Genomic DNA, 115343 nt, shown 5'->3' with positions numbered 1-115343 from the left:
GCTCATAAGAAACCGTCTGTTGATTACTTTTACGTTTATAGGCGCACTCTTTTCGAACAAAACTACGAATACGATTTTCAAATGCTCGTTTGAAAAATGCGCCTAAGGTTGTCCCAAAACCAGGTTCAAAACTTTGTAGACAATCATGGAACGTAATCAGTCCTTCTTGAAGCCAATCTTGATCGTCAAAATCGCGTAAAAAATATTTGTTACGGATACTATAAACTAGTGGGCGATAATGCGAAAATAATTCCCGCAATGCTTCGCCATCGCCTTTTTTTGCTTGTCGAATTAACTGCTGCATAAAAATAAAAGCTCCTTTCATCAACTGATGAAAAGAGCATAACATGATTATTTTTCAGATTCTCTCATTGATTGCCTCAACTTTTGACAATTTTTGATTTACTCATTTTTTATTGCGTGGCTTTTTTTGACTTAATTCTTTTAATTTCTGTTCTAAAGCACTTAATTGCTTTTCATCCCACGGAGAGTTACGACGATAATTGGTAAAATGAATATCTTGTTGGTGTTGATGAATAGTTTTTTCCGTTTTTTCAACTGTTTTATATAACTCACGGGCAGAGGTTCGTAAAGCCCCTTGAGAAAAAACAACCCATTGTTCAGCTAAATCACTCGTCGCAACTGTTACTTGCGTCAAACGATTGTTCAGTTCCCCTGCTACGCGTTCGATATAGCTATCTGCTGTTTCGCCTTCTTCGGTAAAAACCACTTCCAATTGATATTTCGTATAATTTTGAGTAATTCCAGGAACCAATTGCGCATCAAAAACGACAATCACTCGAATGTTTTCATATTTAGCATAGTTAGATAAACGTTGCAGCAAAGCCTCACGTGCATCTTCTAAACGGTCTTGATTTTTTAGTGTCACTAATTCCGGCCAAGCACCAATCATATTGTATCCATCCACTAGCAACAGTTGTGTTTTCATAGACTATCGCCTCGTTGACGAAAGGCTTCATACATTAATAAACCAGCTGCCACAGATGCATTTAAACTTTGAACGTGACCAACCATTGGAATGGTCAACATTTCATCCACTTCTTTTTTCAAGCCTTCGCTCATACCACGACCTTCATTCCCAATGATTAAGGCAATCGAACCTTGGGCGTTCCATTTTGAGTATGGCGTTCCTTGCATGTCGGTACCAAAGATCCAAAAGCCTTTTTCTTTTAATTCTTTAATTGCTTGATGAATGTTTGTTACACGAGCAACCGGTACATGCTCAACTGCGCCAGTTGAGGTTTTTACAACGACTGGCGTAATCCCTACTGCCCGATGTTTGGGAATAATAATACCATCAACTCCACTGGCATCGGCCGTACGCAAAATCGAACCAAAATTATGCGGATCTTCTAAGTTATCTAAAATTAAATAAAATGGATTTTCTTTGCTTTGTGCCATTAGTTCAAGCAATGACAAATATTCATAAGGAGTAATTGCTAAAATTAAGCCTTGATGCACGCCTTGATTACTCATTTGGTCTAGTTTTTGTTTGGGTACCCATTTGATAGGTACTGATTGTTCACGTGCGACTTCTTTTAATTCATCAATTTTGTCGCCACGCGCATCTTCTGAGACAAATAATTTATTGCCACGACCTTGTTTCAATGCTTCAACTACAGCATGGTGACCAAAAACAAAATTTTCTTCGATTTCTTCATCGGTACGGACAGTGGTTTTTTCTTCACGCGCATTTGGACGACGGCGGTCATTGTTTTTAGAACTGTGTCGCTTCTCATTTTTAAAATTTTTCTTCATCTTTCTCATCCTTTGTATAAAAAGCCCACCCCAGTAAACTGAGGCGGCTTTTAATTAATTTGTCGCAAGTTGTTTTAAAATTTCGGCTAATGTTGGATCATCGTTAAATGGTGGTAAGTAATAAAAAGCTTCACCACCATTTTCCATAAAATAGCCTTTATTCTCTTCTTCTAATTCTTCAATAGTTTCTAAACAATCTGCTACAAATCCGGGCGCAATCACTAACACTTTCTTAATCCCCTTTTTAGGAAAATTGGTTAATGTCGCATCTGTAGCTGGTGTTAGCCATTCAGCAGGACCAAATTTAGATTGATAGGTTTGATAAAAAGGCACTTCGCCAATTTGTTGCATGATTAATTCAGTCGTTCGGGTACATTCACTTGGATAATTATCGCCATCAGACACATAAGAAACGGGAATACCGTGATAGCTAAATAATAAGGCATCTACAGATTGTTTTTCTAATTGATTTTTGATTTTATCCGCGAAATATTGAATGTACAGTGGATGATCGTAAAAGGAACGAACAAAATGCAAATTCACGATTTTATCACTCTTAACAAAATATTTCATCACATCATCAAAAACCGAACCCACTGTTGTCCCTGAATATTGCGGATATAACGGTAAAATAGTTAAATCATCAATTCCTTCTGCTAATAATTGATCAATCGCTTCTGGAATAAAGGGATGACTGTACGACATGGCTAAAGCAACTTTGGTGTCAGGTAACAATTCTTGTAAATACGCTTGTTGCTGTTTGGCATAGATTAATAACGGCGAACCTTCTTTGCGCCAAATACTTTCGTACAACTTCGCAGATTTCTTTGGACGCGTACGTAAAATAATCCCATTTAAAATTGGTTTCCAAATAGCTGCCGGTGTTTTAATTACACGCGGGTCAGATAAAAATATTTTTAAATATTCTCTTACATGTGTCGTAGTGGGACTTTCAGGTGTTCCCAGGTTCACAATTAGAATCCCTTTTTTCGTCATGTTACTCTTCCTTCTGCTTCTATTTTTGTTCAGCGACTGTTTCAATACACCACTGAATCAATTCTTCCAAACGTTCTTTTTGTTCTGTCAAATGCAAATAACCCATTAAGGCTTCAAATCCAGTTGAAATACGATAGGTGGTGATATCTGCATTTTTCGCACTTGTATGACTTTTACTATTTCGCCCACGACGATAAAAATCTTGTTCTTCGGCTGTTAAAATATCGTCCTCTAACATTTTTTGCACTAAAGCGGCTTGCGCTTTGGCTGAAACATAGTGAGTTGCCATGCGGTGCAGTTGATTCGGTCGAGTTTGTCCTTGTGATACCAAGTAGTCACGAATATATACCTCATAAATCGCATCGCCCACATAAGCTAATGCTAAACCATTTAATTGTCGATAATCTCTCATTATTCTTTTCTCCATCGAGTTCCTTGCGGGGTATCTTCTAAAAGAATCCCTTGTTCTTTCAATAAATCGCGAATTTCATCACTTCGACTAAAATTACGATCTTTACGTGCTTGATTACGTTCTTCAATTAACGCATCAATTTCTGAATCTACTAGTTCTTCTTGAAAAACAATCCCAAAAATTTCTAATAGTTGTGTGAATGTTGCACGTACTTCTTCTAAAATTGCTTTAGATACTTCGCTTTGTTCACTGTATAAATTTAACCACTTCGCTAATTCATAGATAACCGTAATCCCATTTGCTGTATTAAAATCGTCATCCATTTCTTCAATAAAGCGTTCGATTAACGTTTGAATTTCTGCCAGTTTTTCCGTATCGTTTGGTAAAGAATCTTGAGCATCTGCTAAACGGAAGCCCGCATTTTCATAAGCTGTTCGTAACCGCTGCAGATTTGTGGTTGCTTCTTTTAAGGTTGTTTCGCTATAACGAATTGGACGGCGATATTGAGTAGTTGCCATAAAGAAACGCAAAACTTGTGGATCAATTTGTTGAACCATCTCATGAACTGTCACAAAATTACCTAGGGATTTACTCATCTTTTCATCGTCATCACCAATGGTTACATAACCGTTATGCATCCAATAATTTGCAAAAGTTTTGCCTGTTTTCGCTTCACTCTGAGCAATTTCGTTCTCATGATGAGGAAATTCTAAGTCTTGTCCACCCCCGTGAATATCGATGGTATCACCAAGTAATTTCGTTGCCATTACCGAGCATTCAATATGCCAGCCTGGACGACCTTGTCCCCATGGTGACTCCCAAGAAATCTCTTCTGGTTTTGCTGATTTCCATAAAGCAAAGTCTAACGGGTCTTCTTTGATTTGCTGCTCTTCACCTGTACGCTGACTAGCACCAACTTCTAGTTCATCTATTGATTGATCACTTAGTTTCCCATAAGATTCAAACTTACGTGTTCGGTAATACACATCACCTTCTGCTTCATAAGCATATCCTTTGTCGATTAACACTTGAATAAAATCAATAATATCATCAATGTGGTCCATCACCCGAGGATGTGCGCAAGCGGGTTTAACATTTAAGGCTTGAGTATCTTCAGTAAATGCTTCGATAAAGCGATCTGCAACTTCAGGTGCCGTAATCTTTAATTCTTTAGCAGCTCGAATAATTTTGTCATCGACATCGGTAAAATTCGATACATAATTCACCTCATATCCGCGAAATTCCAAATAACGACGAATCGTATCAAACGAAACCGTGCTCCGACCATTTCCAATATGAATGTAGTTATAAACGGTTGGTCCGCAAACATACATTTTAACTTTACCTTCTTCTAGAGGATGAAATTCTTCTTTTTTTCTACTTAGTGTATTGTAAATCTTGATCATTCGTAATTTTCTCTCCTTTCATTCGAACAACTTTTGCTGGGATGCCTACTGCTGTGGCATCAGCAGGAATGTCATGTAACACAACTGCTCCAGCACCAACTTTTGCTCGTTCACCAATCGTTACAGGTCCTAAAATCTGAACATGAGCGGAAATTAGCGCGCCTCTTTTAACTGTCGGATGACGTTTCGTTTTATGTTTGCCAGTTCCGCCTAAAGTCACATTATGGTGCAAAATCACGTCATCTTCGACTTCTGCGGTTTCACCAATCACTAATCCCATTCCATGATCGATAAAAACACCACGACCAATTTTGGCTCCAGGATGAATTTCAATCCCTGTCATAAATCGCCAAAATTGAGCATTCATTTTTGCTAATAAATACCATTTATGTTGATATAAAAAATGAGAAATACGATGCCAAAATAACGCGTGGATTCCTGGATAAGTCAATATGACTTCTGCAGTCGAACGTGCGGCTGGATCATTGTCTTTTACCGCTTGGACGGCTCGTTTTAGCCAACTCATGTTCATTCACCTTCTTTGTTTGTTTTTTTACCTACTGATTAGCTGTAGCAAGTGAGTCGAAGGAAGGACTACCCTCGCTTCGCTCTGCTAGTGCTGTTCATCATCAACTCTCTGCTCCTTACAGTCGCTGAGTCGTTGTGATTCGGGGAAAAGGGGACTACCCTCGCTTCGCTCTGCTAGTGCTGTTCATCATCAACTCTCTGCTCCTTACAGTCGCTGAGTCGTTGTGATTCACAGCAAAAAGCGTCTTTCAAATAGGTTTCCCTATTTAAAAGACGCTTTGGGCGTGGTTCCACTTTTATTTGCAGAATTTCTCTGCCTCATATAAGCGTAACGGGCTTTTGCCGTCTTTGGTTTTTACCAAAGCCACTCCCAGGTGCATTTCTAAGTCCTTTTTGATTGCTTTCACCGACCGCAATCTCTCTTTAAAAAAGGAAACTTGTACTTCGTCTGTTCATTGTGTTTATTATAAAACTTGATTTAAATGGGCTAATGCTTTTTCTTTACCTAATAATTCAACAGTATCTGGTAATTCTGGTCCGTGTGTTTGGCCTGAAACAGCAACGCGGATTGGCATGAATAGGTTTTTACCTTTAACACCAGTTTCTTTTTGAACAGCTTTAATGGCGGCTTTAACCGTTGGTGCATCTACAACGTCCATTGCTTCTAATTGCGCTTTAAAGGCTTGTAAAACGGTTGGAACAGTTTCACCTGCTAAAACTTCTTTAGCTGCTTCATCCAACACAGGATGTTCTGTAAAGAATAAATTAGATACTTCCACGATTTCTGCTGCATAACTCATTTGTGGTTGATACAAGCTGACAACTTTTTTCAACCATTCTAAACGTTCTGGTGTTGGATTTTCTTCCATGCGACCATCTGCGATTAAATAAGGTAAGCACATATCTGTCAATGCATCTAGATCTAATTGTTTCATGTAATGGTTGTTAATCCATTCTAATTTCTTGCCATCAAAAGCGGCAGGAGATTTGCTTAAACGATTTGGATCAAACATTTTAACGATTTCTTCTTGAGAGAACAACTCGTCTTCACCCACTGGCGACCAACCTAACAAAGCAATAAAGTTAAACATTGCTTCTGGTAAATACCCTAATTCACGGTATTGTTCAATAAATTGTAGGATAGACTCATCACGTTTACTTAATTTTTTCCCTGTTTCTGAGTTAATAATCAAGGTCATATGACCAAAGCGCGGTGTTTCCCAACCAAATGCTTCATAAATCATCATTTGTTTTGGTGTGTTCGCAATATGATCATCTCCACGCAATACATGCGTGATTTTCATTTCATGGTCATCAACTGCCACTGCAAAGTTATAAGTTGGCATTCCGTCACGTTTTTGGATAACAAAATCGCCACCTACATTATCTGATTCAAAAGCAATTTCACCTTTAACGATATCATCAAATTTGTATTCTACATTTTTTGGTACACGGAAACGAATAACTGGTTGAATACCTGCTGCTTCTTTTGCTTGTTGTTCTTCAACAGAAAGGTTGGCACATTTGCCACCGTAACGAGGGATTTCGCCACGCGCACGTTGCGCTTCACGTTCTTCTTCTAATTCTTCTTCTGTACAATAGCATTTGTACGCACGATTGCTAGCTAATAGTTGGTCAATTAATGGTTGATAAATATCTTTACGTTCAGATTGACGATAAGGACCATACACACCTGGATTTTCTGGAGATTCATCCCAATCAATGCCTAACCATTTTAAGTTTTCTAATTGGCTTTTTTCGCCATCTTCAATATTACGTTTTTGATCGGTGTCTTCAATACGGATAATAAATTCACCGTCATTGTGACGCGCATATAAATAGTTAAATAATGCTGTTCGAGCATTTCCGATGTGTAAATGCCCAGTTGGACTTGGTGCATAACGTACACGTACTTTTGTCATTGTCATCTTCCTCTTCTTTTGAATGCGAATGCTAACAATTAGCTTCGATAATAGATTCCTGCTTATCTACAAAATAAGCCTTTCAGCTAGAATTGTACATTTAATAAGCAGATTAGTAAAGTCAACCGACTAACTAATCCGTTTTTCTAGCTATTTTTTATTTTTCTTAGTTAAATCAACACAACTGCTGCTTGCTTTAGTTTCAATTTATGCTTTTACATAGGTAAACCAACAAAAGCGAACCTGTCAAACTTGCAACGATACGGTTACAGCGTGCTACGATAAAGTTCTTACCAAAAAATAGCCAGTCAGTTAGAATGATAAACGGAGGTGAGTCAAATAGATTTTCATAAAATACTTAAAGAGGAACGAAAGAAACACAACTTATCGCAAGAAGAATTAGCGAACCTCTTAACTATCAGTCGACAATCCATCTCGAAATGGGAACGAGAGAAAGGCTATCCCACAATTGAAACATTGATTCAATTAAGTGACATATTTAACATTACAATTGATGAGCTTTTGAAAGGAGATGTTTATTTGAAAAATAAAATTATTACGGACAGCAAAAAGCTTAAATATCCTAAGTTAAAGACTTTTTTTGATACTGTCACTATGCTTGGTTTATTATTAATTGTTGCCAAAATTGTCCTGTTTATTTTTACAAAATTAACTACGGTTGAATTTTCATTTTTGTCGGGATCAATTGTTTATTCATTTGGACCATTGGCACTGATTGTTATCGGTTCAATCGGTACAGATATTTTCAGCAAAAAGTATCAATAAAAATAAACGATCCGAACAATAGAGAACCTGCTCTTCATTCTCTATTGTTCGGATCGTTTTATCTTTATTTAAGTCTTAATTTTCTGGGTTATCGATTCCGCGACCAGAATGAGCAGGTTTCGCAAAAATCATTCGTCCAGCAGCGGTTTGTAGAGCGCTGGTCACGATAACTTTAATTCGTTCATTCATATAATGTTGTCCGTCTTCTACGACAACCATCGTGCCATCATCTAGATAAGCAACTCCCTGTTGGCGCTCTGTTCCGGCTTTTACGACCAAGACTTCCATCGCTTCACCAGGAATGACGACAGGTTTTACTGCATTCGCTAAAGCATTAATATTTAAAACAGGTACATTTTGAAATTCTGCCACTTTATTTAAATTGTAGTCGTTCGTTACCACGACACCATCTAATAATTTCGCTAATCGTAACAATTTACTATCCACTTCAGTAATATCTTCAAAATCACCATCGTACATCTCAACGGTAATGCCTTCTTCTTTTTGTAACGCATTTAAAATATCTAAACCACGACGTCCACGAACGCGTTTTAAACTGTCACCTGAATCAGCAATATATTGTAATTCATACAAGACAAAATTCGGAATCATGATAACGCCTTCTAAAAAGCCTGTTTTAGCAATATCATAAATTCGTCCATCGATAATAACACTTGTATCTAAAATTTTGTATTTATGAAAAGAATCTTCTAATTTACGATCCAACAACTGTTGCTCTGTTTGTGGTTCGACTTTTTTATTTTTTGAACCAAAGATTTTTTTCCACTCTTCAATACGTGTTGTTCCAATTTGAAAACCTAAATAGCCCAATAAACACATGACTAAAATCGGCGCCACACTATTAACAAAAGGGACACTCCAATTATACAACGGGATAGAAACAATTACCCCGATAATTAAGCCAATAATCGTACCAATCGCCCCAAATAATAAGTAGGTCAGACTAAATTCACTTAATTTTTTTTCGATTTTTTTAATCCCAGCTGAAATTTGGTTTACCACTAGCAAAGAAAATAAATAGAAAATAATTGCACCTAATAAGCTATTGGTAACCGTATTATTTAGCCAGTCATTATCTGCTTGACCAATAGTATTCCAAGCAAGTGGTAATAAAGATACACCAATACTTACTCCGGCAATGACCATTAGCACTGTAATGACACGTTTTTGCATATTCCATCCTCCAATTCTCATTCAGTATGTATTCATTTTCTCATACTGAATGAGTTTAATCTACGTTGTTTTATTTTTCTTAACGAAAAACCCGTTTTAATGCTTCATCTAATGTCGCTACACCGACTACCTTAATTCCTTTAGGCGGTTCCCAATTGACTAAGTTGTTTTTGGGAACATAGACTTTTTTAAAGCCTAATTTTTGTACTTCTTTCACTCGTTGCTCAATTGCATTTACTCGGCGAATTTCACCGGTTAACCCAATTTCACCAATAAAACATTCGGTTGCTTCCGTTCCTTTTTCTTTATAACTCGAAGCAATACTAATCGCAATCGCTAAATCAATGGCTGGTTCGTTTAATTTCACACCACCAGCTGCTTTTAAATAAGCATCTTGATTTTGTAACAACAATCCGGCACGTTTTTCCAAAACTGCCATAATCAGCGAGACACGATTAAAATCGAGGCCGGTAGTAGTTCGTTTGGCATTTCCAAACATCGTAGGAGTCACCAAGGCTTGAATTTCTACTAAAATCGGACGACTGCCTTCCATGGCAACGACAATTGCTGAACCTGTCGCGCCTGCTAAACGTTCTTCAAGAAAAACTTGTGAGGGATTAGCGACTTCTTCCAATCCACCTTCACGCATTTCAAAAATACCAATTTCATTCGTTGAACCAAACCGATTTTTGACTGCTCTTAAAATACGGAAGCTCTGGTGTTGTTCCCCTTCAAAATACAACACGGTATCCACCATATGCTCCAACATTCTTGGACCGGCAATCGATCCTTCTTTCGTCACATGACCAACGATAAAAATCGCAATGCCGTTTGTTTTGGCAATCTTTAACAGTTCTGCAGTGGTTTCACGCACTTGGCTGACGCTTCCTGCAACGCTACTAATATCTGGTTGAGTCATTGTTTGAATCGAATCGATAATTACATAATCGGGTTCTAAACTTTCAATCGCTCGGCTAATATCGTGCATATCTGTTTCTGCATATAAATAAAATTCATTATCCACCACGCCTAAACGTTGCGCACGCATTTTAATTTGTTCGGCACTTTCTTCGCCCGAAACATACAACACTTTCCCACCTGTTGCGGCAAGTTGCTGTGAGACTTGTAATAATAGTGTCGATTTACCAATCCCTGGATCACCACCAAGTAAGACCATTGAACCAGGAACGACACCGCCACCTAACACGCGATTTAATTCACCTAGTTGCGTTTGCACACGAGGTTCTTTTTTGGGAATAACATCCGCTAATTTCGTCGGTTGCATTTTTTGCCCAGTTAATGTCGTACGTGTACGACGATCAGACGTATCTTGAATTTTTTCTTCTACCATTGAATTCCAGCTACCGCATTGCGGACATTTTCCTAAATAACGAGGAGAAATATAGCCACAGTGCTGACATTCAAATTGGGTTTTTGCTTTTTTTGCCATCTTGTCCTCCTTTATTTATCAGAAGAACCAAACCCGCCTGTACGTTCCCCAATTGTTTCGTCTTGATCGGCTTTTAAAAATGGTAAGAAAATCCCTTGACCAATTCGTTCACCTTTTTTAATCGTGACATCACGTAAACCAAAATTCGTAAATTGGAACATGATATGGCCTTCATTTGCTTCATTATTATAATAATCGCTATCAATCACGCCTACCCCATTACTTAAAACTAAGAAACGTTTCAACGGATTGCTAGAGCGATTGGCTAATTGTAAAAATTCTTCATCGCCCATGTAAGCTTTAATCCCTGTCGGTACTAATACCGGTTTGATTTTCTTTTCAACTGCTTGATTGTTCCCAATGCTACGTGAGAAAAATTGTTTCCAAATGCTCGGAATCACGACATCTGCAGCAGCTTCAAAATCATAACCTGCTGCATGATTGGTTGCTCTTATAGGTAAATTGATTGCTTGTCCTTCAAAACTTGTTACACGTTCAAATCCTCGTTTTTTCATCATAAACCTCCAATAAATACTATGCCTATTTTAACATAAGTTCGCATAAAAATTGAAAGTTAATGGTCTAGATATTAGCTTACTCAAAAAATACGAAGAAAGTTTGTTTCTTCTGTTGAGAAAATTTAAAATTATTGGACATTTCTCGCCTAAGTATGGCAGCACACGAAATAAGATGAATGAAAGGGTGCTTTCATTCATCTTATTTCTACTATAAAGTTACTTAAATCAACTGTAAAAACTCAGTATCGGAAAGGGTGGTGTTTTCGATTGCCTTTAAGATGGCTTCTGAAAGTACATTCGCTGCTAACGTACCAACAATATTCAAATCCGCCGCCACTTCTCCTAGTGAAAAGGTGTAAATTGCATCGCCGTCTGCCATCGTGTTGACTGGTCGCACGGAACGAGCCAAACCAGTTCGCGCTATGGCAGCAATTCGATTCATTTCAGGTGCTGAAAATTTTCCATTCGTAAAAATTGCTGCTAACGTAGTATTAGCGCCGTTGGTTAATGCTTGTTGCGCTTGAATCATGAGTTCATCTGTTGGCAAAAAATCGCTGCGGTTGGGTGTCACTACTCCTGCTACTTTCTCTCCCGTTTGATAGTTAAAAATATCGCCAACTGCATTAACAACAACCATGGCGCCAATTTTCAGTTCTCCCACTTGAACCGCAAAATAACCAATGCCCGCTTTTTGACTTTGCTGCATGCCACATAGTTTTCCAACTGTTGCACCAGTTCCCGCACCAACATTTCCAGAAAGTGGTTCTTCAGCCTTTTCAGCCGCAACACAAGCCGCATAGCCCATGTCAGCATCAGGACGGATTTTAGAATTTCCCATATTTAAATCAAAAATACACGATTGAACGACTAAAGGAACCACGGCATCCACTACCGTATAGCCTACGTTGCTCTCTTCCAAATAACGCATAACCCCATCTGAAGCGGCTAATCCATAAGCAGAACCACCTGAAAAAACTAGTGCATTGATTGATTTATCATCTGTTAATGGTGATAATAAATGAGCTTCACGGCTTGCCGGCCCACCGCCACAAATATCTAAACCTGCTGTATTCTTCGCTAACAAGGCAACAGAGACTCCCGTCATGCCGTCTTGATTCTCAACTTGACCAAAACGCACGCCTTCAATGGTACTGATAGGAATAATTTTCCAGCTAAGACTTTTTGTATTTTTTTCCATAATTTGCTCCTGCTTTCCTCCAATTTTTTTAGATGTTTTTGCCATGACTAATTATTTAGTTTAATTGTAAGCAACTTTTCTTTATTTCGCTAGCGATATTTTGTAGAATTGCTCCTAACCAATATTTTGGTATAATTTTTAGCAAAGGATTTTTCCTCTCACATTTACTCTCAATTTTTCTGAATTTTGAAAGAATTTACATGACGAAATACCTTTTTGCTAGTACAATAGAAGCACTATATAAACTAAAAGAGGTAGCTTATGCGAAAAAATTTATACAAAGCCGAACGTATCGTCATTAAAATTGGAACCAGTTCCTTAATCTACCCCAATGGCAATATTAATTTAGCTGGTATCGATGAATTGGCTTTTGCATTAACAGATTTAAGAAATCGTGGGAAAGAAGTCATCTTAGTTTCTTCTGGTGCTGTTGGTGTGGGGATGAATAAATTAAATATGAATCGTCGTCCTGCATCGATTCCTGAACAACAAGCAGTCGCAGCAGTCGGACAAGCTGAGTTAATGTCGATTTACGGTCAACGCTTTGGAACTTACAGCCAACAAACAGCGCAAGTTTTATTAACTCGAGATGTAATTGAATTTCCTGAGAGTCGCAAAAACGTCGTGAATACCTTGGATCAATTGCTAAAAATGGGCATTATTCCGATTATTAATGAAAATGATACGGTCGCTGTCGATGAATTAGACCATACCACAAAATTTGGTGACAATGACCAACTTTCAGCCATCGTATTGCAATTAATTGATGCGGATTTATTAATTATGCTGTCAGACATTAATGGCTTTTATTCAGATAATCCCGCTACGAATAAAGAAGCGAAATTATATTCTCGCGTAACTGAAATCAATGATGATTTATATTCTCGTGCAGGTGGAAAAGGCAGTCAATATGGCACAGGTGGCATGTATAGTAAACTAAAAGCTGCGCAACGCGTCTTGGAAAATCATAGCGCGATGGTTTTAGCCAATGGCAAACGTCCAAAAGTTATTTTTGATATCGTCAATGGAGAAGAGATTGGAACATTCTTTAAGGAGGAATGAATATGACAGATTTACACACATTAGGGCAACAAGCAAAAGAAAGTGCGTATCAACTCGGTTTATTAGATACTGCCACAAAAAATCAATTGTTGGAAAAAATGGCAGATGCACTTGAAGCAAATATTTCTGTGATTTTAGAAGCCAACGAGCAAGATTTAGCAAAATCAGATGATTATGGCATCAAAGAAACCATGAAAGATCGTTTGCGTCTAACAGAAGAACGGATTAAAGATATGGCAGACGGCATGCGCCAAGTCGTGCAATTACCAGATCCAATTGGTGAAGTGGAAAAAATGTGGAAAAATGCAGATGGTTTAATGATTGGACGCCAACGCGTTCCTTTAGGTGTTATCGGAATTATTTATGAATCACGACCAAATGTGACCACCGATGCAGCTAGTCTATGTTTTAAAACAGGGAATGCCGTTATTTTACGTGGGGGTAAAGAAGCCTTCTATTCAAATCAAATTTTAGTGAAAATTTTACAAGACACACTAATCGCAAATGATTTTTCTCCTTACGCGATTCAATTCATTGATGATACGTCACATGCAGTCGCAAATGAATTGATGCGCTTAACTGATTATTTGGATGTTTTAATTCCTCGTGGGGGCGCTGGTTTAATTCAACGTGTCAAAGAAACTGCGACTGTTCCTGTAATTGAAACTGGGACAGGGAATAATCATGTCTATGTCGATAAAGATGCACAATTACAAATGGCATTAGATATTACTGTTAATGCTAAGGTGCAACGTCCTTCTGTCTGCAATGCGATTGAAACCTTATTAGTTCATCAAGATGTGGCGGAATTTTTCTTACCAAAATTAGTAGAGACATTAGATGGCCAAGTGGAATTGCGCGGCGATGCCCGTGCGCAACAGTTCTTGCCAAATGCAGCATTAGCGACAGAAGAAGATTGGGCAACTGAATATTTAGATTATATTCTTGCCGTGAAAATTGTCGATTCGATTGAAGAAGCAATTGCGCATATTAATCAATATAATACGAAACATTCTGAAGCAATCGTTACTGACAATTACTTCGCTTCCCAAAAATTCTTAAAAGAAGTTGACGCAGCTGCGGTTTATGTAAATGCTTCTACTCGATTTACAGATGGGTTTGTCTTTGGCTTCGGTGCAGAGATTGGAATTTCTACCCAGAAGCTTCATGCGCGTGGACCAATGGGCTTACCAGAACTAACCTCAACGAAATACATTGTCTATGGAGATGGTCAAATTCGCGGATAATCCTTCTTAAGACGGATGTTTTTCCTGCTTCTTTTTGATAAATTAAGTACAAGAAGAAAAACAGGAGGAAAAAATGATGAATAATTCGACAGTGGCAAATATTATTAAGTTAGTGGTTGGTTTGATTATCGCAAGTTTCGCTATTAAGATTCTTTTATCCTTAGTAGGTGGCTTGTTCTATGTAGCGTTTAAATTTGGTATTCCTTTATTAATCGCCTTCTTCATTGTCCGTTGGTTAACCGGATCTAGAAGAAGCCATAACCGTCGATCTTACTAATAACATTCAGATAAAAAACAGCTGACTTTTTGAAAAGCCAGCTGTTTTATTTTTTCTTTTTAAAAAAGAATGATTTTTTGGGAACTACTGTTTTAGGTGTTTTTTCTGCTAGTAATTTTTTGCTTTGATTCACCACATAATCGTTCACATAATACAATTGAATGATACTACCTGCTTTGACATATTTATGAAACAAATCCAATTTAGGGTCGGAATCGACGACAATATTTTCATGTGTATACGCATATTTTTTGTGTGGCGTAGCTAGTTTTAAGACAGGTTTTAACCCCACATTTAGTAAAAAATCTTTGGCTTCATCCACATGCATACCAATCATATCTGGCAATTCACGTTGCCGTGATTCTGAAATGACTTGTTCATTGACATAATACAGCTTAATTAATGAGCCAATTTTCGCTGTTTTTCCTTTAGGTGCAATGGCGACCACTTCGCCATCTATTTTATTTTGATATTTTTTATTAGGTTGGACTAAAACTTCTTGTGTAATAAATCCTAGTTTCTCCAAAATATCTTTCGCCCGTGTAACATGCAATTCAATGACTTCTGGAACATCTCTGTATAATTTTTTATTTTCACGTCGGCTATCTAACTCTTTGGAAATAATTGGTGCTGTCTCTTCAATTGTTTTATTAATTAATTCTGTAGAATCAGGAATAATTCGTAAGACTTTTCCTACTGGTCCGAGAAGTTTCCCAATACGACCTGTTTGTTTTCCCATCTTCCTTCCTCCTATTAAGAAAATCCGTTCTCATTGTTATTATATCAAAGAATAGCTAAGACAACACTTGAGACACGTTTCCATTGTCTTGATTAGAAGTTTAGTTTTCATTTTATCTTCAGGAAATTTATTGCTATACTACCAATTATCTAACAAACAACGGAGGAAGTTTTTTTGAAAATCGGGTTACGCACTATCAAAACTGGACTAAGTGTCTTTATTTGTATCTTAATTAGTATTATTTTTCATCGAGAAACGTATGTAGTAGCTGCACTTACGGCAATTTTTACTTTACGCGAGGACATGATTAATACCTTAAAATTTGGCAAACATCGCGTAGTTGGCAATACTTTTGGTGCCATGTTTTCCATTGTTGCGATTTTTCTTTTTAAATTATTTGGCGATGGGAAAGAAATCCAACTGATCATTATGCCGTTATTAATTATTTTTATGATTTCTCTGCTGTCTCATTTCGGTTATCAAGAAGGAACAGTCGGTGCATGTGCCACACTCTTAACAATTTTGTTTATGATTCCAGAAACAGAATCGTATCACTATGCGTTTGCTCGCGTAGTAGATAGTTTTATCGGAATGTTTGTAGCAATCGGTGTAAATCAGTTATTACCCAATCGAAAAATGCTAAAAGACTTGGAAAAACAGTTAAAAAACTGAATTCCAAGTCTTTTTTTCGACCCTGTTAAGCATTTTTTTATCCCAACGCCACATCTAAAATCATCATAATGACAAAACCTAACATCGTCCCAAATACGCCAAAATGACGTCTAGTAGGTGATGAAAGTTGGGCCTCTGGAATTAGTTCTTCGACAACGACATAAATCATTGCACCGGCCGCAAAAGCTAACGCATAAGGCAAAATCATCGTCATTTTGGTCACTAATAACGCACCAATCACCCCAGCAATCGGTTCAACCAATCCTGATGCTTGCCCATGAAAAAAAGCTTTGGTTCGACTTAACCCTTCTTGTTGTAAAGGAATCGAAACTGCCGCTCCTTCTGGGAAATTTTGAATTCCAATTCCGATAGCCACTGACATAGCAGCTAAAACTGCTGCTCGAGGGTCACTCGCGTTGGCGGCTGCACCAAACGCTACACCGACAGCTAATCCTTCTGGAATATTGTGCAGTGTAATTGAGAAAACCAACAAAATAGTTCGCTTAAAATGACTCGGTATGCCTTCTGGTTGCTCATTTTGTCCAAAATGTAAATGCGGTAAAATTTTATCAGCGACATATAGAAAAATACCACCTAAACCAAAGCCAATACTCACAACTAACCATGGAATATCGCCATTTTCTGTTGCTCGCTCAATCGCTGGATCTAATAACGACCAAAAACTTGCTGCAATCATTACGCCCGAAGCAAAACCTAACATCGTACTTAATACGTTGCGGTTAATACTTTTAAAGAAAAAAACCAATGCGGCACCTAATGCTGTCATAAAATAAGTAAATCCTGTGCCTACTAATGCTTGTTGCCAAGGTTGTAAACTTACTAACCAATCGACCATTTTTTTCCTCCACTATTTTTAATCAATGATATCGCTTTTATTTTAAGGTTAACCAAAAGAAATATCAAGGAAAGGGGGTAAAATACTTGATTATCTTCAATAACAAAACCTGCTATACTAATAAAAAAAGAGGAAAATGTTATGTTGCGAAAAATAGTGACTGTTGGGTTAGCAGTTTTAGTTATTGCAGTTGTTTGGATTCCTATGACACGAACATTTCTCGTCGGATCGGCATTCGGTGATTGGTTCGCAATTATTCTGTCACTCATCTCTGGTGTCATTTCAATCGTTTCTTATAAGAAAGAAAAATCACCGATTCATCTCACCACCTTGATTATTAGTTTCAGTCCACTGATTTTTATTGTCCTGTTTTTTCTATTAATTTTATTTAAACTCATTCCGTTTGCGCCTTGAAAAAATCCATGAAATCGTGAATTCCAACGCAATACCTTGAAACTTTTGACTATCACCGATATAATGCTAGGAGACCTTGGTCTAGAATACATGTAAAAGTGAGGAAAAGAATTGATTACAGTAAGTGATGTTAGTTTGCATTTTTCAGATCGCAAACTTTTTGATGATGTGAATATTAAGTTTACACCCGGAAATTGCTATGGTTTGATCGGTGCAAATGGTGCTGGTAAATCAACCTTTTTAAAAATATTATCCGGAGAAATCCAACCGTCAACAGGAAATGTTGCCTTAGGTCCTGATGAACGTATGGCTGTTTTAAAACAAAATCACTTTGATTTTGAAGAATACACAGTCATTGAAACAGTCATTATGGGACATAAACGACTATATGATGTAATGAAAGAAAAAGATGCCATTTATATGAAAGAAGATTTTAGTGATGAAGATGGTATCAAGGCTGCTGAATTAGAAGGTGAATTTGCTGAATTAAATGGTTGGGAAGCTGAACCAGAAGCTGCTGTTTTGCTTCAAGGATTAAATATCCCAGAAGAATTACACCAACTACACATGAGCGAATTAACTGCTGGACAAAAAGTGAAAGTCTTATTAGCACAAGCTTTATTTGGTCAACCAGACGTTCTATTACTAGACGAGCCGACCAATGGATTAGATATTCAATCAATTGCTTGGTTAGAAGAATTTTTAATTAACTTTGAAAATACAGTTATTGTCGTTTCTCATGACCGTCACTTCTTAAATAAAGTATGTACGCATATGGCTGATTTAGATTTTGGTAAAATTAAATTATATGTCGGAAATTACGATTTCTGGTTAGAATCAAGTCAATTAGCTGCGAAATTACAGTCACAATCAAATGCCAAAAAAGAAGAACAAATCAAAGAATTACAAGAATTTATCGCACGATTTTCTGCGAATGCATCAAAATCAAAACAAGCAACTTCTCGTAAGAAAATGTTAGATAAAATTACCTTAGATGACATCCAACCTTCTTCTCGTCGTTACCCATTCGTTGGTTTCAAACCAGAACGTGAAATCGGCAATGACTTGTTACAAGTAGAAAATGTTAGTGTGACAATCGATGGGAAAAAAATCTTGGATAACATCTCATTTACCTTAAATAAAGACGATAAAGTAGCTTTTGTTGCTAATAATGATATTACGACAACTACATTATTTAAAGTGATTATGGGCGAATTAACACCTGATACAGGAAGTGTTCGTTGGGGTGTCACAACAAGTCAATCGTACTTACCAAAAGATCCTAGTGCTGAGTTTGATAATAACTTGACTATCTTAGACTGGTTACGCCAATATGCCAGCAAAGAAGAAGATGACAATACATTCTTACGTAGTTTCTTAGGAAGAATGTTGTTCTCTGGTGATGAAGTCTTGAAAAAAGTCAACGTCCTATCTGGAGGCGAAAAAGTGCGTTGTATGTTATCAAAAAATATGCTTTCAAAAGCTAACGTTTTAGTTTTAGATGATCCAACCAACCATTTAGACTTAGAATCAATTTCTGCTTTGAATGAAGGTTTAATGGCGTTTACTGGCTCATTATTATTTGCTTCACATGACCATCAATTTATTCAAACTTTGGCTAACCGCATTATTGTGGTATCTGCTAATGGAATTGTGGATCGTGCAGAAACAACGTATGATGAATTCTTAGAAAATGCTGATTTACAAAAACGTGTCGCTGCATTATATGAATAAAAAAAGGGTTAGTGAATACGATATTCACTAACCTTTTTTATTGTGCTTGTCTTCTAGTTTGCCAACCTTTTGCCATCGAAATTAGCATAGGTAGTAAAGAAACAAAAATAATTCCTAACATAATCATTGAAAAATGCGCATTGATAAAAGGAATGTTTCCTAAGAAAAATCCTGCCAATGTGGCTAATAACACCCAACAACACCCACTAATCACATTATAAAACATAAACGTACTGCGATTCATCTTAGTTGAACCAGCAATAAATGGTACGAATGTTCGAATAAATGGTAAAAATCGACCGATGAAAATGGTATATTTTCCCTTCTCATTAAAGAATTCTTCCGCTTTTTGCAGTTCTTCCGCTTTGATAAAACGTGATAATTTTCCTTCATATAAGGCATGTGTTCCAAAGCGACGACCCAAACTATAGTTAATCGTATTTCCTAAAATTGATGCTACAATACAAGTTATCAAAATCAAAGGTAAACTCAAGCTATTACTGATTGCAGCTAAAGCTCCTCCTGCAAACAACAAAGAATCGCCCGGTAAAAATGGAAAGACCACCAAACCAGTTTCAATGAATAAAATAGCAAATAATAACGGATAAATTCCTGCACCATATTGTTGTACTAAATATAGTAAGTGTTCATCCACATGTAAAATAAAATCAATAATAATCATTTTTTCCCATCCATCTTTTCTTAGTATAGTTTTCACTGTTTTTTATCATACCATTTTTACCAAAAAAGAGCAGATGAAAAGACAAATCGTAAGAAATAATCAAAAAAATCTGTTCTAAACACTCGAAAAGTGCAATAGAACAGATTTTTTGGTTATAAAATGCCGAAGTATTTCAAGAAAACAGTAATGACCATTATACATAGAATAATCGTAGCTGCATGTTTTCCATTTGTTTTTTTCAAAATACGATACACAATAAATGTAACCAATAGACTTAAAACGGATGGCATAATTTTATCTAGCATATCTTGTACAGCAATAACGTTCTCCCCAACTTCACCGGTTACACTCGAACCTACTGAAATTTCAAGGGGGGTCGCAACCTTAATAACAGAAGCAATTAAGGACCCTACCACCATCAAACCAACAACATTTGCCATAGATGAAATTCGTTGAATAATGTTACTATCTTGATTTTCATTTAAAAATTGAATGCCTTTTTTATATCCATAGATAACTGCGTAATAACGACCTACCATGTTGACGATATTATACATGATAAACATAAAAATAGGTCCGATAATACTCCCACTCAAAGCAAATGAAGCACCAATACTTCCTACAATCGGAACCCAAGTAAATTTCACTAAGCTATCACCTAGTCCAGCTAAAGGACCCATCAACCCTGTTTTTAAAGGATTAATCCCTTCTTTTTCGTCTGGGCCAGTAGATTCTTCCATTGCTGCAGTTAGACCTAAAATAGCTGCATCGCCATTTACATGTGAATTATAGAACACAGTATGACGAATCATTGCTTCTCGCAATTCTTCTTTATCAGGATAAATTTTCTCTAAAGCCGGCGCAATTGCTCGCATAAAACCTACACCTTGAAGCGTCTCATAATTTAAAGGAATACGCATGGTGTTTAAACGCATAAACATTACCCAAAGATCTTTTTTTGTCAGTTTTTGCTCCATTATAAATCATACTCCTCTTCCTCTAAATTGGATGAAACAGCTTGAACGACTTGTGGTTTTTGAATGGCTAAATCATAAATATAAGCAATAACGAGTGCAATTAACGTAATTGGCAAAACATCTAGATTGATATACGATGCCAAAACAAAGCCTAAAATCAAAAACAACCACATCTCTACTTTTTTAATCATAGACATCATTAATAGCGCAATACCAACAGCTGGAATAATCTTACCTGCTGTTCCTAAACCACTAATAATAAATTCCGGTAATAAATCAATCACTTTTTGAATTGCACCTGCCCCAAATTGTAAAGCAATAAATGTTGGTAAAGCTCTGGCAACTCCTGTCAAAATTGCTGGAGGATATATTAGCCATTTGGTTCCTTTTACATCAGCATTATCTGCTAAACGCTGTGCCCAACCATTTAATGAGACATTGACTGTTTCAATTAATACCAATAATTGTTGCGCTAACAAAGCGGTTGGTACAGCTAAAGTTACCGCAGTAGCAACTGTAGTTTCTAAATTTCCATCTCCACGACTCATAATGGCTAAAGAGGTACTAATTAATGTACCAGTGATAATATCTGGTGCCATATAGGCGCCCACATTTCCAATTCCCATCCACATAATTTCTAATGTAGCACCAATCGCTAATCCAGCTTGAACATCCCCCAAAATAAAGCCAATAATTGGCGCTAATAAAAGTGGTCGACGAAATAATTTTGTACTCACATCGTCAATCCCAACGAAAAAAGCAAAAACTGTAATAATAAACGTTGTCATTTTTACAGCACCTCTTTCATTTTGATAATACTTTCACTTGGTACCATCTGAATTTCAATATCCATACCTTTAGCTAACATTCGTTCAAAAGATTCTCTTTCTGTTGGCGTCAATGAAACAGCTTTGGTCAACTTCGCTCTTTCCGCATTGCCTCTCATGCCCCCAACATTTAATTTGGGAATCTCATAACCAGCGTTTACCAAAGTTTCAACGTCAAATGGTGACGCAAATAAAAGCATGGTATTACGACTAATTGGGTTTTTTTGAATGATATTTAAAAATTTTTCTGGTGGAAAGATATGCAATTTAATGGTTGGTGGTGCACTCATTTTTAATACATTTGCTTGAATTTTATCGTTGGCGACTGTTTCATTTACGATAATCACTTGCTCAATTTGGTGAACATTTACCCAGGTTGTTACAACTTGACCATGAATCAAACGATCATCAATTCTACAAAATTTCACACTCATCTTCATCTTCTCCTTTTTTAAATAGCTCCGTTACATTATTAAAACCTGCATGATATGAATTTTCTAAAGAAGTCGCAATCTCTACTAAGCTTCGCTCCCGATTGGTTAATAAATCTAATAACAAAGGTAAATTCAACCCACTTAAAACTAAAACGCTTTCATCTGTTAAAACAAAACGACCACTAACATTAGAAGGCGTTCCTCCTAAAATGTCTACTAAAATAACTGTTCCTTGACTTCTATCTAAGTGATTTAATTCATTCTGCATCTCTTGAATAGCATCTTGTAAAGTATCGTCCATCCCAACAGTTACAACCCCACAATTTTCTTGAGTGCCGACGATCATTTCGGCACTTTTTAAAGCATATTTAGCAAATTCCCCATGGCTAGCTACAACTACAGCGACTTGTGTCATTTGTTCATTCCCTCCTCTAAATAAAACTCTCGCATTGTATCAATTTGTTCTTGTGTCAAACCAAAATGCTGAATGAAATAATCCGTTGTTGTTGGATATAACTCTTTGATACGCTCAATACTTGCTCGAATAAATTCTTCTCTGGTTTCAATCATTGCCATTAAATACGCAAGATAGTCTTCATTTTTTGTCAGTTCTTGATAAAGTTCATATTTTAATTGGTTTCTATCTTTACGAATAATCCCAGTTAAAATATAATCATTCACAATTTCTTCTTCTTTGACACCTAGTAATAAAAGTAAAAACATTGATCCTAAACCAGTTCGATCTTTTCCTCCACGACAATGATGAACTAAAGGTGCATTTGCTACGTCGGCACATGTCTGTAAAAATTTCTTATATGCTTCTTTAGCTGGTTCAGAAGTAATTAAAAATTGATAGTCCTCGATAACATTTTCACCTTTACCGTTAATGTATTTTGATTCTATTTTTCCCTCTTCTAATTGGCGGACAAGTTTAACATTTTCTTCATTCAGATCAACCGCATTGGCTGCCGCTTCCGAAAAACTTGATTGAGGATCACAATGAACAGTTTGAATAACGGTCGCAATTTGTTTATTCGGATTAACAGTTCTTTCGTGTTCGGAACGATAATCAACAATTGTTTTCAAATTCATTTTTTCTAATAATCGTCTGTCAGTTTCATCTAACTTAGATAACTGATCGCCTCTGAACAATAATCCCCAACGAGTCACGCGACCATCTGTTGTTTGATAGCCTCCTAAATCACGAAAATTAATCGCTTGCTTTAATTGAATAACTCTTTCTGAAAAGATGTTTGTTTCAAAATCTTCTCCTTTAATAACAAAGTAGTATGGCCCTTCATCGACAGGAAGCGTCACACGAAACATACTGTTTTTACTTTCTCCAATTTTTTTATTGATAGCTTCTAAATGTGGACGATTTCCTGAAAATAATTGATAAGTGTTCTCCTTGGCATTGTCCATTGAAATAAATAATTGCTCTTCCTCACGTTTTATAGTGACATTCGGAATTGTATATGGTTGTACGTAAACGCTCACAAAATACCCCTTTCTTAATTACCTTTATTTTCCTTTCTAAGGACATCATACATTCTGAAAATAATTATTGCAATATAAAATATCGGTAATAATTTTCAAATTTATTGCCTTTTCTTTAGAAAATAATTTAAAAATTAGTTTCTGCTTATTTTCACACAAAAAAAAGACTGAAAATAATTTTCTTTATTTTCAGCCTTTTTTTATTTTTTTTTAAATATCTCCAATTGATTCCCTCGTTTTAAACATCTTTTCTCTAAACTCAGCATTTTTAAGTAAATAAGTGGTAATAACATCAATTAAATAAATATTTGAGAATTGAGAATTAGTAAATTTTTCATTATCAATAAATCTTGTATTGTATACATGAAAAACTAAATCACTTAATTCTGCAATGGGATTTTCCGAATAGCTAGTAATCGAAACGACGATAGCGCCTTGTGCTTTAGCTATTTCAACCGTTTCTAAAATTGATTCGGTCGTTCCTGAATTAGAAATAGCAATGTATAAATCTCCTTCTTCTGCAATGCTTGCATGCATCAACATCCATAAAGGATCCGTATAACTAATAGCATATAAACCCATTCGCATCAAACGAACTCGAAAAATATCTGCGGTTACGCCTGAATTACTGGCGCCAATGACAATAATTCTTTTCGCTTGATTCAGCAACTCTACCAACTCTTCAATTTGATCCGTATCAATTAAACGTTGCGTATTTTTAATAACATTTTGATAATAAACAAATACTTCATCAACAATTCCATGTGATTCATAAATTTCTTGCGTTTCATTTTGTGCATTGATATGAAATTTCATGTCCGCATAACTTTTACAATCAATTTTTTTAACAAATCTAGTGACTGAAGCATTAGAAGTGCCCGTGTTTTTCGCTAACTCTGCAATATTCATATTTTTTATTTGATGGCTAAAACGTAAAATATAATCAGCAATTTTTCGTTCTTGTTTGGAAAAATTCAAATAATTTTTTTGTATTATCATTAACACATCCATTTTGTTAGCTCCTTTTAACTTAAAAACATATACAGTCATATTATTACTATCAAAGTAAATAGCAAGTGTTATGAATCATAACAAATGAACGATAATCCATTATCTTGAATTTTTGCCCATCGAAAACAATGCAAAACAACCGTATCCAGTATGACTAGCAATGGTTGGACCAAGCGAATATCGTGTAATCGGCACATGCGGATACTTTGCTTTTAATTCTTTAAATATTTGCTGCGCAGTTTCTTGATCACCGCTATGCGCAAAATATAGTTGATTCACAATCGTCAAATCCAAATCGTGAGCAGTCTCCGCAATTATTTTCTGAATGGCTTTATTGCGCCCACGGATTTTATCAACATTTTGTAACTTACCTTCTGTGTCTACTGTGATAATCGGTTTAACATGCAATAAGCCTCCGATTGTAGCTGCGGCTTTCGAAATACGCCCACCTTTTTCAAGATGTTTTAAATCGTTCACCATCACCCAAGAACGCAAATTCATTTTATATGTTTCTAACCACTCAACAATTTCTTCTAATGATTTTCCTGCTTTTTGTAAGCGCGCTGCTTCCATCACTAGCATCCCTTCACCTAAGCTAGCAGCTTTCGTGTCAACACAATAAATAAGTGCTTGCGGATATTCTTCTTTCAATAACTCTACAGCTTGTAAGGCACTACTGTAGGAACCACTGAGACCTGAAGAAAAACCGATATATAAAATAGGGACATTATTTTCCACATGCGGACGAAAATATTCCATATAACGTCCAATGTTGATTTGTGAGGTGGTTGGTTGTTTATTTTCTTGTAAACTTTTTAAAAATCCATCATAATCAAATGTTTGACCTAAATCATCGACGTACTCTTTTCCATCGAGTGTTAAAATCATTGGAATATACGCAACATCTGCCTGATCGAGGATTTCTGCGGGTAAATCACAACACGCATCAGTAATAATTTGAAACATCTCTTTCCCCTCCTGACCTAGTACTATTATTATACCAAAAGAAAAAAGATTCATCAGAAAATGTGTTTTCTGATGAATCTTTGATTAATTAAATTTGAGACCAAACACTTTCTAAAATGTTCGTTTGGTTACGATCTGGACCTACTGAGAACGTAGAGATACGTACACCAACTAATTCAGAAATACGACGAACATAGTTACGCGCATTTTCTGGTAATTCAGCTAATGATTTACAGCCAGTAATATCTTCTGACCAACCTGGTAATTCTTCGTATACTGGTTTACAACGATTTAATTCTTTTAAGCTTGCTGGATAATGATAAATTAATTCACCATCTAATTCATAAGCCGTACAAATTTTCACTGTTTCTAAACCACTCAATACGTCAATTGAGTTTAATGATAAGTTGGTAATTCCTGATACGCGACGAGAGTGACGCATCACGACTGAGTCAAACCAACCTACACGGCGTGGACGACCAGTTGTTGTTCCATATTCACGACCAACTTTACGAATCGTTTCGCCGACTTCATCAAACAATTCAGTTGGAAATGGACCATCACCTACACGAGAAGTGTATGCTTTACAAACACCAACCACTTTATCAATTTTAGAAGGACCTACACCACTACCGATAGTTACACCACCGGCAACTGGGTTGGAAGATGTAACAAATGGGTATGTTCCTTGGTCAATATCTAACATAACACCTTGAGCACCTTCGAATAAAACACGTTTGCCTTCATCCAATGCATCATTTAAAATAACCGAAGTGTCAGTTACATATTGTTTAATTTGTTGTCCATATTCATAATATTCTTCAAAAATATCATCAAATTCAATTGGTTCTGAATCAAACATTTTAACGAATTGACGATTTTTTTCTTCTAAATTAATACGTAAACGTTCTTCAAAAATTTCTTTATCTAACAAATCAGCCACACGGATACCGACACGAGCAGCTTTATCCATGTAAGCTGGTCCGATACCTTTAATTGTTGTTCCAATCTTGTTATCGCCTTTTGCATCTTCTTGCAATTGATCCAATTTGATATGGTAAGGCAAGATGACATGTGCACGATCTGAGATACGTAGATTTTCTGTGCTAACTTCATGATCTTTTAAATAAGCTAATTCTTTTACTAGAGATTTCGGGTTGACTACAACACCATTTCCGATCACGCTAATTTTTTCTTTATAGAAAATTCCAGATGGGATTAAGTGCAATTTGTATGTGACACCATCGAATTTGATTGTGTGACCTGCATTATCTCCACCTTGATAACGAGCGATGACTTCTGCATTTTCACTTAGGAAATCGGTGATCTTCCCTTTTCCTTCATCGCCCCATTGCGTACCTACAACTACCACTGATGACATATGAATACCTCTTTCTTTATTTAGTGCATTCCTAAATTATTGTAACAAGTTTTGAAAGTAATTTCAATAAAAATCGAATATTCACATACTTTTAATTATTAAAAAAAGAAAAATACGAACATTTATATTATAAAAATGATTTTTTTTAAAAAAACACGAACTTATCAGACGATATTTACGAAAAAAACTATCAACCATACGATTGATAGTTTTCCTTTTTTAGTATTTAACAGGGGTTGCTGTTTCAGCTAAGACGGCATTCAATTCATCCACATTTTGTTTCCCTTGAGTACGTAGCCAGTTAATCGCGGCTTCTTCTCCATCTCGAATGAAAACTTCTACGCCATCTGCCCAAGTTGCCCGACCACATAAGACACCATTAAAGGTTGAACCGGCAGCTTTAGCAAAACGTAACGTCTCACGGAATAAGGCTGCTGAAACGCCGGCACTTAAAAAGATAAAAGGTAATTCGGTCGCAGCTGATTGTTCTGCATAATATTTTGCTGCCTCATCTTTTGAATAAACCACTTCCTCTGTAGCATAGCCCTCAACAAAATTCATATTCACTGGTACTTCAACCTTCAAGACATCAACATGATAGTTTTCATCTGAAAAAATCTTCATCATATCGTTGACTTTATGCGGTTTAACTTTTGCATACTCCGCACTATTCGCATCTAAACCAGTAGCATCATACGAAACTAATTCTAAGAAAAAAGGTAACTCTTCTGCTACACATTCTGAGCCTAAACGTTCAATAAACGCATGCTTCTGTTCATTAATCTCCTCTGCTTCATCGACATCATAATACAACAAGAATTTACACGCATCAGCACCCGCTTCTTTTAAGCGACGTACTGACCATACATCTAAAATATCTGGTAATCTTCCTGGAACAGTTGCATCATAACCCGTTTTCTCGTATGCTAATAATAAGCCACTTTCTGGATCTTTCTGTTTGGCCGCAGGTAATCCGTATTCGGGGTCTAGTAATATGGAAGATGTGTAGGGTGTTAATTCTTTTGAGACTAAAGTTTTAAATTCTATAATGTCTTCCGAAGTGGCTTCTTCTTTATACTTCGTAATCATTTTTTTCATCGCACCGCGTTGATCGATGGCTAACGCTGCAATCACTCGCTGGTCATTTAACGTCTTACGTAATCGCTTATCTTTCAATTCACTCACTCAACTTCTCCTCCAATTTCATATAATACTTTGACTTCTTTTGACTCTTTTTCGCGCATTTTTTCAAAAGGAATCGCTTGATCTTCTAAGGAATAAATCCCGGTAATTAACGGTAACGTATCAATCTCACCTGTCGCTAAGTAGCGTAAAGCCGCATGCCATTCAAAACCTGGAAATGGTGCTGAATAAGACATCCATGAACCCGTTAATTCTAATTCACGACGTAAAATTAATTCAAATTCTTCTGCTTCAAATTTTACAGGGCGCGTACAAGTTCCAACAAAAACAACTTTTGCTTGGCGATCAGCATATTTAATTGCTTGCACTTGGGTAAGATGATTTCCCGCAGTTTCAAAAACGACCGAAGCTAGTCCGTTTTCTTTAAAATGTTGCTCTAAATCTGTTGTTAATGGATTGACGACGATATCTGCGCCAATTTGTTTTGCTAATGCTAATTTTTGTTCGTTTAAATCAATCACGGTAATTTCACCAACGCCACGTGCACGTAATGCTAACACGGTCATTAAACCAATCGTGCCTGCACCTAGAACTAACGTTTTATCACCGGATTTTGTTCGAATTCGTTCAATTCCATGAATTGCTACGGTCAGTGGTTCAATGGTAGCCGCGATTTTTAAAGCCAATTCTTTCGGAACGACTAGACAGTTTTCTACAGGAGCAATCACGTATTCAGCCATCGCACCTTGTTGTCTTGATCCAATAAAACTATAATTTGGACATAGTTGTGGACGACCACTACGGCATTGTTCACATTCATTACAGGGAACTAATGGCGCAACTGCTACACGTGTGCCTTTTTTCAATTGTACACCTTCACCAACTTCAGCAATAGTTCCTGAAAATTCATGTCCTAAGATTTGTGGAAATTGATGCACGCCACCGTCGAAATACCTTGGTAAATCAGACCCGCAAACGCCAACATAGGCAACTTTTATGAGTACTTCCCCTTTTTGTGGTGTGGGAATAGCTAAGTCTTGTAGCTCAAATTTTTCAACACCTGTTACTGCTAATGCTTTCACTTTTTTCACCTTCCTACGCTTCTTCTTCTACATACAATTTTCCTTGTTTGTATTTGGCATATGTGTATGCCACACAGAAACCGTAAAGAACAACGATTACAAAGAAACCAACACCCATTTCCAACGTGATACCTTTAGCTAATAGATAAGTGATTGGTGATCCTGCTTGGTCCATTGAAGAAATTTGTTCACCAGCTTTTGTCAAACCAACTTGTTGACCTAACGCTTGTTGAACAGGTGCCATTTGATTAGCAATCCATAACGTCATCGTCATAATAGCAGTACCTGAAAATAGCGTACGGAAAATGTTTCCTTTATGAACACCGACTGCAATTGCTACAAAGAAACCAATTGTTGCTAAATCGCCAAATGGTAAGATATTGTTGCCAGGAAGTAAGACTGCAATCAAAATAGTTAATGGTACAAATAACATAGAAGCTGCAACAACAGCTGGATCACCCAACATTAAAGCACAGTCCAAACCAATTCGAAAATCACTCCCAGAAAAGCGCTTGTCTAACATCGAACGAGCTGCTTCTGATATTGGAATTAAGCCTTCCATAATCAATTTTACAACCATCGGCATCAAGACCATAACCCCAGCCATTTGTACAGCTAATGTAGCAGCTTGACCAATTGGATATTTCGCTAACAACCCAATGACAAAACCTAAAATTGCGCCTACGACAGTCGGTTGTCCAAAAACACCGAGACGTTCTTCAATTTTTTCTGGTGTTAAGGTAACTTTGTTCAAACCAGGAATTCGCTCGATTAAGTCATCAATTGGTTTAGCAATGACACCCATATAAGCAGATGTTCCATGAGGCATCGCAATTCCTTCTAATCCAAAATATTCATCTGTTACGGGGGTAAAAATATCTCCTAGTTTGTAAATAACCGCCGCATGAACAATAACACCAACAATTCCCCAAACATAACTTCCTGTAGCGACCTGCACCATAGCTCCAGTAAAAGCAATATGCCAAATATTCCAGATGTCAACGTTTACAACTTTTGTCATCTTAGTAATTAACATCAGAATATTGACACCAATCGCAATTGGAATTGCAATTAACCCCATACTTGATGCCCAAGCCATTGGTGCTGTTCCAGGCCAACCCAGGTCGATAACGTTTAAACCTAAGTTATAATTATCTGCCATTGATTTTGCAGCATCCCCTAAGTTCTGTGTCATTAAACTAATAACTAAGTTAATACCAACAAATCCAATTCCAACCGTTAAACCAGAACGAAGTGATTTACCAATTCCTTGTTTGAGTAACAGCCCAATAATGAAAATGATTAAAGGCAACATAACTGTTGGGCCTAAATCAACGATATACTGAATGACTCCCACAAAAATTCCTCCTCTTTATTATTTTAGAACGTCTAAAATTTGTTGTTCTAATTTGTCAATGCCAATTCCTGAAATGAAAGCAACCCCATGAATTGTTGGTACGCCAAAGTCTTTTTTCACTTTTGCAGTGGTAACAATTAAATCTGCGCCATCTTTTTCTGCTTCTAGTTCAGTGATTCGGGTTTGTTTAACCTCACCATCAATTCCGTTAGCTTTTAATAATTCACGAATGCGATTTGCAGCGACCGTTGATGTTGCAATTGCTCCACCACATGCGACAATAATTCTTTTTTTCATTCTTTTTTCCTCCTAAAAAACTTATTTTATAAATGCGTATTCACAACAGTCTCGAATTCTTCCAGACTTTTTGCTGCTAAGGACTTTTCAACCAATTCGCCACCTTGAATTTTTTCAATCAGGTTTTGTAATTGAGCTAAATGTGTGGCACCTTCCCCAAGTACTAGCATAAAAAATACTTTAGGCAAGACTATATCTTCTTCATCTCCTCCCATCTCATTGAATGCCACTTCATGTTGATTGACGATACACAAAATCGTATCATTTTTTACAAACGTACCATCCGTATGCGGAATTGCCACGGGCGGTACTGTTGGTAATCCAGTCGGAAAATCTTTCTCGCGTGTATTTAACGCCGCTTCAAATTCAGGAGACACATAGCCATTTGCAACCAAATAATTGGTCGCAGTTTTAAATAACTCCTCTTTCGTTTTAAAATCCGTATTGAATAAAAATTCTTTTTTAATCATGGCTGTCGTTCCCTTCTGTTTTAATAATTTCGATAGTTTGTTTCAAAAATTCTTCTTCAACTTCTGAGTCTTTGACATCTGTCGTAATGACAATATCTAAATCTTCTAAATCAGATGTTTTATAGAGCGCTGATTTTCCAAATTTGGTTTCATCTGCTAATAAAATCACCGTTTTACTATGGTGTAACATCGCTTTAGAAATTTCGATTTCACCCATATGATAATTGGTCACTCCTGATTTAATGTCGATACCAGCACATCCGAAAAATCCTAAATCGACAAAAATTTCTTTGGCATTATTTAATCCAAATGTACCAAAAAGCGAATCTTCATTTTTTCGAACATTGCCACCTAAAATAATTAATTGAATGCCAGAAGAACGAATCAATAAATTTACAATCGGAATACTATTGGTGACTACTGTTAAATCTTCAAAGTCCACCAGTTTTTTTGCCAAAGCGTATGAACTTGTTCCGTAATCTAAGTAAATAGTGTCACCTGGTTCAATAAATTGATAGGCACGTTCAGCAATCTTTTCTTTTTTCTCTTCATGTTCTGCTCGACGACGCTCATAATCCGTTTCTGTATTTGCTTCGTCTAAAACTGCTCCACCATAGGTTTTTTTCAATAATCCTTCTTCTTCCATCTCCATAATGTCTTTTCGGACAGTTTCGCGTGATACGCGTAATTGTTTACTTAAATCAAGAATACGCACGGATTTTTTTTCTCTTAAAATGGTTAAAATTTGTTCTTTACGATTGTCTGCCATAACTTACACCGTCCTTTGTAATCGTTACCATCATATTACCATATTTTTTGCAACTTGCAACATTTTTATTTTGCATTTTGCAAAATTATTTAATTTTTGCAAAATAATTGCCAAATAAATAGTATTTTATTGTATAATGAAGGCAATAAAACGAAGGAGTGTTGATGATGATCCATTTGATTTGCCCCAATCCTGCTATTGATCGAACTTTGTTGCTAAAAAAAATTGAAACCGCTATTCCGAATCGCCCTATCGAAGTAAGAGAATCGCCAGGTGGGAAGAGTTTTAACGTTGCTTATGCCCTTACTTATGAAAAAAATTCTCCTGAAATCACTATTCATACCATGCTAGGAGGACTTTATGGCACTCACTTAACACAACTCGCACAAGAAAAAGGCTATGCCCTCAAAGCGACAACTGTTGCAACAAACACGCGACTTTGTAATATTCTGGTTGATATGACAGACCAAACAATCGTACCTGTTTACGAAGCAGGCTTTGAATTAGACGCAGCAACCTTACAACAATTTACACAGACACTACTCGAATCTTTAAACGAAGGTGATTTTTTAGTTTTCTCAGGTTCATTGATGAAAGGCATGCCTGCTGATTATATTTGCCAAATAACAGATGAACTTGCAAAACGTAACCTTTCTGTAAAACTATGCGTAGATACGAGTGGGGAAGCCCTTAGACAGACCTATCAGCAAACAACACCTTATTTAATCAAAATTAATGACGAAGAAATTCAAGATTTATTCCCAGAAAAAGAACTAGCTACAGTAACCGATTATCTGACGCTTCTTTCCAACGATATCAATCCAGAAATCCCCAATTTTATTATTACCCTTGGGAAAAAAGGGATTGTTGGACGTTTAAATCAAACTTTTTATACTGGTTCTGCATTACCCATAGAAGCTAAAAATCCAATTGCATGTGGTGATTTCTTTCTTGGACGTCTGGTCAAAGGCATGTATCAACAAACAACACCTGAAGAAACCTTAACAAGTGCTTTACTCTTTTCTACTTGCAATGCTATGAACTGGTATCCTGAAGTAACTGAGCAGCAAATGACAACGATTTTCCCAACGATTACTGTAACAAAAGAATCTCAAATCCAATAAAAATATCCGAACTATAGTTTTGTGACATCTATAGTTCGGATATTTTATTGTTATTATAAATTTTTTAATTTAACATTTTTCATAATTTTGGTATAACGTCTCCAAAGCATTCATTTCTTGCTTTAATTTTTGCCCGATATTCGTATTGCCAACTGTGGTTCGAGTATCCACGCTTTCAATGAGACGTTTTGTTGATAGAATATCGCTGCCTTCTGCGACTGCTTCGTCTACCGAAGAGAATGGTTGGTGGGCAACTAATTGGAGACCATAGCTATTAGAAAGTAACGTATAACCTGCCAATCCCGTCTCTTTTTGATAGCTTTTCGCAAAGCCACCGTCAATCACTAACAAGCGCCCATTGGCTTTAATTGGGCTTTCACCTTTTTTAGCTTTTACAGGCGTATGACCATTAATAATATGTCCGGTGATTGGTAAATCAAATAAGGCTAAAATATCTTGGCAAATGTGTTCTTCATTACGCAAATGATAATAGGCATTTTTTTCTTCCTTATGCGTTTTTTTATCTTCAATGTAGTAGCGTTCAAAAGTAGTCATAGCATTTTTGCCAAATAAAGAAGAGCATTCGCCTGTCCACAAATACCACAACAAATCTGTTGCCAAATCATCCGAAACAGAATAATCCTTGTAGCTTTTACGCACTTGTTTTTCAAAATAATCCAACAATTCTTTTCCTGCATATTGTTTTTGATTAATCCGAAAAGATTTAAAATCGCCATTTTCATGTAAAGGAATGCATCCATGTAATAATAAATTACCGTTATAACACAAATACATACTGCCTTTTTCAATTAAAAAATCTGTGTGACGACGAAGTTTTTCCGATGCTTGAAACGATAACATCAATTTGTTTAATAAGCGTTCTTCTTCTTCAGTTAATGCGCAAGGATTCGAGGGATCGACAGTCGGTGCTTGGAAATTAACCAGTGGATAGTTTGTGCCTTTTAAGGTAATTTCTTGCGTATCATAATCAATATTTTTTAGCATATGTCGGTCATTCATGCGAAAATCTGGCCGACGATTGATTAATTGTCCTTCTAATTTGAATTGTAAGATCGTTGTTGCTTGTTGAACGACATTTAGATGTTCTTTTTCGGACTCTGTTAATTCATCTTCATCAGGGGCTAGTTTTGGGGCAAATTTATCATTGGCAAGATAATGTTGTTTACTGTATTCAACTAAAGGCCGAACATTGATACCATACCGCTCTTCAACAATATCCAAGTTCCCATAACGGGCGCAAATTCGTAGCAAATTCATAATCGCAATGGGAGAACCTGCCATCGCAGCCATCCAAACAATGTCATGATTTCCCCATTGAATGTCCACGGAATGATGTTGAACCAAACGCTCCATAATAAAATCAGGGGCTGGACCCCGGTCATAAATATCACCGACGACATGCAAATGATCGACTACAAACCGTTGAATTAAGTAACATAAATCTTTAATTAAAGCGGATGCTTGATGGAGCTGAATAATTTTATCAATAATTGCGTGGAAATACCCTTCTTTTCCCGGCTCTTTTTGAGATTCTGTTAATAGTTCTTCAATGATATAACTAAACCGTTTCGGTAATGCTTTACGTACTTTTGAACGCGTGTATTTACGACTCGAAAAGTTAATGGTTTGAATGAGTAACTGAATTTTTTCTCCGTACCATTGCTCTCGTTCACCTTGAGTCATCTGGGCTTTTTCTAGCTGCATTTTTTCTTCTGGATAATAAATTAAAGTCGCCAAATCATCAATATCTACAGACGTATTGGCAAAACATTCCACTAATTTTTCTTTAACACTTCCCGAACCATTGCGTAAGACATGATCAAATGCTTCAAATTCACCATGAACATCACTCACAAAATGCTCTGTCCCCTTTGGTAAATGCAAAATAGCTTCTAAGTTAATAATCTCGGTAACAACATTTTCCTTATTTTGAAATTTTTCTTTTAATAAAGCATAATATTTTTCCTTTGACATAGACTCACCCCGTTTGTTCAGTACTATATCAAAATTATTTAACTTGTACAAGATTAAAATACAAGTCATTAAAAAAAAGAACCGCCAAAGCAGTTCTTAAGCAAATTCTTCCCTTGGAGAAAGCGAAGAAAATTTATTATATTCTTTGATAAAGAGTAATTCCACCGTTCCACGAGCACCACTACGGTTTTTTTCAATGATGACTTCGATAACGTTATCGTTTTGTGGTTCCTCACCATTTTCATCCTCATCGCCTTCTCGTTGATAATAATCATCACGATATAAAAAGGCCACAATATCGGCATCTTGCTCAATCGAACCCGATTCACGAATATCACTTAAAACCGGACGCTTGTCTTGACGTTGTTCGACACCACGGGATAGCTGAGACAAAGCAATCACGGGTACTTTTAATTCTTTGGCTAATTTTTTTAATTGACGAGAAATTTCTGATACTTCTTGTTGACGACTTTCACGCCCGGTTCCTTCAATCAATTGCAAATAGTCAATTAAAATTAATCCCAAGTTACCTCTTTCTTGGGCTAATTTACGACAGCGTGCGCGAATTTCTGAAATTTTAATCCCAGGTGTATCATCGATATAGATACTAGCACGGGATAAACTCCCCATTGCAACAATTAAATTTCGCCATTCATCATCTGTTAATTGCCCGGTACGCAAATGACTTGCTTCGATCGAACCTTCTGCACAAAGCATCCGACTTACCAATGATTCAGCGCCCATTTCCAAACTAAAAATAGCGACCGTATTATCGGTTTTTGTCCCTACATTTTGAGCAATATTCAATGCAAATGCAGTTTTACCTACAGCTGGTCGTGCGGCTAAAATAATTAATTCTTCTTTTTGTAATCCTGCTGTCATTTTATCTAAGGCTTGATACCCTGTTGGTAGGCCTGTGATTTCTTCATCATTTTGTGCCAAACGGTCAATATTTTCAATTGTTCGATTTAAGACATCCGCAATGGATTGAAAGCCTGTGCTGTTTCTTTTTTCGGATACTTCTAAAATGCTTTTTTCTGCATCATCAACAATTGCTTGAACTTCTTCATCTTGCTCGAAACCTTTCGTGACTATTCGGTTGGCAGCTTGAATTAAATTACGCAAAGTTGCTTTATCATCCACAATTTTTGCATAATGGGAGACACCTGCTGAAGAGGGAGACGCTTGACCTAGTTCAGTTAAATAACTAATTCCACCTACATCTTCTAAGGCATTGCTTTTTTCAATTTCAGCTTTTAATGTAATCAGATCAATCGCTTCATTGCGGTCATTCAATTGAATCATGCACTGAAAGATAATTTGATGACTGCGACGGTAAAAATCACGGGGCTCAATCAATTCCATTGCTTCGATAATGGCATCAGAATCAAGGAAAACGGCCCCCAAGACGGCTTGTTCTGCTTCGATATCTTGTGGTGGCACACGATCTTGCCAAACTTCATTCATACGTTTCTCTCCTATACTTAGTCAGTCCATTTATTCTACAATTATTTGGCTAAAATGCAAAGCGCAAGGCAGACCCGAACTCTCGAAATCTGCCTACGTGTGTATTATTCGCTAACTACATGTACCTTAATGGTTGCTGTAACTTCTGGATGCAATTTGGCTGGCACATCAGTAAAACCTAATGAACGAATCGGTTGTTTCAAATCCACCTTACGTTTGTCTACTTTAACGTTGTATTGTTTGTTTAGTGCATCTGTAATTTGTTTGGAAGGAATTGAACCAAATAGACGACTATCAGCACCTGCTTTTGCTTTAATTTCAACGACTGTTTCTTCTTTTTCTAAGAAATCTTTGAGTGTTTGTGCTTCTTTAAGTGCTTCAGCATCTTGTTTTTCTTTGGCTTTTTTCTTGCCTGACATTTCTGCTAAGCTTTCACGATTCGCTTCTTTTGCCAGATTATTTTTAATTAAATAGTTTTGGGCATAACCAGTCGGTACTTCTTTCACTTGCCCTTTTTTGCCTTTTCCTTTAACGTCTTCTAAGAAAATAACTTTCATGTTGATTGCTCCTTTTCTTCCAATATTCTTAATTCATTAAATAGCATTTCACGGACTTTTTCAAGCGTTTGCCCCTCAATTTGCGTAGCAGCATTTGTGAAATGTCCTCCACCACCGAAGTTTTCCATTAATCGTTGCACATTCACTTTACCCGAACTACGTGCACTAATTCCTATACGTTGATCCAAACGTTTTGTAATAACAAAGGCCGCTTGAATATCATTCATCGAAAGCAACGTATCCGCAGCTTTCGCAATTGTTACGTTATCATATTCTTTATCTTCAGGACCCACTGAAACAACGATTTCTGGTGTGACATATTCACTACGAGAAACTAACTCGCTAATTTGCAAATACGCCTCTAAATCTGAACTTAATAAATCATGAACAATGGATAAATCGGCTCCATGATTTTTCAAATAGCTGGCCACGTCAAACGTTCGTCCAGTTGTACGAACAGCGAAACTTTTCGTATCCACATAAATTCCAGCTAACAATAAGGTAGCGGTGATTTTTGATAACTGATGATTTTTATTCGCTTGATATTGAATCAATTCTGCTACTAATTCTGATGCAGAAGAAGCAGAGGCTTCAATGTATGTCAAAAGCGGATTTATCGGGAATTCGTCTCCGCGACGATGATGGTCAATAATGACAATTTTTTCCACGGCTTCATATACTTCTTCAGAAATTGACATCGAAGGTTTATGATAGTCAACCATCACTAAGACACTTTGTTTATCTAACAATTTCAAGGCTTCTTTACTTGAAATAACTAGATTTTTAACTTCAGGATAATTGTCTATTTCTGCTAAACCACGGGTAATATCTGCAGTAACTTCTTCGCGATTCAAAATAATATAACACTCTTTAGATATAAATTTGCCTAAAGTAGCCACTCCAAAAGCAGCACCAATAGCATCCATATCGGGATAACGATGCCCCATAATAAAGATTTTTTGGTTATCTTTAAAAATGCGATTTAATGACATGCTCATTGCACGTGAGCGTGTTCTAGTTCGTTTAATGGTCCCATCAGTATTCCCACCAAAAAATTGTGGTTTTGCCTGTGGATCCGTATGCTTTACGACAACTTGGTCGCCCCCACGAGCCAACGCCATATCCAGATTACTTTGAGCAATTTCACCGATTTTTTCAGCAGATGCTTCTCCATAGGCAATTCCCATACTAATCGTTAACACTAATTCATTATGGACTTCTGAATTTTTAATATGTTGTAATAAATCAAAATTTTTCTCTTGCATTCGTAAAACATCAGCTGTATCAGCTACAAAAAAATAACGTTCTGAATTAATACGTTTATAAAAAACATGGTACTCACTCGCCCAATCAGAAACTAGCGTTGTGACTAATGTATTGAGGTAAGAAATATGTTTGTCATCCATTTTATCAATTACGTCATCGTAATTGTCTAGTGAGATAATCCCAATTGCTGTTGTCATAGTTTACTCCTTAATCTATCTCGATTCATCTATAATGAACGCCAACAAAATGAAAACTTTACCTTTTATTTTACCACAAATTGGTGAAACTTGCTTTTTCATTTTCTTTGGTCAAAAAAAGATCCCACTAGCTAAACCAGTGAGATCTTGGAAAATTAATTTTCTTCGCCTACGAATGGAAGTAATCCCATAATACGTGCGCGTTTAATAGCAACTGTTAATTTACGTTGGTTTTTAGCACCAGTACCAGTTACACGACGTGGTAAAATTTTACCGCGTTCTGAAATAAATCTTTTTAATAATTCAATGTCTTTATAATCAACGTGTTCGATATGGTTAGCTGCAAGATAGTCTACTTTACGACGTTTGCGTCCGCCTCTTCTTTGTTGTGCCATCCTATTTCCCTCCTATCAAATTTCTTAGAATGGTAAATCGTCATCTGAAATGTCGATTGATGAACCCCCGAATGGATCAGAGTTGTCTCGATCAAAACTAGGCATTCCGTTTGATTGTTGAGATGTTTGATTTTGATTGTAGCTGTTTCCAAAGTTTGATTGATTTCCACCAAAATCGCCGCCATCGTTTCCACGACGTTGTTCGCTAGTTGAACGAGATTCTAGTAATTGGAAGTTTTCTGCTACAACTTCAGTAACATAAACTCTTTGACCTTGTTGGTTTTCATAGTTTCTTGTTTGAATTCTTCCTGTCACTCCAAGCAATGTACCTTTACGGGCATAATTTGCTAGTGTTTCTGCTGATTTTCTCCAAATCACACAGTTAATAAAATCTGCATCTCTTTCACCACTCTGATTCGTAAAATTACGATTCACTGCTAATGAGAAAGTAGCAACAGCCGTACCACTTGCGGTATAACGTAAATCAGGATCTTTTGTCAATCTTCCTACTAATACAACGTTGTTAATCAAAATTCATCATCCCTTCATCGTTATTTTTGTTTCACGTGAAACAATTTATTAAGCTTCTTCTTTAACAATCATGTGACGAATAATGCTGTCGTTGATTTTAGCAAGACGGTCAAATTCGTTGATTGCATTTGCGTTTGATGGAGAAGACACTTTAACGATGTGATAGATACCTTCACGGAATCCGTTCATTTCATATGCTAGACGGCGTTTTTCCCAAAGTTTTGACTCAAGAACTTCCGCTCCGTTATCAGTCAAAATGGCGTCAAAACGTTCCACTAAAGCAGTTTTTGCTTCTTCATCAATGTTTGGACGAATAATATAAAGAATTTCATATTTCGTATTTTCCATTGATTTTCACCTCCCTATGGACTTTGGCCCCTAGTACAATCTAGGAGCAGAGAATGGTCTTTTAAGACTACTCACAAAGATGAATTATACACTGTTTTTCTTCTCCACGCAAGTTTTTTATCATGATTGTTAAATCGAATGAATTTGATTTTCATAAGTAATTACGCAATTTAAACAAAATAACTAGAAAAAAAACGAAACAAGTAATATTTCTACCTGCTTCGTTCACAAATTAAGCTAAATCTGAGCCATTGGTGGCAATAACTTTTTTATACCAGTCAAATGAATCTTTTTTCGAACGAGCTAACGTTCCATTGCCTTCATCGTCTTGATCGACATAAATAAAACCATATCGTTTAGACATTTCACTTGTACTTGCACTAATTAAATCAATGCAGCCCCAAGGTGTGTATCCCATTAAATCAACGCCTTCTTCAATCGCTAAAGACATTTCTTCAATATGGTCACGCATATAATCAATCCGATAATCATCGTGGATAGAACCATCTGCTTCAACTACATCTTTTGCGCCTAACCCATTTTCTACGATAAATAAAGGTACTTGGTAACGATCATATAATTTATGAAGTGTCACACGCAAACCGACTGGATCAATTTGCCAACCCCAATCACTTGATTTTAAATATGGATTTTTCTTCGATCCCAACAAGTTACCGGCCGTTTCATCTCCTGATTTATCAGATGAGGCAATACTACTCATATAGTAACTAAATGACATGAAATCAACGGTGCCTTCTCGTAGTAATTGATCATCGCCAGCTTCTTTTTTAATCATAATTTGATGATCGTTAAAGAATTTATTCATATATGCTGGGTAATATCCACGAATTTGCACATCACTAAAGAATAAATTAGTATGATCGGCATAGATACTTTCCATGACATCAGCTGGATTAGAGGTTTCTGGATAAGCTTCCATCCGAGCCAACATATTTCCAATTTTAGCGTCTGGAATAATCTCATGACATGCTTTTACAGCTAATGCACTACCTAAAAATTGATGATGCGCTGCTTGATATTGCGCTTGTAACAGATTTTCAGTTTTATCTGCTAAAATTCCACCACTTAAATATCCAGTCATTCCAATGATATTAATCTCGTTGAAGGTCAACCAATATTTTACTTTATCTTTGTAACGATTGAAAACAACGCGCGCATACCGTTCAAAATGAGCGATTGTCTCACGACTTTCCCAACCATTATATTTGAACGCTAACCCTAATGGAAATTCGTAATGTGATAATGTTACTAGAGGCTCAATTCCATACTTTAAACATTCGTCAAATACATCGTCATAAAATTTTAAACCGGCTTCGTTTGGCTCTAATTCATCGCCATTTGGAAAAATACGTGGCCATGAAATCGATAGACGAAACGTTTTAAAGCCCATTTCTGCAAATAACGCAATGTCTTCTTGGTAACGGTGATAAAAATCAATGCCGTAACGTTTAGGATAAATTCCTTCTTGATCTGCCTTAGCAAATTCAACATCGGCAGTAGTCATTGGTTCTAACAGCGAGAATTTGGTTGGATCATCTAATCTAGTATATTTCGCTGTGTCTGCAGTCGACCAACCTTTACCGTCTTCTAAAAAAGCTCCTTCAAACTGATTGGCTGCTGTGGCGCCACCCCATAAAAATCCTTCTGGAAATCCCATCGTTTGTCCATTCCTTCCGTTGTTGGTTTTCTTATTTCTGAGGATAGTGTATCATGAAACCAACTGATTATTTTTTCTAATCACACATCAATTTTTCATTTTCAATTAAAATTTTCATATTTATGAAAATTTTTGTTTTAGAAAGGAAGCATGCACATGTTTGATTATCAAGATTTCCTTAAATACTTAAACACAGCGAACAAAAACGACACTTATTCGCGAATTATTCTTTATATTTTAACGTATCCAGAAAAAGTTCCTACCATGAGTATTTCCGAATTAGCCGATGAATGTTTTGTTTCAGCCGCAACGATTTCGCGATTTTGCAAGCAATTTAAACTAAATTCCTATGCCCATTTGAAAAAAGAAATCACCATGGCAAATAAAATGTCACATTTTCAAGGATTACGCATGTCTAAAAAAGAAGCCCAACAGCTTCAAACAAATCCTAAAGAGTATCTTCAAGAGTATGCAAATGAAATCAAACAATCTATCGATGATGTGGTTGCACATTTGGATTATACAGAAATTGATGAGTTACTTCACAAAATTTATCAAGCACAAGAAGTGATTTTAGTTGGTTATAGCTCAACACTAGAATTAGCTAAAAGTATGCAGACGTCACTTATGATTAGTCATAAACTTACCTTGGTACCTGAAGAAGAAAAACTACTGAACCTGATTGTGCAACAGGCTACAGAGAGCACATTGATTATTGTCTTTTCTTCTTTCGGCATGATTTTTAGTAAAAATGCCGATTTGATAAATAAAATTACCAACACCCCAGCGTATTCAGTCTTAATTACACAGCATACCAAAAATGTTTTTACAAATTTTTTTGATCAAACGATTCATGCCACCAGCAATAACTATCTACAAATTGGCACCTATCCTTTGACTTTTTTTATCGATTTCCTCGTCCGACGTTATGCAACGCTCTATGGTAAATCTATCCATGAGTAAAAAAACTGACGCACTAAATAGCTAGTGCGTCAGTTACTTTTTTATTCTGATCCTTCTGGTGTCTCCACAAGTTCATCGACTTCTGGATCGACCGTTGCCATCGTCACAACTTTAGCATCTTCTTCCATTTTCATTAAACGGACCCCTAATGTCGCACGTCCAGTTTGTGAAACTGTTTCGGCACTAAAGCGGATAATAACCCCTTTATTAGTGATTAGCATAATATCTTCTGCCCCCGTTACTGTTGTTAAACCAGCTAATGGACCATTTTTCGCTGTGATATTCGCTGTTTTAATTCCTTTACCACCACGGCCTTTAATTGGGTATTCGCTACCAGCTGTTCGCTTACCATAACCATTTTCGGTAATCACTAAGACTTCATCATCTTCACGAATGACCGCAGCGCCTACGACATAATCTTCTTCACGTAAGCGAATACCACGTACACCAGCGGCAGTTCGTCCCATATCACGAACAACTTCTTCTTTGAACGTTACAGAATATCCCTTATGCGTGCCAATAATCATGACGTCGTCGCCTTTCGTTGATAAGACGTTGACTAATTCATCGCCCTCTTTTAAACCAATCGCAATTAAACCATTGCTACGAATATTAGAAAATGCCATAACAGATGTCCGTTTGACTACTCCTAATCTAGTTGTGAAGAATAGATAATTGCCTTCTTCTGGTTTATCAGAAACTGAAATAATCGTTTGAATACGTTCGCTTGAATCGATTCCTAATAAATTGATTACCGGAATTCCTTTGGCAGCTCGACCATATTCTGGAATTTCATAGCCTTTCGAACGGTAGACTTTCCCTGCATTGGTAAAGAATAACAAGGTGTCATGTGTAGAACAAGAAACCAATGTGCGCACGAAGTCTTCATCATGAATCCCCATACCTTGAACACCACGTCCACCACGACGTTGCGCACGAAATTCGCTATTAGCTACGCGTTTAATATAGCCATTATTCGTTAAAGTAATTACGATTTCTTCTTCTTCAATTAAATCTTCATCTTCTAAACTCAATACTTCGCCGACTAATAATTCTGTACGACGCGCATCACCGAAACGTTGACCTAATTCATGTAATTCTGTTTGAATAATTTCTGCTACACGTTCTGGACGAGCTAGAATATCGGCTAAATCTTCAATTAATTTCAATAAATCTTGGTATTCAGCTTCAATTTTGTCACGTTCCAAACCAGTTAAACGACGAAGACGCATATCTAAAATAGCTTGCGCTTGGCGATCAGATAAATCAAATTTTTCAATCATCGTTGCTTTTGCTTCGCCATCCGTTTTTGACCCACGAATAATCGCAATAATCTCATCAATGTGATCTAACGCAATTCGTAATCCTTCTAAAATGTGGGCACGTGCTTCAGCTTTTTCTTTTTCGAAAATGGTACGACGTGTAATCACTTCTTTTTGATGCTCTAGGTAATCTTCTAAAATACGTTTTAGACTTAATACTTTTGGCACGCCTTTTTCAATTGCCAACATATTGAAACCAAACGAAGATTGTAACGCCGTCATTTTGTATAAGTTATTTAAAATAACTGATGCACTGACATCACGACGAACATCAATGACAATTCGCATCCCTTCACGAGAAGATTCATCACGTAAATCAGTAATACCTTCAATTCGCTTGTCTCGATGCAATTCAGAAATTCGTTCAATTAATTTCGCTTTATTAACCATATATGGTAATTCTGTAACTAAAATACGTTCTTTACCATTAGGCATTTCTGTAATTTCTACTTTTCCTCGAACGGTAATAGAACCTTTCCCCGTTTCATAAGCACGGCGAATACCTGATTTACCCATGACTAAACCACCAGTTGGAAAGTCTGGTCCAGGTAAAACTTCCATTAACTCATTAGTTGTCACTTCAGGATTGTCCATCAATAGATCAATGGCTGCGATAACTTCATTTAGGTTATGAGGGGGAATGTTCGTTGCCATTCCGACCGCAATCCCTGTCGTTCCGTTAACTAATAAATTAGGAAAACGCGCTGGTAAAACTTGTGGTTCACGTTCTGTATCATCATAGTTACTTGCATAATCTACTGTATTTTTATTGATGTCACGCAACATTTCTACAGCCAATTTACTCATTCGTGCTTCGGTATAACGCATAGCCGCCGCACCATCGCCATCGACGGAACCAAAGTTTCCATGACCATCTACAAGCATGTAACGGTAACTAAATGGTTGCGCCATACGAACCATTGATTCATAAATAGCACTGTCCCCATGTGGATGATATTTACCCATAACATCACCAACAATACGTGCCGATTTTTTATGCGGTTTGTCCGGTGTTACCCCTAATTCATTCATCCCATACAAGATACGACGATGAACTGGTTTTAAACCGTCTCGAACATCTGGTAACGCTCTGGCAACAATGACACTCATGGCATAATCGATAAAGGATTCGCGCATTTCACTGGTCAGATTGACGTCATGAATATTTTTCTTTTGATCTTCCAAAATTTCTCCTCCTTATCGTTAAATATCAAGATTTTTAACGTAGTGTGCATTTTCTTCAATGAACGCGCGACGTGGTTCTACTTTGTCACCCATTAACATTTCAAAAACTTGGTCTGCTTCAATGGCATCATCTACACTAACACGTAACATCATACGATTTTCTGGATCCATCGTAGTTTCCCACAATTGATGGTCATCCATTTCTCCTAAACCTTTATATCGTTGAACAGTTGGTTTTGGTGTTGCTGGTAATTCACTAATAACACGCTGCAATTCTTCTTCGGCATTTTTGCCTGGTTGAATGTAGGTAATGTTTTTTCCTTGTTTCACCCCATACAATGGTGGTTGCGCAATATAAACATACCCTGCTTCCACGATTGGACGCATATAACGATAGAATAAGGTTAATAATAACGTACGGATATGAGCTCCATCGACATCGGCATCGGTCATAATAACAAGTTTATGATAACGCGCTTTTGATACATCAAAATCAGCACCAAAACCTGTTCCCATAGCAGTAAATAAGGAACGAATTTCTTCATTAGCTAAAATTTTATCCATGCTGGCTTTTTCAACGTTTAAAATTTTCCCACGAATAGGTAAAATCGCTTGGAATTCACGGCTACGTCCTTGTTTCGCTGAACCACCGGCAGAATCTCCTTCGACGATAAATAATTCTGTTTTTTCAGGATCATTACTTGAACAATCGGCTAATTTACCAGGTAAATTGCTGATTTCCAAAGCACCTTTTCGGCGAGTCACTTCACGCGCACGTTTCGCTGCTAAGCGCGCTTTAGAAGCTAATAAACCTTTTTCAACTACTTGACGTCCTACAGAAGGATTTTCCATTAAAAATTTAGAGAAATGTTCTGAAAATAGGCGATCTGTAACAGTTCGCACTTCTGAATTACCTAATTTGGTTTTTGTTTGTCCTTCAAATTGTGGATCCGGATGTTTAATAGAAATAACAGCTGTTAACCCTTCTCGAACATCTTCTCCGGTTAAATTCTCATCGTTGTCTTTCATCAATTTTTGCTTACGAGCATAATCATTAATTACACGAGTTAACGCTGTTTTGAATCCAAATTCATGTGTTCCACCTTCGTAAGTATGAATATTATTCGCAAAACTTAAAATATTTGAATGATACCCATCTGTATATTGCATGGATACTTCGACTGTAATTTCTTGTTGTTCCCCTTCAAGAAAGATTGGTTCTGGGAATAAGACATTTTTGTTGGCATTCAAATGTTCAACATAGCTTTTAATTCCGCCTTCATAATGATATTCACGTTTAACTGGTTCTGCTTCACGGCGATCTTCAATTGAAATGAATAACCCTTTATTTAAAAATGCTAATTCACGAACACGTGTCGCTAATTTTTCAAAGTTAAAGACTGTTGTTTCTGTGAAAATTTCTGGATCAGGAATGAAATGGACGTCTGTTCCGCTACGGTCAGTTTCACCGATCACTTCTAAATCAGCGACAACTTTTCCACGACAGTACTCTTGATAATAAATTTTACCTTCTTTATGGACTTTTACATCTAAAGTAGTCGACAAGGCATTAACCACTGACGACCCTACTCCATGCAGACCACCAGATACTTTATAGCCGCCACCGCCAAATTTTCCTCCGGCATGCAAAATAGTAAAAACCGTTTCAACAGCTGGTCGACCTGTCTTGGCTTGAATATCTACTGGAATTCCACGACCATCATCAATAACTGTAATACTGTTATCTTCTTCAATAATGACTTGAATACTTGTAGCAAACCCTGCTAAAGCTTCATCAATAGAATTATCCACAATTTCCCATACTAAATGGTGTAATCCTTCTGAGCTAGTGGAACCGATATACATTCCAGGACGTTTTCTTACTGCTTCTAGTCCTTCTAAGACCTGAATCTGACTTGCATCATATTCTTTTGCGCGTTCATTTAACATTTTCTCTTCTTCTGTCACTCCGCACTCTCTCCTTCTAGTTGACCTTGACGAACGTAGAAAATTTCTGGTTCAACGGTCATTTTATCTTTCACATGTTCTAACGTTGTCGTTGTTAAAAACGTTTGAACTTTGCCTTCAATTGTTTCAAGTAGATGCAGTTGTCTCGCATCATCTAATTCACTCATGACATCATCTAGTAATAAGACGGGATATTCCCCAGTTTCTTCTTTCATCAAATCAATTTCAGCTAATTTCACACTTAATGCAGTGGTACGTTGCTGACCTTGCGAACCAAATGTTTGAACATTTCTTTCATTAATCAAAAAAATCAAATCATCACGGTGTGGTCCCGCTAATGTGACTTGACGAAAATGTTCTTTGTTTTTGACTTTTTCTAAGGCTTGACGAAAAGCTGTTTGAACAGCTTCTAGATTATCCCACGGAGTATCCGGGACACTTGAAATATATTCAATCACTAAAGTTTCTTTATTTTGACTAATTTTTTGGTGGAGCTGACTCGCCCAATATTCCAAACGTTTAACAAATTTTTGTCTTGCAATCAGAACTTTGCTTCCAAATTCTACTAATTGCTCTGTTAAAATTTCTAAATATAACTCATCCGTTTGCTTTTTTTCAGCTAATTGCTTTAAATATTGATTGCGTTGTTTCAAAACTTTTTGGTATTGCACCAAATCGTATAAATATACAGGATCAATTTGGCCAATTTCCATATCTAAAAATTTACGGCGTAATTGGGGACTGCCTTTCACTAAAGATAAATCCTCTGGGGCAAATAAAATAACGTTGAGTTGACCAATATAACTACTTAGTTTTTTTTGTTCTATGTGATTTACTTTGGTTTTACGGCCTTTTTTGGTTAAAAATAACTCCAAAGGGACCGAAGTATGTGTACGTTCAACGTTTCCCCTAATTGAGGCTTGCTTGGCATCCCATTGTATTAATTCTTGTTCATTTGTGGTTCGGTGACTACGCGTCATCGCCAGTACAAAAATACTTTCTAAAATATTCGTCTTCCCTTGCGCATTTTCCCCTAAAAAAATAACTAGGTTCTTGGTAAACGTCAAAGATAAGTTGTCATAATTTCGAAAATTTTGTATCTGAAGATTACTCAGACGCATGGTCGTTATCCTTTATCATAAAGAAGGTACCGACTTCTGGAATCTCAATCATCATGCCATCATATAATTTGCGACCACGGCGATTTTCTGGCTCTCCATCAATAAAAACAGTATTTTCAGCTAAATACCATTTGGCTTGACCGCCACTACTGATAACATTCACTTCTTTTAAAACTTGACCCAGTGTCATGTAATCTGATTTTAAAATGATTTTCTCTTTCATTTTTTCCCTCAATTCTACTTAGAGACATATGTTTATATTATACCTCTTTTAAAGGAATAAAACAAATTTATCCGCATATTTATCGTTTTTAGAAGTTTTAATTCATTTAGACAAATTTTATTTAAAATTAAAAGAAGGGCTTAAAATCGATTTTAAGCCCTTCTTTGTATAATTCTCTTTTTAGAATTGTCTTTCAAGAAATTTTCAAAGTTAATGAAAATCTAAATTAATTTGTACGAACTGGTGTAATTAATTGAATAAATTCACCATTACCTTCTGTTGGTTCCAATGTAAATGGACGAATTGCTGAAATAAAACGAATACTGATTGTTGTTGCCCCAAACGCGCGTAAAGAAGCTTTCATATAGTCTGGATTAAACGAAATATCTAGTGGGTCACCAGAAACTTTTTCGTAATTTAAGACTTCTTCCACTTTTCCGATTTCTGGAGAGTTTCCGTATAAAATAACTCCATCGCTAGCGATATGCAAACGCACGATGTTATTGCGACCTTCATGAGATAGCAATGACGCACGCTCAATAGCTGCTAAAAGTTCCGGCACACTAAAATCAATTTCTGTATTAAAGCTAGTTGGAATCAAACGATTCGTATCAGGATACGTTCCTTCAAGTAAACGAGAATAAAACTTCATGGTTTTAGTTTCGAATAATACTTGGTTATCCATAATGCTAATTTTTATTTCTTCTTCTTCATCGCCTACTGAACGAGAAAGCTCTGTTAAACTTTTTCCTGGAATAACGATATTAAAAGCTTCTGAGCCACTTTCTAACGGAATAATTCGTTGGCTTAAACGATGAGAATCGGTCGCAACAGCTAATAGCTTTTGATTTTCTAAAATAAAATGAACCCCTGTTAAGATTGGACGACTTTCATGTTGAGAAACCGCAAATACAGTTTCTCCAATTAATTTATTTAAGACATGAATGGGGATAGTAATTTGATTTTGACTATCCACAATTGGTAGATGTGGATAACTATCTGCGTCTAAACCATTCACAGTAAAGTTAGCTTTACCCGAAGTAATGTTCACTTGATTATTTTCAATCACTTCCATTGTGAAATCATCTTCAGGTAAACGACGAATAATTTCTCCAAAGAAACGAGATTGTAAAACAACGGCACCTGTCTGCTCGATCACCATTTGCGCATTTTCATCCGTGACACTTAAAAATGATTCAATTGAAATTTCCGCATTGCTTCCTGTTAAAGTCAGACCATTTGCTGAAAGTTCTATTTTAACTCCAGTTAAGATTGGCATAGTCGTTTTTGATGAGATTGCTCGTTGAACAGTTTGTAATTCTTGAATAAAGGTTGAACGATTTAACGTTACTTTCATGATAGCTTCTCCTTTTATATTAATTTAAAGAATAAAAATAGTAGTAGTAGTAGGGCTGTTGATACTGTGGAAAACTCGATAAAAACACAAGAAAATAAAGTTATTCACCTGTTAATAAACTGGGGGTAACTTCGCTTCTTTTTTTCTTAGTTATACACACTAATTTAGTAGTAATCCTTTTATCTCAGAAATTTCATTTTGGATCGTTGAATCATGTTTTAATAATTGCTGAATCTTTTCGTGCGCGTGAATAACTGTGGTATGATCTTTGCCACCGAATTCGGCGCCGATTTTTGGTAAAGAGTTATCTGTCATTTCTCGAGCTAAAAACATAGCAATTTGACGTGGCACAACAATGCTTTTCACGCGTTTTTTGCCTTTTAAGTCTTTTAATTGAATATGATAATAACTTGCTACTTCTTCTTGTATTTGTAAAATAGATACTTGACGCAATGGTTCGCTGGACTGAAGTGCTTTCAGTGCTTCAGCGGCTAAACTGGTTGTAATATCAGCGCTTTGAATTGTCGCAAAAGCTTGCACACGAACTAAGGCGCCTTCTAATTCACGAATATTGGAATCAATTTGTCCTGCAATATAACTCAACGTATCATCAGGAATTTCCAAATTTTCTGCTTCTGCTTTTTTTCGTAAAATAGCAGTTCGTGTTTCTAAGTCTGGTGGAGTAATATCTACAGATAACCCCCACGCAAAACGCGAGACTAAACGTTGTGGCAACGTTGGAATTTCATTTGGCAAACGATCACTTGTCAAAACAATTTGTTTATTGTTTCGATAAAGTTCTTCAAATGTATTAAAGAACTCTTCTTGCGTTCCTTCTTTATTTACCAAAAATTGAATATCATCGACTAATAATAAATCAACTGTTCGATATTCATTTCGAAAATCTTCCATTTTGTTTTTTTGAATCGAATTAATGAAATCATTAGTGAAATTTTCACTACTCACATATTTAATTTTGGCATGTGGTCGTTTAGCGAGCATTTGATGACCAATTGCGTGCATTAAATGGGTTTTTCCAAGACCAACCCCACCATAGAAAAAGAGTGGATTGTAAATGGAGCCTGGGTCTTCCGCAACAACTAGCGCTGCAGCGTGAGCCATTTGATTGCCTTTTCCGATAACGAATGTATCAAACGTATATTTAGGATTTAACATAGAAATGTTTGGTTCGTTGGTTGTCGGTAATTCTATATTTTTTTCCGTTCCACGTTGTTTATAGACATCGGATTCGTCTGGTGTAACAAAAATTGGAAGAATTTCTTCACCACTCATCATAAAGAATGTTTCAAGAATTTTTCCCGCGAGGTTTTTTTCCCAATAATTCTTTTGAATAGCTGTAGGTACTTCAATAATTAGTTCATTATTTTGAAAAGAAAGAGGCATAGCAGGTTCGATCCATGTATTGTAACTAACTGGATTCATTTCTTTTTTATAGCTGTCTTGCAACTCTTTCCATATAGCATCCAGAGATGGCATCGCAAATCCTCCTGTAAAATAGTCGATAAAGATAGATAGTACTAATTTATCATGGATTAAAGAAGTTTTCCACAGTATCGAATAAAAATGAGAAAATTAATTTTGTTTTTCCACACTGTTGATAAAAAAATAAAAAGAAATCCACAAGCTGGTAAAACTGTTATCCACAGAAAATAAATTTGTGTGAATAACTATAAAAATAAAAAAGTTATTCACAATTAGGTGTTGAATACTTTTGCTGATATATAAGCTTTTATAGATTAATATCCACAGAAAAAAAGAGGCTGTTGATAACTTTTTAACCCCCTGTGAATCTGTGTATAACCATCGAATAACTCGAGAATAAGTCACTCATGAAAAAAAATTATACACAGAGATATCCCCAGCTAAATTTTCGATATTGTGGATAAATAAATAGATTAAAAAATAGAGAAAAAAAGGAGAATTTTATCGTTTTGTAATAAAAATGAGGAGAAAATTTGTTTTTTGTTCTTTCTAATAAGAAAGAGCAATTGACGTCTTTCTTAAATCTTTCAAAAAGGTATTTTCACTTTTTTATTGACAAAACTAGGAGGTACTAGTTATACTATCAAAGTATGTCGTAAAGTAATCGATAACAGAACACTTGTTGGAGGTGGAAATAAATGAAAAGAACGTATCAACCAAATAAACGTAAACGTCAAAAAGTTCACGGATTCCGTAAACGTATGAGTACTAAAAATGGACGTCGTGTTTTAGCTAGCCGTCGTCGTAAAGGCAGAAAGGTTCTTTCTGCATAAGCCACTGAACCTCAGTGGTTTTTTTTTATGCACTTTTTTAGCTGAAAAGCTGAACCGATATTGCAAATTATGGTATTATTGGTTAGTGAGTATCTAAGTAGAAGGAAATGATGAAAAGGACATGAGAAAGGCATATCGAGTCAAAAAAGAGAAAGAATTTCAAAAAGTTTTTCAAACAGGACAATCATTTGCGAATCGCAAATTTGTGGTATATGTATTACCTAAAGACCAACCGCATTTTCGCGTGGGAATTTCTGTCGGGAAAAAAATCGGTAATGCAGTCGCACGCAACGCTGTGAAGCGTAAGATTCGGGCGAGTATTTTCGATATGAAAGACATGATCAATCCGAATTTGGATTTTATCGTCATCGCTAGACCATCCGTTTCAAATTTATCTTCCCAAGAAGTGTACTCGAATTTGCTGCATGTATTCAAACTTGCAAAAATAATCAGTTAAGGGAAAGGAAAATTGTTCAGTGAAAAAAAGAAAGCGTCTCCTACTGATGATGGGTCTTGTGTCATTAGTAGTATTATTATCAGCTTGTGGAACAAGCGAAGTCTCTGCCCAAAGTACTGGCTTTTGGGAAAGATATGTAGTTTATTACTTTGCGGAGGCTATTAAATGGTTATCAGTTGGTGGATCACGTGGAATGGGGATTATTCTCTTTACCTTGATTATCCGTATTATTTTATTACCATTAATGAATTTCCAAACAAAAAGTATGCGTAAAACGCAAGAACTACAACCGAAATTAAAAGAACTGCAACAACAATACTCATCAAAAGATACTGCGACACAGCAAAAGTTACGTGAAGAACAACAACGTCTGTATGCTGAAAATGGTGTTAATCCATATGCAGGTTGTTTACCATTAGTTGTTCAAATGCCAATCTTGATGGCGATTTGGCAAGCAATTTCTCGTGTACCAGAACTAAGAGAAGGTAGCTTCATGTGGTTAAAAGTGTTAGGAAATCCGGATCCATACTTTATTTTGCCAATTTTAGCGGCAATCTTTACATTTGGAAGCACATACTTATCAAGCATGAGCCAAGTAGAATCAAATCCTAGTATGAAAATCATGACGTATACGATGCCTGTGATGATTTTAGTCATGGGGATTAATTTACCAAGTGCCCTATCGCTTTATTGGGTAGTTTCTAATGCTTTCCAAGTAGGTCAAACGTTATTAATTAATAATCCATATAAAATTATTCGTGAACGTGAAGAAACCGCACGTCAAGAAAAAGAACGTGAACGTGCTTTACGTAAAGCACAAAATCCGAAGAAAAAACGTAAAAAATAACGAAAGGAGCATAAACGATGCCAATCTATGAAGGTCAAACAGTCGAAGAAGCAATTTCTGCCGGTCTTGCGGCACTGGGATTAACAGAAAGTCAAGTTACCGTTGAAGTATTAGACGAAGGGAAAAAGGGATTTTTGGGAATGGGTAAAAAAAATGCCCGTGTTTCTTTAAATCCAGTTTTAACAGAAGAAGTTGTGGAAACAGTCGAAGAAATCATTGAGGATGTAGTTGAACCTGAACTTGCTGAATCTGTGGTTGAAGTAGATGTGACGGTTGCCCCCGTTGAACCTGAAGTACCAAAAGATAACACCGTTTTAGAAAATTTAGAAGATGATGAAGCGTTAATGCAACTTGCTTTGTATTTAACAAATATCTCTCGAGAATTAAATGCACCTGCGCTAGTAAAAACGACTCGTGAACATGGAACAATAGTGTTTCAATTAGAGACGCAAAAACAAGGGATTTTAATTGGTAAACATGGTAAAACATTAAATGCGTTGCAATATCTTGCGCAAGTATTTATCCATCGTGTGGCCAAAAATAAATTGTCTGTTGTCGTTAATGTCGGCAACTACCGTGAAAAACGCCAAGCAATTTTACAACGTTTAGCCGAACGTACAGCGGAAAAAGTTGATCGTACAGGTCGTCCCGTCTTTTTAGAACCAATGCCTGCTTTTGAACGCAAACAAATTCATGCCGCATTGAGTAAAAAAGACTATGTAACAACCCATTCTGAAGGCGACGAACCGTATCGTTATTTAGTCGTTGAACCGGCGAAAAAATATTTTTAACTAAAGAATTGACAAAGAACTCCAAAATGTAGATAATGATGTCCATTAGGGGAGTAGCACATAGATTTATTCTATGATTCTAAGTCAACATCAAGTGTGTAAACACTGGTTTAGAATATAAAGGCAAGACCTAGGTGAGCAGAGCTCATCTAGGTCTTTTTTCTTTTCCTCTATGTCAGTTGAAAAATTTTTAATTATCAGAAGGAGGAAACAATATGTTAAAAGATCATAAAAAGGTTTCAGCTGCAGGATTATTAGTATCAATGGGGGTTGTTTATGGTGATATTGGTACTAGTCCGCTCTACGTAATGAAAGCAATTGTTGAAGAAAATGGTGGGTTAAAAAGCCTACAACCCGATTTTATTTTAGGCGCTGTTTCGCTAATTTTTTGGACCTTGACGTTGCTGACAACTATTAAATACGTCATTATCGCTTTAAATGCCGATAATCATGGAGAAGGGGGGATTTTTTCGCTTTATACGCTAGTCAGAAAATCAGGTAAATATTTAATTATTCCTGCAATGATAGGCGGGGCCGCACTATTAGCAGATGGAGTGTTGACGCCAGCAGTCACTGTCACAACAGCGATTGAAGGCTTACGAGGCATTCCTTTGTTTTACGATACATTCGGAAACGATCAAAACGTGATAGTGATTATCACATTGGTTATTTTGTTGGTACTTTTTGGAGTGCAGCGTTTTGGAACGGATTTAGTTGGTAAAGCATTTGGTCCAGCAATGTTTTTATGGTTTACTTTTTTAGGTGTTGTTGGATTAATTAATTTTAGCGGTGATTTGTCGGTCATCCGGGCATTAAATCCAGTCTATGCGATTAAATTATTGTTTAGTCCAGAAAATAAAGAAGGTCTGTTTATTTTAGGAAGTATTTTCCTAGCAACTACCGGAGCAGAAGCTCTTTATTCTGACATGGGTCACGTTGGTAAAAATAATATTCGTGTGAGTTGGCCGTATATAAAAGTCTGTCTGATGCTTAATTATCTTGGGCAAGCAGCTTGGTTGTTACAAGCCTATAAAAAGCCTGTATTTTTAGAACAAGAGCATATTAATCCATTCTTTATGGCTTTGCCAAATGGTTGGATGGTATTTGGTGTCGGATTTGCTACCTTAGCCGCTATCATCGCTTCACAAGCCTTGTTATCCGGTTCATTTACGTTAGTTTCTGAAGCAATCAAGTTGAAATTACTTCCTCGATTGAAAATCGTCTATCCAGGAACATCTATTGGTCAAATGTACATTCCAGCAGTCAATCTAATTTTGTGGATTTGCTGTTCGCTTGTTGTTGTCACGTTTAGAACTTCTACCCACATGGAAGCCGCGTATGGTTTATCCATTACAATAACCATGTTAATGACGACCTTGTTACTTTATTACTATTTAACTCTTAGTGGAAAAAATAAATGGTTTGCGTTGGTATTAACGGTTTTCTTCGGTTTTATTGAAACGATTTTCTTTGTTTCGAGTGCTGTAAAATTTTTCCATGGTGGTTTTGTAGCCGTTATTATGGCTTTAATCATTTTATTTGTGATGGTTGTGTGGGAATGGGGGAATATTATTGCAGAAAGAGCTTCAGAAGATGTTAATTTAAATGATTATCTCCCTCAATTAGACAAATTGCGACAAGATTCTACCATTCCTATGTATCAAACCAATGTTGTGTTTTTAGTACCAAATCTTACAGGCAATTGGATTGGTCGCCAGTTTCTTTATTCTATTTTAGATAAGCGTTTGAAAAAAGCAAAGGTCTATTGGTTTGTTAATGTCAATGTAACCGATGAGCCGTACACTCAAGAATATGAAGTTGATATGATGGAAACTGATTTTATCGTAAAATTAAAATTACACCTTGGTTTCAGAATGAACCAAGATGTAAATGTCTATATTCGCCAAGTGATTAATGATTTGATGAAAGATGGTCGCTTACCAAAACAACCGCAAACTTACTCTATTACCCCTGGACGTGAGGTGGGTGATTTTCAATTTATTTTAATTCAAAAATCACTTTCGAATAACTGTGAATTAAGTAAATGGGAGCGTCAAGTGATGGAAATGAAGTTATCTATCAAACGTTACACCACTTCTCCTGAAAACTGGTTTGGTTTAGAATACAGTGAAGTAAAATATGAAACCGTACCTTTAGTTATTGGTGAGACACGTAAAACACATTTAATAGAAAAGACTAGATCTGTCATGTAACAGATTCACCGATGTTTCCTTGACTTCATGTTCTTTTACAAGTATAGTCTACAGTAGATCATTCTTATCAGAGCAAATACTTTGATATAAAAAAAGCCTGACTTTTCGACAGGCTTTTTTTTTATTGGAAAAATTAACCACCAATGGTTGATTGTGTGAATTGCACGACTGTTCCATAAGCGAAAATTTCTATGATGTTATTGTCAGTATGCTCATGCTCAAAATGACAGTTAATCACTGCATTTGCACCGTATTCATAGGCAGTTTCTTTTAATTTATAAGCAACGTCAGCTAATAATTCATTTGGGTTGTTCGCTGGATCAAATAAATCAACATCAATCTTAGCTGTTGCAAAAACAATGTCACGTACGACATAGGGTTTATTGACATTTCCTGTAGATAAAATAATACGATTGATGCGCTCATCGCCACCGTGTTTATAATTGATGTTTTCTTCAGTATTCATAACTGATCCCTTCTTTCCGCAAGTCTATGCAACTATATTTTAGCTTTTTTTGGATGTTTGCGCAAAACTTAACTTATTTAAAATACAAGTGAGTTGGAAACTTGTCACTATTGAAAAAATATGCTACTCTATGACAAGAATTTAATCAGACAAGCAGTCAAAGTGCGAAGTCTACTCGTGAAATTTAACGGGTGGAGTGGGCACTTTTTTTGTGTCAAAAATTAGGAGGGACTATTCGTGGCGGAAATTACGCAAGAATTTGATACGATTGCAGCAATTTCGACTCCCCCGGGAGAAGGAGCAATTAGCATTGTTCGTTTAAGCGGCGATCAAGCTGTTGCTATTGCAGACAAAGTATTCAAAGCCAATAAATCATTAGCAGATGTCGCAAGTCATACAATTAATTACGGTCATCTTTTTGATCCAAGAACAGAACAATTAGTCGATGAAGTGATGGTCTCTGTCATGCGTGCACCAAAAACATTTACGCGAGAAGATGTCATTGAAATCAATTGTCATGGTGGCATTGTTGTTGTCAATCAAATTTTACAACTACTATTACGCCAAGGTGCACGATTAGCTGAACCAGGTGAATTTACTAAACGTGCCTTTTTAAATGGACGTGTCGATTTGTCACAAGCAGAAGCAATTATGGATTTAATCCGAGCGAAAACTGACAAAGCAATGAACTTAGCTTTAAATCAATTAGATGGTAATTTATCAAATTTGATTCGTGCGTTACGTCAAGAAATCCTTGAAACACTGGCACAAGTAGAAGTGAATATTGACTATCCAGAATACGATGATGTGGAAGAAATGACCACACGTTTATTATTAGAGAAAGCAACGCATGTGCAAGCACAAATTCAGGCATTGTTACAAACTGCACAACAAGGAAAAATCTTGCGTGAAGGTCTTAATACTGCGATTATTGGTCGACCAAATGTAGGGAAATCAAGTTTATTGAATCATTTGTTACGTGAAGAAAAAGCGATTGTAACCGACATTGCTGGAACCACGCGGGATGTTATTGAAGAATACGTCAATGTTCGGGGTGTACCTTTAAAATTAATTGATACAGCAGGCATTCGTGAAACAGAAGATATTGTTGAGCGAATTGGTGTTGAACGCAGTCGAAAAGCTTTATCAGAAGCTGACTTAATTTTATTAGTGTTAAATCAAAGCGAAGAACTATCGCCTGAAGATCGTCAATTGATTGAGATTACCACTGGCACAAAACGTATTATTTTGTTAAATAAAGCCGACTTACCATCAAAATTAAATCGTACAGAACTAGAAGAATATGTTGTAGGCGATGCTGTTTTTGACGTATCTGTTTTACAAAATGATGGCTTAGACCAGTTAGAAAAAGCGATTGCTGATTTGTTCTTTGGCGGGCAAACAGCAGATAAAGATGCTTCTTATTTGTCAAATACACGTCATATTGCTTTGCTAGAAAATGCCTCACAAGCGCTAGGCGAAGTGGTAGAAGGCATTGAAGCTGGTATGCCTGTTGACCTTGTACAAATGGATATGACACGCTGTTGGGACTATTTAGGTGAAGTAGTTGGTGATAGTGTGCAAGATGAATTAATTACACAATTGTTTAGTCAATTCTGTTTAGGTAAATAAGAAAGGAAGTAACACAATGCAAGAATATCAAGGTGGCGCATATGACGTCATTGTTGTCGGTGCAGGTCATGCAGGTTCAGAAGCTGCTTTAGCCGCAAGCCGTATGGGAAATAAAACACTATTAATCACAATTAACTTAGATATGGTTGCTTTTATGCCATGCAATCCTTCTGTTGGTGGTCCAGCCAAAGGTGTTGTTGTGCGTGAGATTGACGCATTAGGTGGCGAAATGGGCAAAAATATCGATAAAACTTATATTCAAATGCGTATGTTGAATACTGGGAAAGGGCCAGCAGTGCGTGCGTTACGTGCCCAAGCTGACAAACACGCCTATGCATCAGAAATGAAACGTACAATTGAAAATGAAGAAAACCTAACATTGCGTCAAGGAATTGTAGAACGTTTGATCGTTGAAGACGGCGTATGTAAAGGCGTAGTAACCGCAACTGGTGCACGCTATGAAGCAAAAGCCGTTGTAATTACTGCTGGAACAGCTTTACGTGGTGAGATTATTATTGGTGAGTTGAAATATTCTTCTGGTCCGAATAATTCCCAACCTTCCGTAGCTTTAGCAGATAACTTAAAAGAACTAGGACTAGAAATTGAACGCTTTAAAACAGGAACACCTCCACGAGTGAAATCAAGCACGATTGATTACAGTGTGACTGAAATTCAACCAGGTGATGAAGCGCCCAATCATTTTAGCTTTAGCACGCCAGATAGTGCCTATAAACAAGAACAAATTCCTTGTTGGTTAACGTACACTAATCCAGGAACACATCAAATCATTCAAGCAAACTTGCACCGTGCGCCGATGTTTACTGGGATTGTCGAAGGGGTTGGTGCACGTTATTGTCCATCAATTGAAGACAAAATTGTTCGTTTTGCAGATAAAGAACGTCATCAATTATTCTTAGAACCAGAAGGCTTAAATACCGAAGAAGTCTATGTACAAGGTTTATCTTCTTCGTTACCAGAAGATGTGCAAGAAAATGTCTTGCATTCAATTGCTGGTTTGGAAAAAGCAGAAATGATGCGAACAGGTTATGCTATTGAATACGATGTGGTTGTTCCCCATCAATTGCGTCCAACGTTGGAAACAAAAGTTATTGAAAACCTTTATACAGCTGGTCAAACCAATGGAACAAGCGGGTATGAAGAAGCAGCAGGTCAAGGTTTAATCGCCGGAATTAATGCTGGATTGAAAATTCAAGGCAAAGAGCCACTTGTTTTAAAACGTAGTGATGGCTATATCGGTGTGATGATTGACGATTTAGTAACCAAAGGAACCAATGAACCGTATCGTCTTTTAACTTCTCGTGCCGAATATCGTTTATTATTGCGCCACGACAATGCTGATTTACGTCTAACTGAAATGGGTCATGTCATTGGTTTAGTAAAAGAAGACCAATATCAAGACTACGTAGCCAAAAAAGCCGCTGTTGAAGCGGAAATTGAGCGCTTGAAAGGTATCCGTATCAAACCAACTAAAGAAGTACAAGCATTCTTAGAAGCAAAAGGCTCAGCGACCCTAAAAGATGGTGTCTTAGCCAATGAAATCTTGCGCCGTCCAGAAATTGGTTATCAAGAAATTGCTCAATTTATTCCAGTCAATGAAGCATTAACCAATCGTGAAATTGAACAAGTAGAAATTCAAATTAAATACGAAGGTTATATCAAAAAAGCGATGGAAAAAGTAGAGAAATTAAAACGCATGGAAGCAAAACGCATTCCAGAAAACATCGATTATTCAGCAATCAATGGTTTAGCAACCGAAGCAAAACAAAAATTACAAAAGATCCAACCAGAAACCATTGCTCAAGCAAGCCGAATCAGTGGTGTAAATCCAGCCGACTTGAGTATTTTAATGGTCTATATCGAACAAGGAAAAATCGCGAAAACAACTTCAAACCAAAATTAATAAAAAATGCAAGAGAATAACTGTGAAGGCTATTCTCTTGCATTCTTTTAGCTAAATGTTTCATGTGAAACAACCGAGTATATTCTTATGCTCGGTTGTTTTTGTTTTAAAATGTATGATTTTTTAATGCTTGTTCAATTTGTAGGCGTTGCACTTTCATGGTAGCTGTGCGAGGAATTTCTTCAAATTTTCGTAGCAGTGGTTCGTTTAAATGCGGTAAATCAGCAATTTTTTCCCACCAGGCATCCCAATTCATTTCTTTCCCAGTGACAACTGAAATAATGGGTTGCGGTTGTTGATCTTGATCACGGACGATAACTACTTCTTCTAGAAAGTCTAAGTGATCAAGTAAATAATCTTCGATGGCAAGATTGCTGTTAATTTTTTCAATTAAATCTACTTGACGATCTTTTAAGAATAAATGCCCCTGATAGTCAATCATACCGTAGTCTCCGCTATCCCACCATTCGTTATAAACTGTTTCTTGGAAGCGTGCGTCTTCTTTGTAATAAGTAAGTGCACGGCCTTTTGATAAAAATTGGATGTGTCCATCTGTATTAGCCGGTAAGACATTCCCGTTTTTATCAGCAATACGTGCTTGAGTTAAACCTTCTAAACCAATTCCCATATCGCGGGCATCATTTCCTTTTAATGAAACTAGCGTATGTTTTTTAAGAATCATCGGTCCACATTCGCTTTGTCCATATACTTGTAGAAAAACTGCTTCTTCGTCTCCAGAAGCTTCCAAAAAGCGTGCCATGGTTTGATTATTGATGGCATCAAAAGTCGAATGATAGTAACGAATACTGTGAAACGCTTCAGGGTGTTCTTTGGCATAAAAGGACCACTGTACAAAGTTATTTGGGTGCGTTTCTAACGCAATCGGCTGATAACGAGTTAACATCACACCTACTTTTTGACTATCTGCAGTATTTAAAGGCATTAAGGGGAACCCCATCGCCATAGCAGAAGTCATACCAATATTAAAGCGAGAATGAACAGGTGAGATATGAAAAGCTAATAATTTTTTTTCTGTAATTTTTTCAAAAATAGTTCGTTGCCATAAGGTTCGCCAGCCCATTGAATTTGCTGAATGACAAATTAATTTTGGAATACCAGTAGTTCCAGAAGTATGAGTCATATAGCTGATTTCATCTAGCTCTAATTGAAGCTGTGGGGCTTCTAACGGAGTTTGTTGAAGTAAATAGCTTACAGCTAGATGTTTATTATCGGAACTATTTTCAATTGCTTGGACCACATTCGCCGTTTGGTCGTCAAAAAGAATGAAAGGATCTTCCAGACGTTCTACAAAAACAGTCATAGTTTCTACGGGGAAATGATAGGAAACCATCACTGGGATAGCACCTAAATAAGAAACAGCTGTTGCTAATAAATAAGTATCAAATTTTGGGCTTTTAAAAATAACAACTTTATCTCGTGCTTGCACGCCACAGCGGGCTAATTGATACGCTCGTTGCTGAATGATAGCTAAGCTTTCAGCATAAGTGGTTTCTAAGGGTAATTCTGGGAAAGCAGGCAAGACTTCATCAAGAATTAGTTGTTGTGAGGGATAATTGAGTGCTGCTTGTTCATAATTTGTATATAAATTTAACGGGGTGTATTGATCCATATAAAAGGACTCCTTTAATAATATTTTCTTTATCATAGCATATTTTGTGATTGATTATACAATTGAAAATAAAAATTTTATAAAAAAGCGACAATGATGTTTGTGTAATCGTTTATTAATATTAGGAGGGATGGAGATGAAAAAATTAAAGTTAATCTTTTTAACAAGTGAAGGAAAACGACATATATTTTATCCACAAGTTGATTCAGATAAAATTACGGACAAAGAAATTCAAAAAATTATCCAACAGTTGCTTATTGTGGATAAGTCTCAGGCTCAAAATGGGAGCCATTTATTTGCAACACTAGAAAAAGCTGTTTGGATTGATAGACAGTCTACGATTCTTTTTAGAAGATATAAAAATGGAATAATCTACGGACGATAATTGTGCTTTGTTGCACAATAGAAAAATAATGATTTCACAAGTTGTTAAATCAAGGATCGAAGTGTTTCACGTGAAACATTTCGATTGATATTTTGGATGTTTCCACGTATGATAGGTCAGTAATATAATTGAATCAACTAAAGGGGATGATAGAATGGTACGTACTGTATCTTCTGTAGAAAGACAAATTGCTGATCGTTAATTCGGATGCTTTGTCTGATTTCTTCAAAGCATCTATATGTTTGAAGAAAGGAAATTTATAATGAACCCAATAATCCAACCATATCAATATTTTGCTATTCAAAAACAAGTCCAATATTTAATTAATTCGTATCAATCTGTGAATGACCACGAAACAATTCAGACAATTCAAGCGCTGACTGTCGAAAAAATTGATGAAATTGTTCCAGAACGCTATCCAGAAATTGAAGCACTCAAGACATTTATTTTGGATAGGTCCTTAACAAGAGCGAAAACCGAAAGTTATTTTGAAACGTTAAAAGCAGCGGTGATTCCGTTTAATCAACCTTCAAATAAGCAGATTGAAAAAGCATTTCGAAAAACTAAAAAGTTAAAGATTCCGGCATGGGAAGGACTTGATTTAAGAGAACACTCTTATATAGGCTGGAATGATCCCGGCAGTCAGAAGAAATTTATTTTGTATTATCAAGATGAGAAGCTGCAAGGAATTTCTGGGCAATTAAGTCCCACTATTTTGAAAAATGTCTGTTCAATTTGTCAAAAAGTATCGAACGTCTCGATGTTTTTAGCGACAACTAAAACGAGTGGTGATGGGACATACACCAAAAAAGGAAATTATATCTGTGCGGATAGTGAACAATGCAATCATCAATTGCATGATATGGTTTCATTTTATACGTTTGTCAATCAAATGAAATAATTGGTAATATAAGAACCTGATACAAATTGTTTAAAACGAAGTACCTGAACGATAGAGAGCCTGAAACAATGCTCTTGTGTCGTTCGGGTATTTTTTTGAATCTTGTATAAGCTTTAATAGTTGTTTTCTCATTTTTTTCTAAGTAAACTAATAAGTGAGAATGATTCTCAAAGGAGGAGATAGAATGGTTACAGTTAGTGAAGCAATTGTTGAACGTCGGACATCCAAAAAGAGTTTGAGTAAAGAAGTTCCATTAGAGTTAATTTATGAATTATTAGAAAAAGCACGCTTTGCTCCTTTTCATAAACGTGAGCCTTGGCAAGCAAAAATTATTACGACGCAAGAAGAAAAAGCGTTTCTATACAATGAAGTGATTAAGCGTTATGAAGAAAATGGTGTGATTCATGATGAAGCAAGTCGAGAAAAAATGACTAAAAAAATGACGAACTTACTTAAAAATGCGCCAGCAACGATTTTATTCGCAAGAGAAGTTATTCCAGACAACAAACGCTTAGATTCAGATTCGATTCAAGCGACGGCTGCTTTAATTCAAAATTTCTCATTGGTTGCCTATGAAGCAGGTTTGGTTGGTTTTTGGGCATCAAGTAAATTTGTAATGGATCAAGAATTAGCTAAGCGCTTAGGTTTTCCTGAAAATTATGAAGTAATAGCGAATTATCGTCTGGGTTATCCTGATCCAGAAATCAAAAAGAATCGAGCGAAACGAGCAGATGTTAAAACATGGGCAACGCCTTTATTATAAAATTAAAAAAATAATATAATTAAAAGATATCCGAACGATATGAGATAAGCTGTAGTCATTAACATAGATTTGTAATAAATGTCGACTGTAATGAACCATCTTATTCTATAAAGTTCGGGTATTTTTCGTAGACAGGGGGAATAGTCCTTGCTATTTTTTGTTTTTAAACATGAAAAAAGAATTTAATTCCATCACATGTTACAATATAAGGGTATAAATTATTTAGGAGGGAACAACGATGAAAAAAAGAAAGTTAGTCTGGGCGTCGATTGCTTTATGCGCAATTACTTTATCTGCGTGTAACAACAATGAACAAGCAACAACAAATGAAACGGTCGCGACCTCTGAAAAACAAGCAGGAAATTTGTCTAAGGAAGAAGTTTTACAGAAAGCTTCTGAAGCATCACAAAATATTAAGAGTGCAGAAATAACAATGGACATCAAAATGGATATGATGATGAACGAACAAGAAAATAAGGTGGATACAAGCTCTGTCGTTCAATATACGCTAGACCCTTTTGCAATGAAGACTGAAACTAGTTTCCCCGTAGATGGTCAATCTCAAACGACAACTAGCTACATGGATAAAGAAGCATTGTATTATCAAGTTGCTGGATCAGACGAATGGCAAAAACAACCACTTGAAACATCAGGTGTGGATGTGGAAGATTTAATTGATACGTATTCTTCATCGGATATTTTTGATTCATTTGAAGAATATCAAGACAAAGTAGAGCTTACAGAAGCTGGCGAAAATTATGTGTTGTCATTTACTGGTAGTGGCGAAGAATTAAAAGATTTAGCTGAAAAAGTTTTAACATCTGGAAATACAGGGACAGAAGCAGACATGTCTAGCATGATGGATCAAATGAAAATCAATGATTTTTCTTATGAATCAATCATCAGTAAAGAGACTTTCTTGCCAGTTTCATTTACGTCTATGATGGATTACGAAGTTGAAGCAGATGGGTATAAAATTTCTGCTAAAATGGATCAAACTGGTTCATTTGATAAAATCAATCAAATTGACGCAATTGAAATTCCAGCAGCGAAATAAATTTAGAAAAAGATGGCTGAGTGAGGTGCTTAGTCATCTTTTTTTGCGTATTCTTATAGTCGAACTATTGCATGATTAGCGGTTTTGCGTTAAAGTAGTAACTAGTCTGTGAAACATTTTTTGTTTCACGAAAAGAAAGGAAATGGCTATGTTACCTGAAGAATTTCAACAAGAATTACGTACTCAAGGCATTGAGTTGAACCAAAAACAAATGGAACAATTTGAACGCTACTACGAACTATTAGTTGAATGGAACGAGAAGATGAATCTGACTGCAATTACTGAGAAAAAAGAAGTGTATTTGAAGCATTTTTATGATTCAATCACCTTGGCATTATCCGTACCATTAAATGAACAAGCTTCCTTATGTGATGTCGGTTCAGGTGCAGGATTTCCAAGTATTCCTTTAAAAATTGTCTTTCCTCAATTAAAAATTACAATTGTTGATTCACTAAATAAACGCATTACTTTTTTACAAACCTTAGTCGATGCACTCGGTTTAAATGACGTGTCATTGTTTCATGATCGTGCGGAAACTTTTGGACAAAATGTAGCACATCGCGCTTCATATGATTATGTTACAGCCCGTGCAGTTGCTCGCTTAAATGTGTTAGCTGAATTATGTTTGCCTTTAGTGAAAAAATCTGGCTTTTTCTTTGCTTTAAAAGCAGCTAAAAGCGAAGAAGAATTACTTGAAGCAAAACTAGCAATTGCGATTTTAGGTGGTAAATTCATAGAAGATAAAGAAATTCATTTACCTGTTACCAATGATGAGCGTCATACATTAATTATTGAAAAGAAAAAAGAAACACCCAAAAAATATCCTAGAAAACCAGGATTACCAAATAAACAGCCAATCAAGTAGGAGGAAGAGCCATGGCACGAATTATCTCTGTTGCAAACCAAAAAGGTGGCGTTGGTAAAACCACCACAACGGTCAACTTAGGAGCATGTTTAGCCTATGTTGGCAAAAAAGTTTTACTAGTAGACATTGATGCACAAGGCAACGCGACAAGTGGAATCGGAATTAAAAAGGCAGACGTACAGACAGATATTTATGATGTATTAGTGAATGAAGTGCCGATTCGTGAAACCATTTTAGCTAGTTCAAGAGAAAATTTAGATATTGTTCCTGCCACGCTTCAATTGGCTGGTGCCGAAATCGAACTAGCAACGAAGATGGCTAGAGAAACACGTCTGAAAGTGGCTTTAAAAGAAGTAACTGCGCAATATGATTACATTTTAATCGATTGCCCACCTTCATTAGGGACATTGACCATCAATGCGTTTACTGCAAGTGACTCCATTTTAATTCCTGTACAGTGTGAATATTATGCGTTAGAAGGATTAAGTCAATTGTTGAATACCGTTCGTTTAGTACAAAAACACTTTAATCCAGATTTGGAAATTGAAGGTGTCTTGCTGACTATGTTTGATGCACGAACAAATCTAAGTAGTGAAGTTGTTGAAGATGTTCGTCGTTATTTCCAAGAGAAAGTATATCAAACTGTTATTCCACGAAATATTCGCTTATCTGAGGCACCAAGCTATGGTTTATCGATTATTGATTATGATTTACGATCAAAAGGTGCCGAAGTTTATCAGGCTTTAGCAAAGGAAGTGTTAGCTCGTGAAAAATAAGGGGAAAAGTTTAGGCAAAGGCATCGATGCGTTGTTTCAAGATTTAGCTGGACTTGAAAATGTAGATGTAAAAAAAGACGAAGTGCTAGAACTTTCTTTAAATGAACTACGCCCTAACCCGTATCAACCGCGCAAAACGTTTGATGAAGTTTCTTTACAAGAATTAGCGAATTCCATTGAGCAATCTGGCGTGTTTCAACCAATTATTGTGCGTAAATCAGCAGTCAAAGGGTATGAAATTATTGCGGGTGAACGCCGTTTCCGAGCCTCAAAATTAGCAAAAAAAGAAACGATTCCTGCCATTATTCGAGAGTTTGATGAAGAATCCATGATGCAAGTGGCGGTTTTAGAAAATTTACAACGTGAAGATTTAAATCCGTTGGAAGAAGCGGAAGCCTATGATATGCTAATGAAGAATTTGAAACTGACTCAAGCAGAAGTTGCTGAACGCTTAGGAAAAAGCCGTCCATATATTGCGAATTATTTACGATTATTATCTTTGCCAAAGTTGGTCAAAGAAATGATGCAAGATGAACGTTTGTCGATGGGGCAAGCCCGAACGTTATTAGGCTTGAAAAACAAGGAGCAAATTTTAAAATTAGCTAATCGTTGTGTGAAAGAAAATTTAACCGTGCGTCAATTAGAACAGCTTGTTTCTACAATGAATGAATCCAAAGATAAGAAAAAGGTTCCTCGAATCGTGAAAGAAAAGCCGTATTATTTACGTGAAAGTGAAGATCGTTTGATGGATAAGTTTGGAACAAGTGTCGAAATCAATGAAAAAAAAGGCAAAGGTAAGATTGAAATCGAATATTTGTCTCAAAGTGATTTAACGCGAATTTTAGATATTTTAAACATTCATTTTGATGAAGCATAAGGAGAGAAATCTATGTATGACTTAGGCGATAAAGTAGAAATGAAAAAACCGCATGCATGCCAAACAAACCGTTGGGAAATTATCCGTATGGGTGCGGATATCAAAATTAAATGCGAGAAATGCGGTCACATTGTAATGTTACCACGTCGCGAATTTGAAAAGAAAATGAAGAAAATTTTAGAAAAAAAAGAGAAAGAGTGAAGAAAACATGGCATTAACAGCTGGAATCGTTGGTTTACCAAACGTAGGAAAATCAACTTTATTTAACGCGATTACAAAGGCTGGTGCAGAAGCAGCGAACTATCCTTTTGCAACGATTGATCCAAATGTGGGGATGGTTGAAGTACCAGACTGGCGTTTACAACGACTAACTGAATTGGTCAATCCTAAAAAAACAGTACCGACAACCTTTGAATTTACTGATATTGCTGGAATCGTAAAAGGTGCCAGCAAAGGAGAAGGACTAGGAAACCAATTTTTGAGTCATATTCGTCAAGTTGATGCCATCTGTCACGTTGTTCGTTGTTTTGATGATGAAAACATTATGCGTGAACAAAATCGTGAAGCAGACTTTGTAGATCCTTTAGCAGATATCGATACAATCAATTTGGAATTGATTTTAGCAGATTTAGATTCCGTTACTAAACGTTATACACGTGTCGCAAAAATTGCGAAAACAAAAGATAAAGATGCGTTAGCTGAACTAGCTATTTTGGATAAAATCAAACCTGTTTTAGAAGAAGGTTTATCTGCTCGTACGATTGAATTTACATCGGAAGAAGAAAAATTCGTCCGTTCATTATTCTTATTAACAACCAAACCAGTGTTATATGTAGCCAATGTTTCTGAAGATGAAGTGGCGGATGCAGATAGCAATGAATATGTTAAACAAGTTCGTGAATTTGCAGCTAGTGAAAATGCAGAAGTAATTATCGTAAGTGCTCGTGCAGAAGAAGAAATTGCCGAGTTAGATGAAGAGGATAAAGTAGAATTCTTAGAAGCACTAGGTATTGAAGAATCTGGATTGGATCAATTAATCCGTGCAGCTTATGATTTATTAGGTCTAGCAACCTATTTTACGGCGGGCGAGCAAGAAGTTCGTGCATGGACCTTCCGCAAGGGAATCAAAGCACCTCAAGCGGCAGGGATTATCCATTCTGACTTTGAGCGTGGTTTTATCCGTGCAGAAACTGTTTCTTTTGAAGACTTAGATAAATATGGAAACATGCAAGCAGCAAAAGAAGCTGGACGTGTTCGTTTAGAAGGAAAAGAGTATATCGTGCAAGATGGCGATGTTATGTTATTCCGCTTTAATGTATAAACTAACGATTTTTGCAGTAAAGTGCTACCAAAGCAAGGAACTAGTATGGTAAAATAGCCTGTGGAAATGTTGTTAGGGAAGGCGAAGGGAGAACCGAGAGTCATGGAACCAGAAACTCTACGAGGATATGTTTCAGAAAATCGTGAATTAGAAAAACAATTAACAAAAAGAAACCAACAGTATATTTTTGATTTGAAAAAATCACTTGAAGCAGCGAACTTATCTGAAGAAGAAAAAGCGATTGCTTTACACGAAATATTACCTGTTTTAGTTAAAGAACAAAAAGGTGGCCGAACAGCACGCCAATTGTTTGGAACGGTTTCTGAACGAACAGAAGCAATTTTAAATAAACCAGAAGAAGTCAAAGAAACATCACCTGTCATGATGTGGTTAGATAATACGTTATTAATTTTAGGTATTTTCGGTATTATGATGGGCGTCATGGGTCTCTTTGCTCGTGATAGTGCACAAGTGTATGGGATTATCACATTCATTTCGATGGCAATGGTCGGTGGATGGGTCTTTTATGTGATGTATAAATATATGTATCAATATGAGCGCCCAGGTGCAGATAAATCACAGCGTCCAAAAATGTGGAAGATTATGTTGATCTTAATCGGTTCATTTTTCTTATGGATTGCGACAATTGCAGTAACGTCAATTTTACCAAGTTCAATTAATATTGTACTTGATCCAATTGTTTTAGCAGTGATTGGTGCAGTTGCGATTGGGTTACGTTATTACTTGAAGAAAAAATACAATATCGTGGGTAGTTTATCTGTTCCACGAAAATAATAGGAGACGAACAAATAACCTTTTCTGTGAGAGAAGGGCAGTTTGTTCGTTTTTTCTTACTTAATTCTTAGTTATTTAATCTTTTTATTTTGAATAGTTGACTTATGGCATAATTTTTGCTATTTTCATTAAAATATAAAAATTTGAGGAGTGGTTACGAAAATGTCCAACTGGGAAACAAAGTTCGTGAAAAAAGGATTGACTTTTGATGATGTATTACTGATACCTGCTGAAAGTCGTGTATTGCCAAATGATGTTGATATGAGTGTTCAATTAGCTAAGAATTTAAAATTGAATATTCCAATTATTAGTGCCAGTATGGATACCGTAACAGATAGTAAGATGGCGATTGCCATGGCGCGCCAAGGTGGTTTAGGTGTTGTTCATAAAAATATGAGTATTGCAGCGCAAGCCGATGAAGTTCGCAAAGTAAAACGTTCTGAAAGTGGCGTTATTATTGATCCATTTTTCCTAACGCCTGAGCATTTAGTAGCGGATGCTGAAGAGTTAATGAGTCGTTATCGTATTAGTGGTGTTCCTGTTGTCGAAACAATGGAAAACCGTAAATTAGTCGGAATTATGACAAACCGTGACTTACGATTTGTAACAGATTATCATATTCCAATTTCTGATGTAATGACAAAAGAAAATTTAGTGACTGCACCTGTAGGAACATCGTTGAAGGATGCTGAAAAAATCTTACAAAAACACAAAATTGAAAAATTACCAATCGTTGATGAAGCTGGTCGCTTGAGTGGTTTAATTACGATTAAAGATATTGAAAAAGTAATCGAATTCCCAAATGCAGCAAAAGACGAACACGGTCGTTTGTTAGTTGCAGCAGCAGTTGGGGTAACAAGTGATACCTTTGAACGTGCGCAAGCTTTATTGGATGCTGGTGCGGATGCTATCGTTATTGATACGGCACATGGTCATAGCGCAGGCGTATTACGCAAAATTAAAGAAATTCGTGCAGAGTTTCCTGAAGCAACATTAATTGCCGGCAATGTAGCAACGGGTGAGGGGACCAAAGCTTTATATGACGCAGGTGTTGATGTTGTTAAAGTCGGAATTGGACCAGGTTCAATTTGTACAACTCGTGTCGTTGCAGGTGTAGGTGTTCCTCAATTAACAGCAATTTACGATGCAGCGTCAGTTGCTCGCCAATATGGCAAGGCAATCATTGCTGATGGTGGTATTAAATATTCTGGTGATATTGTCAAAGCATTAGCTGCCGGAGGTTTTGCGGTAATGTTAGGGAGTATGTTAGCTGGTACGGATGAATCTCCTGGTGAATTTGAAATTTTCCAAGGTCGTCGTTTCAAAACGTATCGTGGCATGGGATCATTAGGTGCGATGGAAAAAGGGTCAAGCGATCGTTACTTCCAAGGTGGCGTGAATGAAGCGAATAAGTTAGTTCCAGAAGGTATCGAAGGTCGTGTAGCGTACAAAGGGAGTGCAGCAGATATCATCTTCCAAATGATGGGTGGATTAAAATCTGGTATGGGCTATGTCGGTGCAGCGAACTTGAAAGAATTACGCGACAATGCGCAATTTATCCAAATGAGTGGCAATGGCTTGAAAGAATCCCATCCACATGATGTACAAATTACTAAAGAAGCACCAAACTATTCAATTGAATCATAAAAAAATAAACCGTTGTTTCCTCGATCGAGGAGACAACGGTTTTTATTAATTAAATTTCACGAGCATCCGTTTGTCCAAAGTATTGATACAACGGTTTTTCTTTTTGCTCCAATAATTGACTTGTCGTTACGAATTCATAGCCTTGTGCACGTAAGTTATCAATAACCGTTCCTACGGCATCAATCGTTGTTGGATGAATGTCATGCATCAAAATAATTCCACCTTCAAAGGCTGTTTGATTGACACGATCGATAACTGCTTGTGTATTTTTTGAATCCCAGTCATAAGAATCAATATCCCATTGAATAATTGGTTTACCAATAACTTCTGCTGATTCTGGACTAATCGCTCCATATGGCGGACGTAAGGTACGTGGTAAAATCCCAGCAGCATTGTAAATTGCTTTGTCGGTTAGACGAACTTGTTCTTTTAATTTGTCTTTAGGAATCGCATTTAATTGTGGATGTGAATACGAATGACTGGCAATTTCATGTCCTTGTTCATGCACATCTTTAACAATTTGAGGGAATTCCTCGGCCATTTGACCTAGCATAAAGAAGGTTGCTTTTACATCTTTTTCAGCCAAAAGTTGTAACAATCGTGGTGTAGTGTCTCCACCAGGTCCATCATCAAAGGTCAAAGAAACATATTTTTTATTGGGATCTAAAGCAGTTGTTTCTTCTGATAACTGACTTGGATCAACTAGATCAGTTTGGATAAATGATTGCACATCACTATAATCAAGCGTCAATTTATCGACCCCTGTTTTATTTTTCGGTAAAGCTATTTCTAAATGCTCTGGTGTATACGTAGCATTTTCAAATTTAATACGTGGTAAATCTAAAACAGCATCTAAAATATCTTGTGGTTTTTCCGCATCATCCAATAATTTTTGTTGGATAACTTGTTGAATGGCTAATAAATTAGCTTTTGAACCAATTAAAGCTTTAGATGTAATTTCTTCTCCCGTATCTGTGTTGATATAAATCGATTTTTCCGTCCGTTCATTTTCTTTTTTGAAGGTTTGTTCATTGGATTCCCAATCGTATGTTTCGACATTTAAGGCGTATGTTGCAAGATGATCGGTTCGTTTTTGTTTTTCCACGCAACCTACTACGATAGCTTGTTTCGGATGTTTAAGTTTTTTTCTTTCTTGTTTCATTAAATGAGTCAATTGTTCTTCTGTATTTTCATAAGGTAGTTCTTTTTCTTCTTTAGGAATGTAAAGAATCTCTTTGATATTATCGTTATTCCGTTCTTTTTTCTCACTAACAACGCCATTTTTTTCTTGTTCTTGCTCGATTTCAGCAACTAAATTCGTTGTTTCTTCATCAAGTTTTTCTTGGAGTTGTTGCTCTTGGATTTTGCCATATACTACATATGTTCCACCACTGACGATAATCAGCAGACATGAAAGAAATGCAATCCATAAAAAATAAGGGAGTTTTTTGGGTGATTGTCCTGAGTGTCGATTGCTGCGTCTATTGTTTGTGTTTTCTGTAGTCATAATTCCTCTTCTTTCATTTTCTAAAAGTGATTACTAATACTGTAACATGATTGAAATATTCAATCAACGAAAAAACCGTAAATGAAAACTTCATTTACGGTTTTTGCTTATTTTTCAATTTTTGTTAGTCCACCCATATAAGGAACTAATACTTCAGGAATTGTGACACTTCCGTCTGCATTTTGATAATTTTCTAACACGGCAGCAACGGTACGACCGACTGCTAAACCAGAACCATTTAAGGTATGTGCATAGTGGATTTTATTCTCCGCATCACGGTAACGAATCATGGCACGACGCGCTTGGAAATCTTCACAGTTAGAACATGAACTGATTTCACGGTACGTATCTTGGGCTGGAATCCAAACTTCTAAATCATACGTTTTGGCAGCAGAGAAGCCCATATCACCTGTTGACAAGGCCATTACACGGTAAGGTAAATTTAGTTTTTGGAGAATTGATTCAGCGTCAGCGGTCATTTTTTCTAATTCATCATAAGAATGTTCCGCATCACTGAATTTAACCATTTCTACTTTATTGAATTGATGCAAGCGAATCAAACCACGTGTATCACGTCCTGCACTACCTGCTTCTGAACGGAAAGCTGGACTTAATGCCGTAAAATAAATAGGCAACTGATCTTGGTCTAAAATTTCGTTACTATAGTAATTTGTTAACGGTACTTCAGCTGTGGGAATTAATGTTAAGTCAGAGTTTTCCAATTGGAAGACATCTTCTTTAAATTTTGGAAATTGTCCCGTACCAAACATCGCTTGGCTATTGACTGCATATGGTGTAATCATTTCAGTATATCCATGTTCATAAACATGTTGATCTAACATAAAATTATACAAAGCTCGTTCTAAACGTGCACCTAAACCAGTATAGTAGACAAAACGACTACCAGAAACTTTCGCTCCTCGTTCAAAGTCTAAAATACCTAAGTTTTCCGCAATTTCCCAGTGAGGTTTTGCTTCAAAGTCTAATGATTGAGGTTCACTCCAACGACGTACTTCTACGTTGTCATCTTCGTCTTTTCCGATTGGTGTACTTTCATGGGGAATATTTGGTAGAGTTGTAGCGATTACTTTCAATTGTTCATCAATTTGAGCCACTTCGCTATCCAAAGCTTTGATTTTACCGCCCACTTCTTTCATTTCAGTAATTTTAGCAGTTGCGTCTTCTTTAGAGCGTTTTAATTGAGCAATTTCTGCCGAAACATCATTGCGGTATTTTTTTAAGTCTTCTACTTGGACTAATAAGCTACGACGGTCTTCATCTAATTTTAGAAATTCAGCGAGAACTTCTTCAGAAACGCCACGTGTTTTTAATTTTTGTTGCACAGTGTCGAAATTTTGACGAATCATTTTAATATCTAACATCTTTTTTCCTCCTATTATATGAATAAAATAAAAAAACTATTCCATCCCTAGCAAAATAGCTTGGGACGAAATAGTTGTTCGCGGTGCCACCCAAGTTCGGCATACGCCGCACTTGTCCTCGTAACCTGAGGGAAGGTTCTTTCTTTCAAAAGACGCATGGTAAGAATTGGATTCCAATATAGCTTCTACTGATTTTCACCAACCATCAGCTCTCTTTTTAGAAGTCTAATTTGTACTAGATTCTTTGCATATTCTCTATTTAATTGGTTTTAGCATAGCCGAATTTTTTATTTTCGTCAACCGTTGTTATTAGGTTGTGGTACTTTGTTGCGATGTAACGGTAAATGAATAATAAAAGAAGTCCATGTATGAGAGGATTTAGCATAAATATACCCCCCATGCAAAGCAACGATGCTTTGGGCAATTGCTAATCCTAATCCGGTTCCACCTGTTTCTTGTGAACGCGATTCTTCTACCCGATAAAAACGGTCAAAAAGTGAATCCAATGCGCGTTTAGGAATCATTTTACCATTGTTTTTAACTGTAATAACGACTTCAGTGCCAACCTTTTCGACTTCCATTACAATTTTTGTGGCGCCTTTGCCATATTTTAGGGCATTCGTTAACAAGTTGTTAAAGACGCGCACTAATTTTTCTGTATCACCGTCCATAATAATTTGTGCAGGACGCGCAACAGTTTGTACCTCAATTCCTTTTTTGCTAGCTTCTAATTCAAAGTCAGCAGCTAGTTGTTCGACTAACTGTACCATGTCAAATTTAATTAAATTAACTGGCACACTGGGTTGCCTAACCTTTGTATATTCAAATAAATCATCAACGAGCGATTTCATTTGCTTAGCTTTCACGTAAGCAGTGTGCGTGTATTTCAATAAATCTTCTTCTGAATGGTATTGTCGATCTTCAATTAATCCCAAATAGCCAATAATTGAGGTTAAAGGAGTACGAATGTCGTGACTAACGTTGGTAATTAATTCATCTTTGGATTTTTCAATTTTTCGTTCTTCTTCAATCGCAGCAACTGTACTATCAACTAAGCCATTAATGCTGCTCACCACGCGATTCAAGTCACCTCTTAGTTCAAAAGGAATGCGATGGTCATAATTTCCTTCTGCAATATAATGTAGTTCGCTAATTATATGTCGTAATTGCATTTGACGATAGCGACGAATCAAGCGCCAATATAAAAAAGCAATGTCCAACACAAGGAAGACGGGAACTAGAATATTTTTTCCACTTAAAAAGATTTCCGTGTCCAAATTTTCGACAAAACTATTGCGTGATTCAAAGATTGCCTCGTTTAAAGCAGGAGTATTATTTATAATAGAAGAAAGAATAAGCAAGATTGCAATATTTACGATAATTAATAGAATAATCGTAATAATTGATTCTGCAAATAACTCACTGATTTCTTTAGAAGTAAGCGTGACTCGTTTTCTTTTTTCTGCTTTATTTTGCATCTATTTTGTATCCAACTCCCCATACTGTTTGAATAATTTTTTCACCGCCAGTTGCTTCTTCAATTTTATCACGCAAATGACTCACGTGAACCATGACTGTTTTTGCAGATACGACGCTTTCTTGTTTCCAAACACGCTCAAAAATTTCATCGGCACTGAAGACACGGTTTGGATGGGAAGCAAGTAAGTATAAAATCCCAAATTCTAAAGCAGTCAATTGAATTTCTTTTCCATCAATTGTTTTTACTTCATGTGAATCACGATTAATAATCAATGAACTTACTTCCAAAACATCTGGTTGAGCAGAAGCAACTTGCATTTTAGTACGACGTAAAAGTGATTTAACACGAGCCATCACTTCTAATGGATTAAAAGGTTTTGTTACATAATCATCAGCGCCTGCAACTAAACCTTTAATTTTATCCATATCTGTTGTTTTAGCAGTTAACATAATAATAGGGATTTGTGATTCTTTACGAAGCGTTTTGACAACTTGCATGCCGTCAACTTCTGGCATCATAATATCCAGAATCAATAATTCAATGTCGGGTGTCGTCCGCACTTTAGAGAGAGCTTCTTTTCCATCATAAGCTTTGATTGTTTCATAGCCTTCGTTGTGTAAATAGATACTAATCAATTCAACAATTTCTTTATCATCATCTGCGACTAAAATTTTCATATAATGTCCTCCTATAGAACAATAGTATTTAATAGTATTTTATCAAAAAATAGAGAAAATAGATAAATTTCCACCTAATCTTTAGAGAATATAAGAAATTACAAAAGCAAACGAAATCTAAAAACGAACGATGAATGGATAAATTTGAATTTTACGAAGTATTTCGCTATAAAAACGAACAAAAAAAGGTTGAGGATGAGAAGAAAGGGATGTAATAAGAAACGTTGATGTATCAATGTTTTTTCTGTTGACGAATAACAAAAATCTTGGTATATTATTACTTGTCCTAAGCGACAAAAAAATTCTTTAACTTTTTGAAAAAAAGAGTTGACGAAGTAAATGACAGATGATATTATAACAAAGTCGTCAAAAACACATTGGTTATATACGTTGAATTAACAACAAAAATAACCAGATAAATTGTTGACGAATAACAATACATCTGTTATGATGATTGAGTTGCTGTTAAGCAATCAATAATTTTGTTTGAAAAATTATTGAAATTCTTTAAAAAAAACAATTGACATTCACTTGTTAATCTGATATGATTTAAAAGTTGCTAACACAGCAAGGTAGACCTTTGAAAACTGAACAAAGCAAGCAAACGAACCAATTGTGTAGGACACTTCTATTAGATAGAAGTAACACAAAACAAGCAAGCAGTAATGCTAGCAAACGTTATTTATGAGCTTAACAATCGAAAGATTGTTTCAACTTTTTATGAGAGTTTGATCCTGGCTCAGGACGAACGCTGGCGGCGTGCCTAATACATGCAAGTCGAACGCTTCTTTTCCGCCGAACTTCGGTTCACTGGAAAAGAAGAGTGGCGAACGGGTGAGTAACACGTGGGTAACCTGCCCATCAGAGGGGGATAACACTTGGAAACAGGTGCTAATACCGCATAATGCTTTTTCTCGCATGAGAGAAAGCTGAAAGGCGCTTTTGCGTCACTGATGGATGGACCCGCGGTGCATTAGCTAGTTGGTGAGGTAACGGCTCACCAAGGCAACGATGCATAGCCGACCTGAGAGGGTGATCGGCCACACTGGGACTGAGACACGGCCCAGACTCCTACGGGAGGCAGCAGTAGGGAATCTTCGGCAATGGACGAAAGTCTGACCGAGCAACGCCGCGTGAGTGAAGAAGGTTTTCGGATCGTAAAACTCTGTTGTTAGAGAAGAACAAGGATGAGAAGAGAATGTTCATCCCTTGACGGTATCTAACCAGAAAGCCACGGCTAACTACGTGCCAGCAGCCGCGGTAATACGTAGGTGGCAAGCGTTGTCCGGATTTATTGGGCGTAAAGCGAGCGCAGGCGGTTTCTTAAGTCTGATGTGAAAGCCCCCGGCTTAACCGGGGAGGGTCATTGGAAACTGGGAGACTTGAGTGCAGAAGAGGAGAGTGGAATTCCATGTGTAGCGGTGAAATGCGTAGATATATGGAGGAACACCAGTGGCGAAGGCGGCTCTCTGGTCTGTAACTGACGCTGAGGCTCGAAAGCGTGGGGAGCGAACAGGATTAGATACCCTGGTAGTCCACGCCGTAAACGATGAGTGCTAAGTGTTGGAGGGTTTCCGCCCTTCAGTGCTGCAGCAAACGCATTAAGCACTCCGCCTGGGGAGTACGACCGCAAGGTTGAAACTCAAAGGAATTGACGGGGGCCCGCACAAGCGGTGGAGCATGTGGTTTAATTCGAAGCAACGCGAAGAACCTTACCAGGTCTTGACATCCTTTGACCACTCTAGAGATAGAGCTTTCCCTTCGGGGACAAAGTGACAGGTGGTGCATGGTTGTCGTCAGCTCGTGTCGTGAGATGTTGGGTTAAGTCCCGCAACGAGCGCAACCCTTATTGTTAGTTGCCATCATTTAGTTGGGCACTCTAGCGAGACTGCCGGTGACAAACCGGAGGAAGGTGGGGATGACGTCAAATCATCATGCCCCTTATGACCTGGGCTACACACGTGCTACAATGGGAAGTACAACGAGTTGCGAAGTCGCGAGGCTAAGCTAATCTCTTAAAACTTCTCTCAGTTCGGATTGTAGGCTGCAACTCGCCTACATGAAGCCGGAATCGCTAGTAATCGCGGATCAGCACGCCGCGGTGAATACGTTCCCGGGCCTTGTACACACCGCCCGTCACACCACGAGAGTTTGTAACACCCGAAGTCGGTGAGGTAACCTTTTTGGAGCCAGCCGCCTAAGGTGGGATAGATGATTGGGGTGAAGTCGTAACAAGGTAGCCGTATCGGAAGGTGCGGCTGGATCACCTCCTTTCTAAGGAATATTACGGAAACTACACATCGTTTGCCTTTGTTCAGTTTTGAGAGGTTTACTCTTAAATTTATTGGGGCCTTAGCTCAGCTGGGAGAGCGCCTGCTTTGCACGCAGGAGGTCAGCGGTTCGATCCCGCTAGGCTCCATTAACGACAATGGTCGTTAAGTATTGTTCATTGAAAACTGGATATTTAAAGTAAAGAAATCAAAACAAACCGAGAACACCGCGTTGAATGAGTTTTTTAATAAGTTCAATTGCTTATTTTTATTGATAAAGCTTCTATCGCTAGAAGATCTTTATCAAAACCCAACCGTAAGGTTGATAAGGTTAAGTGAATAAGGGCGCATGGTGGATGCCTTGGCACTAGGAGCCGATGAAGGACGGGACTAACACCGATATGCTTTGGGGAGCTGTAAGTAAGCTTTGATCCAGAGATTTCCGAATGGGGGAACCCAACATCTTTTATAGGATGTTACTTGTCAGTGAATACATAGCTGACAGGAGGTAGACGCAGAGAACTGAAACATCTAAGTACCTGCAGGAAGAGAAAGAAAATTCGATTCCCTGAGTAGCGGCGAGCGAAACGGGAAAAGCCCAAACCAAGATGCTTGCATCTTGGGGTTGTAGGACTCCGATATGGTAGTTCTTTCAGATAGTTGAATAACTTGGAAAAGTTAGCTAAAGAGGGTGAAAGCCCCGTAGACGAAATGTGAAAGACACCTAGGAGGATCCTGAGTACGGCGGAACACGAGGAATTCCGTCGGAATCCGGGAGGACCATCTCCCAAGGCTAAATACTCCCTAGTGACCGATAGTGAACCAGTACCGTGAGGGAAAGGTGAAAAGCACCCCGGAAGGGGAGTGAAATAGATCCTGAAACCATGTGCCTACAACAAGTTAGAGCCCGTTAATGGGTGATAGCGTGCCTTTTGTAGAATGAACCGGCGAGTTACGATTGCATGCGAGGTTAAGTTGAAGAAACGGAGCCGTAGCGAAAGCGAGTCTGAATAGGGCGAATGAGTATGTAGTCGTAGACCCGAAACCATGTGATCTACCCATGTCCAGGTTGAAGGTGCGGTAAAACGCACTGGAGGACCGAACCCACGTACGTTGAAAAGTGCGGGGATGAGGTGTGGGTAGCGGAGAAATTCCAAACGAACTTGGAGATAGCTGGTTCTCTCCGAAATAGCTTTAGGGCTAGCGTCGAAGTTGAGAATGATGGAGGTAGAGCACTGTTTGGACTAGGGGCCCATCTCGGGTTACCGAATTCAGATAAACTCCGAATGCCATTCATTCATATTCGGCAGTCAGACTGTGAGTGATAAGATCCATAGTCGAAAGGGAAACAGCCCAGACCACCAGCTAAGGTCCCAAAATATATGTTAAGTGGAAAAGGATGTGGGGTTGCACAGACAACTAGGATGTTGGCTTAGAAGCAGCCATCATTTAAAGAGTGCGTAATAGCTCACTAGTCGAGTGACCCTGCGCCGAAAATGTACCGGGGCTAAACATATTACCGAAGCTGTGGAGTGCACCTTATGGTGCATTGGTAGGAGAGCGTTCTAAGGGCGTCGAAGGTAGATCGTGAGGACTACTGGAGCGCTTAGAAGTGAGAATGCCGGTATGAGTAGCGAAAGACAGGTGAGAATCCTGTCCACCGTATGACTAAGGTTTCCTGGGGAAGGCTCGTCCGCCCAGGGTTAGTCGGGACCTAAGCCGAGGCCGAAAGGCGTAGGCGATGGACAACAGGTTGATATTCCTGTACCCGTTGCTTTTGTTTGAACAATGGAGGGACGCAGGAGGCTAAGGAATGCAGACGATTGGAAATGTCTGTTCAAGCAACGAGTCTGAGTGAGAGTCAAATGCTTTCATTCGTAACGGATGAGTTGTGATGAGGAGGGAAATTACAGTACCGAAGTTCCTGATGTCACACTGCCAAGAAAAGCTTCTAGTTAGAAAGTAACGGCCCGTACCGTAAACCGACACAGGTAGTCGAGGAGAGTATCCTAAGGTGAGCGAGAGAACTCTCGTTAAGGAACTCGGCAAAATGACCCCGTAACTTCGGGAGAAGGGGTGCTGCTCTTAGAGCAGCCGCAGTGAATAGGCCCAAGCGACTGTTTATCAAAAACACAGGTCTCTGCAAAATCGTAAGATGAAGTATAGGGGCTGACGCCTGCCCGGTGCTGGAAGGTTAAGAGGAGTGCTTAGCGCAAGCGAAGGTACGAATTGAAGCCCCAGTAAACGGCGGCCGTAACTATAACGGTCCTAAGGTAGCGAAATTCCTTGTCGGGTAAGTTCCGACCCGCACGAAAGGCGTAACGATTTGGGCACTGTCTCAACGAGAGACTCGGTGAAATTTTAGTACCTGTGAAGATGCAGGTTACCCGCGACAGGACGGAAAGACCCCATGGAGCTTTACTGTAGTTTGATATTGAGTGTCTGTACCGCATGTACAGGATAGGTAGGAGCCGTAGAAATCGGAACGCTAGTTTCGATGGAGGCGCTGGTGGGATACTACCCTTGCGTTATGGCCACTCTAACCCGCACCACTAATCGTGGTGGGAGACAGTGTCAGATGGGCAGTTTGACTGGGGCGGTCGCCTCCTAAAAGGTAACGGAGGCGCCCAAAGGTTCCCTCAGAATGGTTGGAAATCATTCGAAGAGTGTAAAGGCAGAAGGGAGCTTGACTGCGAGAGCTACAACTCGAGCAGGGACGAAAGTCGGGCTTAGTGATCCGGTGGTTCCGCATGGAAGGGCCATCGCTCAACGGATAAAAGCTACCCTGGGGATAACAGGCTTATCTCCCCCAAGAGTCCACATCGACGGGGAGGTTTGGCACCTCGATGTCGGCTCGTCGCATCCTGGGGCTGTAGTCGGTCCCAAGGGTTGGGCTGTTCGCCCATTAAAGCGGCACGCGAGCTGGGTTCAGAACGTCGTGAGACAGTTCGGTCCCTATCCGTCGCGGGCGTTGGAAATTTGAGAGGAGCTGTCCTTAGTACGAGAGGACCGGGATGGACTTACCGCTGGTGTACCAGTTGTCTCGCCAGAGGCATCGCTGGGTAGCTATGTAGGGAAGGGATAAACGCTGAAAGCATCTAAGTGTGAAGCCCACCTCAAGATGAGATTTCCCATTTCTTTAAGAAAGTAAGATCCCTGAGAGATGATCAGGTAGATAGGTCAGAAGTGGAAGTGCAGTGATGTACGGAGCGGACTGATACTAATCGATCGAGGACTTAACCAAAAAGAAAAAATTGAATTCAAGGTTTTTATGACCTTTACTTTAAAATCCAGTTTTGAATGAACAACGTTCATTCAATTAAATAGTGTGGTGGCGATAGCGAGAAGGATACACCTGTTCCCATGCCGAACACAGAAGTTAAGCTTCTTAGCGCCGATTGTAGTTGGGGGTTGCCCCCTGTGAGAGTAGGACGTCGCCACACTGTTATCTCTATGGAGGTTTAGCTCAGCTGGGAGAGCATCTGCCTTACAAGCAGAGGGTCAGCGGTTCGATCCCGTTAACCTCCATATGAGTCGTTAGCTCAGTTGGTAGAGCATCTGACTTTTAATCAGAGGGTCACAGGTTCGAGCCCTGTACGACTCATTTTCAAATGCGGGTGTGGCGGAATTGGCAGACGCACTAGATTTAGGATCTAGCGCCTTCGGGCGTGGGGGTTCAAGTCCCTTCACCCGCATATAAGTTTTCGCCGGCTTAGCTCAGTTGGTAGAGCATCTGATTTGTAATCAGAGGGTCGAGGGTTCAAGTCCTTTAGCCGGCACCATTCGCGGAAATAGCTCAGTGGTAGAGCACCACCTTGCCAAGGTGGGGGTCGCGGGTTCGAACCCCGTTTTCCGCTTTAGCCAATTTCACGCCGGGGTGGCGGAACTGGCAGACGCACAGGACTTAAAATCCTGCGGTGAGTGATCACCGTACCGGTTCGATTCCGGTCCTCGGCATTAACATATGCGCCCATAGCTCAATTGGATAGAGTGTTTGACTACGGATCAAAAGGTTAGGGGTTCGACTCCTCTTGGGCGCGTAGTTTTTTTATTGTTTAAAATTACTAACGGGAAGTAGCTCAGCTTGGTAGAGCACTTGGTTTGGGACCAAGGGGTCGCAGGTTCGAATCCTGTCTTCCCGATACAAAAACACTATTCATTTTTGGATAGTGTTTTTATTTTATTAAAAAGAGGAATTTTTTGATGAAAAAAAAGTATAAAAAATGGCTGCTGCTTAGTGGTATCTTATGTCTACTCCTATTATTAGGTAGTTTTTTCTATATAAAAAGTAGTTCTTATGTAGCTAGTTCGGATGCGCAAAGAGCAGCTAAAAAGGCGATTCGAGAAGATAATGTTTTGGTTTTTGAAGGAAAAAAAGAAAATCCGGCTATTATTTTTTATCAAGGTGCGTTAGTAGAGAATAAAAGTTATAGTATTTAGGCGCAGCAAGTTGCAGAAGCGGGTTTTTCTGTCTATCTTATCCAATCGCCATTTAACTTAGCAGTATTAGATACTAAAGCTGCGCAAGAATTAATAGAAAAAGAGCAGTTGTCAACGGTTGTTTTAGGAGGACATTCCTTAGGTGGTGTGATTGCTAGTCGAGCAGCGAGTGAATTGAGTCAAGAGAACAAAGTAAAGGGTGTTTTTTTCTTAGCTAGTTATCCGGATGAAAAGGGAAATTTACAGTCTTTTGAAGGGCCTGTACTTTCTATGACAGGTGATCATGATGATGTGTTAAACGAAAAAAATTATCAAGAAGCCAAACAATTTTTACCTCAACAAACAGAATACCAAACAATTATTGGCGGCAATCATGCTGGATTTGGAAGTTATGGTCCTCAAAAGGGTGATGGCAAATCAACAATTACCAATCAACAACAGCAAATTAAAATCAGTGAAACATTAATTCAATGGTTGCAGACAATAGAAATGGAAATGCCATGATTTTTATCATGGTGTTTTTTTATTATACTTAGCGGATGCTAGGGAATATGATACAATAGACAAAAAGCAAGGAGGCGGATTTTTGAAGGGACAAATTAGAAAAGCATTGAGTGGCTTTTACTATGTACAATCAGATGGAGAGTTGTATCAAACCCGCGCACGTGGAAACTTTCGGAATCGGAACATCACGCCATTAGTTGGTGATGAGGTTATCTTTGAGAGTAGTAATCTGACAGATGGTTATTTATTAGAAGTTTTACCGCGAAAAAATGAATTGGTGCGTCCAGCAGTAGCAAATGTTGATCAGGGAGTTATTGTAACAAGTATGGTAGAGCCTAATTTTTCGTATAATTTATTGGATCGTTTTTTAGTTACGTTAGAATATACAGCTATCGAACCAATTATTTATTTAAGTAAAACGGATTTAAGTGACGATAAAGAAAAAATCAAAGAAGTAGTTGCTTGCTACCAAAAGATTGGCTATACGGTGATTGCTGCAACTGAAAACAATGAAGCAATTAACAAATTAGAACGCTTATTTCCCAATCACTTAACTGTTTTTATGGGGCAGTCTGGAGCAGGAAAATCTACTTTATTAAATCGTATTGTTCCAGAATTAGACTTAGAGACTGCAGCGATTTCAGAGTCACTTGGACGAGGTAAACATACGACACGCCATGTAGAACTGATTCCAATTGCAGAAGGATTGGTTGCAGATACACCAGGATTTAGTTCGATTGATTTTCTAGAAATAGAAGCACGAGAATTGCCTAAACAGTTTCCAGAATTTGTTGAAGCATCCCACGCTTGTCGCTTCCGTGAGTGTATGCATATTAATGAACCACAATGTGCAGTGAAAGAACGTGTTGAAAGTGGAGAAATCGCTACAACACGTTATGAAAATTATGTCCAATTTTTAGAAGAAATTGAAAAACGAAGACCCGTTTATCGTAAGAAAAAATAGGAGGAATTTTATGAAAATCGCACCGTCAATTTTAAGCGCAGATTTTGCAAATTTACAACGAGATATTGAGTTTGTTGAAAAACATGGAGCAGATTATATTCATGTGGATGTAATGGATGGGCAATTTGTACCTAATATTACATTTGGTCCAAATGTAGTAAAAGCTATTCGTCCAATCACTAAGTTACCATTAGATGTTCATTTAATGATTGTTGAACCAGAACGTTATATTCATGATTTTGCTGTTGCGGGTTCAGATATTATTGGTGTGCATGTTGAAGCCACGCCTCATATTCATCGAGCAATTCAAATGATTAAAGCAGAGAATGTTAAAGCAGAAGTCGTTTTAAATCCTGGTACACCAATTGATAGTGTGAAGCATGTCTTATCAATGGTCGACCAAGTCTTGATCATGACGGTCAATCCAGGTTTTGGTGGACAATCGTTCATTGAGGAGTCATTAGATAAAATTCGTGAATTAGCTGCTTTAAGAGAAGCAAACGGCTATCATTTTGATATTCAAGTAGACGGTGGAATCGTACCTGAAACTGCAAAACGTTGTAAAGAAGCAGGCGTGAATGTTTTTGTAGCAGGGAGTTATATTTATGATGCTGAGCACCCTGAAAAACAAATTCAATTATTGAAAGAAGCGATTCAATAATGAATGTCTTGATGGTTGGAGGGGCGCCAATTTCAACTTGGCCACAATTAGCTACTTACGATGTCTATATTGGAATAGATCGTGGCGGTCTTTTTTTGATAGAACAGGGCTTACCTTTGACACTTGCTGTGGGAGATTTCGATTCGTTAAATGAAGCGGAACAGCAATTGGTTTTTAGTACCGCAGAAGAAGTTAAACAGTCACCTGCAGAAAAAGACGATACGGATACGCAATTAGGATTAGAACTACTATTAAATCGTTATCCAGAAGCCAATGTGACTTTAATAGGTTTAACTGGGGGAAGAATTGATCATTTTCTGGCAAATTTATGGATGGTTTTAGAACCTCGTTTTATGCCACACTGTCAGCAACTTCTTTTAAAAGACCAACAAAATAGCATTCAATTTCTATTGCCAGGAACACATACGATTCACAAGGAAGCAGGTATGCAGTATTTAGCTTATTGCTGTTTAACGCCTGTTTCAAAATTGACACTAACTAAAAGTAAATATACATTAAGTAATCAAGAAGTAACGCATCCTACTTCCTATGCCAGCAATGAATTTTTAACAAATCAGGCACAAATTTCTTTTACAGAGGGAATTGTAGCAGTTGTTCAAAGCAAAGATAAGTAAAAAAGATTCCCACCAATGTTTTTTTTCGAAAGTTTTCAAAAAAAGCATTAAGAGTGGGAGTCTTTCTTTTGTTTAAAGGCATTTAGTGGTACAATTTAAGCTATCAGTTTGAAATTTTAGAGGTGCTTCAGTGAAAAAATTTAATCCAAATAAAAATATTATTATTATCTTGATTTTAGTTATAATTGCAGTCGGTGCATTAAGTTTGACTGTTGCACAACGCGCAAAAGATGAGAAATCGTCTGTGATACAAGTGGTCATCAATGATTCTGTAGCATTTGTTGATAAAGTTGTATTTGCACCCGCACGGTGGTTTGATAATGGTGTTCGCTCTGTACAAAATCTCTTAGTTACATATGAAGAAAATGAACGTTTAAAAGAAAAAGTTGATGCATATGATGCACTAGAACGACAAAATAAATCTTATGAACGAGAAGTTGCGGCTTTGAAAGAAGAATTGGAATTAAATGCAACCTTAACGAGTTTCCAAAAAGTTACCGCCAATGTTATTACCCGTTCACCCGATTCTTGGCAAGATATGCTAGTGATTGACAAAGGTGCAACTGATGGTATTGAAGTAAATATGGCAGTGATGGCTAAACATGGATTAATTGGGCGTGTATTAGAAGTAAATGCGATGTCTTCTAAAGTAGAATTACTAACATCTGAAAATCAAACAAGCAATCATTATCCTGTGCGTATTAGTACAGAAAAAGGAGAGGTTTTTGGTTTATTAAAAGGCTACGATGTTACTCGTGATGCGTTAGTGGTAGAACAATTAACAGGTAAAACGCCAATTTCAAAAGATGATATTGTTCAAACGTCGGGCCTGGGAGGTAACTCACCAGCTGATTTATTAGTGGGCACCGTCATTGAATCAGAAGTTGATAAGTTTGGTTTAGATCAAAAAGTTTACGTAAAACCTTATGCACACTCGCATGATCTTTCAGTCGTTACAGTTATTGAACGAACAGTAGGGGACGAATAAGTATGCTAAAAGAAGAATCATTCAAATATTACGCAGCACCAATGTTCTTTTTTATGATGTTAGTGGATGCCCATTTGACACGAACTTTTCTTTCTTGGAGTCATGGAAATTACATTTGGAGCACACATTTGCTTTTACTCGTAATGTTTTTTGTAGTTACACGTTTATCACAACGATACATGATTATTTCTGCTTTAATCATTGGAAGTATCTTTGATGTATATTATCTTGGTGTTTTAGGAATTTACGCAGTAGCATTTCCTTTAGTTGTTTGGTTAATGTATTTATTAGAAGAGACACTTTATAAAAACCTTCTGACAGAAAGCTTTGGTTGGATTATTTTAGTCACTTGTATTGAATTAATTACATTGGGCATCCAACTATTGTTTAAATTAACATCAATCAATATTGTTTATTTTGTCGCACATTTCTTAGGCCCAACCTTATTGGTAAATATTTTAATTTTTACCGTATTATATTACCCACTATCGAAACTATTTTACTCAAAATAGTTTCTTTTTTTTAGAGAAAAAAAGAAAAATTTTCAGAAAAAGCAAACATTTGTTTGAGAGAAATGAAATATATTTGTAATATTTCTTTTATTTCCCTGTCATATGCGTATGTTACAATCTGTTTGTCGTTTAAATTAGAAGTTTAAGAAATTTTAAACTTAATTAACTATTTATTAAATAAAACCAGTCGGAGGAATGAAACGTGAAGAAACGTGTACTTACCGCATTACTAGCATGTTCATTAACACTTACAGCTGTTGCACCTAGCATCGTATTAGCTGATGACTTTGATCAACAAATCGAGCAAAAAAACAAAGAGATTAGTAACTTACAAGCGCAACAAGCAAGTATTCAAGATCAAATTAGCTCATTAGAAGGTCAAATTTCTGATATCAATAACAAAGCTGAAGAATTAATTGCAAAACAACAAGAATTAGCAGCACAATCTCAAAAATTACAAGAAGAAATTGCTGATTTAGAAGTACGTATTGAAAAACGTGAAGAAGCAATCCGTAAACAAGCGCGTGATGTTCAAGTAAATGGAGCAGATACTAACCTTGTAGAAGCTGTTTTAAATTCTGATTCATTAACAGACGCAATTGGACGTGTCCAAGCGATGAGTACTATCGTGAACGCGAACAACGAATTGGTTAACCAACAAAAAGAAGATAAAAAAGCTGTTGAAGATAAAAAAGCTGAAAACGAAGCGAAACAACAAGAAATCGCTGAAAATCAAACTGCTTTAGAAGCTCAAAAAGGTGAGATTCAACGCAGTCAAGCTGATTTAGACTTCTTGAAAGCTGACTTAGCTTTACAACAATCTTCAAAAGAAGATGAGAAAAAAGGTATTCAAAAACGTAAAGCTGAAGCCGAAGCTGAAAAAGCTCGTATTGCAGAACAAGAACGTTTAGCAGAACAAGCTCGTAAAGCAGCCGCAGAAGCAGCTAAACAAGCACAAGCTGAAAAAGAAGCAGAGGAAGCAGCAAAAGCACAAGAATCAGCTGTACAAACTTCTTCTCAAGAGCAAACACAAACTGAACAAACAGAAGAAGCAGCATCAACAAATTCAGCACCAGTTGAAAATTCTACAACTCAAGAACAAACAGTTGTAGAATCAACTGAAAAAGCTGAAGAAACAGCTGTGGAATCAACAAATACACCAGTTGCAGAATCAACACCAGTGTCAAATTCAACAACTGAACAATCAACTTCAACACCAGCACCTGTTGAAGAAACACCAGTTGTAGAGTCAACGCCAGCGGAGCAAACGCCGGTCGTTGAAACGCCTAAAGTTGAGACGCCAAAAGTAGAATCTTCTCAACCAACTGGTTCAGTTGTAGCAGAAGCATATAAATACATTGGTGTACCATATGTATGGGGCGGAAAAGATCCAAGTGGCTTTGACTGTTCAGGTTTCACAAGCTATGTTTATCGTAAAGCAACAGGCCGTGAAATCGGTGGTTGGACTGTTCCTCAAGAAAGTGCTGGCTCAGTAATTTCTGTAAGTGAAGCACAAGCAGGAGACTTATTATTCTGGGGCTCACAAGGTAGCACTTACCACGTAGCTATTGCATTAGGTGGCGGACAATACATCCACGCACCAGCACCAGGACAATCAGTAACAGTAGCTTCAGTAGCTTACTTTGCACCAAGTTTTGCAGTACGTATGTAATTTCAAAGCTGACGAATGAATTTTCGTCAGCTTTTTTCTTTTATAAAAAATAGGCAACGAATAACCCCAAACTTAAAAAAGGAACAAAAGGCAGACATTGAAAATGTGTCTTTCGCAAGAAATAACTAACGAAAAAAACACCTAAAGCAGAAACACTTGCTACAAATAGTAGTAAGGAAAATTGTTCAATTGTTAACCAAGGCACCCATAACCCCAATAATAGCCAATCACCCATTCCCATAGAATCTCGGAGACTAAACCAAAAGAAAATGCCTAAAATCACTAGCAGTGAAAGTGTTGACAAATAAAAAGGCTGATGAAAATAAAACATGATACTCCATAACAACAAATGTAGAGGATAAAGAATTTTTGGCTCAACCAAAAAGTAAAAATAATCAGTTAATGAAAGTAAGGTAGCTGTGGTTAACCAAAGAAAGGCAATTAATTGCATAGAAATCGTTGGCTGCACCCAACAAAAATAAAAAATCCCACCATAAATTATTTCAATTAACCAAGTAATGACTGGAATACGTCCGCCACATCGTTGACAACGAAAACCTAAGAACAGATAGGAAAAAATAGGAATTAATTCCCAAAATCGCAGGGTGTTGTTACAATGGTCACATTGCGAACGTGTAGTGATAAAATCCTTTTTTAGTGGAACTCGCTGTGCAATCACACACAACAAGGATCCAAAACAACTACCGATAAAAAAACAAAACATTGACTTCACTCCTTTAGTATTAAATACGCAAAAATCATGAAGAAAACGTTAAAGAATGCTTGAGAAATTTTCTCAAATAGAGGCTTTCGTTGTACATTTTAGGCAATCCGTAATATGCTAATCATGTAGAACATTTTAAGGAGGAATCAGATATGAGATACGAAAAAACAAAAGAAATTTTAAATCAATTGGTTGCTGACTTAAGCCAATTTTCAGTTGTAATTCACCAAACTCACTGGTATATGCGTGGGCCAGAATTTTTAACTTTACACCCTTTAATGGATGAATTTATGGATGAAATCAACGATCAACTAGACGTGATTTCAGAACGTTTAATTACTTTAGATGGTGCACCATATTCAACATTACAAGAATTTGCTGATAACACTGGTATCAAAGATGAAGTTGGCACATACGATCGTACAATTCCTGAACGTATGGAAAAATTAGTTGAAGGCTACCGTTACTTATCAGACCTTTACAAAGAAGGTATTGAAGTTTCTGGTGAAGAAGGCGATGACAGTACACAAGATATCTTCACTGGTTTCAATACAGATGTAGAGAAAAAAATCTGGATGATTCAAGCAAAATTAGGTTTTGCACCAAATATCGATCCAGCACACGAAAAAGTAAACTAAGATTTGCATAAAGGAGCAGGCTTTTTGAAAGCTTGCTTCTTTTTTTCATTTTATAAGAGAAAAACGTTGACTTTATGCCTTATTCTAGGTAATATATTAAATGGTATTGTTTGCCCCACAAGAGCCCCGGAAACTCAAGTGTATGTCAAACATTCGAAATCGAAATTGGAGGAAAAAAATCTTGCGTACAACATATATGGCCAAAGCAGGCGAAGTAGAACGTAAATGGTATGTAGTAGATGCGACTGATGTTCCTTTAGGACGTCTATCAACTGTAGTAGCATCTGTACTACGCGGTAAAAACAAACCAACATTCACACCACATGTGGATACAGGTGATTTTGTAATCGTAATTAATGCAGATAAAGTAAAATTAACAGGTAAAAAAGCGACTGATAAAGTATACTACCGTCACTCAAATCACCCAGGAGGATTGAAATCAATCACTGCCGGTGAATTACGTGCTAAAAATTCTCGTCGTTTGATCGAAACTTCTGTAAAAGGCATGTTACCTAAAAACACTTTAGGTCGTGCTCAAGGCATGAAATTGCATGTATATGCTGAGGGAACTCATCCACATGCAGCTCAACAACCAGAAGTTTTAGACATTACTAACTTAATCTAATAGGAGGGAATTTCATTGGCACAAGCACAATATACAGGCACAGGCCGTCGTAAAAACGCAGTTGCTCGCGTACGTTTAGTACCAGGAACTGGTAAAATTACTGTAAACAAAAAAGACGTTACTGAATATATTCCACACGCTGACTTGCGTGAAGTTATCAACCAACCTTTCGGCGTTACTGAAACAAAAGGCGCTTACGATGTATTCGTAAACGTTAACGGTGGTGGATACGCTGGACAATCTGGCGCAATCCGTCATGGTATCGCTCGCGCTTTACTAGAAGTAGATCCTGATTTCCGTTTAGCTCTTAAACGCGCAGGCTTACTTACTCGTGATGCACGTATGGTTGAACGTAAAAAACCAGGTCTTAAAAAAGCGCGTAAAGCAAGTCAATTCTCAAAACGTTAAAAACAGCTTCATATCAGTACTTTCAGGCGTTTCGCAAGTCACTTTGCGAAGCGTCTTTTTTTGAGTTGACACCATTGTTGACACCATTCCGGTCTGACTCTTTTTGAGACAATTTACGATAGGCAATTTCACCAATAGGCATTTGAATCACATTTGGTGTATTTACATAAGTTCTTGTGATGTTTGTATCGCTGTGAGTCAATGCTTCAGAAATCTGTTCTAGAGCGACACCAGCTTGTTTGGCTAAAGTTGCCCCAGTATGCCGTAACTTGTGTGGGGTCGCATGGGTAAGGTGTTTATGTCGTCGCTCAATGGATTTCATACGGTAGTTCAAATAATCTGTATGAAGCCTTTGGTTGATATTCCCTTTATCATCAAAGAAGGTAAAGAGTAGCTGTTCTTCGGTTTGTTCGATTTCAAATTGAGCTAGTTCTTCTTTTTGTTGGACTTTCCACTGTTGAAGTAATTGCTTTAGTTCATTCGGAATATGGAAAATTGTCGTTTTATTCCCTTTTGTGCTTTTTTCATTGCCGAATTTATCCAAGGCTTTGCCAATCGTAATCTGGGAAGTAGTGAAATTCACGTTCTTCCATTTGATGGCATAAGTTTCTGATTTGCGATCAGACAAAAAGAAGGTGGTTAGAAATAATACATAGTCCTGTAAAGTCAATTGCCCACTTTCATAATCACTTTGGACGGCAGTTAGCCATTCTTGAAGTTGTTCAAAGGAGAGGTATAAATCTTCTTCTTTTTTGGCTTCCTGCAATTTGTTTTTCTTAGTAGCGTTAATCCGTTTAAGCGATTTTTCTAGTTTGTTCCGTTCAATGTATTCAAGCTCTTCCGCCCAATCAAAAATAGAATTAACGTAGCTACGTAGTGTTTTAAAGTTTGCATATTCGGCAGCCTTTTGCGTCATGATTTTTAGAACAAAGGCTTTGTTTTGATTAAGATAGTTTAACGTGTATTTCCCAAACATTGGTAAGATATGAAGACGAAAAATATCTTTTGTATTCGCGATTGTAACAGGAGTGGGAGACTTCGTGTTTCGAGAAGTTAAACCAGCTGTATAAGCATCAATCCAGATATCTTCATAGAAATCTTTGAACAGTGCTTCACAACCTAATTCAAAAGCATTCTTTTCTTTATTTTCCCGTAGCTCTTTAATCTTGGCATAAAAATCAATTTCTGCTGTTTTTGCCTCCTTTCTAGTTTTGAAATAAAGTTTGTTTACGCCTATCATCTCTTGGATATCTTGTGGATAGTAAAGCCGTAAACGGTAAGTTTAATTTTCTATTTTGCTAATTGCCATAGTATTTCCCTCCGAGTTTGCGAGCCGAAATCAAATACTATATATGGAGTATAACGATGTCGGAATTATTTTGCTAGGCTTGCTAGCCATTGATCAATGGCGATACGGTCAAATCTATTTGAACCGTGGATTTGAATGAAGGGCAAGCCATCTTTAATCCAGCCATCTAACGTATTATTGGAAACCTGTAGATAGTGACAAGTTTGCTTTTTATTCATATAGCGGTGTTGCAGGTTTTCCTATGTCTTAATTTTTTCGATTTCAGTTGTGATTAAATCAGATAGTTGAGTAGAAATGATTCCCATCTGATCATCGCTGAGTAAAATTTTCATTTCGGTCATATTCTCACTTCCTTTGAATTTTGCGTAGGGAATAATGAATTATTTTTTTATCTTGGTATAGCGAACATTGCTTTCTTGAAAATCCATCACTTGTTCTGGAGTTGCACTTTCGTTTATCGCACTGTAAAATATCGGACGTCTTACAAGATACTCATTGGTATAAAGTACGTCTTGATTTGTGATGTCAAAAGGTTGATCCACGAGTTGCTTTGTGACGCTGGGGACTTTGAGGTTACGGGATTTGAAGAATGCCTTCTTCTTATGCTCTTTCAAATCTAAGTCCTTATCAAAATATTTACTAATATAGCGCCCGCGATTTTCGATGCTATCTACATCAATCTTGTTGATTTTGACAAATCCATGTCCCCAGATGGTTGTAAGGCAATTGACGGAGATAAAAGGAAAATCAAATAAAATGATATGGTAATGGATCGCACCTCGTTCTTGCTTTTCCCACGTGGCTAGGTATTTTAGATGTGCTTTTTTTGTGTGATAGAGTTCGTAGTTTAGTCGTTTGATAAATTTTTTGAATTCATTATTCGCATAGGCAATGTCTTGAATTTTTTCTCTGAAAGTGAGAGTTAAAAATTTTGTTCGATTGTCAAAGTTCATATCTACGAGTCGGGCAATTTCAAAACGCATATTTTGATAGTATTTTTGTTTTCGTTTTAAGCTGTCGTATTGTCCTTGAGCGGATAGTTCATCATAGTTTTTTCTTTTATCGCTAGTTGGATTTTCTTCTTCATAAAGCCAAGCTAATTCTTTTTTTCGTTTTGGGTTGGTTTCAATATTTCCTGTTTTTTGTTTAGGAGTAATGATTGCTTCATAATCATAAATTTCAAGGTACGTGGGAGTCTCAATGATTTTCTGATTATAAGCTATCAAAACCATCACTCCTTGATGTGTATTCAGTTGTCAAAGAACCATCATTTTTCGCCTGATGTTGTTCTATAAATCAAGTTAAGGGGAAGTCCTGCAAAGCAGTCCTTCCAGCCTATGGATTTATTGGGCGGTCTTAACGGACAGAAGCGGCTCTATGGCGCTGCCTCGCCGTTTTGTCCTAACCACCCAACAAACCCATAGGAAAATTAGTTTTGCGTAGGGTTACCTTGTTTTTTCGGAATCAAAGCTACGGCATCTGCCGTGGCCGATAAACCATAACTGACGAATTGACCGTTAGAGCGACCCCAAGGTGCAATCACTAAATTGGTAAATGTAACCATGGCTAAACCTTGTTGGGTAAGCTCTTCTGGAGTAATCACAGGAGTTTCAGATTTGACTTTGACATTGATTTTTTCGTAGCGGAGTTTTGGTAGGATACATTCATAACTCCAACCTAGAATTTCTCCGTCTTTTTGCCAGCGAGTAACATTAACAACTTGGTATTCTTTTTCGAGTTTTTCTTTTGGTAAGGTAAGATCGTTGATTTTAATTGGCATAATAGCCCTCCCTTTTATATATACGATAATTTATACGATTAGTTTAAAAAATATAGATGGCCATCTATGGTTTTTATTTTATACGTTTATTTATACGAAGTCAAGAGAATTAGCAAAAAAATATATACGAAATTTTATACGAGTGATATAATAGGGAAAAATGACAAGGAGGAAGTAATCTATGTTTGGCTTATTACAACCTGATAAAGTGAAGGTAGGACAACGAATCAAAGAAATCAAAGAGAGTATGAATCTGTCCTTTACAGAGTTAGGAAATCGCTTGGGAATAAAGAAACCAACAATCAGTTCCTATGTTCAAGGCTATGCGCTAGCTCCTGAAAGTGTCATTAATCAATTATCTAGTATTAGTGGGAAATCGGTAGGCTGGCTTTACTTTGGCAGCGTCAAGGAATACATTGCGGATTATCTAAAGTTGAAAGGGCAAGGTGAATTGATAACATCCTATCCTGAAGTGGTGGACGAAATCAGAGAAGAGTTTTTTACTGGGAATTTTAAAAATCCAGGATGGGAAAATGAAGTTGGTTATCCGATGGAAGAATTTATTGATGATTGCTTTGCTGATATTTTACCAAAGATCATGACTCGTTATGTGTCAGATATTGTGAATGAACAAGTTGTCAATGCAGATAAATTGAAAGAGCTAACGGATAAGGAAAAAAAAGAGACAGCGGCTATTATCGCATTGTATACAAATGACTTTGTAGAAATGAGCGGCGAAATAAAGTTTGGTGAAAGAGATAAAATCATTAAAATGGTAAGCAATTCGATAGATAATCTTGCACTAAATGGAAATATTGAATTTCCAGAAGAATATTTGATTGGGAAATTAATCAATGTGTTGGATGACGATAAAGCCACGGAAAGGATAATTTCTGATTTATCACAAGTTCTGACGGCTAAGCCTTTTTGCACCCTATATGGTGGTGAAGAATTGGTACGGATATTTCAGTCTATGCGACCAAAGTTGATGAAATTATACGTGGAGAAGACGCCGAATGAGATTTCTGAGTGGTTTGAGAAATGAAAATTTAAATTTTGAGTATACGATTAATGTAATATCTAATAAAGAAATCAAAATATTTACGAACGTATTTTCGTATGGTAAAATAGAAATGTTCTACATTTGTAGAATATAATTCTAAATAGGTGTAGGTGTTTTGGTTATGGCGTTTTCATATGACAAATTATGGAAATTATCAATTGATAAAAAAATTAATAAAACACAGTTACGAGATATTGCAGGTATCACAAACACCACTTTATCAAAATTAAGTAAAAATGAAACTGTAAGTATGGACTCGCTTGCACGTATTTGTCGCACACTTAATTGTGATATTAGTGATATTGTAGAGTATATTGATGAGGAGGTCATTGTAAATGAGTAAAAAATATAGTGTCATTGACCTTTTTTCTGGTGCAGGTGGATTGAGTCAGGGATTTGTTCAGGCAGGTTTTGATGTTTTAGCAGGTATAGATTTTGATGATGCAGCACTTCAAACTTATAGTCATAATATTAAAGGTGCAAAAGCGTTAAAAGAAGACTTGTTTGATGAAGTAAAGTCTATTAAAGATATTGAAACAAACTTAATGAAAAAAGATATAGATGTAATTATTGCAGGCCCACCTTGTCAAGGCTTTAGTTTAACTGGAGCTCGTGATATAAATGATTCTCGAAACAGACTTTACGTGGCTGTTGTTCACGCAGTTGAGTATTTTAAACCTAAAGCATTTTTAATTGAAAATGTACCCGGAATGGCTACACTATATAAAGGTGCTGTTAAACAACAAATTATTAATACATTTGAGGACATGGGTTATTCTGTTTCAGTGACAGATAAACCTCTCTTGGCAGCTGACTATGGTGTACCACAAATGAGAAAAAGAATGTTTTTTGTAGGTTTTAGAAAAGATCTTAATTATGATTATTTTAAGTTTCCAGAAGCTTATTTAAGTAAAGAGCATTATATAGGAACGGCTGATGCTATATCTGATTTACCACCTCTAACTGATTCATTGGGACAAGAATCAGTTCCATATTCTCAAAAACCACAAAGTGATTATCAAAAATTAATGCGTAAAAATAGTTCTTGTATCTATAATCATGTTGCAACTAATCATACGGATGAAGTTAAGTGGGTAATCAGTCAAGTGCCAGAAGGCGGAAATTACAAAGACTTACCGGAAGGTGTTGGAGATTCTCGTAAGTTTAATGAAGCTTGGACAAGATATCATAGTCAAAAACCATCAAGAACAATTGATACTGGTCATAGAAATCATTTCCATTATAAGTGGAATAGGGTGCCTACAGTCCGTGAAAATGCAAGATTGCAATCATTTCCAGATTATTTTGAATTTCTAGGGACTAAAACACAACAAAACAGGCAAGTAGGAAATGCAGTTCCCCCCCTACTTGCTCAAGCAATTGGAGATAAAATGCTTGAACATTTAGAAAATGGTTTTGTAACTAAAGACAGTACAAATGTTGTTCATTATGGAGATCAACTTGAGTTGAGCATATAAGGGGGGAATCAATTGAAAAAATTGACAAATATAGAACTTTTTGCAGGTGCTGGAGGTCTATTAGATGGATTCGAACAGACGGGAAAATATAGATTGTTGGGTGCTGTTGAATGGTTAAAGCCCCAGGTAAGAACATTGGTTCACCGCTTGGAAACAAAATATGGTGAGGAATATGCGAGTGATAAAGTTTTAAACTTTGATATACAGAGAACTGATGAGTTACTTAATGGGTGGGAAGACGAAAAATTTGGATTAAATACAGGTCTAGATTCGTTAGTAGGAAATAATGAAGTAGATGTTATTTCTGGAGGACCACCTTGTCAAGCTTATTCTTTAGCTGGAAGAATTAGAGATGTTAATGGTATGAAAGATGATTACCGGAACTACCTCTTTGAAGCCTATTTACGTATTGTAAATCATTACAGACCTAAAATTTTTGTGTTTGAAAATGTAGAAGGAATTTTGTCAGCTGTGCCATCAGGGGAGTTGATTACTGACTTAGTTAGGAAAGGCTTTGATGAAATTGGTTATGAAATTGTAGATGATCTTAGAAAATATGCCTTGCAAGATTTGACTGAATTTGGTGTTCCTCAAAAAAGAAAACGAGTCATTATTATTGGAATTAGACGAGATAATGATAAAACGGATTATCAAGACTTATTGCACCGTTTCTATGATGAAACTCTTTCGATAGCTAAAGTGAAGAAAATAAAAACAGTTAGAGATGCTATCGGTGATCTACCTGAAATTTATCCAATTGAAAACCCTGTAAGTAAGCTAAATGCATATTCAAATAATACTGGTATTAATGGTCATAATAGTCGTTTCCATAGTTTACGTGATCAAGAAATTTTTTATGATTTAGCCATGGATATTCAGAGTGGAACGAATAAATATAAGACCACAGAAGCATTAATAGACCTCTATTTTGAAAAAACGGGAAAACGTACAAATGTTCATAAATATCATGTGCTCAGATGGGATGAACCGAGTAATACTATCCCTGCACATTTGAAAAAAGATGGTCTGCGTCATATACATCCAGATCCTCGTCAAAAAAGATCAATCACTGTACGTGAAGCCGCTCGTTTACAAACTTTTTCTGACGATTTTGAATTTAATGAATCTATGGTTGCAAACTATGAAATGATTGGAAATGCGGTGCCGCCACTTTTTGCAAAAAAATTAGGACTGCTTCTACCTGGGCTTATTCAAGATATAAAAAATGAAGAGAAAAATAATGCGGTGCTAGCAATTTAGCTCCCGCATTATTTTGGTTAGACTGAAAAGTCAGCGTAGTATACTCCTTCTTCAATTAGTGAAAGTGTAATGGTCGTACGACCATAATTTTGCAATGTTTCATAGGTAATCTCTTCATCAACTTCAACACCTAAACGATTGCGAATATAACGTCCCAAAATGCTTTTCTTTGATATACGTTCTCCATTTAGATAAGGTTGTTTTGCACTATATGAAGCTAATTGCTTAGGGCACTTAACTCCATTTACTTTTTGAACTCCTTCAAATGAAGCAGGCATTATTACGCCATCATCCCAAAGTAATTCTATGGGATCCGAGTTTCTTCTCCTCCTACCCTCGGGTGTTTCAAAATCGTTATCATAAGGCTTTATTAGGTTTTGTTGTTCATGATAGATATATTTTGGAAGTCGAATATACCCATCTCCAGGTGCAACGTGACCGTTACTAAGCCCCCAATTTAATCCGCTCTTCGGCATTACAGTGGGTGCCCCATTTTGCATAGAATACAGAGGAATATCAATTGTAAATTCAACATCACTTAGATCTATTGGTAATTCAGAGGTCTGGGTAGATAGATCAATTTCAACTTGTTTTCTATTAATTACCGGATTTTCATTGGAGTTTTCTAGTATAAAATTGAAGTAGTTATCTAATGGTAAAAATGTATCTCTAGTTGCATCAGCTAAAGACTCTCTAAAGTCTGTTCTCAAACCATTTGAAGAGAAATTTGCTGATCCAATCAGAGCTGATATTGTTTTTCCTTTTCTTTTCCAAATATATATTTTTGAATGGATTTCTTGTGTGGAGTACCTTAATGTGAGTTTATGATTTTCATTTTTTATTTGTTCAAGAGAATGGTGAAGTCGGGCATCAATGCCTTTAGGATACATTCCACCAATTACCGTAACAGCCATTGGAAGCTCTTCGAGGCGTTTTACAGGTGAGGGACCTAAATATCCGCTAATTACTATCAATTCATCAGGTTCCTCGATTAGTTCATGTTTACTAAAAATAATTTCTTCTAAGCCTTCATAATATAGCATCGCATTTTCTCCCTTCGAACTTTCTATCACAATTAATTGTATCAAAAAATAGAATGTAATGAAATCTTTGTTATTTTAGCGTGATATGCCTTGTAGAGAGGTCATGGATAGCTTTTTTGGTACGTAATTAATTGACACCCTGCTAAATTAACTCTTAGAAAAGTCTATCTTCAGAATAAGTCTTTTTTGCTTTATTTAACAGATAATAATAGTGATATAATTACTTTTGAACAATGCTATCTAATTAATACATGGCATTTAAATATTGAAATTTATAGGGGAGAAAAGTCTATGAAGCTCAAAAAAATGATTCTTAAAAATTATCGTTCAATTGGTGATGATGAACAAGTAATTGATTTTGAAAATTTGACCATGCTTATTGGAAATAATAGCGTAGGAAAAACCGCTGCTTTATCAGGACTAAACAAATTATTTTCTGATGTTCCGAATGAGCGTGTATTGAAGCGTTCAGATTTTCACTTACCAAAGGGTATTCAACCTGAGGATTTTAAAAAACAAGAGTTAGTAATTGAAGCAATTTTTGAATTTGATGAATTACTAGATGATCAAGTTGAATCTAGCCCTGCAATTCCAATTTTTTTTGAAAGTTTTATCGTAGAAGGTCCTGATTCATTACCTAAACTACGTGTTAGGTTAGAGGCAAGTTGGGAAGATGGTAATACAGTTGATGGTACTATTGAAAGTAATATTTATTTCATTACTTGTCCAGAAACAAGTGAAGTTACAGATGATAACAAAAAAAATGCATCTAGACACGATTTGAATAAAATAAGATTAATCTATGTACCTGCAGTAAGAGATCCGGGTAAGCAGTTAAAAAATGTTTCTGGTAGCATGATTCACCAAGTAATGAATAGCATCAATTGGAAGGATGAAACAAGAGAAAACGTAAAAGAACATATAGATAAGATAAATGAAGATTTTTCTGTTGAAAGCGGAGTTAATATTCTTAAAAATGCAATTCAGAAAGAGTGGTATGAATATCAGTCAGATACACGATATACGAAAGCAGATTTAAAATTTAATGCTACAACTATTGATGCAGCGGTAAAGAATACTGAAGTCTTATTTTCTCCAACGGAGACGGGAAGAGAGTATTCCATCGATGAAATGGGTGATGGGATGAAATCATTATTTTATATATCGATAGTAGATAGTATTTTAGCTGTTGAAGCAAAAATAAATGAAGAAATGGTTAATGGAGAAGATTTGTCTTTTACAAAAGAACCTCCTGTATTGACTATTGTTGCTGTTGAGGAACCAGAAAATCATATTTCTCCTCATATACTTGGGAAATTAGTAAATAAACTAAGAGATATATCAAAAAAAGGAAATGCACAAACTATTATTACATCGCACTCACCAGCAATTGTAAAAAGAATAAATCCAGAAGAAATCCGTCATTTCCGAATGAATTATGGCACTTTATCAACATCGATTAAGAAACTGACTTTGCCTGATAACGAGACTAATTCAGATCAGTACAAGTACGTAAAGGAGGCTGTAAAAGCATATCCTGAAATATATTTTGCTAAGTTAGTCATTTTTGGAGAAGGTGATAGTGAGGAAATACTACTACCTAAATTTTTTGAAGCAGATGGATCTGGTCTTGATAGTTCCGGAGTATCCATTGTTCCTCTGGGTGGTCGTCACGTGAATCATTTTTGGCGGCTAGTTTCTGATTTGGGCATTCCTCATATTACCTTGTTAGATCTTGATTGTGAACGGGAAGGCGGCGGTTGGGGCAGAATTAAATATGTAATTAAACAACTTTTACAGATAGGTATAAACAGAGAAGAACTTCTAAAGCTAAAAAACGGTAAACTTTTAGATGATGATGGACTCAATGAGATGCATTCTTGGGTAGTAAAGAATGTTGATAGTATGAATAACATTATAACTCGTCTCGAAAATCATAATGTATATTTTTCTTCTCCTTTAGATATCGATTTTATGATGTTGGAAAGTTACGGTCAGGACTACATTTCAACTATTTCAGATAGAGAAGGACCACGAATAAAGTTAAGCGGCACCAACAAAAAAGTTGTTGATTTAAACGATTCAGAAAAAGAGTTGGATGAATTTCAGGAAAGAATTATCCATGATATCGGAAAAACTTTAAAAAACAATGATGCTACCGGAATTACTTACAGCGAAACGCAAAAGGAATTAATGATTTGGTATAACTATTTCTTTCTAAATCGTGGAAAGCCAAGTACCCATATAGCCGTTCTTTCTCAAATCTCTGATGCTAAGTTAATTGAACAATCACCTGAAGTTTTGAAAAGAATGATATTTGCTGCAAAAAAAATTATTTCGGAGCATGGTGATAATAATGAGTAATTATATTGCTAGTACAGAATGGATTCCTGCCGACGGATTAACTTTAGAACCTAATGCTATTGCAGCCATTAAAAGTGAAGAAAATATTCTTGTCGTAGCGGGGCCGGGGGCAGGTAAAACAGAATTACTTGCACAAAAAGCAGGATATCTATTTTCAACAAATAAATGTCCGACACCCAAAAAAATTTTAGCTATAAGTTTTAAGAAGGATTCTGCGGAAAACCTAAAAGAACGTATTGAGAAGAGATATGGTAAGAAATATGGAAGGCGTTTTACATCACTAACTTATGATGCGTTTGCTAAAAGGATGTTGGATCAATTTTTTATGGCTTTAGCTGAGGGAAATAGACCCTCAGCCGAGTATAGTATTGGAGATAATGCAGAAATTAGAAAGGCTTTCTTTGAGTGCGGATTTCAGAATGACGAAAACATGCGAGAATATGATTTAGATAAATTGTTTGATGCTAAGCTAGCATCTGTCACATTGCCCATACAGAATTCTAATTTAATTGAAAGAGTTTGGAATAAATTATTAAATGGTAGTGAAAATATCTCACCTTCATTGACCTTTAAAATGATTTCTTTACTAACAACTTATATTTTTCAATCAAATGATTTCTTGAAAAATAGTTTAAGAGAGACATATTCGCATGTATTTCTTGATGAGTTTCAAGACACAACTGATATCCAGTACAATTTAGTACAGACTTGCTTTCAGAGCTCGAGATCAATTATTACTGCTGTTGGTGATAACAAGCAAAGAATAATGGTATGGGCTGGTGCAAGACAAACAGTTTTTGAAGATTTTCAAAAAGATTTTTCAGCCTCAAGAATTGAGTTACTGATGAACCATCGATCAGCTCCTAGGATTGTAGAATTGCAAAAGATGATGTATGAGGTATTAAGTGAAAATCCTGTAAATATTGAAACTTCTGCAAGGTGGGAGCAAGATGCTGGTGAAATTGAGTTATTATTGACAAATAATGATGATGATGAATCCGAGTACATTTCATTAGATATTTTTCGACAAATACAAAATGGAATTAAACCAAGAGATATTTGTATTTTGGTAAAGCAGACGCCAAACAATTATGTAAGCAAAATCATTGAAAAATTAAAGGATAATGAAGTACGTGCAAGAATTGAGATTGAATATCAAGATTTGTTAAAAGAGTCTATAACTAACTTACTTATTAGTTTCATTAAATTATCTATTAATCGTCAATCACCTGATGAACGAGAGTATGTTATGGATACAATAATAAACTTAAAAGGTATTGGAGAAAGTACTTTTGAGACTAAATACAGTACAGAACAAAGAAATCTATCTAGCATCCTTGATGAAGTTTGTGAAAGACTAAAATCTGTTGATTCTCGAGTTGATTTGAAAAATATTCTTTCAAATATTTTGAGTTATTTTGATGTGCAAAAATTAAAAGCTATGAATCCTACTTATACACAAGGATCATTTTTTGATAGACTAGTTGAGCGTGTTGAAGAACTTTTGTGGAATGAGTATGAACAAGTTTCTAATTGGGACAAGGCCATCGAAAATTTCGTTGGAGAGAATTCAGTTTCTATTATGACTATACACAAAAGTAAAGGATTAGAGTATGAAGCAATTTATTTTGTCGGTCTTGAAGATGGAGCGTTTTGGAATTTCAAAAATCAGCCTGAAGAAGATCGCCGTGCTTTTTTCGTAGCAATTTCGCGTGCAAAAGAATTTTTAACCTTTAGTTTTTGCAAACATAGATCAAGCACAAGAATTTCGTACCAGAGTCATAATAATATCAATGAATTTTTTGAGCTGCTTCAACAACCTGGAAATGCTAAAGTTATAGATTTGACAAATTAAGATTACAAGGATGGATAAACTGGCGATTTTTTTGATCATACTTTTGATCTTCTCGAATAGGTTTTACTGACAATTATCAAGGTTTTACTTTTGTCTGAAAGTTGATTTAAAGCGGTTTGTGTTAAGTGAGATACAACATGGTTCTCATGAAACACATAATATCGTCTTGTAGATAGTTCAGATGATAGCAGAAATTCTATCTTAGCATGAAATATGAGAATGGAGAAATTGATGCTGCGGTATATGATATACTTACTATCAACTTTTATGAATGAATTACCAAAAAACTTTGTTCAATATTTATTAGGTAAAGTTTTCCAGTAGGAGACCATCTCATCTTAAATATTTTATGTACATGTATTAATTAGTATTTGATTGGCGCGCAAGTAATTGACACCATTGCTTTCAAATAATTTGAAAGTCAATAAAATTTTTTTGTAGTCTAATATCTCTAAATCGTTGCTATTAAAGCATTATGAAGCTGTTAAAAAAATGGTTGGGCTAACCAGGTCTTAAAAAAGCTCGTAAAGCTCGTCAGTTTTCAAAACGTTAATATTACTTATATATCAACGTTTCAAACACCTTTTGGTTCACACCAAAGGGTGTTTTTTTTACGTTTTTTCAAGAAATTCACACCAAAATTCACACCATTACTTTTCGAGATTCCGATATGCAATTTCTCCGACAGCCATAGGGACAATATTTGAAGTATTGACATAGAATTTTGTTGTATTGGTGTCACTATGAGTTAGAGCTTCGGAGATAGTTTCTAAAGATACACCGCTTAATCTTGCTAGTGTTGCTCCTGTATGACGTAATTTGTGTGGTGTAGCATGTGTTAGTTCTGGGTGTCTACGTTTAACGGTCTTCATTTTATTGTTTAAATAATCAGCGTGTAATCGGCTATTGACGTTACCTTTAGAATCAATATAAGTAAAAACATATTGTTCATCGACTTGAAGGATATTAAACTTCGCTAACTCTTTCTTTTGCTGAATTTTCCAAGAGTGGAGTAAAGCCGTTAATTCAATAGGAATAGAAAAAATCGTTTTTTTATTTCCCTTAGTAGTTTTGACACCTTTCTTTCTATCGAGTGCTTGAACTAAACTAATTTCTTTCTTTTTTAAGTTAACGTGTTTCCATTGTAAGCCATAGGATTCTGATTTCCTGTTTCCAAGAAAAAAAGTGGTAAAGAATAAAACATAATCTTTTAGTGATAATTTATCTTGGTCTAAATCTTGTTGAAATGCTGAAAACCATGCTTGTAATTCTTCCTTTGATAGATATAAATCTGAATCTTTTTTCTCTTCTTGTAGTTGAATTTTTTTAATAGCTTTTATTCTTCTAATTGTTTTGGCAATTCGATTATATTCAATATAATCAAGTTCTTCTGCCCAATCAAAAATTGAAATAACATAACTTTTTATTGTTTTGAAATTAGCATATTCTCTAGATTTTTGAGTCATTAAATTGAGAATAACTTGTTTATTATTATTTAGAAAATCAATAGAATAATTACCTAAGAGTGGTAAAATATGCTTTCTAAATATGATTTCAGTATTTTCAATAGTGACAAGGGTTGGTGGCTTAGCAGTAGAAGTTGTTTGTCCTGATTTGTATGCTTCCCACCATACGTTTGTATAAAAATCTGAAAAAAGAATGTTACCATCACTTTCTAAAGGTATGTCTATACCTCCATCAAGTATATTTGAAATTTTAGTTAATAACTCTATTTCAAATATACTTGCATCACTTCTTTTTTTGAATCTTTTTTCAACTACCTTAGAAGAGATCCCTAAAGATGGTTTTACTTCTTCAGGGATATACATTCTAAGTCTATATGTTCCATTTTCTGTTTTTGTTATTGCCATGATAAATTTCTCCTTTTAGTTTGAGCTAGAAAATTATCATAGTAAAATCATAAATCATTTATGATTATTTTTCTAGTCTACTTATCCATTTATGAATTTCATTTTTATCAAATCTAATTGTTTTTCCAATTCTTATGGCTGGCAGTCCTTTGTTTATCCAACTATCTAGAGTATTATTAGAAATATTTAAATACTCACAAGTTTGTTTTTTATTTAGGTAGGGACTAGACAAATTCAGATTGGTAAGATGAAACTTTATTTCTTGCTCTATCAGTTCGGATATTAAAGTTTGAATTTCTTTGACTTGCTCATCTAGTAATATGACTTTCATGTTCTCTACCTCCATTTCATGTTATTATCAATTTTTTAGCATTCTCATTTTTCTTTTACCAGTAAGAAGGTTTGCTTATATTTTTAGTTTAAATGAAGGTATGTAAGCATAAAATATAGTATAATAACTTAAGCTTTATGCTTACATACGTTTGTGTAAAGTAGCTAATTTATCAGTCGTCAGTTGATTCTGTGAGAGCTTTCGACTGATGATTTTTTGCAATATCTATAGAAAATGTTTCTTTTTTTATAGTGTGAATTACACCATTTGTGTCAATGATGGCTTCTGTTTTTCGCATTACTTCTTCCGTAGCATTTAATAGTTTAAAAGTAGGAGTAGCTAATTCTAATCGTTTTTGTACATCAGTCGAAAGAAGAGAGCTTTCAGTTTCATCCAAATAATATTCTTTTTTTGCTTTATTTAGATTTTTACTAGAAAGATATGATTTAGATTTATCTGCCAGCTCTTCGTAAGGCATGGGGGCATTGCTCTTTGTCATATACTTTGCCATATAATTTACAGCTTTTTGTGGCGAATTATATATGGGATAAAAGTCAGCTATACCATATTTCCAGTCTGGAATAATTAATTTTGGGATGGATTTATTATTTTCATCTAAGACATTTCGTCTGTTGTGATTCATTAAATAAAGTGGTTTACCTTTTTCACTTTTTGCTTGTTCAAATGTAATGGACTTGTCAAAGTGTAAGAGAACATGCCAATGAATTCGACCATTTTTTTCTCCGTACTCCGCAATGGCCATATATTTGATCTTACATTTATACTTTCTGACTATTGATTTCCTTCACTTCATAAAAGCATCTTTTGCTTTTAAATAAGAGTAAGAAGCATCATCAGCTATTTCAGGAGAAAAAGTTAATGTACACCAATGTGACCAAATACTTGAATTAGCTAAAGCTTTGTCGATAAATTCTTTCTTTTTTCTTCTTCTTTGTTTCATAATTTTTTCATTGAGTTCTTCTTCAGACAATACTTTTGTAATTATAATCTCTCCTGATTTTTTCTTTACAATATGGGTAGCTTTTCCTTCGTTAGCAGATTGAAAAATGTAGCCTTCTTTCAGTTGATAAGGAACAATCTTACGAGTAGTTTGATATGTTTTTAATTCTATTGAGGAATCTAGTATTTTTAATGCACGATCATATTCTAAAGCTTGATTTTCTAGAACTATCATAAACTCAAACCATCTTCGTTTTCCGTCTGATATCAATCCGTTTTTATCATAATACTTGGGCATAATAATTCTCCTTAGATATTAATGTTCCAAACTTCCCTATTTTATCAAGAAGAGCAGCTGCTTCACAGCCGCTCAGAAACTTGGTAGCTTCGCGTCTGCGACGCACGCGACCAAGTTCAATTATTTGGAATCTCGAAACTCTAGAATTCTTTTTTTTAAAATTTCATTAGGAGTACAATTGTTAAAAGTGATAAACGGTGTTTCAAAGTATCTTGCTTTCGTCCAGTTCAGGTTATCGATCATAATGATACCAGCGCCAATTTCTGAAAATGTGCCAGGTGGTAATTGATCTTGAACCAAATTCAACATGTTATATTCCTGTGGGGTTTGACTACCTAATAAAATTTTTATCGACGTGTTAGAGCGTACTTCCGAACCTTCAAGTAATTTAGCAGGGAAAAATTGTGAGCAAATGCACAAATGGATTGAAGATTGCCGAGCTATGAGAATTAATTCTGAAAGTGATTCCATAATACTTATTGCATGATCTTCTCGTAGTTTTTGCCAACTCTTATTTTTATTGTTTTCTTTATTGTTTTCTTTATTTTTTCGGTCTGTTTTTCGAGCGTTAATCATTATTGCTGCTAGTTCATCTATAAAGCAAAAAACTGGTTCGTATCCGACTTCTGTAGCTAAAATATTTCCTAAATCGAGTTCTTGTATTTTAGAAATTCTTCTTTTCATTTCAGAAATCATTTCTTCAAAAATACGTACAATCTCTTCAGTTGTTCTTCCAATTTTGACGGCGGTTAAATTACTTAAATCTCCATTTTTTCCATCTAGTATAACGATTTCACTAGTTAGATGAGCGCACTCTAAAATAAGGTAGTATAAAAATTGAGTTTTGCCAGAACCATTTTTTCCGGTGACAACCATATGAGGGTTAACCGAATATGTCCACGCTAGATGTTCATTCAATTGTATTCTATTTTTCATAGTTAATTACTAGCCTTTTTGGATTTTTTTTGTAGACAAAAGTAGTGTTAGCTTGTGTTATTATTGGTTCTTCAAAAAAATAATCATTTTTAGGGAACATAATTTGAGACAATAGGGGATCTATTGTTTTTTGTATGTCTGTTGTCCAAACCGCTTCCCATAAAAATTTAAAATAAAAAGTTTCTTTTTCAATATCATAAAAAATTTCAACTTTTGGAAAAATAATTTTCTTCGAAATAGTTTGATTTCTTCTTAATTGTTCATTCAATTTATTTAAACGATAAATATATTTCAAATAACCAAATGGTATTGTTAGAGAAAAATATGCTAGGGTAATTACAATAGAGATAGTAAGAGTAATTATGCTGAATCTTAAAGATTTCATGATTAGTTGAGGAATAGAACTTAAATCTTTAATTAACTCTATATTGATCAACATATTAAAACTAAATGCTGTGATGATTATCAAAAAAATGATAATCATCACGTGTTCAAACGTATCAGCATTAGTTCTTTTCTTTTTAAATGTATACGTTTTGTTTTTCATATTACTGCTCTTTTCTTGTAACTGGCTTGAAATCATTTAAGATGAGTTTAAACCCGCCCCAAGAACCGCTTTGTCCTCTTGAAACCCATCTAAGTGCAATTGATGAATTAGCAGTAGATAGAACGCGACCATTTAGCTTTTCGATTTGTGTTGCCAATTGAGTAACTAAAGCTGCATCCGTAATCTCTACAGTGAATGCTGGCATTTCTTCAAGTTCAAATCCAGCTGCTTTAGCAACTTCTACAGCTTTTAAGTCAACAGCTTGCATAACTATTTTTTCTACAGTATCTGTTTGAACTCCCTCAATAAACGCGTTTCTTGCTCTAGCAGAAATGACTTGAATTAATGGAGGGACTTCAATATTTGATTCCGTAGATTTGATGTTTAATTGCCCGAGTTTGTTACTACTTAGTTTTAATTTTTGTGTTGGCATAAAGTAAAACACTTCTTTCTTCATTTATTTTAATTAATTGGTTAGCTAACTAAGTTCATAATATACGAAAATAAGTGTATTCGATAGGGTGATTTTTTGACGTTTATCTGCTTTAAAAGATACACCCTTGTGTGAAAATATGATATACTTACTTTAAGGAGGGATTTAATATGTACGAGAATACTGTAGATTATTTTTATGAAAGCTTGGCAAATTCGTTAAAAAAAAGAAAAATCAAGTTAGGAATGACAAATAGTCAAATCTATCCAGCCGGTTTCAATGATAGAGAAGGTGCACAAAAGAACACTTATGATAAACGTGTGAGTAGAATTATTAATAACAGAAGAACTAAAAGTCATCCGTATCTTATGAGTGAAACTGAGGTATCTATTTTTACTGAAACATTGAAATACAATAATGAAGATGAATTACTTTGGGGGCATATTGATTGGTCAGTTATGTATGATAAGGTAATACAAGATTTAAAAGAGAATAAAGTAGGCTCTGAATTGAATCAAAAATTTATTGCTAATCTTATTGATTTCGTGTCATATGCTGAATTGCATTACTATGAAAGTTCAGCGTATGGTAAAGAGTGGGGAAGATATACAAAAAAAGAAAAAGAAAATATAACTAATGATGCAATTGGTTGGTGTTATTTTGATGAATCAGAGAAGTATATTTATCAGCTAAGAGAGAAATTTTTAAATATTTTTTCTGAAAAAAAATTAACTAAATTCGATATTAGGTTTACTAGATTTTTAAATGAATTCTTAAAAGGGTTTTTATTGCAATTTACTCCAACAGAAAACTCATTTGGTCAACAAGTTTTAGATTATCAAAAAAAAGTAGATGTATATCGTTATAAACATAATGAATTATTAATACATTATCAAGATGAAGAAAATGAAAAAACACTTATTTTGGATTCGTATCTTGATTATGCGAAGAAGCATATAAAAAAATTGGCTAGTTTTCAAAAAGAATTTAAAGAGCTAAAAATTTAAACTACTAATTTAAACTACTATAAGTAACCATTGATCTGGTAAAGAAAGTTATATATAAATAAAATAGCTAATGAAATTAGGGTTTATGACCTGATTTCATTAGCTATTTTATTCATTTTCGATAATACTATTTGATTTTTCTATTAAGGAAACAAATTGAAGTACACTTTCCATCTGCTCATCTGTTAGCCCCCCCATTTTAAAAGGCAAGTCATCAGAGATTCCCAGTAGATAATCTGATGATGTATCTAATATATGGCAAATTTTTATTAATGTTTCAATTGATGGAAAAGATTTACCTTGCTCGTAAGATGAAATAGTACCTTTACTTACGTCTAATCTTTTCGATAAGTCTAGTTGTGTTAAACGTTTTGCTTTTCGAACTGCTTTTAATCTTTCACCGAAAAATTCTAAAGACATTATTAATCACCCTCTCAAATAACAATATCAAAAACATGTACTGTTATTACGTTCACTTTATATATGTAATGTTGATACTTTAGGTTAAATATGCTAATATAATCTATATTAAGTATATTTAATACGTGTACTTTTATATGAAAGGTGGATAATTATTTTATGAAAAAAAAGGATTTGAAATTCAAAAATAATGTTAGAATTTTGGCTTTAATTGTACTTGGAGTTATAACAATTGGAACAGGAACAACGGTACTTGCATCTACGACTTGGAAAGCCAATACTCCTGAAAGTATTAAAATAGTTGAAGGTCAAAATAGCTCTACTATGGTAGAGGGAGATACTTTGTGGGCTATTGGTATGAAAATTAATGTGAATATAAAAACATTAGCAGTTGTTAATAACATTAATTTGTCAAATGGTGAAGAATATCATTTGAAAATAGGAACAGTTATTAGATGGGACAGAGTTGGTAATTTAACAGCAGAAACATCAGAAGGTAAACAGATTAATGAGGGAGTAGAATTAAAAGATTCGAATAAAATTATTTCAACAAAACCTATAGGCGCGGATGTTACTAGTGATGTTCAAAGTAAAGGTATATCTGATGAGCAAATTATAGGTGATGAGGATATTACAGTTAATCCAGCGAAGCCAGAAACACCAACACCAGTAGAGCCAGAAGTTCCAGTGAAACCAGAAACACCAGCGCCAGTAGAACCAGAAGTTCCAGTGAAACCAGAAACACCAGCACCAGTGAACCAGAAGTTCCAACAAAACCAAAAGATCCGACTGATCCTAACGAAGTAAAACAACGTTATACTGTCTGGTATGAAGGTAGGGATACGAATGAATTTGATATAGTCATTGGTACGAAAATTTTTGATACAAAGGCTGAGGCATATCAGTTTATTGATAACTACGCGGATGATTTCTTGATGGAAGGTTATGCAGCAAATAGTTATGGAGTATCTGTTTGGAGTGAATAAAGTGTGTTCCAATTATTGATTATTTTTTTTTTAGGAGGAATATATGAATAAAGAAGAATTACTAACTAGTCTTTCTTATAAACAACAGGTAACGAAAGAAGTAACTAGATTAGAAAAACTGTTAAATAAAAAGTTGATAATCGAAGAAAAAGCTAAAAGACAATGGAATAAAAGGATTATAGTATTTGGATTATTATCAATTTTAGGTTTTATTACTGCCCATAATGTAACAGAAGCATTTTCGGGTGTAATTTTTGGAGTGATTACTGGTTGGTTAGTATATGTTAAAATTAACAAAATAAAGACTAGTTCTTATGATGTTCAAGTTTTAAGAAAAAAATTAGATGAAGAAATGAGTAAAACAGAATATTTAATGGAAGTGCAGAATTTCCCCATTGAATTTTATGATTATGATTCTATTTTTAGGCTGTATTCGTTAATTAAAGATGAAAGAGCAAGTAATTTGAAAGAAGCATTTAATTTATTGGAAAATCAACGTAATGCAGAATATCAAAATAATTTAGCTGAACAAAGCCTAGCATCTGTACAAGCGACAGAGAGAAGTGCTAGAGTTACAGCTATATCATCAACAATATCAGCTTTTAATACGTCAAAAAAATAAGTTAAGTATAAAGACTGGGGAAAACTATGTTAGTTTTAAACCAGTCTTTTAATATGTATAGAAAATTAAGGAGTGTAAGGATTATGAAAAAAGTAAAAATAAGTATTTTATTAGCCATTGTTAGTTTGATAGTTCTATCGGGTTGTGGAAAGAAAGATTTATCAGGAGTTTACTATTATGAGCAGACTAAACCCATGACAGTATCCGAAAATTCTAGCGAAGGTATACAAGTCCATAAGTTAGAGATAGTTTCATCTAGTGATGACAAGGAAAAATATAAAGTAGCTGAATCAGCACAATATAATCCTCCTGCAAGTGAAGGGACACTTGAAATTGTTGATAAAAATTACTTAGATATGAAGATGTCTAAAAATTCCAATGAATTAAATCCTAGTGATATACTTGATGGAATTGATATTAGCGAACTAGAAAAAGAGAAATTTACTTTTAAGAATGGAATTATAGAGATTGGTGAAGTTAGATTCTATGAAGGTGGTACAAAGGAAGGCAAGAAGTATAAGAAAGTTTGGGCAGGTAGTTCGACGTGGAGAGAAGAATTTGGTAAATAATATATTAAGCAATAAAAAGAAATATATAAATTAGTAACGGTAGTAAAATATTTTAATTAGTGGTAGAATAATAATTTTTGAATTTCATAAGAAACCTGGTATACTAATTCTAATTGAGAGAGGTGAGTAGATGAAAATCTTAGACTTATTTTCTGGGGCTGGGGGATTAACTGAAGGCTTTAGAAGTGATAATTTTGAAATAATATGTCATGTAGAAATGGATAAAGATGCTTGTCTATCTTTAAAAACTCGAGAAGCTTTTTACTATTTAAAAGAAAGTAATAATTTAAGTATTTATACAGACTATCTAAATAAATTGATTAGTCGTGATGAGTTATATGAAACTGTCCCTAATGAGATTATCGATAAAGTTCAAAATTTTGAAATCAATCAAAATAATTTATTAGATATTTTTAGTATTATAGATACCAAATTAGATAATAATCACTTAGCTGGTATTATAGGAGGACCTCCGTGTCAAGCGTATTCAACTATAGGGCGTGCTAGAAATAAGAAAATAAAAGAAACTGATTCTAGAATCTATTTGTATGAATATTATATTGAATTTTTAAAAAAATATTCACCAGATTTTTTTGTTTTTGAAAATGTAAAAGGGTTACTATCATTTAAAGATCAAAAAGGTGAATTATTATTTCCAAAGATAATTAGTGCTTTTTCAAGTGTAGGATATGAATTAGAATATAAAATTTTAAATTCTGAAAAGTTCGGAGTCTCCCAGAAACGAGAACGATTATTTTTAGTGGGAACTAAAAATACTATTAATTTAAATAGTTCTTTTTTTGAAGTTATAGATACAATGGAAGAAACACCACCAATTATTTTTGAACTTTTAAAAGACTTACCTAATTTAAAAAGTGGAAGTAGCTGTGATACTTATTCAACTAACTCTTTAAATGATTATGTGAGAAAATATATTAGGAAATATGAATATATGCCATTAACATATCAAATTGCGAGACCACATAATAAAAATGATTTAGAAATATACAAAATAGTAGCAAAAGCAAAAAAAGAAGGTAAAAATGTTCATTATTATGATTTACCCAAAAGGTTGCAGACTCATAAAAATACCAAGGCATTTGTGGATAGATTTAAAGCTATTGATGGGACATCGTATAGTCATACTGTAGTAGCACATATTGCAAAAGATGGACATTACTATATCCATCCAGATGTTAAACAAAATCGATCGATAACTGTCAGAGAAGCGGCTAGAATTCAAAGTTTTCCAGACGATTATTACTTTGAATCCTCAAGAACAGCTGCATTTAAACAAATTGGGAACGCAGTTCCGCCGATATTATCTAGAAAAATTGCAGAAACACTTATAGAAATCCTATAAACAAGACACCAATACTAAGAATTCTTAGTGTTGGTGTCTTGTTTTATATTATTAATTTCTTCATATTTTTTTATAAATTCTTGATTAAATTGTTTAGCTTTCTCTAGTAATTCTGAATAGGATTTAATAAATAGTTTCCCGTCATTTTCATATGACTCTGCCATATCAAGTGCTTCGTCGTCCATACTATATCTATCCGATATTAGGTAAGTGGTGACCTTATTCCCGTAGGCATTTTTATATTTTTCTTTAATAAAACGTTCATATCTTCTGGCTTGCTGAATCTCTTTAAGACTGATTTTTATTGAAGGTCTTTTAAGTTCAATAATTATTAATTCACCGTTTACGGCATTACATAGAAAGTCTATACGTCTATTTTTTTCTTCTAGGTCTTCATCTTCAAAATTTTCTTTTAGTATCCTTTTAAAAGTTATTTCTCTTTCAAAAGATGTTATTCTGGGATCTAATATCCAAGGAAATTTCTCTAGGAAAGGTTGTATAACTTTACTTTCGCTTGCGTCCTCGTTAACATACTTTTCAAATTGTTCAATAGCCTGTATTCTTCCAACTGCTACTTTAGCAAGTTCTTTGGATTCTATAGCTTCCCAGTCAGAAGCTATTTTAGTTACAGCTTCTAGTGTAAGTTGGTCTTCTTGTAAATCTTCGACATATGCTTGGAAGCTTTCAAATTTATACATTGATTTCATAGTATCTAAAACTTTAATAACAGGCTCGACATCATTGCTATCTGTTGAATTACTTAATAAAGCATTTTTGACTTTAGTGAGGCTTGCTTTTTCAACTGGGGAGAGTTCATTAAAAAAATCATCAGGAATTAATTTATCAATTTTTTTTGATTTTGTTTCTTTCCTTTTCTTTTTCCAATCGTTTCCAATTTTTTTAACTAGTGCATCTAAACCAAGTTTCAATGTTTTTATATCTTCATTTTCATCCCATAATATAGATTGTCTAGCTGTAGCAATAATATCGTCATTGTTACTTTCATCAATAAAATCAATGTGAAAGAATCCCGTAACGTAGCTATTAAATCGATCATTTGAACGATCGTTGAAAAAAACATGTTCAGATGCAAGTTTCTTTCTAGCATATAATAGAAAACCTGTTTCACTACTTTTTAAAGGTGTTTTTTTAGTGAAAATTTCGCCTGTTACATTATGGTCATTTAAAAATTTTAGATGAATATCTTTTTTTATTTCTTCGCTAAAATCTTCTGGGAACTTCCAAGTATACTCTTTTTCTAGATTATCGAAATACAATGATTTAGTTACTGGTTTGTTTTCAGTTTTATTGTTTGGATTTTCTATAGTTACAGAAAAATCAGTATCAAAAAATGAGAATCT

General features: G+C 36.1%; 110 protein-coding genes, 9 tRNA genes, 3 rRNA genes, 2 pseudogenes and 2 other annotated features (2 of these 126 running past the window's edge). Of the genes and pseudogenes, 60 read left to right on the top strand and 64 right to left on the bottom strand.

Annotated elements, in window-relative coordinates:
• The 8 genes from DOK78_RS02175 to gltX form a co-directional block, all read right to left on the bottom strand.
• A protein-coding gene (locus tag DOK78_RS02175; RefSeq protein WP_207941918.1) for an RNA polymerase sigma factor crosses the window boundary here: on the bottom strand, nt 1-304 show its 5' portion. Its footprint begins 251 nt before the window's first position; 304 of the gene's 555 nt are visible here — the first part of the coding sequence; the start codon lies at nt 302-304; its stop codon lies beyond the left edge, outside the window.
• A gap of 102 nt (nt 305-406) precedes the next feature.
• Nucleotides 407-949 carry an NYN domain-containing protein gene (locus tag DOK78_RS02170; protein WP_207941917.1) on the bottom strand — a complete coding sequence of 181 codons (543 nt, stop codon included), beginning with the start codon at nt 947-949 and terminating at the stop codon, nt 407-409.
• On the bottom strand, nt 946-1779 hold the full coding sequence (gene rlmB / locus DOK78_RS02165; RefSeq protein ID WP_207941916.1) for a 23S rRNA (guanosine(2251)-2'-O)-methyltransferase RlmB: 834 nt from the start codon (nt 1777-1779) through the stop codon (nt 946-948). Before rlmB ends, DOK78_RS02170 begins: the two co-directional genes overlap by 4 nt.
• A gap of 54 nt (nt 1780-1833) precedes the next feature.
• A complete protein-coding gene (gene hemH, locus DOK78_RS02160) occupies nt 1834-2775 on the bottom strand; it encodes a ferrochelatase (RefSeq protein ID WP_207941915.1) in 942 nt (313 codons plus the stop codon).
• Between the two features lie 19 nt (nt 2776-2794).
• Nucleotides 2795-3187 (bottom strand): Mini-ribonuclease 3, encoded by a 393-nt coding sequence (locus tag DOK78_RS02155; protein WP_207941914.1) that lies wholly within the window; start codon nt 3185-3187, stop codon nt 2795-2797.
• On the bottom strand, nt 3187-4593 hold the full coding sequence (cysS, locus tag DOK78_RS02150) for a cysteine--tRNA ligase (protein WP_207941913.1): 1407 nt from the start codon (nt 4591-4593) through the stop codon (nt 3187-3189). The genes DOK78_RS02155 and cysS overlap by 1 nt, the downstream gene beginning before the upstream one ends.
• On the bottom strand, nt 4565-5119 hold the full coding sequence (gene epsC, locus DOK78_RS02145) for a serine O-acetyltransferase EpsC (RefSeq protein WP_207941912.1): 555 nt from the start codon (nt 5117-5119) through the stop codon (nt 4565-4567). Before epsC ends, cysS begins: the two co-directional genes overlap by 29 nt.
• Nucleotides 5120-5387: 268 nt before the next feature.
• Nucleotides 5388-5586 (bottom strand) — a binding site (T-box leader).
• Nucleotides 5586-7043, bottom strand: a complete 1458-nt coding sequence (gene gltX, locus DOK78_RS02140; protein ID WP_207941911.1) for a glutamate--tRNA ligase — start codon at nt 7041-7043, stop codon at nt 5586-5588. Its footprint overlaps the feature before it by 1 nt.
• Nucleotides 7044-7373: 330 nt before the next feature.
• On the opposite strand from gltX, the gene DOK78_RS02135 reads away from it, so the two are divergent.
• A complete protein-coding gene (locus DOK78_RS02135; protein ID WP_207941910.1) occupies nt 7374-7829 on the top strand; it encodes a helix-turn-helix domain-containing protein in 456 nt (151 codons plus the stop codon).
• Between the two features lie 75 nt (nt 7830-7904).
• Here the strand turns inward: DOK78_RS02135 and DOK78_RS02130 are convergent, their stop codons facing one another.
• The 4 genes from DOK78_RS02130 to DOK78_RS02115 all read right to left on the bottom strand — a co-directional run bounded on the left by DOK78_RS02130 (nt 7905) and on the right by DOK78_RS02115 (nt 12189).
• Nucleotides 7905-9023 carry a PIN/TRAM domain-containing protein gene (locus tag DOK78_RS02130; protein WP_207941909.1) on the bottom strand — a complete coding sequence of 373 codons (1119 nt, stop codon included), beginning with the start codon at nt 9021-9023 and terminating at the stop codon, nt 7905-7907.
• 79 nt (nt 9024-9102) lie between these two features.
• A complete protein-coding gene (radA, locus tag DOK78_RS02125) occupies nt 9103-10473 on the bottom strand; it encodes a DNA repair protein RadA (RefSeq protein WP_207941908.1) in 1371 nt (456 codons plus the stop codon).
• Nucleotides 10474-10484: 11 nt separating this feature from the next.
• Complete coding sequence (locus DOK78_RS02120; protein WP_207941907.1) at nt 10485-10988, bottom strand: dUTP diphosphatase; 504 nt, start codon at nt 10986-10988, stop codon at nt 10485-10487.
• Between the two features lie 223 nt (nt 10989-11211).
• The gene (locus tag DOK78_RS02115) at nt 11212-12189 is read right to left on the bottom strand and encodes a P1 family peptidase (protein ID WP_207941906.1); all 978 of its coding nucleotides are present in this window, start codon (nt 12187-12189) and stop codon (nt 11212-11214) included.
• A 261-nt stretch (nt 12190-12450) separates the two neighbouring features.
• On the opposite strand from DOK78_RS02115, the gene proB reads away from it, so the two are divergent.
• The 3 genes from proB to DOK78_RS02100 all read left to right on the top strand — a co-directional run bounded on the left by proB (nt 12451) and on the right by DOK78_RS02100 (nt 14775).
• The gene (gene proB / locus DOK78_RS02110) at nt 12451-13251 is read left to right on the top strand and encodes a glutamate 5-kinase (protein ID WP_207941905.1); all 801 of its coding nucleotides are present in this window, start codon (nt 12451-12453) and stop codon (nt 13249-13251) included.
• Nucleotides 13252-13253: 2 nt separating this feature from the next.
• On the top strand, nt 13254-14498 hold the full coding sequence (locus tag DOK78_RS02105) for a glutamate-5-semialdehyde dehydrogenase (protein WP_207941904.1): 1245 nt from the start codon (nt 13254-13256) through the stop codon (nt 14496-14498).
• 73 nt (nt 14499-14571) lie between these two features.
• Nucleotides 14572-14775, top strand: coding sequence for a hypothetical protein (locus tag DOK78_RS02100; RefSeq protein WP_207941903.1), 204 nt, complete (start codon nt 14572-14574; stop codon nt 14773-14775).
• Nucleotides 14776-14821: 46 nt separating this feature from the next.
• Here the strand turns inward: DOK78_RS02100 and DOK78_RS02095 are convergent, their stop codons facing one another.
• Nucleotides 14822-15514: a hypothetical protein gene (locus DOK78_RS02095; protein ID WP_207941902.1), complete on the bottom strand. Its 693-nt coding sequence runs from the start codon at nt 15512-15514 to the stop codon at nt 14822-14824.
• Nucleotides 15515-15688: 174 nt separating this feature from the next.
• On the opposite strand from DOK78_RS02095, the gene DOK78_RS02090 reads away from it, so the two are divergent.
• On the top strand, nt 15689-16186 hold the full coding sequence (locus tag DOK78_RS02090; RefSeq protein WP_207941901.1) for an FUSC family protein: 498 nt from the start codon (nt 15689-15691) through the stop codon (nt 16184-16186).
• 37 nt (nt 16187-16223) lie between these two features.
• Here DOK78_RS02090 and DOK78_RS02085 read toward each other — a convergent pair whose 3' ends face one another.
• A complete protein-coding gene (locus DOK78_RS02085; RefSeq protein WP_207941900.1) occupies nt 16224-17042 on the bottom strand; it encodes a ZIP family metal transporter in 819 nt (272 codons plus the stop codon).
• Between the two features lie 141 nt (nt 17043-17183).
• Between DOK78_RS02085 and DOK78_RS02080 the strand changes: the two genes are divergently transcribed.
• Both DOK78_RS02080 and DOK78_RS02075 read left to right on the top strand, forming a co-directional pair.
• Nucleotides 17184-17456 carry a hypothetical protein gene (locus DOK78_RS02080; RefSeq protein ID WP_207941899.1) on the top strand — a complete coding sequence of 91 codons (273 nt, stop codon included), beginning with the start codon at nt 17184-17186 and terminating at the stop codon, nt 17454-17456.
• Nucleotides 17457-17567: 111 nt separating this feature from the next.
• Nucleotides 17568-19190: an ABC-F family ATP-binding cassette domain-containing protein gene (locus DOK78_RS02075; RefSeq protein ID WP_207941898.1), complete on the top strand. Its 1623-nt coding sequence runs from the start codon at nt 17568-17570 to the stop codon at nt 19188-19190.
• 37 nt (nt 19191-19227) lie between these two features.
• On the opposite strand, the gene DOK78_RS02070 is transcribed toward DOK78_RS02075, so the two are convergent.
• The 15 genes from DOK78_RS02070 to DOK78_RS02000 form a co-directional block, all read right to left on the bottom strand.
• Nucleotides 19228-19872 carry a VTT domain-containing protein gene (locus tag DOK78_RS02070; RefSeq protein ID WP_207941897.1) on the bottom strand — a complete coding sequence of 215 codons (645 nt, stop codon included), beginning with the start codon at nt 19870-19872 and terminating at the stop codon, nt 19228-19230.
• 152 nt (nt 19873-20024) lie between these two features.
• On the bottom strand, nt 20025-20849 hold the full coding sequence (locus tag DOK78_RS02065; protein WP_207941896.1) for a PTS system mannose/fructose/sorbose family transporter subunit IID: 825 nt from the start codon (nt 20847-20849) through the stop codon (nt 20025-20027).
• Complete coding sequence (locus DOK78_RS02060; protein ID WP_207941895.1) at nt 20849-21637, bottom strand: PTS mannose/fructose/sorbose/N-acetylgalactosamine transporter subunit IIC; 789 nt, start codon at nt 21635-21637, stop codon at nt 20849-20851. Before DOK78_RS02060 ends, DOK78_RS02065 begins: the two co-directional genes overlap by 1 nt.
• A 2-nt stretch (nt 21638-21639) precedes the next feature.
• Nucleotides 21640-22110 carry a PTS system mannose/fructose/N-acetylgalactosamine-transporter subunit IIB gene (locus tag DOK78_RS02055; RefSeq protein ID WP_207941894.1) on the bottom strand — a complete coding sequence of 157 codons (471 nt, stop codon included), beginning with the start codon at nt 22108-22110 and terminating at the stop codon, nt 21640-21642.
• A complete protein-coding gene (locus DOK78_RS02050) occupies nt 22091-22525 on the bottom strand; it encodes a PTS sugar transporter subunit IIA (RefSeq protein WP_207941893.1) in 435 nt (144 codons plus the stop codon). The genes DOK78_RS02055 and DOK78_RS02050 overlap by 20 nt, the downstream gene beginning before the upstream one ends.
• Nucleotides 22522-23607: a tyrosine-protein phosphatase gene (locus DOK78_RS02045; protein WP_207941892.1), complete on the bottom strand. Its 1086-nt coding sequence runs from the start codon at nt 23605-23607 to the stop codon at nt 22522-22524. Before DOK78_RS02045 ends, DOK78_RS02050 begins: the two co-directional genes overlap by 4 nt.
• Before the next feature lie 210 nt (nt 23608-23817).
• Nucleotides 23818-24618, bottom strand: coding sequence for a MurR/RpiR family transcriptional regulator (locus tag DOK78_RS02040; RefSeq protein WP_207941891.1), 801 nt, complete (start codon nt 24616-24618; stop codon nt 23818-23820).
• Nucleotides 24619-24717: 99 nt separating this feature from the next.
• On the bottom strand, nt 24718-25584 hold the full coding sequence (locus tag DOK78_RS02035) for a DegV family protein (protein ID WP_207941890.1): 867 nt from the start codon (nt 25582-25584) through the stop codon (nt 24718-24720).
• 88 nt (nt 25585-25672) lie between these two features.
• Nucleotides 25673-26965: an adenylosuccinate synthase gene (locus tag DOK78_RS02030; RefSeq protein WP_207941889.1), complete on the bottom strand. Its 1293-nt coding sequence runs from the start codon at nt 26963-26965 to the stop codon at nt 25673-25675.
• A 219-nt stretch (nt 26966-27184) separates the two neighbouring features.
• Nucleotides 27185-28150: a tagatose-bisphosphate aldolase gene (gene lacD / locus DOK78_RS02025; RefSeq protein WP_207941888.1), complete on the bottom strand. Its 966-nt coding sequence runs from the start codon at nt 28148-28150 to the stop codon at nt 27185-27187.
• Nucleotides 28147-29199, bottom strand: a complete 1053-nt coding sequence (locus DOK78_RS02020; RefSeq protein ID WP_207941887.1) for an alcohol dehydrogenase catalytic domain-containing protein — start codon at nt 29197-29199, stop codon at nt 28147-28149. Before DOK78_RS02020 ends, lacD begins: the two co-directional genes overlap by 4 nt.
• Nucleotides 29200-29203: 4 nt before the next feature.
• Entirely contained in the window at nt 29204-30547 is a 1344-nt protein-coding gene (locus tag DOK78_RS02015; RefSeq protein ID WP_207941886.1) for a PTS transporter subunit IIC, read from the bottom strand.
• An 18-nt stretch (nt 30548-30565) separates the two neighbouring features.
• Nucleotides 30566-30844, bottom strand: a complete 279-nt coding sequence (gatB, locus tag DOK78_RS02010; RefSeq protein ID WP_207941885.1) for a PTS galactitol transporter subunit IIB — start codon at nt 30842-30844, stop codon at nt 30566-30568.
• A gap of 26 nt (nt 30845-30870) precedes the next feature.
• Nucleotides 30871-31314 carry a PTS sugar transporter subunit IIA gene (locus DOK78_RS02005; RefSeq protein WP_207941884.1) on the bottom strand — a complete coding sequence of 148 codons (444 nt, stop codon included), beginning with the start codon at nt 31312-31314 and terminating at the stop codon, nt 30871-30873.
• On the bottom strand, nt 31307-32083 hold the full coding sequence (locus DOK78_RS02000) for a DeoR/GlpR family DNA-binding transcription regulator (protein ID WP_207941883.1): 777 nt from the start codon (nt 32081-32083) through the stop codon (nt 31307-31309). The genes DOK78_RS02005 and DOK78_RS02000 overlap by 8 nt, the downstream gene beginning before the upstream one ends.
• A gap of 164 nt (nt 32084-32247) precedes the next feature.
• Here DOK78_RS02000 and DOK78_RS01995 point away from each other — a divergent pair, with 164 nt between their 5' ends.
• On the top strand, nt 32248-33207 hold the full coding sequence (locus DOK78_RS01995; protein ID WP_243430654.1) for a 1-phosphofructokinase family hexose kinase: 960 nt from the start codon (nt 32248-32250) through the stop codon (nt 33205-33207).
• Nucleotides 33208-33276: 69 nt separating this feature from the next.
• Here the strand turns inward: DOK78_RS01995 and DOK78_RS01990 are convergent, their stop codons facing one another.
• The 8 genes from DOK78_RS01990 to DOK78_RS01955 all read right to left on the bottom strand — a co-directional run bounded on the left by DOK78_RS01990 (nt 33277) and on the right by DOK78_RS01955 (nt 41641).
• On the bottom strand, nt 33277-35202 hold the full coding sequence (locus DOK78_RS01990) for a fructose-1,6-bisphosphatase (protein WP_207941882.1): 1926 nt from the start codon (nt 35200-35202) through the stop codon (nt 33277-33279).
• Nucleotides 35203-35298: 96 nt separating this feature from the next.
• A complete protein-coding gene (gene dnaB / locus DOK78_RS01985; RefSeq protein WP_207941881.1) occupies nt 35299-36669 on the bottom strand; it encodes a replicative DNA helicase in 1371 nt (456 codons plus the stop codon).
• A gap of 104 nt (nt 36670-36773) precedes the next feature.
• On the bottom strand, nt 36774-37226 hold the full coding sequence (gene rplI, locus DOK78_RS01980) for a 50S ribosomal protein L9 (RefSeq protein WP_207941880.1): 453 nt from the start codon (nt 37224-37226) through the stop codon (nt 36774-36776).
• A complete protein-coding gene (locus DOK78_RS01975) occupies nt 37223-38689 on the bottom strand; it encodes a DHH family phosphoesterase (RefSeq protein WP_207941879.1) in 1467 nt (488 codons plus the stop codon). Before DOK78_RS01975 ends, rplI begins: the two co-directional genes overlap by 4 nt.
• A 155-nt stretch (nt 38690-38844) precedes the next feature.
• Nucleotides 38845-39084 carry a 30S ribosomal protein S18 gene (rpsR, locus tag DOK78_RS01970; RefSeq protein ID WP_071874537.1) on the bottom strand — a complete coding sequence of 80 codons (240 nt, stop codon included), beginning with the start codon at nt 39082-39084 and terminating at the stop codon, nt 38845-38847.
• Between the two features lie 24 nt (nt 39085-39108).
• Entirely contained in the window at nt 39109-39615 is a 507-nt protein-coding gene (gene ssb, locus DOK78_RS01965) for a single-stranded DNA-binding protein (RefSeq protein ID WP_207941878.1), read from the bottom strand.
• Between the two features lie 48 nt (nt 39616-39663).
• The gene (gene rpsF, locus DOK78_RS01960) at nt 39664-39963 is read right to left on the bottom strand and encodes a 30S ribosomal protein S6 (RefSeq protein WP_016176042.1); all 300 of its coding nucleotides are present in this window, start codon (nt 39961-39963) and stop codon (nt 39664-39666) included.
• 232 nt (nt 39964-40195) lie between these two features.
• A complete protein-coding gene (locus DOK78_RS01955; protein WP_207941877.1) occupies nt 40196-41641 on the bottom strand; it encodes a glycoside hydrolase family 1 protein in 1446 nt (481 codons plus the stop codon).
• 156 nt (nt 41642-41797) lie between these two features.
• Here DOK78_RS01955 and DOK78_RS01950 point away from each other — a divergent pair, with 156 nt between their 5' ends.
• Entirely contained in the window at nt 41798-42604 is an 807-nt protein-coding gene (locus DOK78_RS01950) for a MurR/RpiR family transcriptional regulator (RefSeq protein ID WP_207941876.1), read from the top strand.
• Between the two features lie 41 nt (nt 42605-42645).
• On the opposite strand, the gene gyrA is transcribed toward DOK78_RS01950, so the two are convergent.
• The 6 genes from gyrA to dnaA form a co-directional block, all read right to left on the bottom strand.
• A complete protein-coding gene (gene gyrA, locus DOK78_RS01945) occupies nt 42646-45063 on the bottom strand; it encodes a DNA gyrase subunit A (protein WP_243430676.1) in 2418 nt (805 codons plus the stop codon).
• A 66-nt stretch (nt 45064-45129) separates the two neighbouring features.
• A complete protein-coding gene (gene gyrB / locus DOK78_RS01940; RefSeq protein ID WP_207941875.1) occupies nt 45130-47079 on the bottom strand; it encodes a DNA topoisomerase (ATP-hydrolyzing) subunit B in 1950 nt (649 codons plus the stop codon).
• Entirely contained in the window at nt 47076-48200 is a 1125-nt protein-coding gene (gene recF / locus DOK78_RS01935; protein ID WP_207941874.1) for a DNA replication/repair protein RecF, read from the bottom strand. The genes gyrB and recF overlap by 4 nt, the downstream gene beginning before the upstream one ends.
• Nucleotides 48187-48423, bottom strand: a complete 237-nt coding sequence (yaaA, locus tag DOK78_RS01930; RefSeq protein WP_207941873.1) for a S4 domain-containing protein YaaA — start codon at nt 48421-48423, stop codon at nt 48187-48189. The genes recF and yaaA overlap by 14 nt, the downstream gene beginning before the upstream one ends.
• A gap of 226 nt (nt 48424-48649) precedes the next feature.
• The gene (gene dnaN, locus DOK78_RS01925) at nt 48650-49780 is read right to left on the bottom strand and encodes a DNA polymerase III subunit beta (RefSeq protein WP_207941872.1); all 1131 of its coding nucleotides are present in this window, start codon (nt 49778-49780) and stop codon (nt 48650-48652) included.
• Between the two features lie 159 nt (nt 49781-49939).
• A complete protein-coding gene (gene dnaA, locus DOK78_RS01920; protein WP_207941871.1) occupies nt 49940-51277 on the bottom strand; it encodes a chromosomal replication initiator protein DnaA in 1338 nt (445 codons plus the stop codon).
• A 644-nt stretch (nt 51278-51921) separates the two neighbouring features.
• Here dnaA and rpmH point away from each other — a divergent pair.
• The 5 genes from rpmH (at nt 51922) to DOK78_RS01895 (ending at nt 56364) form a co-directional block, all read left to right on the top strand.
• A complete protein-coding gene (gene rpmH, locus DOK78_RS01915) occupies nt 51922-52056 on the top strand; it encodes a 50S ribosomal protein L34 (RefSeq protein ID WP_002293121.1) in 135 nt (44 codons plus the stop codon).
• 121 nt (nt 52057-52177) lie between these two features.
• Entirely contained in the window at nt 52178-52513 is a 336-nt protein-coding gene (gene rnpA / locus DOK78_RS01910) for a ribonuclease P protein component (protein WP_207941870.1), read from the top strand.
• A gap of 19 nt (nt 52514-52532) precedes the next feature.
• Nucleotides 52533-53360, top strand: a complete 828-nt coding sequence (locus DOK78_RS01905) for a membrane protein insertase YidC (protein WP_207941869.1) — start codon at nt 52533-52535, stop codon at nt 53358-53360.
• 17 nt (nt 53361-53377) lie between these two features.
• Nucleotides 53378-54151 (top strand): RNA-binding cell elongation regulator Jag/EloR, encoded by a 774-nt coding sequence (jag, locus tag DOK78_RS01900; protein ID WP_207941868.1) that lies wholly within the window; start codon nt 53378-53380, stop codon nt 54149-54151.
• Nucleotides 54152-54366: 215 nt separating this feature from the next.
• Nucleotides 54367-56364, top strand: a complete 1998-nt coding sequence (locus DOK78_RS01895; RefSeq protein WP_207941867.1) for a KUP/HAK/KT family potassium transporter — start codon at nt 54367-54369, stop codon at nt 56362-56364.
• Between the two features lie 133 nt (nt 56365-56497).
• Here DOK78_RS01895 and DOK78_RS01890 read toward each other — a convergent pair whose 3' ends face one another.
• Nucleotides 56498-56830, bottom strand: a complete 333-nt coding sequence (locus DOK78_RS01890) for a heavy metal-binding domain-containing protein (RefSeq protein ID WP_207941866.1) — start codon at nt 56828-56830, stop codon at nt 56498-56500.
• 237 nt (nt 56831-57067) lie between these two features.
• Here DOK78_RS01890 and mnmE point away from each other — a divergent pair, with 237 nt between their 5' ends.
• Complete coding sequence (mnmE, locus tag DOK78_RS01885) at nt 57068-58462, top strand: tRNA uridine-5-carboxymethylaminomethyl(34) synthesis GTPase MnmE (protein WP_207941865.1); 1395 nt, start codon at nt 57068-57070, stop codon at nt 58460-58462.
• 16 nt (nt 58463-58478) lie between these two features.
• On the top strand, nt 58479-60383 hold the full coding sequence (gene mnmG / locus DOK78_RS01880; protein ID WP_207941864.1) for a tRNA uridine-5-carboxymethylaminomethyl(34) synthesis enzyme MnmG: 1905 nt from the start codon (nt 58479-58481) through the stop codon (nt 60381-60383).
• A gap of 106 nt (nt 60384-60489) precedes the next feature.
• Here mnmG and DOK78_RS01875 read toward each other — a convergent pair whose 3' ends face one another.
• Nucleotides 60490-62013: an AMP-binding protein gene (locus DOK78_RS01875; RefSeq protein WP_207941863.1), complete on the bottom strand. Its 1524-nt coding sequence runs from the start codon at nt 62011-62013 to the stop codon at nt 60490-60492.
• A 136-nt stretch (nt 62014-62149) separates the two neighbouring features.
• Here DOK78_RS01875 and DOK78_RS01870 point away from each other — a divergent pair, with 136 nt between their 5' ends.
• The 11 genes from DOK78_RS01870 to guaB all read left to right on the top strand — a co-directional run bounded on the left by DOK78_RS01870 (nt 62150) and on the right by guaB (nt 71400).
• Entirely contained in the window at nt 62150-62398 is a 249-nt protein-coding gene (locus DOK78_RS01870) for a hypothetical protein (protein ID WP_207941862.1), read from the top strand.
• A gap of 262 nt (nt 62399-62660) precedes the next feature.
• Complete coding sequence (locus tag DOK78_RS01865; protein WP_207941861.1) at nt 62661-63299, top strand: FusB/FusC family EF-G-binding protein; 639 nt, start codon at nt 62661-62663, stop codon at nt 63297-63299.
• 184 nt (nt 63300-63483) lie between these two features.
• Nucleotides 63484-64062 carry a nitroreductase family protein gene (locus tag DOK78_RS01860; protein WP_207941860.1) on the top strand — a complete coding sequence of 193 codons (579 nt, stop codon included), beginning with the start codon at nt 63484-63486 and terminating at the stop codon, nt 64060-64062.
• A gap of 238 nt (nt 64063-64300) precedes the next feature.
• Nucleotides 64301-65119, top strand: coding sequence for a DUF6612 family protein (locus DOK78_RS01855; RefSeq protein ID WP_207941859.1), 819 nt, complete (start codon nt 64301-64303; stop codon nt 65117-65119).
• Between the two features lie 148 nt (nt 65120-65267).
• Nucleotides 65268-65984 carry a 16S rRNA (guanine(527)-N(7))-methyltransferase RsmG gene (gene rsmG, locus DOK78_RS01850; RefSeq protein WP_207941858.1) on the top strand — a complete coding sequence of 239 codons (717 nt, stop codon included), beginning with the start codon at nt 65268-65270 and terminating at the stop codon, nt 65982-65984.
• An 11-nt stretch (nt 65985-65995) separates the two neighbouring features.
• Nucleotides 65996-66760: a ParA family protein gene (locus DOK78_RS01845; RefSeq protein ID WP_207941857.1), complete on the top strand. Its 765-nt coding sequence runs from the start codon at nt 65996-65998 to the stop codon at nt 66758-66760.
• Complete coding sequence (locus DOK78_RS01840; RefSeq protein WP_207941856.1) at nt 66750-67637, top strand: ParB/RepB/Spo0J family partition protein; 888 nt, start codon at nt 66750-66752, stop codon at nt 67635-67637. The genes DOK78_RS01845 and DOK78_RS01840 overlap by 11 nt, the downstream gene beginning before the upstream one ends.
• Before the next feature lie 12 nt (nt 67638-67649).
• Complete coding sequence (locus tag DOK78_RS01835; protein ID WP_016176019.1) at nt 67650-67838, top strand: DUF951 domain-containing protein; 189 nt, start codon at nt 67650-67652, stop codon at nt 67836-67838.
• Between the two features lie 7 nt (nt 67839-67845).
• Nucleotides 67846-68958: a redox-regulated ATPase YchF gene (gene ychF / locus DOK78_RS01830; protein ID WP_207941855.1), complete on the top strand. Its 1113-nt coding sequence runs from the start codon at nt 67846-67848 to the stop codon at nt 68956-68958.
• Between the two features lie 102 nt (nt 68959-69060).
• On the top strand, nt 69061-69753 hold the full coding sequence (locus DOK78_RS01825; RefSeq protein WP_207941854.1) for a DUF1129 domain-containing protein: 693 nt from the start codon (nt 69061-69063) through the stop codon (nt 69751-69753).
• A 162-nt stretch (nt 69754-69915) separates the two neighbouring features.
• Nucleotides 69916-71400: an IMP dehydrogenase gene (gene guaB, locus DOK78_RS01820; RefSeq protein ID WP_207941853.1), complete on the top strand. Its 1485-nt coding sequence runs from the start codon at nt 69916-69918 to the stop codon at nt 71398-71400.
• Nucleotides 71401-71449: 49 nt separating this feature from the next.
• Here the strand turns inward: guaB and DOK78_RS01815 are convergent, their stop codons facing one another.
• The 4 genes from DOK78_RS01815 to DOK78_RS01800 all read right to left on the bottom strand — a co-directional run bounded on the left by DOK78_RS01815 (nt 71450) and on the right by DOK78_RS01800 (nt 76446).
• Nucleotides 71450-72907, bottom strand: a complete 1458-nt coding sequence (locus DOK78_RS01815) for a polysaccharide deacetylase family protein (protein ID WP_207941852.1) — start codon at nt 72905-72907, stop codon at nt 71450-71452.
• Nucleotides 72908-73014: 107 nt separating this feature from the next.
• Entirely contained in the window at nt 73015-74289 is a 1275-nt protein-coding gene (serS, locus tag DOK78_RS01810) for a serine--tRNA ligase (RefSeq protein ID WP_207941851.1), read from the bottom strand.
• Between the two features lie 58 nt (nt 74290-74347).
• Nucleotides 74348-74547: a binding site (T-box leader), on the bottom strand.
• Nucleotides 74548-74585: 38 nt separating this feature from the next.
• Nucleotides 74586-75767 (bottom strand): sensor histidine kinase, encoded by a 1182-nt coding sequence (locus DOK78_RS01805; protein WP_207941850.1) that lies wholly within the window; start codon nt 75765-75767, stop codon nt 74586-74588.
• Nucleotides 75757-76446 carry a response regulator transcription factor gene (locus DOK78_RS01800; RefSeq protein WP_207941849.1) on the bottom strand — a complete coding sequence of 230 codons (690 nt, stop codon included), beginning with the start codon at nt 76444-76446 and terminating at the stop codon, nt 75757-75759. Before DOK78_RS01800 ends, DOK78_RS01805 begins: the two co-directional genes overlap by 11 nt.
• 716 nt (nt 76447-77162) lie before the next feature.
• Here DOK78_RS01800 and DOK78_RS01795 point away from each other — a divergent pair.
• The 19 genes and pseudogenes from DOK78_RS01795 (at nt 77163) to DOK78_RS01705 (ending at nt 89092) form a co-directional block, all read left to right on the top strand.
• Nucleotides 77163-78720 (top strand): 16S ribosomal RNA (locus tag DOK78_RS01795).
• Between the two features lie 72 nt (nt 78721-78792).
• A tRNA-Ala gene (locus DOK78_RS01790) sits at nt 78793-78865 on the top strand.
• 180 nt (nt 78866-79045) lie between these two features.
• A 23S ribosomal RNA gene (locus DOK78_RS01785) occupies nt 79046-81960 on the top strand.
• A gap of 83 nt (nt 81961-82043) precedes the next feature.
• Nucleotides 82044-82159 (top strand): 5S ribosomal RNA (gene rrf / locus DOK78_RS01780).
• The 16S, 23S and 5S rRNA genes sit together here with 9 tRNA genes alongside, the layout of an rRNA operon.
• Before the next feature lie 12 nt (nt 82160-82171).
• Nucleotides 82172-82244, top strand: a tRNA-Val gene (locus DOK78_RS01775).
• Between the two features lie 3 nt (nt 82245-82247).
• Nucleotides 82248-82320 (top strand) — tRNA-Lys (locus DOK78_RS01770).
• 9 nt (nt 82321-82329) lie between these two features.
• A tRNA-Leu gene (locus DOK78_RS01765) sits at nt 82330-82411 on the top strand.
• Nucleotides 82412-82422: 11 nt separating this feature from the next.
• Nucleotides 82423-82498 (top strand) — tRNA-Thr (locus DOK78_RS01760).
• A gap of 3 nt (nt 82499-82501) precedes the next feature.
• A tRNA-Gly gene (locus DOK78_RS01755) sits at nt 82502-82573 on the top strand.
• A 14-nt stretch (nt 82574-82587) separates the two neighbouring features.
• Nucleotides 82588-82673: transfer RNA gene (locus DOK78_RS01750), tRNA-Leu, on the top strand.
• Between the two features lie 9 nt (nt 82674-82682).
• Nucleotides 82683-82756: transfer RNA gene (locus DOK78_RS01745), tRNA-Arg, on the top strand.
• A 28-nt stretch (nt 82757-82784) separates the two neighbouring features.
• Nucleotides 82785-82858 (top strand) — tRNA-Pro (locus DOK78_RS01740).
• A 61-nt stretch (nt 82859-82919) separates the two neighbouring features.
• Nucleotides 82920-83660 (top strand): annotated as a pseudogene (locus DOK78_RS01735) (alpha/beta family hydrolase).
• 82 nt (nt 83661-83742) lie between these two features.
• Nucleotides 83743-84624, top strand: a complete 882-nt coding sequence (gene rsgA, locus DOK78_RS01730; RefSeq protein WP_207941572.1) for a ribosome small subunit-dependent GTPase A — start codon at nt 83743-83745, stop codon at nt 84622-84624.
• 10 nt (nt 84625-84634) lie between these two features.
• Complete coding sequence (rpe, locus tag DOK78_RS01725; protein ID WP_207941571.1) at nt 84635-85285, top strand: ribulose-phosphate 3-epimerase; 651 nt, start codon at nt 84635-84637, stop codon at nt 85283-85285.
• Nucleotides 85285-85920: a thiamine diphosphokinase gene (locus DOK78_RS01720; RefSeq protein ID WP_207941570.1), complete on the top strand. Its 636-nt coding sequence runs from the start codon at nt 85285-85287 to the stop codon at nt 85918-85920. Before rpe ends, DOK78_RS01720 begins: the two co-directional genes overlap by 1 nt.
• A gap of 130 nt (nt 85921-86050) precedes the next feature.
• On the top strand, nt 86051-86908 hold the full coding sequence (mreC, locus tag DOK78_RS01715; RefSeq protein ID WP_207941569.1) for a rod shape-determining protein MreC: 858 nt from the start codon (nt 86051-86053) through the stop codon (nt 86906-86908).
• A 2-nt stretch (nt 86909-86910) separates the two neighbouring features.
• Entirely contained in the window at nt 86911-87420 is a 510-nt protein-coding gene (gene mreD / locus DOK78_RS01710) for a rod shape-determining protein MreD (RefSeq protein WP_207941568.1), read from the top strand.
• A gap of 202 nt (nt 87421-87622) precedes the next feature.
• A complete protein-coding gene (locus DOK78_RS01705) occupies nt 87623-89092 on the top strand; it encodes an NlpC/P60 family protein (RefSeq protein WP_207941567.1) in 1470 nt (489 codons plus the stop codon).
• A 40-nt stretch (nt 89093-89132) separates the two neighbouring features.
• Here DOK78_RS01705 and DOK78_RS01700 read toward each other — a convergent pair whose 3' ends face one another.
• Nucleotides 89133-89816 carry a prepilin peptidase gene (locus DOK78_RS01700; RefSeq protein ID WP_207941566.1) on the bottom strand — a complete coding sequence of 228 codons (684 nt, stop codon included), beginning with the start codon at nt 89814-89816 and terminating at the stop codon, nt 89133-89135.
• A 152-nt stretch (nt 89817-89968) separates the two neighbouring features.
• Between DOK78_RS01700 and DOK78_RS01695 the strand changes: the two genes are divergently transcribed.
• The 3 genes from DOK78_RS01695 to rpsI all read left to right on the top strand — a co-directional run bounded on the left by DOK78_RS01695 (nt 89969) and on the right by rpsI (nt 91487).
• The gene (locus tag DOK78_RS01695) at nt 89969-90454 is read left to right on the top strand and encodes a Dps family protein (RefSeq protein WP_207941565.1); all 486 of its coding nucleotides are present in this window, start codon (nt 89969-89971) and stop codon (nt 90452-90454) included.
• Between the two features lie 178 nt (nt 90455-90632).
• A complete protein-coding gene (gene rplM / locus DOK78_RS01690) occupies nt 90633-91079 on the top strand; it encodes a 50S ribosomal protein L13 (RefSeq protein ID WP_338070869.1) in 447 nt (148 codons plus the stop codon).
• Nucleotides 91080-91094: 15 nt separating this feature from the next.
• Nucleotides 91095-91487 (top strand): 30S ribosomal protein S9, encoded by a 393-nt coding sequence (rpsI, locus tag DOK78_RS01685; RefSeq protein ID WP_016173833.1) that lies wholly within the window; start codon nt 91095-91097, stop codon nt 91485-91487.
• Between the two features lie 22 nt (nt 91488-91509).
• Here rpsI and DOK78_RS01680 read toward each other — a convergent pair whose 3' ends face one another.
• The 4 genes and pseudogenes from DOK78_RS01680 to DOK78_RS01665 all read right to left on the bottom strand — a co-directional run bounded on the left by DOK78_RS01680 (nt 91510) and on the right by DOK78_RS01665 (nt 94576).
• Nucleotides 91510-92736, bottom strand: a complete 1227-nt coding sequence (locus tag DOK78_RS01680) for a site-specific integrase (RefSeq protein ID WP_339076391.1) — start codon at nt 92734-92736, stop codon at nt 91510-91512.
• Between the two features lie 125 nt (nt 92737-92861).
• Nucleotides 92862-93137, bottom strand: a pseudogene (locus DOK78_RS01675) (helix-turn-helix transcriptional regulator).
• A 39-nt stretch (nt 93138-93176) separates the two neighbouring features.
• Nucleotides 93177-94022 carry a rolling circle replication-associated protein gene (locus tag DOK78_RS01670; RefSeq protein ID WP_207941564.1) on the bottom strand — a complete coding sequence of 282 codons (846 nt, stop codon included), beginning with the start codon at nt 94020-94022 and terminating at the stop codon, nt 93177-93179.
• Between the two features lie 203 nt (nt 94023-94225).
• Nucleotides 94226-94576: a hypothetical protein gene (locus tag DOK78_RS01665; RefSeq protein ID WP_207941563.1), complete on the bottom strand. Its 351-nt coding sequence runs from the start codon at nt 94574-94576 to the stop codon at nt 94226-94228.
• 181 nt (nt 94577-94757) lie between these two features.
• On the opposite strand from DOK78_RS01665, the gene DOK78_RS01660 reads away from it, so the two are divergent.
• From DOK78_RS01660 to DOK78_RS01645, 4 genes are all read left to right on the top strand, one after another.
• On the top strand, nt 94758-95621 hold the full coding sequence (locus DOK78_RS01660) for a helix-turn-helix domain-containing protein (RefSeq protein ID WP_207941562.1): 864 nt from the start codon (nt 94758-94760) through the stop codon (nt 95619-95621).
• A gap of 139 nt (nt 95622-95760) precedes the next feature.
• Nucleotides 95761-95982: a helix-turn-helix domain-containing protein gene (locus DOK78_RS01655; RefSeq protein ID WP_207941561.1), complete on the top strand. Its 222-nt coding sequence runs from the start codon at nt 95761-95763 to the stop codon at nt 95980-95982.
• The gene (locus tag DOK78_RS01650; RefSeq protein WP_207941560.1) at nt 95975-97117 is read left to right on the top strand and encodes a DNA cytosine methyltransferase; all 1143 of its coding nucleotides are present in this window, start codon (nt 95975-95977) and stop codon (nt 97115-97117) included. The genes DOK78_RS01655 and DOK78_RS01650 overlap by 8 nt, the downstream gene beginning before the upstream one ends.
• Nucleotides 97118-97129: 12 nt before the next feature.
• Complete coding sequence (locus DOK78_RS01645) at nt 97130-98377, top strand: DNA cytosine methyltransferase (RefSeq protein WP_207941559.1); 1248 nt, start codon at nt 97130-97132, stop codon at nt 98375-98377.
• 17 nt (nt 98378-98394) lie between these two features.
• On the opposite strand, the gene DOK78_RS01640 is transcribed toward DOK78_RS01645, so the two are convergent.
• A complete protein-coding gene (locus DOK78_RS01640; RefSeq protein ID WP_207941558.1) occupies nt 98395-99420 on the bottom strand; it encodes a restriction endonuclease PLD domain-containing protein in 1026 nt (341 codons plus the stop codon).
• 291 nt (nt 99421-99711) lie between these two features.
• Between DOK78_RS01640 and DOK78_RS01635 the strand changes: the two genes are divergently transcribed.
• Nucleotides 99712-101784: an ATP-dependent nuclease gene (locus DOK78_RS01635; protein WP_207941557.1), complete on the top strand. Its 2073-nt coding sequence runs from the start codon at nt 99712-99714 to the stop codon at nt 101782-101784.
• The gene (locus DOK78_RS01630) at nt 101777-103639 is read left to right on the top strand and encodes a UvrD-helicase domain-containing protein (protein ID WP_207941556.1); all 1863 of its coding nucleotides are present in this window, start codon (nt 101777-101779) and stop codon (nt 103637-103639) included. The genes DOK78_RS01635 and DOK78_RS01630 overlap by 8 nt, the downstream gene beginning before the upstream one ends.
• A gap of 650 nt (nt 103640-104289) precedes the next feature.
• Here DOK78_RS01630 and DOK78_RS01625 read toward each other — a convergent pair.
• From DOK78_RS01625 to DOK78_RS01595, 7 genes are all read right to left on the bottom strand, one after another.
• The gene (locus DOK78_RS01625; protein WP_207941555.1) at nt 104290-105510 is read right to left on the bottom strand and encodes a site-specific integrase; all 1221 of its coding nucleotides are present in this window, start codon (nt 105508-105510) and stop codon (nt 104290-104292) included.
• A 64-nt stretch (nt 105511-105574) separates the two neighbouring features.
• On the bottom strand, nt 105575-105841 hold the full coding sequence (locus tag DOK78_RS01620; protein ID WP_207941554.1) for a helix-turn-helix domain-containing protein: 267 nt from the start codon (nt 105839-105841) through the stop codon (nt 105575-105577).
• 172 nt (nt 105842-106013) lie between these two features.
• Nucleotides 106014-106604, bottom strand: coding sequence for a rolling circle replication-associated protein (locus tag DOK78_RS01615; protein ID WP_207941553.1), 591 nt, complete (start codon nt 106602-106604; stop codon nt 106014-106016).
• A 42-nt stretch (nt 106605-106646) separates the two neighbouring features.
• Nucleotides 106647-107099: a hypothetical protein gene (locus DOK78_RS01610; RefSeq protein ID WP_207941552.1), complete on the bottom strand. Its 453-nt coding sequence runs from the start codon at nt 107097-107099 to the stop codon at nt 106647-106649.
• A gap of 120 nt (nt 107100-107219) precedes the next feature.
• A complete protein-coding gene (locus DOK78_RS01605; protein WP_207941551.1) occupies nt 107220-108035 on the bottom strand; it encodes an FtsK/SpoIIIE domain-containing protein in 816 nt (271 codons plus the stop codon).
• Complete coding sequence (locus tag DOK78_RS01600; protein WP_207941550.1) at nt 108025-108582, bottom strand: hypothetical protein; 558 nt, start codon at nt 108580-108582, stop codon at nt 108025-108027. Before DOK78_RS01600 ends, DOK78_RS01605 begins: the two co-directional genes overlap by 11 nt.
• A gap of 1 nt (nt 108583) precedes the next feature.
• Nucleotides 108584-109015, bottom strand: coding sequence for a hypothetical protein (locus DOK78_RS01595; RefSeq protein WP_207941549.1), 432 nt, complete (start codon nt 109013-109015; stop codon nt 108584-108586).
• A gap of 170 nt (nt 109016-109185) precedes the next feature.
• On the opposite strand from DOK78_RS01595, the gene DOK78_RS01590 reads away from it, so the two are divergent.
• The gene (locus DOK78_RS01590) at nt 109186-110022 is read left to right on the top strand and encodes a hypothetical protein (RefSeq protein ID WP_207941548.1); all 837 of its coding nucleotides are present in this window, start codon (nt 109186-109188) and stop codon (nt 110020-110022) included.
• A gap of 108 nt (nt 110023-110130) precedes the next feature.
• Here the strand turns inward: DOK78_RS01590 and DOK78_RS01585 are convergent, their stop codons facing one another.
• Nucleotides 110131-110442: a helix-turn-helix domain-containing protein gene (locus DOK78_RS01585; RefSeq protein ID WP_207941547.1), complete on the bottom strand. Its 312-nt coding sequence runs from the start codon at nt 110440-110442 to the stop codon at nt 110131-110133.
• A gap of 159 nt (nt 110443-110601) precedes the next feature.
• Here DOK78_RS01585 and DOK78_RS01580 point away from each other — a divergent pair, with 159 nt between their 5' ends.
• From DOK78_RS01580 to DOK78_RS01565, 4 genes are all read left to right on the top strand, one after another.
• Nucleotides 110602-111249 (top strand): LysM peptidoglycan-binding domain-containing protein, encoded by a 648-nt coding sequence (locus tag DOK78_RS01580; RefSeq protein ID WP_207941546.1) that lies wholly within the window; start codon nt 110602-110604, stop codon nt 111247-111249.
• 222 nt (nt 111250-111471) lie between these two features.
• Nucleotides 111472-112050 (top strand): hypothetical protein, encoded by a 579-nt coding sequence (locus DOK78_RS01575; protein WP_207941545.1) that lies wholly within the window; start codon nt 111472-111474, stop codon nt 112048-112050.
• Nucleotides 112051-112133: 83 nt separating this feature from the next.
• The gene (locus DOK78_RS01570) at nt 112134-112619 is read left to right on the top strand and encodes a hypothetical protein (protein WP_207941544.1); all 486 of its coding nucleotides are present in this window, start codon (nt 112134-112136) and stop codon (nt 112617-112619) included.
• Nucleotides 112620-112749: 130 nt separating this feature from the next.
• Complete coding sequence (locus tag DOK78_RS01565) at nt 112750-113982, top strand: DNA cytosine methyltransferase (RefSeq protein ID WP_207941543.1); 1233 nt, start codon at nt 112750-112752, stop codon at nt 113980-113982.
• Nucleotides 113983-113996: 14 nt separating this feature from the next.
• Here the strand turns inward: DOK78_RS01565 and DOK78_RS01560 are convergent, their stop codons facing one another.
• Nucleotides 113997-115343 carry the 3' portion of an ATP-binding protein gene (locus DOK78_RS01560; RefSeq protein ID WP_207941542.1) on the bottom strand. The gene runs 549 nt beyond the window's last position, so 1347 of the gene's 1896 nt are visible here — the last part of the coding sequence; its start codon lies off the right edge, out of view; its stop codon occupies nt 113997-113999.

The sequence above is a fragment of the Enterococcus sp. DIV2402 genome (genome assembly GCF_017426705.2).
Lineage (GTDB): Bacteria > Bacillota > Bacilli > Lactobacillales > Enterococcaceae > Enterococcus_F > Enterococcus_F lowellii.
The sequence above is the reverse complement of the archived record's forward strand: the minus strand, read 5'-3'. Positions and strand labels throughout refer to the sequence as shown.

Excerpts from the sequence above, each read along its gene's own strand:
- DOK78_RS02105 (WP_207941904.1), top strand. The coding sequence starts at position 13,254 with ATGACAGATTTACACACATTAGGGCAACAAGCAAAAGAAAGTGCGTAT.
- DOK78_RS01865 (WP_207941861.1), top strand. The coding sequence starts at position 62,661 with ATGAACCCAATAATCCAACCATATCAATATTTTGCTATTCAAAAACAA.
- DOK78_RS02170 (WP_207941917.1), bottom strand. The coding sequence starts at position 949 with ATGAAAACACAACTGTTGCTAGTGGATGGATACAATATGATTGGTGCT.
- DOK78_RS02070 (WP_207941897.1), bottom strand. The coding sequence starts at position 19,872 with ATGATTATTATTGATTTTATTTTACATGTGGATGAACACTTACTATAT.
- mnmG (WP_207941864.1), top strand. The coding sequence starts at position 58,479 with ATGCAAGAATATCAAGGTGGCGCATATGACGTCATTGTTGTCGGTGCA.
- DOK78_RS02035 (WP_207941890.1), bottom strand. The coding sequence starts at position 25,584 with ATGTTTCAAATTATTACTGATGCGTGTTGTGATTTACCCGCAGAAATC.
- rlmB (WP_207941916.1), bottom strand. The coding sequence starts at position 1,779 with ATGAAGAAAAATTTTAAAAATGAGAAGCGACACAGTTCTAAAAACAAT.
- DOK78_RS01620 (WP_207941554.1), bottom strand. The coding sequence starts at position 105,841 with ATGAAAGTCATATTACTAGATGAGCAAGTCAAAGAAATTCAAACTTTA.
- DOK78_RS02005 (WP_207941884.1), bottom strand. The coding sequence starts at position 31,314 with ATGATTAAAAAAGAATTTTTATTCAATACGGATTTTAAAACGAAAGAG.
- DOK78_RS01575 (WP_207941545.1), top strand. The coding sequence starts at position 111,472 with ATGAATAAAGAAGAATTACTAACTAGTCTTTCTTATAAACAACAGGTA.
- DOK78_RS01995 (WP_243430654.1), top strand. The coding sequence starts at position 32,248 with ATGATGATCCATTTGATTTGCCCCAATCCTGCTATTGATCGAACTTTG.
- DOK78_RS02130 (WP_207941909.1), bottom strand. The coding sequence starts at position 9,023 with ATGCAAAAACGTGTCATTACAGTGCTAATGGTCATTGCCGGAGTAAGT.
- DOK78_RS01605 (WP_207941551.1), bottom strand. The coding sequence starts at position 108,035 with ATGAAAAATAGAATACAATTGAATGAACATCTAGCGTGGACATATTCG.
- epsC (WP_207941912.1), bottom strand. The coding sequence starts at position 5,119 with ATGAGTTGGCTAAAACGAGCCGTCCAAGCGGTAAAAGACAATGATCCA.
- rplI (WP_207941880.1), bottom strand. The coding sequence starts at position 37,226 with ATGAAAGTTATTTTCTTAGAAGACGTTAAAGGAAAAGGCAAAAAAGGG.
- gltX (WP_207941911.1), bottom strand. The coding sequence starts at position 7,043 with ATGACAAAAGTACGTGTACGTTATGCACCAAGTCCAACTGGGCATTTA.
- DOK78_RS01800 (WP_207941849.1), bottom strand. The coding sequence starts at position 76,446 with ATGAAAATTTTAGTCGCAGATGATGATAAAGAAATTGTTGAATTGATT.
- DOK78_RS02085 (WP_207941900.1), bottom strand. The coding sequence starts at position 17,042 with ATGGTCGATTGGTTAGTAAGTTTACAACCTTGGCAACAAGCATTAGTA.
- dnaA (WP_207941871.1), bottom strand. The coding sequence starts at position 51,277 with ATGCCATCTCTGGATGCTATATGGAAAGAGTTGCAAGACAGCTATAAA.
- DOK78_RS01660 (WP_207941562.1), top strand. The coding sequence starts at position 94,758 with ATGTTTGGCTTATTACAACCTGATAAAGTGAAGGTAGGACAACGAATC.
- DOK78_RS01665 (WP_207941563.1), bottom strand. The coding sequence starts at position 94,576 with ATGCCAATTAAAATCAACGATCTTACCTTACCAAAAGAAAAACTCGAA.
- DOK78_RS02120 (WP_207941907.1), bottom strand. The coding sequence starts at position 10,988 with ATGAAAAAACGAGGATTTGAACGTGTAACAAGTTTTGAAGGACAAGCA.
- rpsR (WP_071874537.1), bottom strand. The coding sequence starts at position 39,084 with ATGGCACAACAAAGAAGAGGCGGACGCAAACGTCGTAAAGTAGACTAT.
- radA (WP_207941908.1), bottom strand. The coding sequence starts at position 10,473 with ATGGCAAAAAAAGCAAAAACCCAATTTGAATGTCAGCACTGTGGCTAT.
- rnpA (WP_207941870.1), top strand. The coding sequence starts at position 52,178 with ATGAGAAAGGCATATCGAGTCAAAAAAGAGAAAGAATTTCAAAAAGTT.
- DOK78_RS02000 (WP_207941883.1), bottom strand. The coding sequence starts at position 32,083 with ATGGCAGACAATCGTAAAGAACAAATTTTAACCATTTTAAGAGAAAAA.
- DOK78_RS02060 (WP_207941895.1), bottom strand. The coding sequence starts at position 21,637 with ATGACAACGTTTATTATTACAGTTTTTGCTTTTTTCGTTGGGATTGAC.
- DOK78_RS01990 (WP_207941882.1), bottom strand. The coding sequence starts at position 35,202 with ATGTCAAAGGAAAAATATTATGCTTTATTAAAAGAAAAATTTCAAAAT.
- DOK78_RS01975 (WP_207941879.1), bottom strand. The coding sequence starts at position 38,689 with ATGACAACAGCAATTGGGATTATCTCACTAGACAATTACGATGACGTA.
- DOK78_RS01590 (WP_207941548.1), top strand. The coding sequence starts at position 109,186 with ATGTACGAGAATACTGTAGATTATTTTTATGAAAGCTTGGCAAATTCG.
- DOK78_RS01650 (WP_207941560.1), top strand. The coding sequence starts at position 95,975 with ATGAGTAAAAAATATAGTGTCATTGACCTTTTTTCTGGTGCAGGTGGA.
- rpmH (WP_002293121.1), top strand. The coding sequence starts at position 51,922 with ATGAAAAGAACGTATCAACCAAATAAACGTAAACGTCAAAAAGTTCAC.
- ychF (WP_207941855.1), top strand. The coding sequence starts at position 67,846 with ATGGCATTAACAGCTGGAATCGTTGGTTTACCAAACGTAGGAAAATCA.
- jag (WP_207941868.1), top strand. The coding sequence starts at position 53,378 with ATGCCAATCTATGAAGGTCAAACAGTCGAAGAAGCAATTTCTGCCGGT.
- gatB (WP_207941885.1), bottom strand. The coding sequence starts at position 30,844 with ATGAAAAAAAGAATTATTGTCGCATGTGGTGGAGCAATTGCAACATCA.
- DOK78_RS01860 (WP_207941860.1), top strand. The coding sequence starts at position 63,484 with ATGGTTACAGTTAGTGAAGCAATTGTTGAACGTCGGACATCCAAAAAG.
- DOK78_RS01595 (WP_207941549.1), bottom strand. The coding sequence starts at position 109,015 with ATGCCAACACAAAAATTAAAACTAAGTAGTAACAAACTCGGGCAATTA.
- DOK78_RS01655 (WP_207941561.1), top strand. The coding sequence starts at position 95,761 with ATGGCGTTTTCATATGACAAATTATGGAAATTATCAATTGATAAAAAA.
- DOK78_RS02065 (WP_207941896.1), bottom strand. The coding sequence starts at position 20,849 with ATGGAGCAAAAACTGACAAAAAAAGATCTTTGGGTAATGTTTATGCGT.
- DOK78_RS02155 (WP_207941914.1), bottom strand. The coding sequence starts at position 3,187 with ATGAGAGATTATCGACAATTAAATGGTTTAGCATTAGCTTATGTGGGC.
- DOK78_RS01890 (WP_207941866.1), bottom strand. The coding sequence starts at position 56,830 with ATGAATACTGAAGAAAACATCAATTATAAACACGGTGGCGATGAGCGC.
- DOK78_RS01950 (WP_207941876.1), top strand. The coding sequence starts at position 41,798 with ATGTTTGATTATCAAGATTTCCTTAAATACTTAAACACAGCGAACAAA.
- mreD (WP_207941568.1), top strand. The coding sequence starts at position 86,911 with ATGCTAAAAGAAGAATCATTCAAATATTACGCAGCACCAATGTTCTTT.
- DOK78_RS02030 (WP_207941889.1), bottom strand. The coding sequence starts at position 26,965 with ATGTCATCAGTGGTAGTTGTAGGTACGCAATGGGGCGATGAAGGAAAA.
- DOK78_RS01720 (WP_207941570.1), top strand. The coding sequence starts at position 85,285 with ATGAATGTCTTGATGGTTGGAGGGGCGCCAATTTCAACTTGGCCACAA.
- DOK78_RS02040 (WP_207941891.1), bottom strand. The coding sequence starts at position 24,618 with ATGGATGTGTTAATGATAATACAAAAAAATTATTTGAATTTTTCCAAA.
- DOK78_RS02095 (WP_207941902.1), bottom strand. The coding sequence starts at position 15,514 with ATGGGAAAACAAACAGGTCGTATTGGGAAACTTCTCGGACCAGTAGGA.
- rsmG (WP_207941858.1), top strand. The coding sequence starts at position 65,268 with ATGTTACCTGAAGAATTTCAACAAGAATTACGTACTCAAGGCATTGAG.
- DOK78_RS01875 (WP_207941863.1), bottom strand. The coding sequence starts at position 62,013 with ATGGATCAATACACCCCGTTAAATTTATATACAAATTATGAACAAGCA.
- DOK78_RS01585 (WP_207941547.1), bottom strand. The coding sequence starts at position 110,442 with ATGTCTTTAGAATTTTTCGGTGAAAGATTAAAAGCAGTTCGAAAAGCA.
- recF (WP_207941874.1), bottom strand. The coding sequence starts at position 48,200 with ATGCGTCTGAGTAATCTTCAGATACAAAATTTTCGAAATTATGACAAC.
- DOK78_RS01615 (WP_207941553.1), bottom strand. The coding sequence starts at position 106,604 with ATGGCCATTGCGGAGTACGGAGAAAAAAATGGTCGAATTCATTGGCAT.
- DOK78_RS02055 (WP_207941894.1), bottom strand. The coding sequence starts at position 22,110 with ATGAGTGTGAAATTTTGTAGAATTGATGATCGTTTGATTCATGGTCAA.
- DOK78_RS02100 (WP_207941903.1), top strand. The coding sequence starts at position 14,572 with ATGATGAATAATTCGACAGTGGCAAATATTATTAAGTTAGTGGTTGGT.
- cysS (WP_207941913.1), bottom strand. The coding sequence starts at position 4,593 with ATGATCAAGATTTACAATACACTAAGTAGAAAAAAAGAAGAATTTCAT.
- DOK78_RS01895 (WP_207941867.1), top strand. The coding sequence starts at position 54,367 with ATGTTAAAAGATCATAAAAAGGTTTCAGCTGCAGGATTATTAGTATCA.
- DOK78_RS01825 (WP_207941854.1), top strand. The coding sequence starts at position 69,061 with ATGGAACCAGAAACTCTACGAGGATATGTTTCAGAAAATCGTGAATTA.
- proB (WP_207941905.1), top strand. The coding sequence starts at position 12,451 with ATGCGAAAAAATTTATACAAAGCCGAACGTATCGTCATTAAAATTGGA.
- DOK78_RS01695 (WP_207941565.1), top strand. The coding sequence starts at position 89,969 with ATGAGATACGAAAAAACAAAAGAAATTTTAAATCAATTGGTTGCTGAC.
- DOK78_RS01855 (WP_207941859.1), top strand. The coding sequence starts at position 64,301 with ATGAAAAAAAGAAAGTTAGTCTGGGCGTCGATTGCTTTATGCGCAATT.
- DOK78_RS01700 (WP_207941566.1), bottom strand. The coding sequence starts at position 89,816 with ATGTTTTGTTTTTTTATCGGTAGTTGTTTTGGATCCTTGTTGTGTGTG.
- DOK78_RS01835 (WP_016176019.1), top strand. The coding sequence starts at position 67,650 with ATGTATGACTTAGGCGATAAAGTAGAAATGAAAAAACCGCATGCATGC.
- DOK78_RS01845 (WP_207941857.1), top strand. The coding sequence starts at position 65,996 with ATGGCACGAATTATCTCTGTTGCAAACCAAAAAGGTGGCGTTGGTAAA.
- DOK78_RS02115 (WP_207941906.1), bottom strand. The coding sequence starts at position 12,189 with ATGGAAAAAAATACAAAAAGTCTTAGCTGGAAAATTATTCCTATCAGT.
- DOK78_RS01630 (WP_207941556.1), top strand. The coding sequence starts at position 101,777 with ATGAGTAATTATATTGCTAGTACAGAATGGATTCCTGCCGACGGATTA.
- rpe (WP_207941571.1), top strand. The coding sequence starts at position 84,635 with ATGAAAATCGCACCGTCAATTTTAAGCGCAGATTTTGCAAATTTACAA.
- dnaB (WP_207941881.1), bottom strand. The coding sequence starts at position 36,669 with ATGAATGAAGTTTGGCAAGATCGTGTGCCACCACAAGATATCGAAGCA.
- DOK78_RS01805 (WP_207941850.1), bottom strand. The coding sequence starts at position 75,767 with ATGCAAAATAAAGCAGAAAAAAGAAAACGAGTCACGCTTACTTCTAAA.
- rpsF (WP_016176042.1), bottom strand. The coding sequence starts at position 39,963 with ATGGAAAATACGAAATATGAAATTCTTTATATTATTCGTCCAAACATT.
- DOK78_RS01600 (WP_207941550.1), bottom strand. The coding sequence starts at position 108,582 with ATGAAAAACAAAACGTATACATTTAAAAAGAAAAGAACTAATGCTGAT.
- DOK78_RS01955 (WP_207941877.1), bottom strand. The coding sequence starts at position 41,641 with ATGGGATTTCCAGAAGGATTTTTATGGGGTGGCGCCACAGCAGCCAAT.
- gyrA (WP_243430676.1), bottom strand. The coding sequence starts at position 45,063 with ATGCGCGAATCCTTTATCGATTATGCCATGAGTGTCATTGTTGCCAGA.
- DOK78_RS01625 (WP_207941555.1), bottom strand. The coding sequence starts at position 105,510 with ATGGCAATAACAAAAACAGAAAATGGAACATATAGACTTAGAATGTAT.
- DOK78_RS02050 (WP_207941893.1), bottom strand. The coding sequence starts at position 22,525 with ATGACACAAGTCGCTGTAGTTGTAGCTAGCCATGGGGAATTTGCTAAA.
- yaaA (WP_207941873.1), bottom strand. The coding sequence starts at position 48,423 with ATGAAAGAGAAAATCATTTTAAAATCAGATTACATGACACTGGGTCAA.
- serS (WP_207941851.1), bottom strand. The coding sequence starts at position 74,289 with ATGTTAGATATTAAAATGATTCGTCAAAATTTCGACACTGTGCAACAA.
- DOK78_RS01870 (WP_207941862.1), top strand. The coding sequence starts at position 62,150 with ATGAAAAAATTAAAGTTAATCTTTTTAACAAGTGAAGGAAAACGACAT.
- hemH (WP_207941915.1), bottom strand. The coding sequence starts at position 2,775 with ATGACGAAAAAAGGGATTCTAATTGTGAACCTGGGAACACCTGAAAGT.
- DOK78_RS01610 (WP_207941552.1), bottom strand. The coding sequence starts at position 107,099 with ATGCCCAAGTATTATGATAAAAACGGATTGATATCAGACGGAAAACGA.
- DOK78_RS01565 (WP_207941543.1), top strand. The coding sequence starts at position 112,750 with ATGAAAATCTTAGACTTATTTTCTGGGGCTGGGGGATTAACTGAAGGC.
- DOK78_RS01570 (WP_207941544.1), top strand. The coding sequence starts at position 112,134 with ATGAAAAAAGTAAAAATAAGTATTTTATTAGCCATTGTTAGTTTGATA.
- DOK78_RS01815 (WP_207941852.1), bottom strand. The coding sequence starts at position 72,907 with ATGACTACAGAAAACACAAACAATAGACGCAGCAATCGACACTCAGGA.
- DOK78_RS01635 (WP_207941557.1), top strand. The coding sequence starts at position 99,712 with ATGAAGCTCAAAAAAATGATTCTTAAAAATTATCGTTCAATTGGTGAT.
- dnaN (WP_207941872.1), bottom strand. The coding sequence starts at position 49,780 with ATGAAAGTAACGTTAAATCGTTCAACCTTTATTCAAGAATTACAAACT.
- DOK78_RS01580 (WP_207941546.1), top strand. The coding sequence starts at position 110,602 with ATGAAAAAAAAGGATTTGAAATTCAAAAATAATGTTAGAATTTTGGCT.
- guaB (WP_207941853.1), top strand. The coding sequence starts at position 69,916 with ATGTCCAACTGGGAAACAAAGTTCGTGAAAAAAGGATTGACTTTTGAT.
- DOK78_RS01640 (WP_207941558.1), bottom strand. The coding sequence starts at position 99,420 with ATGCTATATTATGAAGGCTTAGAAGAAATTATTTTTAGTAAACATGAA.
- DOK78_RS02080 (WP_207941899.1), top strand. The coding sequence starts at position 17,184 with ATGTTGCGAAAAATAGTGACTGTTGGGTTAGCAGTTTTAGTTATTGCA.